This is a genomic window from Ideonella lacteola (assembly GCF_038066555.1).
GTDB lineage: Bacteria > Pseudomonadota > Gammaproteobacteria > Burkholderiales > Burkholderiaceae_C > Ideonella > Ideonella lacteola.
Genome location: NZ_JBBUTG010000024.1, coordinates 1 through 102,500, shown reverse-complemented (window position 1 = coordinate 102,500; position 102,500 = coordinate 1). Strand labels below are relative to the sequence as shown.

Here is a 102,500-nt window from a genome sequence, read left to right as displayed (position 1 = left end):
TGGACACCCGGCGAGCATTGGCAACGCCGAGTGCGCCGCTGGCAGGTGCCCACCCTGTGGGCCGGTGCTTGGCAGGGCGCGCCGCGGCGTTGCGACCCTTGCCCAGGCGTACAGCCTGGCCTGCGCGCCGCGCCTTGCTGCGTGCCCTGCCAAACACCGGCGAACATCCGATTTCTCCGTTTCACTGGACTAGGAGAGCCGACGACGTTGGGCCTCAAAAACATGCCAAGACATAGAGCTCGCCAAGGTGAGGTGCCGTTCCTTCAGACCATGCCGTGCAGCAGCTCGCATCGTGCAGCCAGGCATGACGATGCATGAGGCCGGGATTCTGGCTGACCAGTGCCATCCACCGCGTGGCATCGGGTGCGACGGTCTTGCGTCGAAGATCTCGCGCATAGAGCAGCAGAGGCACCCACGCCGGGTCTGTGGGCAACTGACCCAATTCAACGTTGATCGCCTCCACTTCGTCCAATCGACCGTCTTCAAGAAGCATCCACGCCAGAGACACCAACAAGCTCATCGCGTTTTCTTCGAGGACGCGGTGCTTCAGCCAGAAAAGACGCATCCGCTGCAGCGCCTCTGCCCGATTTCCAGAACAGATGTCGATTGCACTCTGTACCAGTGCGCTGCGCGCCGGCACCATCAAATCCGCATCAGGCCGGTACGCCTGCCGGGCTTCCTCAACTTGCCCGGCAGCGAGCAGCGCGAGCACGCGCCAGTAGGTCAACTCCTGCCGCCACAGCTCATCTGAGGCGCCCAAGAAAAGTACGGCCTCATCCAGGCACTTCAGAGCCTCCGCCTGGCGGCCCCGGCGCAAACGCAACATGGCCTCTGCGCGCAAGAGAGCCAATTGACTCACCGGTGCCACGTTCGGCAGGCGCACGCGCACATCATCCAAGCGGGCCGACGCTTCCTCCAACCTGCCCAAACGCTCCAGGATGGTGACCTCACTTGAAAAGCTCAGCACGGCGTTGGTCATGCTTCCGCCTTCTGCCGTCAATGCTTGCATCTTCAACACGGCAGCCAGCGCCTCGTTGTAGCGCCAATGCTCTCTGCAACACTCAGACCAGATGTAATGCGCGGTCGCCATGAGCGCTGGCACACCGGTTCGTTCCGACTCCGACACACACTGCTGGTAGAGCGCCACCGACCGCTCTGGCATCCCGCTGTGTTCCAGCGTCTGTCCGAGGCAAAGCATGGCACGCACCGAGGCCACCCGATCGCCCTGCCGTGCGGCTTGCTCCAGTGAGCGGAGCGCGATGGCTTCGGCCTTCTTGAAGTTGCCCTTGTGATGATGCACGTACGCCAGATTCGTCAGGGCATCGGTCAGCAGATTGGTTCCCGGCAGATGCTTCTCGACCAGACTGATGGCAAGCTCGAAGGCGGATGCACCCAGATCCGGCTCGAACTCGAACGATCCGATCTTTCCTCGCTCAATCAGCAACTGAGCACGAACTGCTTCGTGCCCCGAGTCGCCCAGTTGCTGCAGACACTCGTCGGCGATCGTGCGGGCGTCGCCAAACCGTTGCCTGAGCCGCAGCAGGCGCACTTCGAGGAGGGTCTGTCGGACCGTCCGTGGAAGATGGGCCTGGCACCTGCGCAACAACGTCAGCGCCTCCTCGGCCTGCCCCTGTTGTTCGAGGGCGAATGCCCTGGCGAGCTGAACCTGCCAGAAGTCGTCGACGCTCCGATGCTCTGAAGCACCGACATGGGTGGAACCCACTGCTTCGTAACATGCCAACGACGCCGCCAGGGTACGGGCCAGGTGGGCCGTGTCGAGCCACGGCACGTGCAGCGACTGGGCACTGGCGTCGGACCCGCCCCAGCGAATCGCCGCCTCCACACCGGCTGAGCCGCGTTTCAGCTCGATGATCAGGGCGACGTCAACACCCAGAGCATCACACCCGGCCGACAAGACGTCGCTCACGGCGGGCCCACGGAAGGCCAGCGAGGCCTCGATGGGCAGGAGATGGAATCGGCGGTCCTCCGACAATTCAATGTGGAGCAGCCAAGGCAGCCCCGTCACGGCCCAATCGAGCAAGGCGTCACCGGTCGAGTTCACACACCGAAGCAAGCCGATGACACGGTTCTCGGTGGCGCCGCCCGGCGCGCCCTTCACGTCTGGCGCGGCTTGCCCATCAACCCATGTCGCCGCGGGGGCACCGTGGGGCGCATGGGGCGGCTGCCGAAGGCTTGCGACAGGCGGGCCGTCTGAGCTGCTGCGCACGTCCGCGTCGAAGCGATACCCGATGCCACGTACCGTGGCCACCATTGGGAGGCGGGCGTCAGTATCTCCAATGGCCTTTCGCAGCTTGACCACCGCAGTGGTCAAGACGGCGTCCGTCAGAAAGGTGGTTCCCCAGATGGCGCGCAGCAGCTCGTCCTTCGGCAGCACCCGGTGGGGACGCTGCATCATGAACAACAAGAGGTCGTAGATCCTTCGTTGCAACGGAACCAGGAGACCTTCCCTCCACAACTCGCGCCGGGAGGTGTCGAGCGCGCACGATCCAAACTCAAGCCAACCGGTAGGGCCGGTGATGGGGACGCCATCGCCGAGGTCGACGATGTGCGTCAGCGGTACTGCTCGATCCGTCATGGGCGCCTTGGTAACGAAGAGACATCAAGAAGGCGGGTGGACGCCGCCGTGACACACGCGTGTCGCAGAAAGCTGCGAAGCCTGGTGCGGATATTTGCCCAGTTCTGCCGGCCCCACAAGAGCAAAAGCTCCGCATCTGGGCAAGGGTGCCGCACACCCGCCCACGGAAGCAGGTTCGCATGAGTTGCTGTCATGGCAGAGCGTCCTATTTTCGCTTGTGCGCAAGTGCGTTGTGGCCTGCAATTCATGCCGCGCTTTCTCTGTGCTTCAGCCTCGGCTCAAGTACCTGCGCGACCTCCCATTTTTCAACCTCAGAACGAACAAGGACGGAGACATCGATGAAGCACCTTCCCTTTGTGGCGCTTGTGCTCACCCTCGGGCTGGCCCATCAAGCGGCCCATGCCCACGGGTACGTCAGCAAACCAGAGTCCCGCGGCTACCAATGCAAGTTGGGCAACAACGCCGACTGCGGCGCCATTCAGTCGCAGCCCGAAGCTCTTTACGCACCTTCCGGCTGGCCCGCCCTCGGTCCATCGGACGGGCACATCGCGAGCGCGGACCACACCGAATTCTCGCCACTGGACGAGCAGACCAAGTCACGCTGGTTCAAACGGAAGATGAAGGCAGGGGTCAACAAGTTCACCTGGACGCTGACCGCCAACCACGTCACGAAGAACTGGCGCTACTACATCACCAAACAAGACTGGAACGCTTCCAAGCCGTTGACGCGTGCGTCGTTTGAAGACAAGCCCTTCTGCTCGATCGACGACGGCTCGAACCCGCCGCCACTGGAAGTGACGCACACCTGCACCGTGCCCTCGCGAACGGGCTACCAGGTGATCCTCGCCGTGTGGGAGCGCCGGGACGACTCCTCCAGCTTCTACAACGTCTTGGATGTCAAGTTCCCGAAGAAATCGGTGATGAGCGAAGACTGAAATCGACGCTCGCTTCTTTGAAGGCGCCTCGGTGAGGCCCGCAGATGAAGCAGACGTGCGCGACGCTCGTTGGGCGCACGCCTGCTTCACTGCCCGACACAAAACCACGATAGGAGACAACTCAATGTCCAAAAGACTCAATCGCCAACGTCTCGTTGCCGGCCTGCTCATTCTTCTCAGCGCCGCCGTCAATGCAGGCACTTGCCCGCGGTCGGTGGGCAAGCTGACGGTGCCACTCGACGACTACGACCCGCCTCCCAAGCCCGGCGAGCCGGCCATGACCATCAAGGGCTTGGACAAGTTCATCAAAGAGAACGACATTCGAGACGTTGCCGCGTTCCTGTCCAAGCTGCCAGCAAACTACCAAAAGCGATATGCGCTCATGGAGAAGACGCGCGGCGCGGGCAAGGCTTCATTGGAGAACCCGCGCATCGTCTTCTTTGGTGCCGACGCGCGCCTGTTGATGAATGTGGGGTCGGATCCCAGCGACCCGTTGTACGAGCAGGTCGATGTGGCGTACATGAACAAGAAGTCGGGTGGATGGGAGTTCGCCAAGTTTGACTTCCAACGCTCTGGATCGAAGCTGGTGAAGAACCCTGTCGAATGCGTGCAGTGCCACGGCACCCCGATGCGGCCGTTCTGGGGCAAATACTTGAACTGGCCAGGGGCCTTCAGTGACAACCCCAGCCCCGGCGACCAGGCCGAGTCGATGACGGAAGCGCAGGCCCGACGACTCAACGAACTGAAAGGCGGGAAGGGCAATCCGGCCCGGTTCCAGTGGCTGATGTGGGCGCCTTCGTACACGGCGGGGTATTCGCAGATGCTGCCCGACCACGACTACGGCTACGCGCTGACGATCTCGAACAACTCCTTGGGCTATACGGCGGCCGAGAGCATCTTCCTTCGCCTCAAGAAGAAGTACCCCGACCGCTACGCGGCCCTGCGCGAGGAACTGCTGATCCTCAGCTACTACGATCGGCGCACCTCGTGGGTCACCGAGGCCGATCGAAAGAAGATCGCGGCCAGCATCGCCAGCTACGGTGGCAGCGGCAGCGACTATCGGGCCATCTTCAAGGTCTTGGGCATCAAGGACATCGACTTTGAGCTCTCGATTGACCGCCTCGCCTTCGAGCCACAAGACCAGACGTGGACGGCAGCGTCCGGCGACCTTCTCGGGCTGGTGCTCATGCTCGTGCTGAACGACGTGGCGGGCAACGACGCCGGAGCCAAGACCGTCTTGCAGCAGGCACCCATCGGTACCGGGGTGTACGGCATCTGGGGTTGCCCCGATCTGGGTACGTCGGTGATGGATTCGTTGACGTATCGAATCACACAAGGGTGGGGTGCGAAAGGCGAGGCGCGCCAGGTGGAAGAGGCGGCGTTCTACGACGTGGACGTGTCGCGCGTCTACCAGCCGATATTCGAGCAACCGGGCAAGCCGCTGTTCGACTACCTGAAGACCAAGATCTGACGTCGCATAGACGCTGACGAGACATCGGTTGCAGTGGAGTTCCAGCCTTGCAACCGGTGTGTCGTGCGGCACGCTGCGCTACACCGGGCAGCGCGCCGGCTGACGCCGTGGACTAAGTCGAAGGCTTTGAGATCGGTATTGCTCCACCGGTGGGGCCAGCTGGCGCTGGGCCGAAAGAGGCGGTAGGGGCGGTCAACGTGTTGCGGGTTTCCCCGCCGCCCAGAAGCGCCCGCAGCTCCATCAACTCCGCTGCGTGCTGCCTCTGCATCGCTTTCATCTTGCGCTCGTACTGGTCACGAAGGTCACGCTGATCCACGCGCATGGCGTGTTCGATCCCCTTGCGTGCGTCATAGAGCCAAGTCTCAAGCAAGGTGCGCGGCAGACCGTAGGTGCGGCTGGCTTCCAGGACACCCACCTTGCCCTGCAGAAGATGCAGTACCAGCGCCGCCTTCCGCTGCGCTGTCCAGCGCGGAGCGCCCAAGTCGATCGATGTATTCATGGTGCTACCTCCTGCGCACTGATGCCGATGAATGCCACGCTCAACGAGTGGCGTCGTTTCCCAAGTCTTGGCGCCCGTCGATTCCCACGCCGGGGCGGGTCGCACCGGAGGTGCTCATTTGGAGATGGACCTCCTCCAGCAGGAACTCACTGAACGCGCGCCAACACGCGAGCTGAGACACTTGCTTGCTGCACACCAGCCAGTACGCACCACTGGCTGGGATGCTGAGCGAGAACGGCCGGATGAGGCGGCCTGCGATCAAGTCATCGTCGATCAGCGGCAAGTGGCCCAGTGCGATGCCATGGCCGGCGGCTGCCGCCATCAGGACGGCGTTGGCGTCGTCGATCACTTGCCCCTTGTGAACGTCAAGGTCCGGTATGCCGGCGAGGTGGGTCCAGCGCTCCCAATCTCTGAAGCTGTCCTCGTGCAGCAGCGGGTAGTGCTGGAGGTCGGACGGGACCTTCAGTGGGTGACTGTCTCGAAGAATCGAAGGCGCACACACGGGCGACAGGTGAAGGCCAAAGAGCAGGCGCGTCACCAGATTCGAGACGCGCGGTCTTTCGCGGTACCACAGCACCGCGGCGTCGAGTTGCACCTTCGCGCGCAAGTTGCGGCTGACGTCATGATTGAGGTGCAGCTCGACTTCCGGGTGGCGTGCCCAGAACTTGGGCATCCTGGGAATCAGCCATCGGCTTGAGAACGTGGGCGTGACCGACAGGCGCAGCGTCCTCGACGAGGTTTCACCTCGCCTGAGCTGATCCATGACTTCGTCGATCCGCGCAAACGGCTCGCTGAGTTCCGCCAGCAGCCGCTCCCCCGCCGGAAGCAAGCGAACCTGGCGCTGGGCTCGTTCAAAAAGAGGTCGGCCCAACGCCAGTTCGAGAGAACGTATTTGGTGGCTGACGGCGCCTTGAGTCACGCAAAGCTCGGCCGCCGCCTCGGTGAATGAGAGTCTTCTCGCTGCAGACTCGAAATAGCGTAGTCCATTCAGGTGCCGCAAATTGCGTCGCATAACCCGCCCAAAGTATTAAGCAATGGCGTCGCTGCCCGGACAAGAGCCCCCGACGCTTCCCATATCGACAGAATTTCAGCGATGGGAGGCGACAGCCTCACCCGCTGAGTTGACATAGAAGGTATCTATTTTCAAAGCACACCCAAGACGCCCCATCAGTAATTTAATTTCGGGTTGAGTTTGGCCGCGTGGCATGTATTTTTCACGCGTGGACAAACTGCATTCGTACGCCATCCGCATAAATGATGTCGCCATTGCGAAGTTCAGCCGGATCGAATGGAACCTGCTCATCGTTGATCTTCAAGGGATGCTCGCGGTCGACGCGCGCCAGGAAGTATCCGGCGGGCTGCCGAATGATGGAAACCACATTCCTGCCCGATCCCGCAATCGGCGTCACCACCTTCGTCAAGAAGACCTGATTGCCGGTGAGGGCCCCATCCAGCACTTTGATCGAGGCGGGAATTCGCGCGTGAACCTGTTCAGCGATGCAGCCATATCGAACTGCGTCAGACAAGGGCGTTTCAGCGGAAGGGTGGGCCATGCCAGGTTGAGTTTTAAAAGTCAGCGCGAAGCTGCCGATGGCGACTCGATCTTCCGAATGCAGCAAGATTCGGCGCACGGCGCGGTTGTTGACGTACGTTCCATTGGTACTTCCGAGATCCTCGATGAATACGTCGTCGTCGAATGCCAGCAAAACCGCGTGTTCACCGCTCACGGTGGGCGCATCCAAAACGAGGTCGTTGTATGCGCGCCGCCCGATGGTGGTGCGTTCGCGTGAAATAGTCACCACAGAAATGACGTGAGGGCCATGGGTAATGACTAGCTTTGACATACTGCTTCGGTCGCCAGCCGACCTTGTCTCAAGTTTTACATCTGAAAATGGAGAGGCCACTGGCCCTCGTCATATCCCAATCATGATTTGGCGGGCCGTGCGTACTGGCGAGAAGAGTTTCAGCGCCGGTATGCGCACCACTTTGAGCCGGAGCTCAATGGCGTTCATGAACAACGTCAAAACTTTTCATGAACTCGTTACACGCCGCACACCATGCAGGGCATGGCGAGCCGCCTCGCGCGGGCCTGTCGCGAGCTGGTGGCGTCATCCGCCAGGCAGCGAATGAGCTCGAGGGCATCAGCTCTAGGGGCAGTGAAGGCACCTGCGCCAAGCCTGTGGCTGGTGCTCCACGCCATCGAAGGCGTGCCGGTGCGGCGGGCGGCCTGACGTTCTGACATCAGGGCATCTGCGTGGGGTGGCGCTGTGCGTCTACCCGGGGGCCGCGATGCTCGGCCAGGTGCGGCGAGGCCGCATTCCAGAGGCGAGAAGAAACTCAGTGCAACAACGTCGTCGGGGTCACATCAAAAAAGGCCCAACCTGAGCAGTGATGCAGGTTGGGCCAACCCATGTAGTTCAGTCGATCAGCGTCCGCAGCCCTGCGCCAGCACGCTGGCCATGGAATCAATGCAATGGATTTGCTTCGATCCCGGCGGGAACGGCAGCTCGCTGAACATCCCGCGAAGCGTGGCCTTGGAGAAGCCGGTCTTGGGAACGGCCATCACATACGAGTAGGTGTAGCCCTTGTTCGGCAAGGTGATCGACACATCCTGGCCCGTGCTCTGCACTTTGACATCGTAGTTGGAGGTGGTGGGGTATGAACCGGCACGGGCGTAAAGGTCTACGCTGCCGGCAACCTTGCTCAACTTGAAGATCGACTTGGCAAAGTCGTCGTTCCAGATGTAGTACGAGAGCACACCTGATTTCGACAACTCGCGGGAGCATCCGTTGTCAAGCGCATCGTTTCGTGCCATCGCGCAAGCGCCGATCGCAGACGGATCCAAGAGCGGCTTCGTTCCTTGCCCGTTGCTGACACAACTGGAGGAGGTGAGATCCCCGCCGCTGACGCATTTCGTCAGCCAATCGGAGAAGTCGCGATCCAATGACGTGCCGAGATCCTTGATGTAGGCGCTGTATTGGTCGTAGTCACCGACGCGCATCATGGGCAGGAAGGTCTTCTGCTCTTGCGGCTGCCGCTCCATGATGTAGCGCGCCGCGAGGTAGCCCCAGTTGTAAACCCTCGCTGACCCGCTGTAGTAGGTGTTCTTCATCACTTCGCTCAGCGAAACGGGCGCCGTCTGAGCTCGAGACGTGGCGTCGGCGTAGTACTGTCGGCGGTAGCTGTACGACACATACTCAGCGATGCCCTCGATCCACCAAACGGACGACTGGTCGCCACCGCCCACGCTCAGCGGATAGTCCCCAAAGCTTCCCCACATGTTGTAGCGCCCGTCGAGATAGTGGGTGAACTCGTGGTTCAGGTTCCAGATCTCGAAGTCCGCCAGCCAATCAGCACGGTAGGCAATGAATCGCGCTTGGTTGCCCTTCTTGGCAGGGTTGCCTTCCAGATAGATGCCGCCGTTGTCGGTGCTGTTGCCAAACAGGAAGCCCGAGAACCTGGCGTATTCGTCGTAGTTGTCGAAGACGACGAGTTCGAGCGTCTTGTTCTTGTCCTTGGCCACCGGCTTGCCCTTCTTCGTACCCATCAGGCCATGGAAGTACTTGGCCTCTTCGGTCACTGAGTCGCACGTCGTCTTGAGTTGCGCGGAGGTCATCGCCTCGGCACGCAGCACGTATTGGCTGCCGCACTCGTAGCGGATCGGCAGCTTGATGGACGCCACGGTGTCTTGACCGTTGCACGTGCCGTACGAAGCGCAGTTGGCCGAGTCATAGTAGTCGACCATGCTCGATGCGCGCATCCACACGTCGATCGTCTTGTCGTCAGTCACTGGGAAGTGCGGCATCTGGGCTGACGCCAACGAACGCACCCGAGTACTCAATGGTGCGTACTGCACGAAGCGGATCAGTTCACCCATGGCATTGGGCATGTGATAGCTGTCCTCCGTGCCCAGAATGTCCATATTGCGGGTCAGGAATGCATCAAAGCTCTGGGCATAACTGATGTCGTTTTGAACGCTGTCTACGTAGTCGGATTGGAAGCTGCCCTCATAAAAGACAGACATGGCTTGCAGGATCGCATCGTTGGTCCAGTATCCGATGGCTGGGGTGCTCGGCGTCACTTGATCAAGCCACTTCTTGGCCGACGGCGCATATGAAAGGGCCCAACCAGAGTAGACGGTCTTGTAGACCTCGCTCACGAAGTAGGCGTTGTCTTCCGTCTTGTCGAAGAAGTGCGGCGAGGCGATCAGTTGCATCATCGACGACAGGGCATGCTGCATCATCGTCGGGTCGCCAGGTGGGATGTTGTTGCGCTTGTCCCCGTCCTTGCTCATGAAGCTCCAGTACCCGGCGGTACGAAGGAAGGACAGCAGATTCATCGAGTGATTGCTGTCATTTCCTTGGTAGCTCACCGCTCGAACCTTGAGTTCGTCTGCCACGGTGATGATGTTCGCGTTGGAAAAGACCGTCCTGTAGTCATCCACCGAGCCGTAGTAGAGGCTGTACATGCAGGTGGTCAGGTCGGCACCGTCAATGAACGAGATCAAGGATGATCCTGTCTTGCCGATGAAGTCCCGTCCATTGCAGGAGGTGCCCGCCACATCGGCGCCGCCTTGCTTCCATCCTTTGAGCCGTTGAAGTTGCCGGGCGGCCTTGATGCGAGGCGTGACAGGCAGTGCCACTGAGTCGGGCGCCTGCCCGATCTTGAGCCGATTCGGCACGAAATCATCGGCCGAGCGCAGCGGCAGCAAAGCCGGCGCGCGCCCCTCCCGCGCCACATGCGCGCCCACCTTGGGCCAGCCTGGATTCGCATGCGAAATGCGTTGCTGCGATCGTTCGTTGGCGGGCGATTCGTTCGTCATCGCTCCCGCCGCCGCCGCAAGGGGCAGCACGAGGACAGACGCTGTCAAGAATATGAGGCCGAGTTGGCCTGTTCGAGAATGGTTCAATTTGTCTCCTGGTAGGTATTTAGTTACCGGGGCGGCACCTTCGAATGACGCCGTTCGCACATGGGCCCCTGAGCCTGTCGGGCCTATTCGAATCGATGAATGGGCCCACTCAGAAGCGCTCGCCATTCGAGTCGACATCGAATCCACGCGCAAGCGAAAAGGCGCCGAGTCTCAGATGAGGCGGCCTCATGCATGGGGCTCGTGGTCGCGAGTCGCTCCGATGTTTTGGTGGTCTCGATGACCGAGAAACTCGGGTGGCGCTGGCCTGGCGATGCCCATTCCCTGGCGATGCCACGGGGTATATCGAAGATGGTCCCAAACTTGGCATGATCCGAGAGGACATTGAAACCATGCGCCTTCATCTCGTATCACCCTCACAGGCCCATGAAGCCGCCTTCATGGCGATGATCGAAGAATTCATCGGGGCCGGTGAAAGGGAGTATGTGTACGAGCAGCCCCTCTTCGAATGGGGGTTCCCGGCCTACCTGGACTGGTTGATCCGGGGTGAGCAGGGTGAGTTGGACGGGCTGGTACCTTGGTCTGCGTTCTGGGCCCTGGATGCCAGCTCAGGAGCGCTCGTGGGCATGAGTTCGTTGCGCCATCGTTTGTCGCCGTGGATGGCGCAGTTTGGCGGCCACATTGGCTATCGCATTCGGCCCACCTTGCGTCGCAGAGGGCTCGGCGCCGAGTTGCTTCGGCTGACGTTGGCGCGCGCGGGCGCCCGCGGCATCGCGAACGCGTTGGTCGTTTGCACGCCCGACAATCTGGGCTCGCAGGGCGTGCTCCGCAGGAATGGTGCGCAGTTCGACGGTGAGGTGTCGACGCAGGGGCACAGCCTGAATCGCTACTGGGTCTCCACCATTGCCGGCGAGGGCAACTGACCTTCGCGTGCAGGCTTCGAGCGCCGCATAACATCAGCGCTTCGCCAACACGGTGCCCCAGGCATCGACGCTTGCCTATGCTGTTCATCGAACCCCCCGCACCCTCGGACCTTCAGGAACTGCTTTCGTTTGAGCTGGAGAATCGAGCATTCTTTGAGCGAAGCATCAACGCGCGCCCGCCCGGCTACTACTCGGAAGACGGCGTGGCTGGCGCGATCGAGTTGGCGGTGCTCGATGCTCGCCGCGATACGGCGTACCAGTTCCTCATTCGGAACGACGCGGGTTCGCTGGTGGGCCGGATCAACCTCATCAGGGTGCGGCGCGCGCACTTTCACAGTGCCGAGTTGGGCTATCGGATCGCAGAGCGCTTTGGAGGGCAGGGCTATGCCACCGAAGCTGTCCGCTTGATTGTCGCCAAGGCATTTGATGAGATGGGGCTCAAGCGCATCGAAGCGACGGCCCGGCCTGAGAATGCTGGGTCCGTGACGGTGCTGTCTCGCAACGGGTTCACCCAGTTTGGAAGATCAACCCAGAGCTTCGAGCTGCACGGGAACTGGTACGACCTGCTTCACTTCGAGCGGCGCGCGCCCGACTGAGCGATGGGCCTCCAGATTCGGGGTCTCGGGCTGCGGCGCAGTCCGCCGAGTCGGGCGGCGCTCCTTTTGACACCCACCCACCTTGGATGGCCCCATGGGGCTTCAAACCAAACCGGCTGCCATGCGTACCTCTGTCTATCTGATTCGTCACGGCGCTTACGACCATCGGCCGTCCCCGGAGGGCACCGAAGCCTCCTGTGACTTTGGGCTCTCCGAGTTGGGCCGGCGCCAGGCCTATGCGCTGGCCGATCGCTTGGTGAGCACGGGCGAGATCAGGTCCGATGCCTTGTTCTGCAGCACCTTGCCTCGCGCTCGGCAGACGGCGGACATCCTCGCGCCGGCCTTGGGCCTGGCGGCAGTGCCGCTGCCCGAGCTGTGCGAATGGGAGAGCGGCAACGAAGTGCTGGGTGTCGACGCCTTCATGAGAAAGTTCGACGAACTCGATCTCTCGCAGCGCCGAACACACCGATTCTGCGATGGCTTTGAAACCATCCAAGAGTTCACCGTTCGAGTGCAAAGCAAGCTGAGAGAGCTGCTGTCGCGTTTCGAGGGAAAGACGATCGTCCTGGTGGTGCACGGCGGTGTCGTCGAGGCGGCGTTCTCGTACTTCCTCGGGTTCGGCCCGGGGCCCTTCGAAGGCGGCTACCCCGCAGCGGGCCACACGTCCATCACCCATTGGCGCCAGTCGACCACCCGGCGAGAGTGGGTGCAAGAATTTGCGAATGACACCCACCACCTGCGAGGCCTCGCCTGATTCTTCGATGAGTGACCACGTCTGCACGCTGACACGCTGGGCCGCGGCCCTGTTGTTGGGGCTGGCTGCGGCTCAAGTCGCGGTGGCGGCGGATGAGCCCGTCCGCCTGCACGTCATGCACGAGATCAGAGATCGCCTGAAGCTTGAGGGCATGAACCGGCATCTCCAGATCCTCTGCCGACAAAGGGTCTTCAACGAGGAGTGGGAAGTCGCCGAGAGCAAGCTCATCTCCTTGCCTCCGGCGCCGAACTCGGTCTACTACCGCGAAGAGTCTTACTTTGATGGGCCCCGCGAAGCCCACTATGCGACCTTTCAGATCATCGCCATGTCGGCCGACTGCAGGCCGATGTTGGATCGCAGTCTGTCCGTGAAGATCCTCAACGGTTGCGTGGAGTACATCTCCGGCGCGAATGGCGCCTCGGGTTCCGGCGACAAGCCCGGCGGCGGCGTCAACCTGAACCGCGATGCGCCGCTGGAGCCGGGGTCGCGCCCCACCTGCACTCGGGGCGACAAGGCCGACTGGGGGCGCATGGCAGAGCTGACCTCGGCGGTGCCCGTCGAGACGATCGGCGGGCATGCGTGTGTGTGGAATTCGGATCTTCTTTCGAAGATCCTGGGCGCGCCGGTGTCGCCCAAGCCGATCGACCGGCGCGTGATGGATCTGTGCCTCTGGCGTGAGCAGCCTTGGTATGGCGCGGTGAAGAACCGCCCGGTGGTGATCGCCGTGGGGTCGGCGCACACCGCCGTGGCTCCGGCCGTCCGTGCCCCTGACGTGGCACTGGCAGGCCTGGATGGGCTCACACCGGTGTCGACGCCGGTGGTGGTGCAGGCTGGCGCGACCCCACCCGCCGATCGCTTCACCGTGGAGGGGGCTCGCCGGTTCCTGAGCCAGCCACGGCTGGTTCCGGCGACCGCTGAGAATCTTCAGTTGATGCCCGCCGGGCAGTGAGGTCGGTGCAAGCCCCCAACCTGTGGGGGGCTGCCGCGTGGGCTTGGGGATCGCCTGGGTGCTTGGCGCTCCACAGAATCGCGGCCACCTACACCAAGGAGTGCCCTCCGATGTCGAACTCACTGTCCATTCAACGTGATCGCCTGGTCCGTTGTGCCGCCGTTGCCGGTCTCGCCTGGCTGTCGGGCCTCGCCACGGCGGCGCCGATCCTGGTGGACAGCTACACCGCGCCAGCCACGGCCCACAACGCGGTGCGTTCTTCGGTCAGCAGCATCTTCTACCGCGACTTCGATGCGAGCGTGATCGGTGGTGTTCGCGATACGACCTACAACGTCTACACCAATCCCCAACGCTCGCCTGCAGCGCTGTCGCTGGGCCGCGGGCAGGCCGGCGTCGCCGCGGGCATTGGCGCCTTGGGCGAGTTGGTGATCCGGTACGGCGCCTACACCCGCCCGAACGGGCCCGACCAAGGCGGTCCGCTGTTGCGGCTTGATTTGAGCCACCACCACGCCGTTGAGCTGGTGTTCAGGGGTGTCGAGCAGGCGCTCAACTTGAACGTCGAGCTCTACACCAGCGCCCCGTTGGATCCGAAGAACCCGGTCTACTACACGCTGGCGGGTGTGAACGCTGCGCCGCCGGCGCCGGGTGAGCCGCTGGTGGTTCGCCTGCCGTACAACGCAGCCGATGGCTTCAACTACGGCCAGGTCGATGGCGTGGTGGTGCTGATCGACCGCTCCGGCTCCGCCAAGCAGAATGCCTACACGCTGAGCGAAGTGCGTTTCGTCGAAGACTGAGGCGACGGTCCTCACGCGGGGGTGACGGTCACCGCCACCCCCGAGAGCACGGCGTTGCCGGACAGCGGGTCGCGCAAACGCTCGTCCAGCACCGCGTTCAGGTTGGCGCCTGGGCGCTCGGCTGCCACACGCAGTCGGGTGTCCGGCAGATCGTGCCCCCAGCCGTGGGGCAAGCTCACCACCCCCGGCATCACATCGGTGGTGATGGCCACAGGTGCCGTCACGCCTTCCACCGCGTCGCCGGCTCGTTGGGCGGGTGGTGCCGCTGCACGGATGCGGGCCAGGGCGCCTTCGGCCAGGCCGAGCCGGCGGGCGTCGTCGGGGTGGATCATCAGGGTGCAGCGCTCGGGGCCCTTGGCGAGCGTCGGCAGGTTGTGCATCCAGCTGTTGTTGCTGCGTACCTCGCGCCGGCCGATGATGACCAGTTCGGGCGCCGGTTCGGCCAGGCGCGCGCGGGCGCGGGCCATGTCCTGCAGGCAGGCGGCCGGTGCCAGCTCGATGCGGCCACTGGGGGTGCGCAGCATCTCGGGCACCCGGGGGGCGAGAGGGCCCAAATCGATGCCGGCGGGTGCAGCCTTCACCTTGTCCAGGTTCAGGCCGCTGGGCTTCAACCCGAAGAGGTCGCCATGCGGGCCCGTGCGAAGCGCCAGGTCGAGCAGGCGATCGGGCCCGCGCCGGCCGCTGGCCGCCAGGGCCGCCAGCACGGCAGGCGCCTGCGCGCCGGCGAGGCGGGTGACATCCTGCTCCAGCAACTGGTCATCCAGCGCCAGCACATCGGCACGGGCGCCCAGCCCGCGAACGATGGCGTTCAGGCGCAGCAGGTTCTGCCATTCGGGCGGGTGGCCCGGCGTGGGCGGGAACACCGGCTCGCTGTAGCGTGCATGGTTGCGGAAGGAGAACTGCGGGAACGTGGCGTCGTAGTGCTCGTCTTCCAGGGGCGACATGCCCGGAAGCACCACATCGGCGTGGCGAGATGTCTCGTTCAGGTAGATGTCGAAGCTGACCATGAAGTCGAGCGTGTCGAGCGCACGGGCCAGCCGCGGCCCGCCCGGCGCTGACAACACCGGGTTGCAGGCCAGCGTGATCAGGGCGCGAATCTGCCCTGGGCCGGGCGTCTCGATTTCTTCAGCCATCACGGTGATGGGCAGTTCCCCCATCACCTCGGGGGCCCCGCTCACGCGGCTGGAGTGCCGGCCTGTCACGATACCGCGCCCCACGCCCGGCGCACCCTGGGTGTTGGGGGCGAAGGCCGCCGCGTGCGGAAACATCGCGCCGCCCGGCTCATCGAGGTGGCCGGTGATCAGGTTCAGCACGTCCACCAGCCACGAAGAGAGCGTGCCGAACTCTTGCGTGCACGTGCCAATGCGCGCGTAGACGCAGGCCCGCTCGGTGGTAGCCAGCTCGCGGGCGAGGGCGCGGATGGTGTCGGCCGGGATGCCGCAGCGTGCCGCCACCGCTTCGGGCGGGAACTCGGCCACCGCGGCGCGCACCTCGTCCACCCCCACGGTCCACTCCGCGAGGCGGCCCAGGCGGGCCAGGCCCTCGGCGAACACGGTGTGCACCATCGCCGCGAGCAGGAACACATCAGCGCCTGGCCGGATGGGGTGGTGGGCATCGGCCACCGCGGCGGTTTCCGTGCGGCGCGGGTCGATCACCACCAGGCGGCCACCGCGGGCGCGCAGCGCCTTGGCCTTGCCCCGGAAATCGGGCACTGTCCACAGGCTGCCGTTGCTGGCCATCGGGTTGGCGCCGATGATGAGCATGAAGTCGCTGCGCTCGATGTCTGGCACCGCGACCGACAGCCAGCTGCCGTACATCCAGCCCGAGGCCAGTTGCTTGGGCATCTGGTCGAGCGTCGAGGCGGAGAACACATTCTTCGAGCCCACCGCCCGGGCCAGCCTGGCGAAATACAGCAACAGCCCGAGCTTGTGCGCCGTGGGGTTGCCCACGCTCAGCGCGACCGCGTCGCGCCCATGCTGCTCGATGATGGGCAGCAGGCGACGCTCGATCTCTTCGAAGGCCTCGTCCCACGTGGCCGGCTGCAGTTGGCCCTCGCGGCGCACCAGGGGCTGGCGAAGCCGGTCGGGGTCTTCGTGCAGGTCTTTCAGGGCGTAGCCCTTGGGGCAGATGTAGCCGTGCGAGAACACGTCGTCGGCTCGCCCGCGGATCGCGATCACACGGCCATCGGCCACCTGCACGTCCAGGCCGCAGCAGGCCTCGCACAGCGGGCAGATGCGGTAGCGGGTTTCAGCGCCGGTCACTGCAGCGGGCGATGTGGAGGGGGTGGGTGCGGTCATCGTGGTCTCCTGCGTCGGCGAGTTCGGCGGGGCTGTCGTTATCGCAGCTGCACCCGTGAATGTCCGTCACGCGGGCGACGGCTGGGGTGTCACTCAGGGTTTCCGCTAGCCTGGGCTCTGGGGCTGAGGCGCGGCGTCGGCCCCTGACAGAGGTCATCACGCTGCCTCAACCTGTCAAACCGCAGTGGCAGATTGAATGGGGCACGGGTGTCTGGTTTGGCCGCTCTGAGCACGGTTCAACGGATCACGATCGATGGTGCCGAACGAGCGACGCCAAGCGAGGGTGGGTGTCGCTGGCGTGGATGCTTCTTGACCGATGGCCGCTTGGAACCAATGCATGCGCATGGGCGTACCCAGTTGGCGACTACGTGAAGAGCAAGCTGATAGCGCCACGATCGATGTCTTGCGGAAAGACGCCCTGAGAGCTCTCGATCCCGGGGGTTGATCGTTGGTGACGATGCTCCGTTGCACGGCGCTCGGTGCGTGCTTACGCTCCAAACACCTTTCAAACCAGATGCCAGGAGACAAGGATGCATGCCACCACACGGGTCGTACTCTCTTCCATGTTGACAGTGCTCAGTGCGACATGCGTTCAGGCCGCGGGGAGCAAGGTGATCAGCGGTGATCCCTATGCCAATCCGGACGCTCAACACGCCACGCAAGTCGAGCCAGACACTTTCGCGTTCGGCTCTACCGTGGTGGCGGTGTTTCAGACAGGTCGATTCTTCGATGGCGGCTCGACCAACATTGGATTCTCGACGTCGCAAGACAAGGGCAAGACCTGGAAGCGCGGCTTCTTGCCGGCCATCACCGTCAACAGCACACCCGCTGGAAGCTACGACCGCGTTTCCGACCCGACGGTGTCTTACGACGCGAAGCACAAGGTCTGGATGGTCTCTTCTTTGGCGATCAAAGACGGGTCTGGCAAGGCGGTCCTGACGAGCCGTTCGACCGATGGCGGGCTCACGTGGAGTGATCCCGTCACCGTATCGACGACCAACGGCTTCTATGACAAGAACTGGATCGTGTGCGACAACGTCGAGTCCAGTCCGCACTATGGCAATTGCTACACGACATGGGACGACGTCACCGGCAACGATCTGCTGCTGAGCAGCACCTCCTCGGATGGCGGCAAAACCTGGGGCAGCAAGAAGACGACCGCAGACAACGCCCACGGTTTGGGAGGCCAGCCGGTGACCCAACCGAACGGCAACGTCGTCGTGCCGTTGCTGGGCTTGAGCGGGCAGATCCTTTCGTACCGCTCCACCAATGGTGGCGCGACGTGGGAATCAACCGTGGTGGTAGCGAATATCAACGACCATGAAGTCGCGGGCGAACTCCGCACCGAAACGCTCCCATCGGCCGAAGTGGACGGTGCAGGCAAGGTGTACGTGGTCTGGCAAGACTGCCGCTTCCGCTCGGGCTGCGCGTCGAACGACATCGTGATGAGCACGTCGACCGATGGCACGAGCTGGACAAAGCCCGTTCGTATACCGATTGACCCCACCTCAAGCACCGTTGATCACTTCATTCCTGGCATCGCCGTGGACAAAGGCAGTTCCGGCAACACCGCCAGGCTGGGCCTGACCTATTACTTCTATCCCAACGCCAACTGCACGATCGCCACTTGCCAGCTTTCTGTGGGTTTTGTTTCTTCGGTAGATGGCGGGCAAACGTGGACGGCGCCAGTCACGCTCGCAGGCCCGATGAAGCTGACAGACATCGCTGACACGAGCCAGGGCTCCATGGTGGGGGACTACATCTCCACATCGTTCGCGGGTGCCAAGGCTGTCTCCGTGTATGGCGTGGGAAAGGCGAAGAGCGGATCGAAGTTCGACCAGGCCATGTACGCCAGCCGAACCAAGGTGTCAGCACAACAGAAGCACCCCGCACGTGTTGTGGATGACCCGGTTCTTTCGTCGCCTGGCCCTGCGATGCCACGTCGCGGCACGCTGCCTGTTTTCCAGTGACCTGAGAACGGGGGCTGCCAGGCCCGGCGGCGTCCGGGCGGCCCGTGACGCAGGGCCGATGAACGATGGCAGCCCCCCTTCCGCTTCATCGCATGAGTGCGTCGCCGTCGATGCTGGCGGTGACCCTGCAACTCTCTGTCGGTCGAACGGCCTCCCGGGCTGTCCTTGACCCGCGCCGCAGATGACAGCGGTCCAGCGCAGCCCGTAGAGGGCCCAACGCGCGCGTTGACGTGGCCGGCGCCGGTCGGTTCACGACGGCCTCACAAGCCGGACAGCGATCAGAAGAGGCCCGACCCCGGCTGCCATGAGTTATTTGAATGCCTGTTGGCGATTCTTTTGACTTGAGCGAAGCGCCGTATTCGCGTCGAATGCCGACCTTTCGGTTCGGCCAGGCGCTGCTGAATGCGTGTGTAGGCGCAGCGGGTCGAATACCGGGAAGGTGCTCTGTAATCCGCCGGTGCCGTTGAGGCGGGTGCGGTCGGGCAAGAGCCCTGAGGGCGCCACCTCTCGGGCCTCTTGCGTCGGCTCGTTCAACTCAAGAGATGTGCGCGCGTCTCGATCTTCATCGGGATCCTGCGCCGTTTCGAAGCCCCGGGCCGTTGATCGGCAAAGGGGTGCCCAGTCTGGCGGACGAGAGATTCGCGTCTGATTGAAACCGTGGTGACCGCAGCGATGACGGCCGCAGATTGGCCGTCCTGGGTCGCCCATGAGAAGTCTGCCTATGACTGCTGAAGAGTTCCTCAACCTGACGGCCCGGTGGATGTTCGGGCTGAGTGCCGGCTTTCACTTCCTGTTTGTTCCGTTGTCGATAGGTTTGCTGGCGCAAGTCACTGTCTTGCGAACCGTGCATGCGACCCAGCATGATCGATCCCATGAAGCGGCGGCGGCGTACTGGAGCAAGTATTTCGTTCTGGCGTGGCTCCTGGGGATGTTGACGGGATACCCGCTCAGGATGCAACTGACCACTTACTGGATCACGTTCATGACGCAGGCGGCCCCGGTCCTTGAGGCTGTCATGAAGGTGGAGTCGTTTCTGTTGTGGCCGATGATCGCTTTGGTTCTCGTCAACACGTTCGCAGGTCGCTGGCTTGATCCGCGCGCACGCGCCGCCTGCTGCTGGTTGCTGCTCGGGATCGTGACGACTCAGTCGATGTGCATCTTGTCCGTCAATGCGTGGATGCAGGTGCCGGCCGTCTTGCCGCACGATGCTGATCAGAGGCCCGTGTCCGAGAGGCTGGCGATGCTGCTGGTGCACCCGGTCACCCTGAACAAGGCTTGGCACACCATCTCGGCGGCGATGGTCTGTGGTTCATTCTTCGTGTTCGCTGTCGCGGGACTATGGACGCTTTCTCATCGCCACCGGTCCGTCGCGCGGGCGTCAATCGGCGTGGCCGTTTGGCTGGGGTTGGCAGGATCGGTGTCCACGCTGTGGAGCGGGCACACGGGTGCCGCGCACGTCGCGCATCTCCAGCCGATGAAGTTCGCGGCGATCGAGGGGCACTGGCGGTCCACCTCGAACCCGAGCCCACTCATCTTGTGGGCGCGACCGATGGAAGGTGAAGCGCGGAACCTCAACGTGCTGGAGATTCCGACGCTCGGAAGCCTGCTGCGCGACGGCTCTCTGGCACCTTCGCCAGGTGTGCTGGACCTGCGTGACAGGCTGATCGGGATCGCTCCGCCGTCGGTGAATGGTGTCGTCGATCCGCAGTTCTCGGGCTTGGCAAACCTGGAGGAAGTTGTCGCGGCGCGAATGGGCAGCCGGTGGGCGCGGCTGTCCCGTGAAGAGCAGGTGGCTGCCGTTGCAGATGCAGCGCGACCTCCCGTTTCAGTACTGTTCGTGCTCTTCCGCGTGATGGTGGCATCGGGTGTTGCATGCCTGGTGCTCTGCGCCTTGGCCGTCTGGTTTCGCAGGCGTCTGTGCGAAGGTCGGGCACCGACGTTGTCGGTGTTGTTGGTGGCGCTCAGCCCGCTGCCTTGGATCGCAATTCTTTGTGGTTGGGCGGTGGCCGAGATCGGCAGGCAGCCCTGGACCATCTACGGCAAGTTGCCTACGGCGATGGCCGGGGGGCTGCCTTCTGCCCACCACGGATTCGTCGCATGGACGACCATGATCGTCGCGGTGGCCGAACTCACGCTGCTGTTCGGTGCCGCCGCAGCGTCGATCTGGCACTTGGGCCCCGCCGGACGGAAAAAGGGCAGCCATGTCATCCGCGACAGACTTCGACCGACGAAATCTGCCGCACGCCGCCTCGGCCTGGCCGGCACTGGTTCAGTCGAGCCGCGCACCTAGTCAGAGGCTTCGGCTGCCGCCATTCGAGCCAGCGCCCGGCCCGTGAATTCGTCGGCCGGGAAGAAGGCCTCGATGGCCAGCTCGGAGAGCGTCACCTCCACCGGAGTGCCGAACACGGTGATCGTGCTGATGAAGCTGAGCAGCCCGGCCGGTGAGTGCAACTGCAGCGGCACGGCCAGCTCGACGCTGCCGCGCGGGCCCGCCGGCGCTTCACAGCCGGCGGCGGTGCCGGGGGGCAGGGGCAGGGCGCGCAGCTCATCGGCCAGTGCAGCCAGATCGGCGTCGGCGCTGGCCTGAACCTGATGGGCGAGGCGTTCGAACAGGTGATCGCGCCACGCGGCGAAGTTGGCGATGCGAGGCGCCAGCCCGTTCGGGTGCAGCGAGACCCGCAGCACGTTCAGAGGCGGCGCCAGAAGCTCGTCGGGCAAACCCACCATGAAGGCGCCTGCTGCGCGGTTGTGGGCCACCAGGTTCCAGTGGCGATCAACAGCCAATGCCGGGTAGGGATCGTGCGCATGAAGCACCCGCTGCACCGCCGCCAGGGCCGGCTGCATGGCCGGGTCCGCCAGCGGCCGCTCTCGGTACATCGGTGCATAGCCCGCGGCGGTGAGCAGGCGATTGCGCTCGCGCAATGGCACCCCCAGGCGCTCGGCCAGGCGCAACAGCATTTCGCGGCTGGGCAGGGACCGGCCCGTTTCCATGCAACTGAGGTGGCGGGTCGAGACCTCGGCTTCGTTGGCCAGTTCGAGCTGGCTCCAGCGGCGGTGCTGGCGCCAGTGGCGCAGCAGCTCACCCACCGAGGCGTGGGCGGTGGGGTGGGCCGGTGGCGCTGGGCGGGTGAGGGTGTCGGCGTCCATGCGCCAACGATAGCGCCGCGCGGCGCGCGGGCCATGACCTGTGAGGTCATCGACGCGCTGACCTGGGCGGTCGACGATGCCATCACCTTCTCAACTCAACCGATTCACCCCAAGGAGATCCACATGTCCCGCCTGATCATGACCCCCTTCCTTCGCAACGTGCTGCGCGTCGACGCTGTCCTGAGTGGCCTGACCGCCGTGATGATGGTGGCCGACGCTGAACTGATGGCTGCTTGGACGGGCCTGCCGCCCGGCCTGATGACCGCCATCGGCGTGGCGCTGTTGCCATGGGCCGCCTTGCTCGCCTGGCTCTCGTCGCGCACCGTGGTAGCCAACGCCGCCATTGGCGCGGTGGTGGCCCTGAACTTCTGCTGGATGGTGGACTGCGCGCTGGCCGCCTTCGGCACTTTCAATGTTCCGCAGGGCCTGGGCGTGGGGCTGCTGGCGGTGCAGGCCCTGGGCACCTTCGTGATCGCCGAGCTCGAATGGATGGGCATGAAGCGTGCACCCCGCGCCGCGTCGCTTCGCGGCGCGCTGGCCAGCTGATCGGCGGCGCGGAGATACTTGGCGGATGACCTCCGCCTTTTTCGCGTTTGACAGCGGTGGGCCCGCTGGGGGCCGCCGCCCCATCGGCGTCATGGCCATCGAGCTGGAGGCAGCGTGAGCGCCGGCGCCATCGCGGGCCTTGCGGCTAGCCCCCCGGGCAGTTGGGCCGTGGGCACGCTGGTGAGCCTGGCGCGGCTGCCGTGGCCCGCGGTGATCGTGCTGGGTGGCCTGATGCTGCTGCTGGGCGCCGGCCTGGCCATGAACCCGCGGCTGCCCAGCCTCTGGCGCCGCTGTGCTGGGCTGTCGGCGAGCCTGTTGATCGCTGCGCTGGCCATGCGGATCGGCTACCTGCTGCAGGCGGTAGCCCCCGGCATACCGGAGCTGGCTTGGGGCTTGTCGGCGCTGGCGGTGGGCCTGGCCGCACGCTGGATCACCGGCCCCTTGCGCCTCGCACTGATGCTGTGGTCGCTGCTGTGCGGCGGCGTGCTGTTGGTCATGTTCGAAGCCTGGCTGGGCCTGAACCTCGTGCTCAATGGCCTGCTGGTCTTGTTGTCGGTCTCTGCCTTCGTGATCGCGTTCTCCAAGGCTTGGCCCAAGCTGCCCGGTTCTGACTCGGTCGCCGACCCGGTCGCCGGCCCCGCGCCCGACGCGCCGACGCCGCCGTTGATCCAGCGCCTGGACAGCGATGAGGCCCAGGAGGCGGCTGACAAGTACACCCGCGAATGAAGCCGCAGGCGGGTGAGGTGGGCCACCCGGGAAGCCACCAGGGGCACCACCGGGAACGCCGCCGCGGTGCCACGCTGCCGGCCGAGATCGAGCGCGAGCTGTTCGACCGGCGGCGGTTCCCGGTGCTGGGTGCGCCGGGCCGACAGATGCTGCGCTGGCTGCGAGGTCATCCCAATGCGCCCGTCTACCGGCAATTCAGCGGCCACAGGCTGGGCCCGGCCCACCTGGCGTGGGCCCACTGGCGGCAATGGCGTGTGGCACACGCGGCGTTGCCGCCACCGGGCCCGCCGCGGTGGTTGGACAGCTTCGTGCGCAAAGCCTGGGCCGAGTTGCCCGCGCGGCGCCGCCAAGGCGGCCGCCCACCCGCATGGGCCGACATGGAGCCCATGGGGCGCCACGACCTGAGCGCCTGTTTGCCAGACCACGTCCCTCGTTCGCTCGTGCTCGATGAGCTGATCTGCTTCACCACATCGGGCACCACCGGCCACCCGCTGCGCGTGCCCTCGCATCCGGTGGTGGCCGCGGAGTACCTGGCGTACCACCGCCGCGCGCTGCGGCAGTTCGGCATCGTGCCCCACGCCCGCGCGGGCGAGGTGGGCATCGTCCTGGCGGGCTACCAGCAGCGTTGCTTCACCTATGTGTCGGTCAACCCCTTGATGGGAGAGTGCGGGCTGGCGAAGCTGAACCTGATGCCCCACGAATGGCGCCACCCGGACGACCGGGCGGCGTACCTTGACGCGTGCGCACCCGAGTTGATCTCGGGCGACCCGGTGTCACTCGCCGCGCTGGCCGACCTGCCGCTGGGGCACCGGCCCCGGGCCTTGCTGAGCACCTCGATGGCCCTGTCCGAGGGGCTGCGGCAGCGCCTGCAGGCGCGCTTTCAGGCGCCCGTGTTGGACATCTACTCGATGAACGAAGCCGGCCCGATTGGCGTGTACCGCGAAGATCTGCAGGGCTTTGCCTTGTTGCAGCCCTGGCTTTACGTGGAGATCCTGGACGAACAAGGCCGGCCGCGGCCCGAGGGCGAACCCGGCGAGATCGTGTTGAGTGGCGGGTTCAACTTCTGCCTGCCCTTGTTGCGCTACCGCACCGGCGACCATGCGCGCCTGGTACACACGCAGTGCGGGCCGGTGCTGCGGGATCTGCAGGGCCGATCGCCCGTGCGCTTTCAGCGCGCCGATGGCCGGTGGGTCAACAACATCGAGATCACCCACGCCTTGAAGCCGTTCGACCTGGTGCGCTACGCGCTGCACCAGGGCATGGACGCAGCGTTCGAACTGCGGGTGGATGGCCGCGAGCCACTGGCTGGCATCGCACCCAGACTCCGCGAGGCACTGGTCAAGCCGCTCGGCCTGCCGCTGGCGCTGACGGTCGTCGGCCTTGGCGCCGACGACAAGCTGCGGCAGTACACGAGCGATCTGCCGGGGCACGCGCCTTGATGCGTGCTTGGGGCGCCTGCCCCGGCATGAGGGCGTCAACTCACGAGGCGCTGATCGAGAAGGTCGGCTTGGCACCCGGCGCGCCCGGCACCACCTTCTGATTGGCAGGCGTGCAGGTCACGGTGTGATCGGCCGGCTTGGTCTTCACGTCGTCGATGTCCTTCAGCGTGGTGCGCAGGCCGAAGGTGGCCGCCGGCATCGGCGAGGTGACGTTGCAGGTGAAGGTGTACTTCAACGGTGACGGCGTCTTCTCGCTGTAGGTGACAGAGCCCCCGGTGCACGTCCAGCCCGAAGGGCAGCTGGTGATCTCGACGGTGGCCGTCACCGCGAATTCGGGGTAGCCCTTGTAGGGCACCTTCACCGGAATCGGCACACCTTGCAGGCCGGTGCTGTTCTCGATCTTGTTGACCTTGAACAGCTCACACGGCTTGCCTTCGCCGGTGAGACGGTAGCCCTTCTCAACACCCTTCATCGCCGCGGTGCGGAACACCGGGTTCTGCAGTGCCGCGGCGTCCGAGGCGTTGGTATGGAACCCTGCCTCGATGATCACCGAGGGCATGTTCGCCTTCGAGTTTTCGCCCAGGTTGTCTCGCGGGCTCGAGTTTTTGGGAACGGTGTATTCCTCGTAGCCTTCCTTCGCGTGGATCAACTCGCCCATGTAGCAGAGCATGTTGTCCGCCAGCGTCTGGTCGGCAGAGCGCCCGGTGTGATAGAAGGCCCGCACGCCGGTGGCGCTGGGGTCACCCGCATTGGTGTGGATGTGGATCAGCGTGTTGGCACCGATGAAGTTGGCGAACAGCGGGCGGCTGTTGATGTCTTCATTGCGTTCACGCAGCGCGCTGGTGTCGTCTGGTCGCGAGTTCCAGATCTCCGGGTTGTCGGGGTAGGTCTCTTCCAGGTAGTAGCGGGCGCCCAGCTTCCACCATTCCTGCTTGCTGGGGGCGTGCTGCGTGGTGGCCTGTGAGCGCGCGAACACCGTGGTGGCGCTGCTGCGCGCCGCGAGCCAGGTCGACAGCTCGGTGGTGAAGCTCGGCGTGATGAAGTCTTCGGTGATGCCGTTGCTCGGGTCGCGCTGGGCGCGCCAATCCTTGAACTTGTAGTGGTAGTAGATGCCGTGGCCAGCACCGAGCACGACCGTGGCCGCACCGGGCGCCTGGCTGGACGGGGCTGACGGGCGGGCGGCAGGGCGCTCGGCCGGGAAGTAGTCGTAGATGTCTCGACCGCCCACCAGGAACTTCACTGCGCGCACCGAGCTGCGATCGCGCAATTGATCTTCGGCCGCGGTGGCCAGCTCGTGCAGCAGGTCTTCAAACTCAGCGCCGTACCACTTCGGCAGGAACTCGATGCTCAGGTTCAAGGTGAGCACGTCGCCCTTGGTGTTCAGCGTGGCGGCGACGCTGACATGCTTGCCTTGGCCTTCGATGCGACGCATGCCATCGACACGGCGCTGGACATCGCGCGAGATCGTCGACTCGATGTCCGCCCGGCTCATCTGGGCGGTGCGGGTTGAGAGACTGCTTTCGGCGAGGGCTGCCGATACGCCGCCAAGGCTGACGGTGGCCACGGCACATGCCACCAGCGCGCGCACGCTGGCGCCGTTCTTCAATCGAACCATGTAGTTGTCTCCTGGGTACTGGAACCAGAAGGGCACAGGCGAGCGTGGCAGGCGATCCGGCGGGTACCTGCAACGGCGCAACTACTCCGAACGTGCCCCCTTTGCGATCAACCGTTCGGCCGGGTCGAACACCCAGTCTCAGCAATTGGCGCGTTAGCGTCAACGCCGAAGTTGCGCTAGTTTGAAACAGGGTCGATCAGAACTGATCGCAGATGGCCATCGGCGCAGGCTACCAAAGCTCAATTTGATGGTCGAGGCAGGCGACCGGCGGCTGGCTGCCCACCAAAGCGTCTGGATCCTTGTGCCGCAAGTGGACGAAGTTGAAGACGAACTTCTCGTACGCCCAGGTGTCGTCGAGCGCCGTTCGCCGATTGCCCACGATTCGCAGCCAACTGCCTGGCTCCAGCCGCACCACGTCGGTCGCATGCGGTGGCGTCTTTTGGGTGAACGAGGTGCCAAAGTAGCAAACTTCGGCCACCTCGCCTTGGTGCTCAATCGTCAGCCGATGCTGGGTGGTGTCGTGCGGGGCGAACACCATGAAGCCAGGCAGGGCGGTGGCGCGAAGGCATTCCGTTCATGGAAAGCAATCCGCTGCAGCAGCACCGGTTCCGGTTGCTCGACAACCGGAAAGCGCAGCAATTCAGGGATGGCATTTCTCGCGATGGCCTCAGGAGCGCCACGCGACTGCTTGGTCCAATGCGTTTCGATCAGTTGAATCAGTGTTCTCATGGACCGTTGCGCCTATGGCTTCAGAGCGAGCCGATGGCGTCGGAGATGGCGTGCACGTACAGGTTCTTGTCGTCGACCAGGAACAGGCTGTCGCCGCGTCCCACTGCGCGAGAGATATCGATGGGCGCACCGTCCCGATCGGTGGGCTGAAAGACTGCTGCAAGCGACAGGGTGCGTCCCGTGATCAGTGGAAGCAGCCGCAGCGTTTGCCGGTCGTCGTGGTCACCGGCGAACAACACATGCTGGTGCCCGATGGCCAGGGCCGAGCTGCCGCGCACCGGTGTCTCGTAGAACGCGTGCACGCGCCGTCGGCGCATGTGCACCAGCGGAAAGCCGATGTAGTAGCAGAGCCAGACGTCGTCGTGCGAAGCGACGTTGAGCGCGTAGCAGTCGATGATCCTATTCAGCCCCGCGCATGGTTCGAACTCGTAGCGCTTGGCGCCGTTGTCGTCCCACGCGACCAGGCCGCTCGAACCCAGTGGCTCGGGCCAACCGCGGTTGCCGAGCACGCCTTCGTCGAAATACGCTGCCCAGATGTCCCCGGTCGACGTGGCCTGGATGCTCTCTATCCCGTCGCCGATGCAGAAGGCACGCTGGAGATGGCCCGCGCGGTCGTACAGCCTCGCGTTCAGATCCACATCCGCGGGGCCGCGGTAGACCGAGCGCGCACACGCCACCAAGATGCCGTCACCCAGCGGCTGCACGAGGTGCAGGTTGAAGGGTTCATCGGCGATCTCGATGTCCAGCTCGACATCGTCCTCTCGCATTGCCACGACGCGAAAGCGTTGTGGCTGGTCGTGCGTCGCCTTGGCGAAGCCTGCGTCCAGGTAGTCCAGTTCTTCCAGCGCGAAGACGAAGTACGCGACCCGGTCCGGGCCGACGTTGAAAGCGACCAGGTTCTGCCCGGCGGCGTTGGGCAAGGCGAATTGCGCGCTTGCCGCCAGTGGCTGCGGAGTCCGGTCAGGGGCGCGCATGACGAGTCAGCGCGATCCGCCCGACAGCGAGGCGATCTCTTTGGCAGACAGCGAGATCGCGGTGCCCGGGCCGGTGTCGTCGATGATCTTGCGCGCGAGCAAGGCGTTGGCCGGCGCGAGGACGCAGAAGTGATCGGTGCCGGGCACGGCGATGAAGGTGACCAGTGGATTGCGGTTGAGCTTCTTCATCAGCTTCAGGTGCTCGCCGTTGCCGCGGTCCACTCCTTCGAGGACCAGCGTGGGGCTGCGGATCGAATCGAGCCACAGGGCCGGGCGGCGCAGTTGAAGCTCGCGCGGGTCGAGCTTTGAGAAGTCCACTGGCAGCAGCTCTTCGCCGTAGATGTCGGGGGAGACGACCGGGCCGAAGGCAATCACGGCGCGAAAGCGCGAGGTCACTTCGGCGGTCAGCAGCGCCATCGTGCCGCCAGTGCTGTGGCCCCCCAAATGGATCCGCGCGGGATCCACGTAGGGCACCGTCGACAGGAAGTCTGCCGCAGCGAGGATATCCTGTGTCTCGCCATAGAACGCCTCGCGCTTGCCAGGGTTCGCGTTACCGCCGCGCAGCGACGGGAACATCATGACGATGCCGGCGCGCCGGTAGGCGGCCGCCGTCTGATCGTTCGAGCTGGAGGCGGCTCGCCAGACGTCTCCGATCGAATTGCAATCGCCGCCGGTGATCCAGATGATCGCCGGATGGCGCTTGCCGTCATGGGGATCAGGTGTCAGGTAGGCGCTCAACTCTCCGGCGGGCGACGTGTACTTCAGCGTCCGGAGTATCGATTCGGGTGCCACGGTGGCGGGACGGCCATCGGCCGTGGGCATGGCAATCTTGGTGACAAAAGCGCCCCGCGCGGCACTCAGTGATGGGGCGGCCGGCACGGAAGCCTGCTGGGCATGGAGGAGCACTGGCGCGCCACAAGCCATCACAGACAGCAGCAGCAAGCGGGCGATTCGTTGAAGCAGGCTCGACATGCCGTTCATGGTCGGGCACCGCGGTCGGACCGCGTGGCCAGCGGGAAGTTGCGCTGAATCTCGGTGAGGGTCGCCCGGTGCACGGCAGCGAGTTTGAACGAAATGCGCCAGGTTCAGCTGATCATGTAAGCCGCCGCCGCCGTCGCGATCAACGTGCCTTCGTCGTTGGACAGACGCATTTGGGTCGAGCCGACGCGGCCGCCGAGGCGGGTGACTTCGGCGGTGGCGAGGAAGTATTGGCCGAGGCCCTGGCGGAGGAAGTCGACGCGCAGGTCGATGGTGCCCATGCGGGCGAAGCGGTGCAGCACGGCGTCGGCGGCTTCGTCGGCATGTTTCTCGGCGATGGCCACCATCAAGGCCAGGCCGCCCATGGCGTCGAGCACGGCAGAGATCACGCCGCCGTGCAGGCGCCCGTAAAGGTAGTGCCCCACCAGCTCCGGCCGCATGTCGAATCGCAGCGTCGGCCGCGCGGGCTCGAGCGTGACGACCTTCAGCCCCAGCACCTGGTTGAAGCTGATGCGCTGCTCGAACAGCTCGGTGAAGGCGGCTTCGAGTTTCTGCTGTTCGGCAGCGCTGCGGCGAGCGGTGGGTGGCGGCATCAGTCGAGGAAGAAGTCGGGCAGGAAGTTCTTCGTGCCGGGCACCACACTGTAGATGTCCAGATCGGTGATGCCCTGGGCCGCCAGCACATCGTCGTCGATGAAGAACTGGCCGGTGGGCGCCGGCGCGGGCTGGGTGAGGATGAACCAGGCGGCGTCCGACATGATCTCGGGTTGGCGGCACAGCTTGGGGTCGACACCCGGGATCATCTGCAGCGCGGCGGTGGCGATGGCGGTGCGCGGCCAGAGGCTGTTCACCGCGATGCCGAGGCGCTTGAACTCTTCAGCGTGGCCGAGGGTGCACATGCTCATGCCGTACTTGGCCATGGTGTAGGCCACGTGGTTGGCGAACCAGTGCGGCTTCATGCTCAACGGGGGCGACAGCGTGAGCACCTGGGGGCTGCGTCCGGCCTTGGCGCTGGCGGCCAGCGCGGGCAGGCAGGCCTGCGTGCAGCAGTACGTGCCGCGGGCGTTCACGCCGTTCATCAGGTCAAACCGCTTCATCGGCGTGGCCGGTGTGGGCGTGAGGCTGATCGCACTGGCGTTGTTGACGAGGATGTCGATGCCGCCGAAGTGCTCGACCGTCTGCTTCACCGCAGCCGCCACCTGCTCTTCATCGCGGATGTCCGTCTGCAGCACCAGCGCCTGGCCACCGGCCGCACGCACCTCTTCGGCCGCCGTATGCAGGGTGCCCGGCAGCTTGGGGTTGGGGTCGACGGTCTTGGCGATGAGCGCGATGTTGGCGCCATCCCGGGCGGCGCGGGTGGCGATGGCCAGGCCAATGCCGCGCGAGGCACCGGTGATGAAAAGGGTCTTGCCCTTGAGGCTGCGTTCAGTGCTGGTCATACATGTCTCCGTGAGTCGTGTCTTCCACAGCCGGGGATCGTACGGGCTGGGATCGTCGGACATACGGCCGGCATGTGCAAATTGCGGCTTCAGGCCCTGTCAGGCCCTGTCAGACGGCAGCCGTTGTGGTGCGCCTGTCGGTCAATCCGGTGACGCAGCTCGCCTTTACGTCACCTCGGTGGCGAGCTGCGGGGATGCGGCGTGACGCGCCGCACCCGAGGGCGACCATGGCGGGATCGGAGAGGGGGGCGGAGCGGCGTCAGAGGCGGCGCGTCGTCTCGCGCAGGATCAGGCGGACCTCGGGCACGTCCACATGCGGCGCCGGGCGGCCCATCAGCCGCAGCAGTTCGGCCGCGACATGCCGGCCGATGTCGTACAGCGGCTGGTGCACGGTGGTGAGCGCGGGGGTCATGAAGGCCGAGGCCGGCATGTCATCGACACCGACGAGCGAGATGTCGTCCGGCACGCGGATGCCGCGGCGGTAGAGCGCCACGCGCGCGCCGTAGGCCATCTGGTCGTTGGCGGCGAAGACGGCCGTGAATGGCGCTTGCGAATCGAGCAGCCGGTTCATCGCCAGCATGCCGCTCGTCTCGGTGAAGTCGCCTTGGGCCAGCAAGGCCGGGTTGGGTTCGATGCCATGGTCACGATGGGCGCGCAGGTAGCCGTCGTGGCGGTGCTGGGCATCGGCGTGGCTGTCGGGCCCGGCGATGAAGGCCACCCGGCGATGACCCAGTGACATCAGGTGGGTGGTGGCGAGGTAGCCCGCTTCGTCCTGGTTGACCCATTGCCCGCTGAGGTTGGGGCCGCTGAGTTGGCGGCCGGCCACGGCCACGGGCTGGATGCGGGCGAAGTCGCGCAGCTGCTCGTCGCTGAGGTGGCCGGCGAGCACGATCAGGCCGTCGATGCGCCGCTCGGCCAGCAGGCGGATGCGGACCTCTTCTTCCTCCGCGTTCCACAGGCCGCTGACGATGAGGGGCACGTGTCCGCTGTCGGCCAGGCCTTCTTCAATGCCACGCAGCATGCGGGTGAAGAAGGGGCTTTCCAGGTCTTGCACCACCACGCCGATCGACATCGTGGTGCCCGTTTTCAGGCTGCGTGCCGATGGGTTGGGGCGGAAGTTCAGCTCGCGGATGGTGGCCTCGACGGCGAGCCGCTTGCGCTCGCTGACACCAGCGCTGCCATTGACGACGCGCGACACGGTGCTCGGGGACACGCCGGCCCGGCGAGCGACCTCGAGGATGGTGATGGCGGAGTGCGCTGCCTGCATGTCGATGTTTTCCAGTCGTTGCCAGGACGTCGGCGGATGGTGGCTGCGGCGGAGTATCGGGGGCCGCGTCAGATGGTAACGATTTCAACCGGGGCAGGTTGAAGTGGTCGTCGTTTCTCGCCAACGAAGTTACCTGGCAAAACATGGTGCCGACCGGGCTTTGCGGCATGCAAATTTGGTTACAAGAATCCGCATCAAAACTGACAACGTTTTCAGATTGGTCTGCATAGACTCACGCCGCCGACCAAGCTGCGTCGGCCACTCAAAAAGAGGAGGGCGAGGCACGAAGGTGCGTGATGGCCTCGCCCAAGCTGGAACTGACAACGTTTTCAACTTCAGGAGACCCCGGATGAACAACTCTCCCCGTGCGCTGAGCCGCATCACGCAGGCGGTCGCCACGGCGCTCGTCGCCATGGCCGCTGGCCAGGCGCTCGCCGTGGATGTGCAGGCCACTGCTTTCGAAAAGCGCTTTGCCACCCAGTACAAAAAGATCAAAGACCCTGCCAACGGCTACTTCAGCCAAGAGGGCATTCCCTACCACTCGCCCGAGACGCTGATCGTCGAGGCGCCCGACTACGGCCACGAGACCACCTCCGAGGCCTACAGCTTCTGGATCTGGCTGGAGGCCTACCACGGCCGCTACACCGGCGACTGGGGCCCGCTGAAGAAGGCGTGGGCCAACATGGAGAAGTACATGATCCCGTCGGTGAGCGACCAGCCGACGAACAGCTTCTACAACGCCGCCAAGCCGGCCTCCTACGCCGGCGAGTACCCGCTGCCGAAGGACTACCCCGCGCCGCTGGACTTCAGCGCCCCGGTAGGCCAGGACCCGATCGCCGCCGAGCTGGAAACGGCCTACGGCACGCGCAACATCTACGGCATGCACTGGCTGATGGATGTGGACAACTGGTACGGCTACGGCAAGTGCGGCGATGGCGTGACCCGCGCGGCATTCATCAACACCTTCCAGCGCGGCGCGCAGGAATCGGTCTGGGAAACGGTGCCGCACCCCTCGTGCGATACCTTCCGCTGGGGCCGCAACGGTGGCAGCCAGGGGTTCCTCAGCCTGTTCACGGGCGATGCGAACTACTCCAAGCAATGGCGCTACACCAACGCGCCGGATGCCGATGCGCGCGCCGTCGAAGCCATGTACTGGGCCAACATCTGGGCGAAGGAACAGGGCAAGGCCGCCGAAATCGCCGACATCGTCAAGAGCGCTTCGAAGATGGGCGACTATCTGCGCTACTCGATGTTCGACAAGTACTTCAAGAAGATCGGCAACTGCGTGGGCGGCCCGTACTCTTGCCAGGCCGGCACCGGCCAGACGGGCGGCAACGGCCTGCGTGACAACCAGCACTACCTGCTGAGCTGGTACTACTCGTGGGGCGGTGCCACGGACACGAACGCTGGCTGGGCCTGGCGCATCGGCAGCAGCCACAACCACTTCGGCTACCAGAACCCGATGGCCGCGTGGGTGCTCTCGACCCAGGCCGATTTCAAGCCCAAGTCACCCTCCGGTGCGGGCGATTGGGGCAAGAGCCTGACGCGCCAGATCGAGTTCTACCGTTGGCTGCAGTCGGCTGAAGGCGGCATCGCCGGCGGCGCGACCAACAGCTGGGGTGGCTCGTACGCCACGCCGCCGAATGGCACGCCGACCTTCTACGGCATGTTCTATGAAGAGGCGCCGGTCTACCACGACCCCGAGTCGAACACCTGGTTCGGCTTCCAGGCCTGGTCGATGTTCCGGGTGGCCGAGTACTACTACGCCACGGGCGATGCCAAGGCGAAGGCGGTGCTGGACAAGTGGATCCCGTGGGCGTCTGCCAACGTCAAGTTCAAGGACAACGGCAACTACACCATCCCCTCGACGCTCGAGTGGACGGGCCAGCCGGATACCTGGAACCCCAACTCGCCGGGCGCCAACGCCAGCCTGCACGTGAAGGTGACGAAGAGCAATGCCGACGTGGGCATCACCGCCGCGCTGGCTCGCACGCTGATCTACTACGGCGTGAAGGCCAACGACGCCGCCTCGAAGACCCTCGCCAAGAAGCTGCTCGACGCGATGTGGACCAACGCCAAGGACGACATGGGCTTGTCGGTGGCCGAGAAGCGTGACGACTACCTGCGCTTCGACGATGCGTACGACGCCGGCACCGGCACTGGCGTGTACATCCCGTCGGGCTGGGTGGGGACCAACGCGCAAGGTGCGACGATCGATTCGAACACCACCTTCTTGAGCATGCGTCCGAAGTACAAGCAAGACCCGGATTGGCCGAAGCTCCAGGCCTACCTGAACGGTGGCAAGTCACCCAAGTGGCGCTATCACCGCTTCTGGGCGCAGGCCGACGCCGCGATGGCGATGCTGGACTACGCGCGGCTTATCGAAACGCCCTGATCCAGCGGGCGACACGCTGCCCCTGGTGCTGCTGTCGCGGCATCAGGCGTGCAGCGTGAGCGATGACTGCCGGCTGCCCGGGGATCGGGTGGCCGGCCCTCACTGATCGAAGTTCTCTTGGAGGGCGGCCCGGTCGCGGGCGCGTGCGCCCCACCGGCCGCCCGGTGTTCTCCTTGGTTTTATTGCGGAGATCGAGATGACTCAACTTTTCCAATGGGCGCGGCTTTCGAAGAGCGTGCGCTTGGCCCTGCTGGCATCGGCCGGCGTGTTGGCAGTCGGCGTTGCTGGCGCGGGCCTGGTGCCCAACGGCGTGAACCTGCAGCCTTCGTACTACAACGGCGGCAACGTCAACTTCGGCTGGACGCTGATGCGCGCCAATCCGAAGATCGGCAGCGTGCGAATCGAGGTCGAGCCGGGCATGGAGGCGCAGGCCGCCACCTGGTTGGCGCAGGCCCGCTCGAACGGCCTCAAGGCCATCGTCACCTACCACAAGTGGACGGTGCTGGGCTCCAACTCCAGCTATGAGCTGAACCAGGCGGCCGACTGGTGGAAGCGCAACTACAGCAAGCTGCGCGCGTCGGGATCGTTCCGCGTCAACCTGATGAACGAGTGGGGTGACCACAACCTCTCGGCCAACGACTACGCCACGGCGTACAACGCGGCCATTGCGACGGTGCGCACGGTCTACAAGGGCCCCATCGTCATCGACGCGCCCGGCTGGGGCCAGGAGACGGCCATCGCGGCGGCCGCGCTGAAGGGCTATAACGGCGGCGTGAAGATCACCGACACCAAGGTGGTCCCGTCGATGCACGTGTACCCGGGCGCGTGGAACCAGGCCAAGAACCGCTGGCTGAACACCAGCGATGTGGACGACCTGGCCAGCGCCGGCCGCGGGTTGATCGTGGGCGAGTTCGGCAGCGGCGGCTCGGGTGGGGCGGACTGGGTGGCCATCACCGACTACGCACGCAGCAAGGGCTACAGCGTGCTGGGCTGGGCGTGGAACGGCGATGGCGGCTTCATGAACATGGTGACGCCTTCGTGGAACGACAACCCCACCGCCACCGCGTTCAGCAAGAGCAGCTACTGGTCGACCATCTACGACCGCCTGTGACCCACGGAGCCCGCCTTGAGTGATGCCCTGCCTGCCTCTGCCCACGACCTCGGAGGTGGTGTGATGTCCACTGTCTCGCCGTCGAAGACGGGCCGTGGCGGCTGGCTGGCGAGGGGAGCGGTGGCCGCGTTGTCATTGGCGCTGGCCGCCGCGGCGGGCTATCAGTTTGGCCGACGTTCGGCCGCTGCCACGGGGAGCGGGGGCAACCCTGGCAGCATTTCTGCAACGCAACTGCTGCCGGTGCTGGAGGCGGCGCAGCGTGCCCAGGCTGGCGCTTCGGCGCCAGCCGCCGTAAGGCCGGGCACGCCGCAACTGGAGCGTGGCGTGCTGGTGTGGCCTGCCGAGCGCATCCGCGACTGGTTACGTGCCAACGCGGCACTGCCTTCCAGCGTGACCCAGGCCGAAGAGCGGCAACGGCTGTTGGTCGAGCTGGCACGTGTGGCCCCACTGGAGGCCATGGCAGACACCTCACGCTGGAAGGGCGATCGGGGCGTGCAGGCTCGGGTGGCCGTGCTCGAAGCCTGGGCCTCGCACGACCCGGGCAGTGCCATGAAGTGGGTGCGGGGCCAGCCCGACGCCGGCAACGCCATTTACGACGTGGTGCTGCAGGCTGCGGGCCGCTACCGGCCCGAGGCCGCGATGCAGATGGCGCAAGCGCTCAGCGAAGAGCGCCCCTTGTATGCGCAAGAGTTCCACCTGGCCGCGATGATCGGCATGACCACCCAAGGCCGCTGGACCGAGGCGGCGCAATGGGCGGCCACCGCGGCCATGCCACCCGATCAGGCGGACGTGCTGGTGAACTACATGGCCGGCGCGTGGGCCGAGTTCGATGCTCCGAAGGCCTTGGCCTGGACGCTGCAATTGCCGCCATCGCGCCAGCCTCAGGCCTTGTCGAATCTGGCCGATGCCTGGTCGTCGAACGATCCCGCCGAGGCCACGCGGCATGCCCTGGCCGCCTCCACGCCACCGGGCGACTTTCGCGACGAGCTGTTGCGCCGCTCGGTAGAGCAGTGGTTGCGACGCGCGCCGGCCGAGGCGGGGCCATGGATCGCCGGCTTGGCCGAGCGCGCGGTCATCGACAAGGTGCTGAGCGCGCTGGTCACCGACATCCGCTTCATTCGCCGCGAACCCGGCCTGGCCATGGCCTGGACGGCCCACATCGGCGACGACAAGCTGCGCGAGCAGACGCGCCGGCGCATCCAGCAGGACGCAGGCGCCTCGCGCAGCGCGCCGGCCGAGCAGAACGATCACGACGATCACGACGCATCCCGGTGATCCGGCCGTCGTCAGGCCTGTCGACGGCTGCTCCACGGGTTGGACGTGGCCTCCGGAGCCCGGCCGGCTGTTGAGCTTTGTGAGGCCGCGTATCTGCCGAGGCGCCTGACGCAGCGTTCCGCAAGAATGCCTGTAGCACCCAGCGCACGCCCCCCGCCAGCAGGAGACAGGTCATGAAGTCGCCGTCGGATCTTCCGGTTCAGACCGATCCGCAGATCGACGCCGCCGCCCTCACACCGCGTGCCGCCCAATTGCTGCGCCTGGCCCGCTGGTGGGACGCGCTGTCCGCGGTCGACCCCTCGGGCCGGCTGGCATGGATCGACGCGCAAGATGACCTGGACGCCGCGACCCGAGCCGAGCTCCTCGCCTGGGTTCAGCGTGGCGTGTTCTCGTCGGAAGACACCGGCGCTGCGCTGGAGGAGGGGATCGGCGAGGCGGCGGCGGAAGACGCCCTGTCCACCGGCGCCCGGTCGCCGCTGGAGGTGGTGCGCGGATCGGCCTTGGCACCGGGCATGAAGATCGGCCCCTACCGGCTCGTCGCGCTGCGCGGCGAGGGCGGCATGGGTTCGGTGTGGGCGGCGCAGCAGGTCGATGGCGGCGTGAGCCGCCGGGTCGCCTTGAAGCTGCCTCATCCTTGGCTGATCGACGGGCAGTGGGCGCGCCGCTTCCAGCGCGAGCGCGATGTGTTGGCCGCGTTGGAGCACCCGGGCATTGCGCGCTTGTACGACGCTGGCCTGAGCGGCGACGGCCAGCCGTGGATCGCCATGGAGCTGGTGGATGGCCAGCCCTTCGCTGCGTGGTGCCGGCAGTCCCGTCCGAGCCTGCGTGAGCGACTGGAGATGCTGCGCCAAGTGGCTGTGGCCGTCGGATTCGCGCATGCCCGGGGCATCGTGCACCGCGATCTGAAGCCCGGCAACATCATGGTGAGCGCCGACGGGCGCGCGGTGCTGCTGGATTTCGGCGTCGCTCAGCTCACCTCGCCCGAGGCCGCGGACGGCCGCGACACCACGCTGTTGACGCAGGCCGGGGCCGCGCTGATGACGCCCACCTATGCCGCGCCCGAGCAGGTGCGCGCCGAGCCCACCGGGACAGCCACCGATGTGTTCGCGCTCGGCCTCATGCTCTACGAGGTGGTGACCGGCCGCCTCCCATATCCCCCCGATCAACCGACGTTGTTCGCCCAGGATCGGGCCTTCCACCAGGGCCCGCCGGCGCGCCCGAGCCGAAGCCTGCCACGCTTGTGGCCGGGATGGCGGTCGGCCGATTCGACGGGACAGTGGTTGCGGCGCGCCGATCTGGATGCGGTGCTGGCCACGGCGCTGGAGGTCGATCCATCGCGGCGCTACCGGGATGGCCAGGCCCTCTCGGCCGATCTGCAGCGCCTGCTCGCCGGCGAGCGGGTCGAGGCACGTCCCGACACCGCCCGCTATCGGCTGCAGCGCTTCGTGTCTCGGCATCTGGTGCTGGTGGCGTCGACCGTGGTGCTGGTGGTGTCGCTCTCGGCCGCGCTGGTGGCCGTGTTGCGCTCGGCCGAGCAAGCCCGGGCTGCCGCTGAGCTGGCGCAACGCGAGGCCCGCACGCGCGACGAGGTGGCCCGGTTCATGGAAGACCTCTTCAACGCCAACGCGGTGCAGCTGGGCGATCCGCAGCGGGCCCAGCGTCTCACGGCCCGCGAGCTGCTCGATGCGGGCGCCAGACGCATCGATGAGCAGCTGAACGACTCGCCCGAGGTCAAGCTCTCGATGTACCGCACGCTGGCTCGGATGTATGGCCAGCTCGAGTTGGGCGACGAGGCCCTCTCACTGGCCGGGCGTCGCCTCGAGTTGGCGCGGTCCCTGGCCGCGGGGGCGGTGTCGGCGGAAGTCATCGATGCATCGATCGACCTGGCGCGCCAGCTCTCGCAGGATTCCGACAGCGACGAGGCGGTCGCGCTGGCACAAGAGGCTCGCCGGATGATCGACGCCGCGGTGGGCACGGCCCTCGATACACCGGCGCGGCAGGCCATGGCGGAGATCGCGCTGGCCAGCGCGCTCGCGTGGAAGCAGTCGGACGCCGCGCAGCGTCACATCGATCGGGCCTTCGATTGGCTGGATCGGCAACCCGATGCCGAGCTGTTGCGCCAGGCGCTGGAAATCAGCGCGGGCATCCAGCAGGCCGCCGGGCAGCTCGCACGTGAGCAGCACGATCTTGACCGACTGCGCGCGCTGTATCCCCCGGGCACGCCGCAGATGATCATGCTGCGCAGCCGCCTGTCCACGCTGGAGCAGCGGATGGGCCAGCGGCAGGCCTCGCTTGCCGACGCGCAATGGGCGCATGAGCAGGTGCTGCTGCACTACGGCACGCAAAGCATCCTGACGGCCGAGGTGACGGACGCGCGCATCAGCGCCTTGATCGACAGCAGGCAGTGGGACGAGGCCTCTCGCCTGCTGGATCAGCATCGCGCCATGCTCGACCAGGTGTCGGCCGACTGGGGGCGCTCTTATCGCTGGCGCGCCGATGGCTGGGCCGCCAAGCTGGCGCTGGCACGAGGCGACTTGCAGGCGGTGGAGCGAGAGCTCGATCGCCAGCACCAGACGGCTCCGGAGATCGACCACGTGCCAGACGCCCGGTCGGGCCTGCGAGCGGGGCTGGCTGGCGCGTTGGCGATAGAGCAAGGGCGGTACCGCGAGGCCATCGAGATCGCCGAAGCGGCCCAGCAGCGCCTGGTGGCAGCCGCCGGGCACCGTCTTCGGCTTGAGGCGGTTCGTGCCCGGGCGTTGATGAAGCTGGGCGACCTGCAAGGCGCGGATGTCGCATTGCAGCGCTTGGAGCAGGCGCCCGACGTGGCTGCGGCCCCGGGAACGGGCCCGGGCCTGCCGGTGTTGGCGTCGCAGCGGATCTCGCTGGCGCTGCTGCGCATCGAATGGAACCTCGCCGCCCACCAGCCCGCCGAGGCAGCGCGACGCAGCGACGAACTGCGGGGCCGGTTGAAGGCCGCGCCCGATGTCGAGTTGTTTTCCGACCCGTTGGCCAAGGCCTCGTTGCTGGCTTGCGCAGCGCGGCTCGAACTGGGCGAAGCGGCGCGGGCCGATCAAGACTGCGCCGCCGCCGAACGGCTGCTCGCCGAAGCCTCGCACCCTCGCAGCCCGTACTTGCTCGAAGCACGCCGGCTGCGCACGCAGATTGCGGCCGCCGGGCCGACGGCACGGCGCTGAGTGAGGCCCTGAAAAAGTCTCAGGCGCCCTTCTTCAGTGGGCCGGCCATGCGCGCGGGCAGGCGCCGCTCTTTGATCAAGGTGTTCACATCGGCCACGGCCAGGTAGCGCCCGTTTGGGCCTTCCTTGCCCAGCACCTTCAGCAAGACGGGCCACTCGCCATCCATCAGCCGGCGGTCGACGGCGCGCCGGCGGCCCGCGGCGCGCTCGAAGTTGGCGTCCATCATGGTCGTCAGCTCATCCAGGCTCAGGCCGAGCTCGGTTCGCCCGGAAGCGTCCGTCTTGTTGCTCGCAAACGTGGCCAGCCGCTTGAGCTCTGCGTCCACCACCCGGGCCTGGCTGTCCAGGATGCCGGAGCCCGCGCCCTTCTTGTCGAGCGGGCCGTTGCGCAGCTCGTTCAGGCGCACACCCGAGGTGGCATTGCGCGCCAGCGAAAAGGGCCCCAGCCCGTTGGCGATGAGCGCGATCGCGCGGATGGCGACAGCCGGCAGGTCGGGCGAGCCATCGCCCGTGGCGGCCACTCGCCGGATGGTCTGTGTCACTTCTCCGAGGCTGGCGCCGCCGTCGGGCAGCAGGCCCTGGCTGACCAACGCGCGAAGAAACGGACAAGGATTGCCCGGGGAAACGTCGTTCATGGTGCTCCTGGTGGGCGGCTGGCGCGGCAATGCGATGGCCCGACTATAGACACGGCCGGGCGGCCGCGGCGCATGACCGAAGACCTGTGGGCATTCGACGCGCGTTGAGCTTTGTGAGCCGCTGTTGTGCGCCGTCGTTCAGCGCCCCTGGAGGGCACCCGCGCTCTGGCTGCTGCAGGGTGACTGGGTGGCCACCCACGCATCGCGTGATCGCGTGTCTCACCGCGGGCCCTACATCGCGTTACCCAGACGGATGGTGGCAGCGCAGACTGGCCCGCGCTGTACCCCACCCACGTTCGTCCCACGAAAGGTTAGCCATGTCCCATCCAAGACGTGCCACGTTGACGGCTGCTTTGGCGGCCGCCCTCTGCGCGACAGCAAGTTCCGCCGCATCTGCCCAGACGCCGGCGTTCGAAGCCGTCGCCGCACAGGACGGGGCCGAGGCCGCGATGGCCGGTGATGTCTTCGCGTCCGATGTCTTCAACTGGCGCTTCTACCTGAACAGCTACGCCGATCTGCTCAAGGCCGGCATCGTCAACGAGGCCGGGGCCAGGAACCACTGGCAGGCGCACGGCATCGCCGAATGCCGCCGCGCGCATCCGCTGTTCCACACCCGCCAGTACCTGGATCGCTACCCGGATTTACAGGCGGCATTCGGCAATGACTGCAACGCTGCCCTCCAGCATTACCTGACGAACGGCCGCAACGAGCGTAGGCAGGGCCTCAATGGCGCCACCTACGGGGGGCGCACGACGGTCAAGAACGACATCATCACGCTGGGCATGTCCACCCGCACCGCAGGCGCGGTCGACAGCCTCTACTGGAATGGCCGCGAGTTCATCAACTCGTGGGACCATGGGCGCCAGTTGCAAGTGGCGTGGTCTGCCAACGGCTGGGGCGAGTGCTACAACCCGACGGAGGCGGGGGGCAGCTACGACGGGCTGAACGGCAGCTCTACCAGCCAGTTGTTGAGCGTGAGCGCCACCTCGAACACGCTGGCCACCACCTCCCACCCTGCGTTCTGGCTGTGGCCAGGGCAAGACTCGCAGGCCGCACCGTGCGGCGGCGCGCGCAACAACACGGCCGTCTCCAAGTACACGCTGAGAAAGAACGTGCAGGTGGGGTACGGCGGCATCCGCCACATCGTCGAGTTCCGCACGCAGGTGGATGTGCCGGAGTCGCTCAACAGCCTCACCATCGAGGCCCCCACGGGCTACCTGGGTGGCGAGTTCACCGCCTTCTACACCTGGAACCCCGCCAATTGCACGCTGGCGCCTCTGTCGATCGGGCCGGGCGAGGTGGGGCTGCCGGTGGTGCTCTCCACCCCCGATGGGGCGGCGGCGATGGGGGCGTGGTCGCCCGACCTGCCCAGCCCGAACTTCCCGAACGCCGGCTATGGCCGGTTTGCGCACCCGAACGCCTCCAACCCGGCGGATGCCACGATGAAGTGGAACGTGGTGTTCCGCCGTGGGCAGACCTCGCCCGGCACGCTGAGCTATCGCACCTACGTGGCTGTCGGCTCGCTGGAAAACGTGCGGGTGGCGCTGTGCCAGGTGAAAGGCAAGGTCAAGTAAAGAAGGGGTGTCAAAGAAGGGATGTCGATGGGCAGGCGGAGGGCCTGGCGGGGAGGGGGCTGGGGCGGGAGGCCGCCTCAGCCCCGCAAAGCGGCCCGCAACAGCTCTCTGGCCTTGCTCCAGTCGCGCCGCACGGTGCGCTCGGTGATGTCCAACACCGAGGCGATCTCGGCCTCGGTGCAGCCCCCGAAGAACTTCAGCTCCACCACCCGGGCGAGTCGCGCATCGACCATCGCCAGGTCGCGCACGGCGCCGTCGATGTCGAGGATCTCGGCTTCGGCCCGATGTGCTGCCGCGAGTGCCATCGCCTCTGCAGCCTCGTCGAGTGACAGCGCCTTCTGGCCCCCGCCATGCCGCTCGGCAGCGCGCCGGCGCACGGCATCCACGACGACGGCGCGCATCACGCTGGACAAGAAGGGCAGGGCATCCAGCGGCCGTTGGAAGGCCGGTGCGCGGCTGAAATCCAGCCGAATGAAGCACTCGTGCACCAAGGCGTCGGTGTCCAGCAGCGTCAGGTGCCTGTTCTTGCGCAGCCGCGCGTGCGCGATCCGACGCAGCTGGGGGTAGATCTCGCGAAAGGCGTGGTCCAGCGCCGCCCCCGGCGCAGCTTCAGGGCCCTCGGTCTCGGGCTCGGCGCCGTCATGCGCAGAGGTGTCGCTCATGGCTTGGGCATCTTCGGGAAATCCATGAGTCGCGAAGGGCAGGATCTCGCGATCGGCTTGTCCTGAAAGGCGGGCTCATTTCGATAAGGCGGCTGGAGATTCATGAGTCTCCGATGCCGGCCATGGAATGGGGACCCTCGATGCGCATTGCTGCCTTCACACCCGACTCTCGCGAAACGCCTTCGCTGCTGGCCGATCTGGCCGAGCGCGGGCACTGCGTGGATCGTTTCCACGAGACATCGGCGCTGCTGCGCCACCTGGCGCGAGATGCCGCCGATGTGCTGGTGATGGTCGAGCCGCTCGGCGGGGTGGATGAACCCACCTGGAATCTCGCGCGGCTGTTGCGCGAGCGCGCGGACGCAGAAGCTGGTGTTCCGGTGGTGATGTTCGCGGGCGCCGCAGCGCCCTCGGCCATGGCGAGGGCCTTCGAAGCGGGCGTGGACGACGTGATCGGGCAGCACATGTCGCAGTCGGAAGTCGAGGGCCGCTTGCTGGCGGCGGGCAGTCAATCCACCCGGCGCCAGGCCTGGGAGGCGGTCCAGGTTGCCGGCTATTGTCTCGGACGCCCATCGCGGCATGTGTCTGATCGTGGCACGCCCATTCGCCTGACCGCGCGCGAGTTCGAGCTCGCCTGGTTGCTGTTTTCGCACGCTGGGCAGTGCGTGGCCCGACAGACGCTGAGCCTGGCCGTCTGGGGCGCGGGCTGCGACATCACCGGTCGCACGATGGAAGAACACATGTATCGCCTGCGACGCAAGCTTCGCCTGACTGCCTCGCGCGGCGTCACCTTGCACGCCGTCTACGGCCGCGGATACCAACTGGTGGTGGACCAGCGCTGGGCCACGTCCTGCCTCGCTGCGTGACACGAAGGACGTGGCACCACTGCGATGGCCACTGCGATTCGCACGCGGGTCGTGCGATGGGCCATCCCGCCCGGCCTGGCCCCAAACCCGGCGGCACACCGTCGCCGAACTCGAAAACCCTAAGGAGAAACCCATGAACCGAACCTTGAGCCATGTCGCTTCCGGCGCACGGCGCACCTTGATGGGCAGTGTGGTGCTGTTCGCCGCTGCAGCAGGCGCGGGCCTCGTGCCCAATGGCGTGAACCTGCAGCCTTCGTACTACAACGGCGGCAACGTCAACTTCGGATGGACGCTGATGCGCGCCAATCCGAAGATCGGCAGCGTGCGCATCGAGGTCGAGCCGGGCATGGAGGCGCAGGCCGCCACTTGGCTGGCGCAGGCCCGCTCGAACGGCTACAAAGCCATCGTCACGTACCACAAGTGGACGGTGCTGGGCACCAACTCCACCTACGAGTTGAACCAGGCGGCCGACTGGTGGAAGCGCAACTACAGCAAGCTGCGCGCGTCGGGCGCGTTTCGCGTCAACCTGATGAACGAATGGGGTGACCACAACCTCACAGCCAACGACTACGCCACGGCGTACAACGCGGCCATCGCCACCGTTCGCACGGTCTACAAGGACACCATCGTCATCGATGCGCCCGGTTGGGGCCAGGAGACGGCCATCGCGGCGGCCGCGCTGAAGGGCTACAACGGCGGCGTGAAGATCACCGATACCAAGGTGATGCCGTCGATGCACGTGTACCCGGGCTCGTGGAACCAGGGCAAGGGCCGCTGGCTGAACACCAGCGATGTGGACGACCTGGCCAGCGCCGGCCGCGGGTTGATCGTGGGCGAGTTCGGCAGCGGCGGCTCGGGCGGGGCGGACTGGGTGGCCATCACCGATTACGCACGCAGCAAGGGCTACAGCGTGCTGGGCTGGGCGTGGAACGGCGACGGCGGGTACATGAACATGGTGACGCCATCCTGGAACGAGAACCCGACGGCCACGCAGTTCAGCAAGAGCGGCTATTGGTCGACGATATACGACCGGCTGTGACGTTTCGGCCCGGCGTGGAGCGCCGGGCCTTGCGGTCGATGGCCGATGGCGGATGGCTGGTGAGAGGTGGCCAGGGCAGCACCGTCGGCGTGCCGGTGAAGCCACGGCATGAGCGGGTCACTCGTCGGGGATGGACGCCAGTTCACCGCGACGCCGCCATGGCCGGGACGGGAATACCACGTTCCTTTCGACCCAGAGGGCGAACTTCGCCGTCTCCAGCTGGGTGGTCTTTCCGAGGTGGCTGACCAGCGCATCGGCCCGGATGCGCAGGGTGCGGTCTGGCAGCACGGGCTGGACGCTGGGCCCGAGCTGCTGCTGCAAAAGCTCGTCCCGCGACAGGTTCGGAAGGATCTTTCGGACATCCGACAGGCGCAGCCATGGATGGCCATCCACATCTTCGGCCACGCTGAGCGAGATGCCTTTGTAGGCATAGTGATGGCCTTGAACGTCCCGGTAGACACATCCGCGCAGCCACCCGTAGGCGTTCTCGATGCCGTCCACGATGGGCCGCGCCAAGGCGGCGCCGAACAGCGGCGCACACCAGACGATCCCCACGGGCCCGGCGATCCACCAGGCGGCGTAGGTGATCGAGCCGCACAGCAGCAAGCGAAGTGCTACGGATCTCACGAGTGGGCCCACTGTGACGACACCATGGAAGAGGGGCAAGCCCGCGGCAGAACGGCCATCACGCGGGCTGCGCTCTGCGAGCCTTCCGCCCGGCGTGCGGGCATTCCGCGAAGCAGGACGTGATCTTGCCGGCCTCGGCCAGCCGCAACAGCTCGTTCGGCACCGCTTCAGCCAGCCACTGTGTCAACAGCCGAACACGTGCATTGCCTCGCACATCCGGGTGATGCAGCAGCCACAGGCCCATCGACTGTCCGACCACCGGGGGCGTGATGCGCACCAACCCCGGCTCCTGAGCCGCCGCGAAGATGGGCAGCACCACCGCGCCGATGCCGGCGGCACCGGCCTTCATCATCGCGGGCAGTGAATCGGCCTTCATCCGAGGCCGAACCTCCGGCAGGGCTTTGCTGAACCACTGTGCGATGCCGGTGTAGGCGATGCGGTCGTCGAAGCCGATCCAGGGCAACTCTTGCAGCACCGGTTGCGTGCCGCTGCGCCGAGGCAGCAGCGACCGGGCGGCGTAGACGGCGTAGCACAGCGCACCCACCTGTCGACCGACCATCGATTCCGGGGGGCGGGCCGTGGCGCGCAGCGCCAAGTCGGCCTCGCGACGCGTGAGGTCGACGGCTCGGTTGGACACATCGGCCTCGATCTCGATGCCCGGGTGTTCGGCCAGAAACTGCCGCAGCAGCGGCGGCAGCAGGTAGCCCGCCAGCATCTCGCTGGTGGCCAGCCGGATCACCCCCTCGACTCGCGCATCAGAGCCCGAGATGGCGCGCTCGGCCGACAAGGCCGCGGCTTCCATCTCGGCGGCCGCGGCCGCGACGGCTTCGCCCTGGGCATTGGCGCGCCAGCCCGTGCGCGAGCGCTCGAACAACTTGGCGCCGGCGCGAGCCTCGACCTCTTCGATGCGCCGGAACACCGTTGAATGCTGCAGCGCCAACGCACGGGCAGCACCGTTGAGGCTGCCTGCACGCGCCACGGCCAGCACCATTCGCAGGTCGTTCCAGTCCAACGGGCTTGTGCGACTGTGCAAGCTCTTCTTGCCCACTTTTGGAATTTCCTTGTTCAGATCGACATTCCATCATAGGCGCACATTCACCAAAGGACTTGGACATGAACCGCTTCACACAAAAGACTTTGCTCGTCACCGGGGGGACCAGCGGCATCGGGCTGGCCACGGCGCAGCGCCTGGCCGACGAAGGCGCCCGCGTCATCGTGACCGGCTCTCGACCGGCGTCGCTCGATGCGGCGCGAGCCGTGCTGGGCGACCGCGCGCACTATCTGCTGAACGACGCGGGCGACCCTGCCGCGGCGCAGGCTCTGGCGGCGGCCATCCAGGCCATCACCCCACGGCTGGACGGCGCCTTCTTCAATGCAGGTTTCGGCCGATTCCAGCCTCTGGAGGACGTGACGGCCGACGAGTTCGATGCGCAGTACGCCGTCAACGTTCGGGGCCCCTTGCTTCAAGCCCGGGCGCTGTCGCCGCTGTTGTCGGAAGGCGCTGCGCTGCTGCTCAACACTTCGGTGGCACGCGAGAAAGGCTTCAGCACCATGGCGATCTACGCCTCGACCAAGGGCGCGGTGCGCACGCTGACGCGCGTCCTGGCGCGCGAGTTCGCGCCGCGCCATATCCGCGTGAATGCCGTGAGCCCTGGCCCCATCGAAACCTCCTTCTTTGACCGCACGGGCATGCCGGCCACGGCAGTGGCTGAGTTCGGCCAGGCGGTGCTGCAGCAAGTCCCGCTGGGCCGATTCGGAAGGCCCGACGAGGTGGCTGCCGTGGCTGCCTTCTTGCTGTCGAGCGACGCGTCGTTCGTGACGGGGGCCGAGTACGCAGTGGACGGGGGCATCGCGCAGCTTTGAGTGCAATTTGAACGGATGGGTTGCAGAGGTCGGGTTCCGTCGAATCGAAAGAAAAGTTGCGAACGACTGTCGCTTTTCGATGGCGTGGAGCGTCTGATGTGCTGAGTGCCTTGGAGAGGGTGGACAGAGCCGGGAGTTCCTCCACCACTGAGAAGGCGCTCGAGCCCCACCAACTTGCCCTGGAGCGATCTCTTCTTGCACCGGCCTGCCATGGCCGGTCGTAGGAAGTGATGCCGACAGGGCTGCGGTGTTCCCGTCTTCGCTCATTCATTGACGACAACCCGATCCTGGAGTCCCACATGACCCGCCATCTTGCCCGCGCAATCACCCTCATCACCAGCACCATGGCGTGCGCCGGTGCCTTCGCCGCACACTTTCATGTCACCGACCTCGGCGCCATCAGCGACGTTGGTGGTGCCGTCTTCGGCATCAACAACCAGAATGTGGTCGTGGGCCAGTACTTCGGGCTGCCCGCTGTCTTTGACCACGGCACCATCACCTCGCTGCCCGTCGCGGGTGGCACGACCGGCTCGGCCTACGCGATCAACGATCTGGGCGTGGTGACCGGCTATGGCGAGGCGGCAGATCGCTCGCATGTTGGACTGACCTGGACTGCCGGCGTGGCCGCGCCGCTGCCGACGGGAGGCTACAGCAACATGGATGGCCGATCGGTCAACACGGCGGGCCATGTGGTGGGAACGGGTTGGAACGCAGAGGGCAAGCAGCGCGCCTTTGTCATCTCGGGTGGTTCGGTGACCGAGGTCGGCGCACCGCCCCAGGGGCGATCTACATTCCTGTACGCGGTGAATGAGAAGGACGTGGCGGTCGGCTCGTTCTATGTCAACGGACAGGTGCACGCCATGCGCTGGAAGGCCGGCAAGTCGGTGGATCTGGGCGTGGGCACCACCGGCGAGTTCACCAAGAGCTGGGCCAACGCGGTCAACAACAAGGGGGTGGCCGCGGGCGGCGCGGGCACCATCGCGCCGGAGCAGGCCGTGGTCTGGGACCGCCAAGGCACCATGAAGACACTCGGCCTTGCCCGCGCGTCCGCGAACGGCATCAACGATGCCGGTCATGTGTGCGGCTATGCCCTGGACACCAGCGCCTTCTACTACGACGGCAAACGCTCCTACATCGTCGACGAGCACCTCGACGCCGCGTCCACCGGCTGGCGCGTCTATTCGGCCGCCGCGATCAACAAGCAGAACGCCATGGCCGCCACGGGCCGATTCGGCAACGACCCCACCCTGCACGCGGTGCTCGTCACGGTGGTGGATTGATCGGCGCGGCCCATCGGCAGCGGTGCGCCTTCGCCTGGGGCAGCTGCCGTTGCCCTTGGTCTGGTTGCGGTGCAGGCACCGTGGGTCACCCACTGTGGGTCTTCTCGGGCGGCGCAGCCTGCCTCATTCCTCGGGTTGGTCTTCGAGCAGCTGCGTCAGTCGCCTTGGGTAGTTGTTCAAGAAATCCTTGGTGACGGCGTAGTGCTCCGTATCCTCGTAGGCGATCTCGCTGATACCCGATTTGTCGAACAGGTAGATCTTGGCGTGGGGGTACGAGAGCAGGATCGGCGAATGCGTGGCGATGATGAACTGGGAGTGGTCCTCGACCAGCTGATGGATCGCGCTCAGGGCTGCCAGCTGCCGGTTGGGTGACAACGCGGCTTCAGGTTCGTCCAAAAGGTAGATGCCGTTGCCACGCAGCTTGTTCAACAACACGGCCATGAAGGACTCGCCGTGCGACTGCTTGTGCAAAGACCTGCCGCCGTACCCGTCGAGATAGTCGGTCTGGTCCATGTAGCTGGCGACGTTGAAGAAGCTCTCGGCGCGCAGAAAGTACTCATCCCTCGGCTTCGGCACGCCACGCGCCAGGCGCAGGCTGTCGTGAAGAGGTGAGATGCTGCCGGCTGACTCGAACCGCACATTGCGCGTGCCACCCTCGGCACTGAAGCCCATGGCCACCGCGATGCCTTCCAGCAGTGTGGACTTGCCGGCGCCGTTTTCTCCCACCAAGAACGTCACGTTGGGGTGGAACTCGATCTGCTCGATGTCACGGACGGCGGGAATGCTGAATGGATACGCCTCATCGTCCACCTCGGCATCCGGACGGATCGAGGCGTGAAGGAGGTATGGCTTGGTGCGCTTGGCCATGGTCGTCCGTGGGCGTGGTGATGAGATTGACAAGTCTCCCGCAACCGAGGGGCCTTCACGACCGCACCAAGTCAACCCAGCGGCCAGGTGGCGACGGGTACTGCCTTGCCCAAACGGCGCAGTGTCCAGCTCAGCGAGATGTGCCGCTGGGAGGGCTCAGGGGCCCAGCGTAGACACCGTGACCCTGAAGGCCGAGCCGCCCAACGTTCCGCGTTCCCAGCGGGCTCCAATCACCTTCGCGAGTCAACGCCTCCCGGGTATCTCCCGGCACCGCCTGCTTGTGCGCGTCGTGGAGCAGGGCAAGCCTGGTTCAGCGCCGGGCGTGGCGCTGTTGTACCTGCGCGCGGACGAGCATGAGCCGGCGCGGTTGAGCATCTGCCGGTGGCGGCGCGCTGGCATCTTTGATCTGCGCGGCGCCGGCCCTAACCTGGCGGCGGCGGGGCTGTCCGCAGCAACTGCTGCCAGCGTGCGATCAACAGGTCGGTGTAGGGTGCGGCATCGATGTCGTAGGCACCCAGCGCAAATCCGTCGTTGATCTCCACCAAGGCGGTCTCGCCTGATTCCAGCACGCCCATGTCCATCGCGTACCCCGCCGGCGCCGTGCCAGATTGTGCGTAAGCCTCGACGGCTTGGTGGACGACAGCCATGTCCAACGTGGCTTCTCGTTCGCCGGCGTAGTGGTCCGTCCACACGACGGCGTCTCTCACCACATAGACGCGGAACTCTGACCGCCAGGAGACGACTTCGGCACACCAGACCGTTTGCCGCCGACTGGTGCCGCGCAGGTACATGAAGTCCGAGGGCGACCAAAGCACCTGCCCGGTGAATCGTTTGCGTCCGGTCGCCGGTTTGACGAACACTGCCCCGCCGCCTGCGCTGCAGATCTGATGCTCCACATCGCCAAGCGTGACTTGGGTCATCTGCCGGCGCAGATACGGTGCCAGGCAGGGTGGGTAGTCGTTGGGTGCGGGATGCTCGATGCGCAATTGGCTCATGGCGCCGTGCATGGCGTCCATGTCCCCGGCCACGAAGGACCGATGCGACAGCGGCAGACTTCGGCGCTGAATGCGCTTCGCCGTGTACAGCTGGACGGGAACGCCGCGGCGCTCGAATTCGGCCCTCAGTCGCTCCTCTTCGACACGAAGTCTGCCGTTGCCCAACTCCTCGAGGTAGGCGATGTCGAATGCCAAAGACGTGGGTCGGTCGTCTCTGTCAGGCATGGTCACTCCCGCCTCAACGAGAACCGCGCATGGCAGTGCGGGCAGGTGAAGCGGTGGTGCATCAGGATGTCGTGAGGCACAAATTGCCGCGCAATCTGGCTGCCGCTGGGAGAGTTCCAGATGCTGGAGACGAAGAACAGGCGCTCGCCGCACCAGGGGCAGTAGAGCATCCACGACAAGGCCACTGTCGCCAGCAGGCAGGCTGCACAGATGCCGAGCGCGATGGCGGCGCCGACGCGCCACGCGGGGGCCACCAGCATCAGGGCGGCCAGCGGCGTGGCCCAGCTGATGAGCGCTATCGAGACCACCACGGTCTTGATGCGGCCGGCTTGAGAGCTGGTCAGCGTGCTGCCGGCTGGAAGAGAAGGGCGGTTGAAAGATGCCGTCACGCTGAACATGCGCTTCACCACCGTGGTGCATCGCCATTCGTCGCAGCCAGGCCCGGTGAGGTCGGCGAGGCGACACTCACGGCAGCTTGGGCCGGCGGCGGCTCGGCAGGGTCTCGGCAGGGCAGGCTGTCATCGGACGCCGAGACGCAGTGGTGCAGCACAGCACGCAACATTCGGACCGGGCCCGGACCGAGCGGAGGCCGAACGGGCGGACTCTGCGACACGCTGTCAATTTACCAAGGTGTGGTGACGGCGGGCCTCCGACGAACTACTGATGAGCCAGTAAAGAGTTCAACTCGGCTGAGGGCCATCGACGGCGCCTGGCCGTGCGTTGAGGCTTGGTAACCCCATGTTCGTGCAAGAGTCCTCAGATCTGATCTCAACGTGGGGGGTGTGGCACCGTCCCACTGAAACGGGACATCGCCGCGCCGTAAACAAGGCAACACCACGACGTTCTGAGCGTCATGAGCCACGACATCGCCGAGGCCCCACCTGTCGAAGCGGTCCGCAACCCCACCGAAGCGGCCCCTTTCACGATTCTGCTGGTCGACGACGAATCTTCGGTGCTCCACGCGTTGCGGCGGGTTTTCCGGCCGATGGGCTGCAAGGTGTTGCTGGCGGGCTCGGGGGCAGAAGGCCTGACGCTGCTGGAGGCCAACCCCGTCGATCTGGTGATCTCCGACATGCGCATGCCCGAGATGGATGGCGCACGCTTCCTCGAGTTGGCGCGCGACCGTCGTCCCGACGTGGTTCGCATCCTCCTCACCGGCTACGCCGACATCGGGTCGACGATCGCGGCCATCAACCGAGGCGAGATCCACCGCTACATCACCAAGCCGTGGGATGACCAGGATCTGATGCTGGTGGTGCGCGAGACGCTGGCGCGCCGCGAGCTGGAGCGCCGGAACGCCGAGCTGAGCGAGCTGACCCGTCTGCAGAACCGGCAATTGACGGAGTTGAACCGGCAGCTCGAATCGCGCGTGGCGGCGAGAACGGCCGAGCTCGAGCAGGTCAACAGCATGCTGGGCATGGCCTACGAGGACCTCGACCGCACGTTCATGACGGCGGTGAACGTCTTTTCAGCTCTGCTCGAAACCCGCGAGGGCAGCGCCGGGCATGCGCGACGCGTCGCCGCGCTGTCGCGTGAGACGGCGGTGAAGCTGGGCCTGACAGAGCGTGACGCGCGCGATGTCTACCTCGGTGGGCTGCTCCACGACGTGGGCAAGATCGGATTCCCGGATCGGATGATGGGTCGCCCGGTCTCCGCCTTCAGTGCGGAAGAGCGTGCTCGCTACAACCGCCACCCGGTGGACGGTGAGACGGCGCTCATGCCGCTGCCGCAGTTGCAGGCGGCAGCGCAGATCGTGCGGCAGCACCATGAGCGGCTGGACGGGCGCGGGTTTCCGGATGGCCTGTCGGGCTCTGACATCTGCATGGGCGCGCGCATCGTCAGTGTGGCCAGCGACTACGACGGCCTTCTCAACGGCACCTTGTCCCAGGCCAAGTACGTGCACGACCGCGCGGCCCAGTTGCTGCGCGCGAGCGCCGGCACCCACTACGACGCCAAGGTGGTCGAGGCCTTGATCGCGGTGGTGGAAGAGCAGGAGGCGGCGGCCAACGCCGGCCACCTGATCGATGTGCGCGAGCTGCGAGCCGGCATGGTGCTGGCGCGCGACCTCGTGTCGCCCAAGGGCGCCATCCTGCTGGCGGCGGGCTACGTGTTCGATGACCGGATCGTGCGGCAGGTGTGCGAGTTTGCTGATCGAGAGCAGATTCGCCTGGGCTTGTACGTTCGAAGCGACTGAGCGATCTCACCCAAGCAGCTTCGGGGTTTGCAATGAGTGACCTGTCTTCACCACCCATCGAACTGCTCGCGGAACGCGAACTGGTTGGCGCCTTCGCCCTGCCCGCTGCCTTGATCGCCGATGCCGGCGTGGTCTGTGCCAACGAGGCCTTGTGCCGCTTGTTGCGGCGCGAGCACGACGAGATCGTCGGTGGCGCCTTTGACAGCCTGGTGGTGCCCGAAGATCGAGACACGTTGGCCCACGCCCAACGAACCTGCCTGGACAGCCGCGCCGCATCGTCGGCCATCTCGGCGCGCTTGCTGGCTCGGGATGGCACCGACCGGCCGGTCGAGATCCATTTGCGCCCCTTGCTCACCCATCGGGGCTGGTGCGTGATGGCGACCTGTGTCGATCAGACCGACATCCAGTTCGTCCAGAACAGCCTGTTCTCGCTCACCGAGATGCTGCGCCAGATCGTGGACGGCGCGGCCATCCCGTCGTTGGTGATCGACAGTCAGCACCAGGTGACCCACTGGAACACCGCCTGCGAGCAGCTCACGGGCGTGTCTCGCTCGGAGGTGATCGGCACCTGCGATGGCTGGAAGGCCTTCTACCAAACCAAGCGGCCCATGCTGGCGGATCTGATCCTCGATGCCGTTCCAGCCGACGAGGTGAATCAGCTCTACGGTGGCGGCGTGCGAACGTCCGCCACGATCGCCGGGGGCTTCGAGGCCGAGGCCTTCTTTCCCAGCTTCGGCGAGGGAGGTACCTGGCTGTATGCCACGGCGGCGCCGCTGCGTGATGCTTCTGGCCACATCATCGGTGCGATCGAGACGGTGCAGGATGTCACCGCGCGGCGCAAGGCTCAGGAAGAGCTGATGCGCCACCGTGAAGAGCTGGAGCAACTGGTGCAAAGGCGCTCGGCCGAGCTGGCGGCCACGGCCCGCGAGCTGGAGCGCTTCGTCAAGAACGCGCCCATGGGCGTGGCGTATTCCTCCGGCGGGCTCATCCGGCGTGTGAACCCGGCGATGGGCCAGATCTTCGGCTACACCCAGGAGCAGATGAAGGACATGCCCGGCGCACGCTGCTACCTGAGCGACGCTGACTATGCGGTGCTGGACGATCTGGCGCGCGCGGTGCTGTCACGCGGTGAGCCGCTGCACCACGAGATGTGGATGCGCCACTCGGATGGCCACCCGATCTGGGTGCAGATCGATGCCCACGTGGCCGACCGCGAAGACGTTCAGCGTGGCACCTGGTGGATGATGCAGGACCGCACCGAAATCCAGACCGCGCAACAGCAGTTGCAGGCCCGCTTCGAGGAACTGCAGGCCACCAACCACAAGCTCGCGGAGGCGCAGAGCCAGCTGCTGCAACAGGACAAGATGGCCTCGATTGGCCAGTTGGCGGCCGGCGTGGCGCACGAGATCAACAACCCGGTCGGCTTCGTCAGCTCGAACCTGAACACGCTGCGCCAGTACCTGGACGACTTGCTCAAGCTCTGCGATGCCTATGAGGCAGTGGCGGCCCGCCCGGGCGACACCGCCACCCTGGCCGCGCTGGCAGCCCAACGCGACCAGACCGAGCTGGACTACCTGCGCGAAGACCTGCCGCAGTTGATGAACGAATCCGCCGAAGGCTTGGGGCGCGTCAAGAAGATCGTGCAGGATTTGAAAGACTTCTCGCGGGTGGACCAGGCCGATTGGCAGGAGGCCGATCTCAACGCCGGCATTGAATCGACGCTGAACGTGGTGCGCCACGAGGTCAAGTACAAGGCCGAGGTGGTCAAGCGCCTGGGCGACATCCCGCGGGTGTTGTGCCTGGCCGCGCAGCTGAACCAGGTCTTCATGAACCTGATCGTGAACGCGGCGCACGCCATCGCCGAGCGGGGAACGATCACCCTCGAATCCGGCACGCAAGGGCCGTGGGCCTGGGTGCAGGTCAGCGACACCGGCTGCGGCATGAGCGAAGACGTGCGCCGCCGGATCTTCGAGCCCTTCTTCACCACGAAGGAGGTGGGCAAGGGCACCGGGCTGGGCTTGTCCTTGTCGTTCTCGATCGTGCAGAAGCACGGGGGCTCGATCCAGGTGCGGTCGCGTCCGGGTGAAGGCTCTGCCTTTCGTGTGTGGGTGCCGGTGCAGGGCCCCGGTGCGGAGACAGCGGGCCAGCAGCCGCCCGCCTGGGATGCCGAGCCCGCCACGGTGGACGGCCTGTCATGAAGCCCCATGATCTGATGCCTCACCCGGGTCGGCGCATCACCCAGATCGCCGGTGGCCTCACCGAGGCGCTGGAGCGTGGCGAGCTATCGCTGGCCTACCAGCCGCAGGTGTGCCTGGCCACGGGCGAGGTGGTGGGGGCCGAGGCGCTGATGCGCTGGCATTCGGCCGAGCTGGGTGAGGTGCCCCCTTCCGAGTTCGTGCCGGTGGCCGAGGCCTGCGGCCTGATCGGGCCCCTGGGGCTGTGGGCGCTGCGCACCGCCTGTGCCCAGGCCGCGGCCTGGCGGGCGGCAAGATTGCCGGCGCTGCGGGTGTCGGTGAACGTGGCGCCGCACCAGTTTTCTGGCGCCGACATGGTGGCCGAGGTGCGACAGGCCTTGGCGGCACATGGGCTGCCGGCACAGGCCTTGGGCATCGAGATCACCGAAGGCGCCCTGATGCAGGATGCCCATCGGGTGGCCGATGCACTGAGGCAACTGCAATCCGACGGCGTGGAGATTTCTCTCGACGATTTCGGCACCGGCTACTCCAGCCTGTCGCGCCTGCGGGACCTGCCGATCGATCTGGTGAAGATCGACCGCTCGTTCGTCGCCGACGTGGGTGCGGCGGCCAGCAGTGCCTCGGTGACGCGTTCGGTCATCCGCCTGGCCAAGGAGCTGCACATGCAGGTGCTGGCCGAGGGCGTGGAGACGGAAGAGCAGTTGAAGCAGTTGGTCAAGCACGGGTGCGACCGCATCCAGGGCTGGGTCTTTGGCAAGGCGATGAGCAGCGACGACTTTGCCGAGCTGCTGGCCAGCCGCCGACGCCTGCCTGAAGAGATGACCCATCGCCATTCGCACCAGCGCACCTTGCTGCTGGTGGACGATGAAGAGAACATCCTCTCGGCGCTGCGGCGACTGGTTCGCCGCGATGGCTATCGTGTGTTGACCGCTTCATCGGGCCAGGAGGGCCTGACGCTGCTGCGCGCCCACCATGTGGACGTGATCATCTCGGACCAGCGCATGCCGGGCATGACGGGGGTCGAGTTCCTGCGGCAGGCCAAGCTCGAATACCCGGACACGATCCGGATGACGCTCTCGGGCTACACCGATCTGCAGTCGATCATCGACGCCGTCAACGAAGGGGCGGTGTACAAGTTCCTCACCAAGCCATGGGACGACGCCCTGCTGCGCGAGCACATCGCGCAGGCCTTCCGGCAGCGTGAGCTGGCCGAGGAAAACCGGCGGCTGGCGCACGAGGTCTCCAGCGCCAACAGCGAGCTGGCGGCCGCCAATCGGCGCCTCGAGCACTCGGTGCGGCGTGAGCACGACCTGCTGCGCACCATGCAGACGGCTGCCGGCAATGCGCGTGACATGGTGGACCTGGTGCCCATCGCCATCTTCGGGTTCGACCCCGACGGCCTGCTGGTGTATGCGAACCAGCGCGCCCGCAAGGTGTTTCCGGCCTGGTGTGCCGGCATCGGCGACTCACCCGACCCCGCGCTGCGCGGCGTGCTGACCCAGACGCCACCGGATGCCCAGCAGGGCTGCCGTGTCCGGTTGGGTGGCAGTGATTTCGAGGCCTGGGTCGGTCGCCTCGCATTGGGCACGGCCGAATCAGGCAGTCTGCTCATGCTGAGGGTGGTGGGCGTGGCAGACAGCGCATGAAGGAGGGATCGATCATGGACATGACGGACACAGTGGCGATGCAGGATGCCCCGGCCCGGCCGGAAGGCCGAGACTCGGAACTCGCCGGCGTTCGATGGCGGGCCAGTCGCGTGATGCGGCGTCTGGGCCCGGCGCGCCATGAGCACCCGCTGTTCAAGCTGATGCAGCGGCATTGGGGCGGCGGTGCCGACGCGCCGGCACCGCCCGGCCGCGTGGCGATCGACCCGGCCGCGATCGCTTCTCGCATCGGTGAGCTGCCGATGCTGCCGCGGGCCCTGGCCGAGGTGCTCAAGGCCTTGCAGAGCGACGAGGTGTCGACCGACTCCTGCACCGCCGCCATCGAACACGATGTGAGCCTGTCGCTGCGGGTGTTGAAGCTGGCGAACTCGCCGTTCTACGGGGCGCCGGGGCGGGTGGGCAGCATCGGCGACGCGGTGAGGTTGCTGGGGCTGCGCACGGTGGCGGGCGTGGTGGCTGCGGTGTCTCTGCAGAGCACACTGCTCAAGGCGAAGCCCGCGGGTTTTGATTTCGAACGCTACTGGTGCCATGCGCTCGCCACGGCCACGCTCGCGCGCGAGCTGGCACCCTTCGGCCGGCAGGATGCCGACGAAGCGTTCATCGCCGGCCTGCTGCATGACATCGGCCAGATGATCATGGCCGTCCTGGTGCCTGACGCGTTCGCGAAGGTGACTTCGCTGGCACGGCAGGGCGATGTCGAGCTGCGTCAGGTCGAGCTCGAAGAGCTGGGCGTGGCGCACGACACGATCGGCGCCCAGGTGGCGCAGCGCTGGGGCTTCCCGGAGAGCATCGCGACGGCGATCTCGTCACACCATCAACCGGGGCAGACGATCGACGGTGTCGCGTCGCTGGGCGCGATCGTTCGCCTGGCGGATGTGATCGCGCACGCGCTCGATTTGACCGGTTCGCTGGACGAGGCCGCGCCGGCGCTGTCCGTGCAGGAGTGGGGCGCGTTGGGGCTGACGGAAGACGGCTGGCTCGGCATCCTGGCCCGCACCGAAGAGGCTGTGGCTTACTGGACCCGATCCATGGGGGCGTCATGAACGAACGACACGATCACATCGAACTGGCGAGGGTGCTGCTGGTCGACGACGATGCGTCGGTGCTGGCCGCGTTGCGCCGGGCGATCCGTGGCAGTGCGCGGATCGGCTTTCCGGTCGAGGTGGAGAGCTTCACCTCCGGCGTCGAAGCCTTGCAGCGCATGCATGAACACCGTTTCGACGTGCTGGTCAGCGACCTGCGCATGCCCGGCATGGATGGCCTCACGCTGCTGGCCGCCGCGGCGGATATCCAGCCCGAGTGCGTGCGGCTCATCCTGTCTGGCGAATCCGACTTCGGCACGATGCAGACGGCCGTGAACGGCGTGGGCATCATGCGCTACCTCACCAAGCCCTGGGACACCGAGGTGTTGATCCGTCACGTGGACGAGGCCGTGCGGCATTCGCTGTCGCAGCGGCGCCAACGCGACCAGGCCACACAGTGGGCGGTGAGCCACGGGCAGGTGGACCGGGCCGAGTTGGAGCGCCGCCGGCTGGAAGACCTGGAGCCCGGCATCACCAAGGTGGAGTGGGCGGCTGACGGCAGCATTGTGATCTCGACGGCCGATCCGATGGTCTGACGGGCCGCCTTCGCGGCCCGGCCTGGCCGATCAGAAGCCAGCGGGATGCGGGGCGGGCGGAGGCCAGTCGTGCTCGGCAGGGTGAGTGGAGCGTGCGTGCCGCAGTGCGGCGCTGTGTCGCCAGAAGGGGCTGAGGCTCAGGATCCACTGCGGCATGGTCGTGACGAAAGCGTCTTCCAGATCGGGTGGATGGCGTTCGCGCAGCAGGCCGGCGGTGGCGTTGATGCTGGCGGCCAGCGTGTCCGCCGGCCCGAAGGCCGTCAAGCCGAAGGTGGCCCAGCGCCCGCCGAAATCCCCGAGCTCGAACTCGGCCAGGTCGGCCAGGCACGAGGGGCTGTCGTGCGGGCCTGGCTGGGGCGGCGCCGACGAGACGCCGCCCAGGCGGATTTCGGTGCATGCGACGCCGCTGGTGTCGAACTGCCTCAGCCATCTGCGGCCGACCACGTCGACTGGCACCGCGCCGGGTGGTGGCTCGTGCTTGGAGATCAGGTCGAACCAGATCGTGATGTCGCCGCCGAAAGGTGGCAGGCGGCAGCCGTCTTCCAGCGTGGTCTGGTGTGCCCGCACGCTGATCGAGCCCCCCTGGCGTCGGATGTCCCAACGCGGGTGCCCATCCCAGGGCAGGTGGGTGCCGGTGCACGAACGCCCACCGCCCACCATGCAACCGTGATGGACAGAGCTGCGGAACCACACCGCGAACGCCGACGGCGTCGCATGCGGCCAGAACCAACGGATTTCCGCGGTAAGCGCCATCTGTCACTCCCCTCTGAAGGTGACTGCCGCCCCAGGACTGTGCAGATTGCGCCTGGACCGGCAGCCCTGTTGCCATCAGGGTGACTGAGCGGCCGGGGCGTTCCGGTGTCCAGGCTCCCATCCAGGCAGGGCGCGAGGCCCGCTGTGTCGGGGCAACCGGCGTGCCTCCATGCGGGATGACGAGTTGTCTACCGGGTGGCCTGTGCGCGCATCCCCCGACTTGAGGATGCGCCACTTGGGATGGTTTCGGCGCCAATGCGGGTCACCTGCATAGCCGCGCGTTTCGCGTACTCGTCAATCGCGAGATCGCTAGAATCGCGCGGTCGAAAATGGTGGACCGGTTTCGGTGAGCCCCGGTCAGCTCAGTGCCTGAAAAGCATTGAGCCTCAATCCAACCCGAAAGGGTCGCGGACCACGACAGAAGGCGAACGTGCGTCGTTTTCTGTTCGATGGTGGGCGCTGGCAAGTGGCTGGCGTCGCAGTCCTTCCTCAGGGACTGGCCGCGATCGGCAGATACCTCGTGCGTTGACATGCGCCTTGAAGGCGCGTTCTTGTTTCATGTCGAGGTTCATATGCAACACATTCCGGTGCTCATCGTGGGTGGCAGGCTAGGGCGTGTTCACACTATGCAGCCCCGTGCGAACGGGTTGTCCAGGGATGCAGGGCAAGGCGCCCGACGCCGCCCAGGCTGGTGCCTGGGCAAGGTGGGCAACGCCGCCATGCGCCCTGGACGGCCCGTTCCCGAAGGGTTGCCACCAGAACCAGCCGCCCGCGGCGTTGCAAAGCCTCGCCGGGGCCGCACCCCGGCTTCGTTTTGCGCCTTGCGCTCGACCGGTTCTGATGGCAACGCATCGGGGCTGCATAGTGTGAACACGCCCTAGTCGGCTTGTCCGCTTCCCTTTTCCTCGCTTGGCGGGGCGTCCCCCACATCGTCATCGAGAAACACGAAGGCAGCGCCTTGCATCCGCGCGCCATGGGCTTCACGGAACGCACGATGGAGTACTTCACTGCCGTCGGTTTGGGTGGGCAGGTTCCGCAGGTGGCTCCCGGCACGCGGTTGCGCCGAGCGGTCGTCGAAAGCCTTGCCGGCCACTGGGGTCGCGAAACGTTGTGGACACCAGACGGCGGCGCTCCGGCCCGCGGGGATCTGGTCACTCCCCACACCGGCGCCGCCATACCCCAGGACAAACTCGAGCCCATACTTCGCGCCCGCGCCGCCGCCCTGGGATCGCAGTTGCTCCAAGGCACGGAGTTGACATCGTTCGAGCAAGATGAAGACGGCGTCACCGCGGTCGTCCGCAGTCGCCAGACCGGCGAGGAGCGTGCGATTCGCGCCGACTACCTGGTGGCCGCCGACGGCGCATCCAGCGGCATCCGCGAAGCGCTGGGCATTGCACGCGAGGGTGTGGGCCACCTGCGAACGGTGCACAGCGTTCTGTTCCGCTGCCCGGAGGCTGACCCATTCCTGGAGTGCGGCTTTCAGCAGTTCGAAATCGAACAAGGCGAGGTTCGTGCGTTCCTGACCAGTTATGGAGACGGGCGGTGGGTGCTCATGCGCACCGACGGGCAGGAGCTGGATGAGCTCCAGCTCGCCCCGTTCATTCGATCGTGCCTGGGCAAAGACTTCGCCTTCGACATCATCACGACCGGACGTTGGGAGATGGCCGGCCGCGTCGCCACGAAGTACAGCATGGGCCGGGTGTTTCTCGCGGGCGACGCCGCCCATCAGTTGCCACCGACCCGCGGCGGCTTCGGCGCCAACACCGGCATCGACGATGTCTGGAACCTGTCGTGGAAGTTGGCCATGGTCATCGATGGGACGTCGTCACCGGCGCTGCTGGAGACCTACGACGCGGAACGGCGCCCGATCGGATGGCTGCGCCATCAGCAGACTTTCGCGCGACCCGACTACGCGAAATGGCTGAAGGGCCCGATGGAACCTCAACCGTTGATGGGCGATGTGGCCATGGAGCTTGGTCAACTGCACCGCTCGGCAGCAGTCATCGGTGCTTCCGACGATTTGCCTCCCGCAGCGCATCCGTTTGACTGGGCCGGACAGCCGGGCGTCCGCGCCCCCTATCTGGAGATGACGACCTCAGCGGGCAGCATGTCCACACTGGATCTGGTGGGCAAGCAGTTCACCCTCTTCGCGGAGGCTTCCGTGTGGATCGAGGCCACCGCTCGCGTGAGTGCTTCGTCCAATGTGCCCATCCTCGCGGTGCATGTGGGCAGGGATGCGCAGGCGAACCTTGACGAAGTACATCAACGATTCGGCATGACGTCCGCGGGCGCGTGCCTCGTGCGACCCGACGGCATCGTGGGGTGGCGATCGGTGGGAGGCGTACCTGACGCGGAGGCTGCTCTGAGGACGGCACTGCACAAGCTGGCCTCTTTGCGGTAGTGTGAACGGGGCCGGGACGGCATCTTCCCTTGCAGGCCCAGGGCGCGACGCGCTGGCAAGGTCGGTGGCCGGAGGGATGCCATGCGCTACTGGCTCTTGGCGGGGGCCGCGACCCGCCACAAAAAAGCCGCGCCGGGGGGAACCCCGCGGCGCGGCCAAAGGAGCGAAAGATCGTGGGCGGCGAGGGGCCGCCCAGCCAGGCTTACTTGTTGGCGCAGAAACCGCCGTCGGTGTAGTTGGCGCCCGGTTGCAGGATGTTGTTCGGCGCAACGCCTTCGATCGTCATCGTGTCACCGGCCTGCGACCAGACCAGGTTCCACGCATTGCTGACCGTGCCGTTGATCTTCAGCGTGGCCTTCCATTGCACCGGCACCGAGTCGTTGTTGCTCACCTTGATGCTCGCGCAGTAGCCCTGACCCCAGTCGCTGGTCACGGTGTAGGTGGCCACGATCTTGTTGGAGATGGTCACCTGCAGGAATGCGCTGGCGATCTTCGAGCCCTTCTCGGCGTACATCCGGTTGGCCGTGGCGTCGGCGATCGGCTTGATCGCACCCTTGGCATTGACCACACCGATCTGCAGGCCGCTGTCGGTCGCATTCACCGCCTTGCCCAGTGCCAGCGGCCATTGCGTGGCGCTGGAGTTGGCCTCGGTGAGCACCAGGGCCGGGTTGGGCACGTAGTTGTCGGTGCCCGTGGTGAGCACGGTACGCACGTTGACCGAGTCATTGGCGTGCAGCGTGACCGGGGTGGTGGTCAGCGGGCCGAGGTCGGTCCACTTTGAGCCGCCCGTCGGTTTGTGCAGCAGGGTGCGCGATTCCGTGTCGGTCAGGCCGGCGGCGTTCTTCACCAGCAGCGAGATCTGCAGGTTCTCGTTCACCTGCGGCTCGGTCAGCACCAGCTTGGCCTTGGCCTGGTCGGCGTTGACGATCTTGGCCGACTTGAGGTCGTTCGGGTTCAGGCTCCAGGCGTAGGTGAGGCCCTTGCCCTTGGAGCCGCTGCCGTCCAGCACCACGGTGGTGGCGCCGGTGACCTCGGTGACGTCGGGCTTGAAGCCGATGACGGCGGTCGGCGGCTTGCCGGAGCTGCCTTCGTACTCGACGTCCACGCAGCTGTGGAAGCGCTCGTAGGTGAAGTAGTTGCGGCCCCACTCGCCGTACACCACATGGCGGCCCGTGCGGGCAGGCAACTGGCAGAAGGTGTGGAACAGCACGGTGCCCTTGTCAGGCACGACATCGGGGTTGCCGTTGGGCTTGGTGTCGTCGTAGGTCAGCGTGCAGAAGGGCTGGTCTTCGAAATCCGCCCAGGTCAACGCCTTGGTGGGCGACCACTGGAAGCCCGGCTTGGTGATGTAGTAGCGGAACTCCTGGGTGTCCGAGAAGTGCGGGCCCCAGGCGATGTTCCAGGTGAATTCCTTGCGGCCGGCGGTGACCTTGTTGGTGGGCCACTGCATCGGGGTGTCCCACGGGGTGGCGCCCTTGTTGAAGGTCTCGGCGTTGAAGCCGCAGACGTTCTCGGGCAGCGGGGTGACTTCAGCGCGGCCCTTGGTGTGGGTCAGCACGCTCATGAAGTTGTAGCTGCCGGTCATGTTCGTGTCGAACGCGGTCTTGCACTCAGGGTACTTGGCCGTGCCGTTGGCGATCTCATCGGGCTTGGTGATGGCGCCGCAGAACCAGTTGCGAGAGGGCGGGTCCTGGATCAGGCCATGGGCCATCAGCTGCGGTGCGACGACGAACGCCGCGGCACCGATCAGCACAGCCCGTTGGAGGGAGTGTTTCATGGAGGTCCTTCTGGAGAGGGAGGGGGAGGGAGAAAAGTGGTCAGCTGCAAGAAAAACCGGCCCGGTGGAGGCGTCCGGGCCGGTTTTGAGGCATCAGAGCTTGCAGATGTCCTTGTCGACGGGCGAGCCGTCCCACAGGCGCTTGAGGTTCTGGTACTTCTCGGTGTTCACGCTGATCCAGTCATCCTTCAGGATGCCGCCGGTGTCACCGCTGTTGGGGTTCCAGGCCCAGTAGAAGAAGTTCTTCGTGCCTTTGCACTTGAGCCAGTCGACGAAGGTCGTCTGCCAGACCTGGTCCTTGCCCATGAACTTGCCGCCGAACTCGCCCAGAGCGATCGGGTAGGTCGACATGAAGCGGCCGAACTGGTTCTCCCAGATGCGCGGCATGTTGTTGGGGAAGCCCGCGCTGTCGGCGAAGTAGGCCTGGTCGGCCACATCGGGGCCGTAGATGTGCGGTGACAGCACCAGCTTGTTGCGCGGGATCTTGGCCTCGTCGATCGGGAAGCACTCCACCGGCTCGATGTTGCCGCCCCACCAGTGGCCGTCCGGCGTCTGGCACGAACCGTTGTTGTCCGAGACGCCCTCCACGAACACCAGCACCTTCGGGTTGGCACCGTGCACCGCAGCGCCCGCCTTCTCGGCGGCCATCTTCCAGTCGTTCTCGACCTTGCCGGTGCCCCAGAAGGCGCCGGTGCCAAAGTCGGAGTGCGGCTCGTTCTTCAGGTCGATGCCAATGACGTTCTTCACGTCCTTGTAGCGGTTGGTCACGAAGACCAGGTCACGCGTCCAGTCGTCCTGCGTGTAGCCGGGGATCTGCGGCATCTGCGAGATGGCGTTGCAGTCGGGCCGATGGTGATCCAGCAGGATGTAGAAGCCGTTGTTGGCGAACTCCGCAATGATGCGGTCCATCGCCTGCAGCGGGGTCTTGCCCTGCAGATCGGGGTTCAGGTCATAGCGCACGCCGCCGCTGATGCTGGTGGCGGTGAGCGTCTTCGGGCAGAAGGGCAGGCGCACGGCGTTGAAGCCGAGGTCCTTCATCTGCTTGACCATGTCCTGGTAGCTGCGCGCCCACAGGCCGTGGACGATGCTGTCGGGCGTCTCGAAGCCAAACCAGTTGATGCCGTGCATCGACACCACCTTGCCCTTGGCGTCGAGGATCTTCTTGCCCTTGACGTGGAACGGGGCCTTGAATTCACCGGTGGAGGGGATGTGCAGGTCGTCTTGCGGCTGCACCACGGCTTCGATGCTGTCGTCGGCTGCGTCTTCAGCCCACTGCGCGTGCACCGCTGGTGCGAAGAGCATCGTGGCCGCGCAGGCCGCGGCGGCCAGCGCGTGGAGGGAGGGGAACTTCTTCATGGGTACTCCTTGGGTGTTGGTTTACTTGATGACGACCGTGCAGTCGTGGCCCGGCACCGAGGCGGCCGAGGGCACCGGCTTGGCGCCGGAGTAGCTGATCTGCATGCCAGCCGACTTGCTGGTGTTGGGCGGGATGTCCTTGTTGTAGGAGACCGGTACCAGGTTCACCTTGTTGCCAGTGAGCGTGAAGGTGCCGTCCCAGCTGTTGGTGATGGTGAAGGTGTTGGACTCGGTGAAGGTCGCCGTCCAGTTGGTCAGCGTGGAGGTGCCGCTGTTTTGCAGGGTCACCGTGAGCACCTGGCCAGAACCCCAATCGTTGCTCGAATCCACCGTCAGCGTGCAAGCCTCGCCGCCACCGGCCTTGGGCGTGGCGGTCACCACTTCCGAAGGCGTCTTGCCGGCCTTGTTGGTGGCCACCACCATGTAGTAGTACGGCGTGCCATTGGTCAGCCCGCTGTCGACGTAGGTGAGGGTGGCGCCATCGAGCGTGGCGATCTCGGCGAACGTGCCGTTGCTGGTGAGGCTGCGCTTGACCACATAGCCCGTGGCGCCATTGGCGGCGGGCCAGGCCAGCGTGACCTTCTTGTCGCCAGCGGTCGGCGTCACCACCGGCGCGCTGGGCGGCGTACCCCCCTTGCTGGGCTTGGCCGACACGACCTCAGACGGCGTGGCACCGGCGCTGTTGCGCGCAATGACCTTGTAGTAGTAGGTGGTGCCGTTGGTGAGGCCCTTGTCGACGTAGGTGGTGGTGGTCAGGCCCTTCTTGACCTTCTCGAACGGCCCGGCCGCCTTGGTGGCGCGGGTGACCTCGTAGGTCTTGGCGCCGTCGACCTCGTTCCACGTCAGCGTGACCTTTTCATTGCCAGCGGTGGCCGTGGCCTCCGGCGCAGCCGGCGGCGTGTTGGCCGTGGTGGCCGAGGCCACCTCGCTGTCGGCGCTGTCGCCGGTGTCGTTGTGCGCGCTGACGACGTAGTAGAAGGTCTTGTTGCCGGGCAGGCCGGTGTCGACGTAGGCGTTGTCGGTCGGCGAGCCCACCAGCGCGAAGGTGCCGGGGTTGCCGGTGGCCGAGCGCTTGACGGTGTAGCTTGTCGCATTGGCGGCGTCCAGCCATGCCAGCGTGATGGTGCCGACACCGCCCGCGGCCGTCAGGCCCTTCGGCACATCCGGCAGCGGCGGGGGATCACCACCGCAGGCCTTGGGCTCGGTGCCGAAAACGCGACGTCCGTTGTCGAACAGCGCGATCGTCGTCACCTTTGCCGTGCCACTTTGCGGCAGGCCGACGTAGGAGGGGTCGTTGGCCGGGTTCCAGTAGTTGCTGCCATCCGGCGCAGAAATGCGCATCTGCAGCTCTTTCTTGTAGGCCGACTGCCCACCCGGATAGATGTTGGTGCCGCTGAAGTCGCCGGTCGCGTAGTACAGGTTGGTGTTGCCGCAACGCTGCAGCTGCTTGACCGTGCCGCCGTCCGAGTAGGCCGACGAGACCTTGATCTCCGATGCGCTGTGGCCCGCGGCGATCACTTCGCTCAAGTCTACGTAGTAGCGGAAGCTGAGCTTGTCGGCATTGCGTGCCGGCCATCCCGAGCGGTTGTTCACCAGGGCCTTGACCTCGGTGTAGGTCGCACCCGAGCTGTTGATGCCAGCTTCGACGAACATCTCGTCTTCGGTGGGCACCTCAGCCTGCGGGAAATCAGGCAGCGGCGAGCTGCCCGGGTACAGCTGCTGGGCCGCGGCCAGCACGCCGGTGATGGCCGCGTTGTAGTCGGTGGCCACCTCGTTCGAAACGAAGTCGCTGATGCTGTCGGTGTACGCATCGGTGGAGCCGGGGCCGCCAACGAGTGCGCCGTACAGGGTGTGGCGATGGTTGGTGGGCACCGATTGGCTGTCCGACCACGAGCCGTGCGAGGTGCGATGGTGCGGGTGCTGGGGCGAGGCGGTGCCAAAGCCGATCAGGTAGCTACCCTTGCGCGGGTTGTCGCCCAGCGCGTAGTGCAGCTGCTTGGTGGCGAAGTCGCGGTAGAGCTGCTTCTTGGTCGAATCGGCCACGTCCTTCGCATACACCATGGCGAGGAACGACTCGTTCATCGCATAGCGCAGCGAGCCCCATTGCGAGAGCCAGGCCAAGCCGCCCGGGGTCATCGTGACGCGCTCGCCCTCGGGCGTGCCGGTGGTCCAGTAGGCGAGGTTGCGCTCGATCGCGTCGATGTACTTCTGCTTGCCGGTGATGCGGGCGAGCAGCAGGTACACGCCGTAGTGCTTGCTGTCCCAGTCCTGCGTCCACTTGTAGGGCAGGTAGTTCGTCTGCCCTTCGGTGCCGAAGCCGCCGGCGCCGGTGTGGACATACGACTCGGCCTTGTCGAGGTAGGCCTGTTCACCGGTGGCGCGGTAGAGCCACAGCGCGCCCCACGACAGCTCGTCGACATAGCCTGACCACGAGTTGTAGTACGAGGCCGCATCGGTGATGCATTCGGAATACTTCTGGCGCTTGGTGTCGGCCAGCGTGTAGAGCTGGCGCGCGTGCGTCAGCAGTTTGGCGGCGTAGGTGGCATCGGTGGCCTTGAAAACCATCGACGCCGCGGCCATGGCCGCCGCGGTTTCGCCGGCCAGGTCAGAGCCGCCGCAGGTGCTGTCGATCTTGTACGACGGTGCGGCCTTCGGGTAGACCTCGACCGGGCCCCACCAGCTGTGGTCGGTGCCGCCGTTGCCCACCTGGCCGTAGAACACGTTGGCCGAGGGGTGGGCTTTGATGAAGTAGTCGTTGACGAAGCGCAGGTTGCGCAGCAACGCGTCGTACTGCCCGGCGCTCTTGTGGCCGGCTTCGAATTCGAGGGCGCCCCAGGCGAGCTCGGTGGCGGTGAAGGCCATCGGGAAGCCGAACTTGACGTGGTCACCCGCGTCGTACCAGCCACCGGTCAAGTCCAGACCCACGTCGCTGCCGTCCGTCAGGCGCGAGTCGCCACGCCAGCTGACACGGTTCCAGTCGGGCTTCTTGCCCGATTGCTGAGCTTCGTAGAAGAACAGCACCTTCTGCAGCGCTTCGGCGTAGTTGTAGCGCGGAGCGGCCTCGGGGGTACTGACCGCCAGGGCGCGGGCGCGCACCTCTTCCGAGCTGGCGGTGGCCTGTTCTTCCTGACCCGAGCCGCCGCCGCAGGCGGCCAGCAGCGCGGCAGGGAGGGCTGCCAGCGCCAGGCGCGTGCGCCACGCCGGGCGCGTCGCCTGCGGCTGGCGGCGTGGCCACCCGCGAGGGCCGGTTGTCTGAAACTTCATGGGTTCACTCCTCGATATTTGCGCTATCTTGATAGACAGCGTTGTCATGGTGGGGCAAAAAAAATGGCTGACGCCCAGAGGTGAGTCAAGCCGGATGACCTGCCCGCCGTGTTGTCGTCGTGTCCATGGGCACCCCTCCGCGCCCTTATTTGCTCCGTGAAGCCCATGGCTTCACGAATGCGGTGCCGGTTGTATTCCCCCCCATCACCCGAGTCAACGGGGTCGCACCGTAGGCCTTACACACCGTCACATCGGTTTAACTGCGAGACGCCTATTCGCTGCGGCCGCCACAGCGAAACGGCCGATGAGACGTTGGTTCGTCTCATCGGCCGAGCGGGCGCGCCGGTGCTTGGCACTGGGGTGCGGCGGCGGGCTCAGTCCATCGTGATCCGGGCGCTTTGGACAATCTCGCGATACAGCGCGGCCTGGGGCTTGATGAAGCCGGGAAGATCTCGTCCGCTCATGGGTGCTGCCGTCACGCCCGCCTCCATCAACTTGGACTTCACTTCGGGCTGCGCCAGGGCATCGAGCATCGCCTTTTCGACGGACAGGACCACCGAGCCGGGCGTGCCCGCCTTGGCGAACAGGGCTTGCCAGAGCGGCAATGACACGCCATTCATGCCGTCTTCTTCGCCGATTCGCCGCACGTCCGGTAGTTGAGGCACACGGGCCGAGTCGGAGACCGACAGCGCCTTGATCCTGCCTTCCTTCAAGAACGGCAGGGCCGTCGAATAGACGAGCACCGCGCCATCGAGCTGATGGCCGATCAGATCGTTGACGATGGGGCGCCGCCTTTGTAGGGCACATGCACCATCGCCAGCTTGCCGCGCTCGCTGATGAGCGAGCCGAAGAAGTGCTGCATGGTGCCCACGCCGGGTGTGCCGTGCGTGACAGTGCGGCACACGGCCCCCCCCCAATCCAGAGGTCCTTCGTGTTGACAACGAGTACGGCCCCTTCGCAGACCCCTGCGCTCCGATTCCGTCAGCCGTTGTTCGGTCGGGGCTCTGCTGCACGCCGTCTGGTCTGAGGTCTCAGCGCCGACGCGCGGCATATCATGACAGCGCTGTCGGGTGCTCTGGTGGAGCCCGACAGTTCACCAACCCCTACGGAATCGGACAGCGGGCGATGTTTGTCGAAGTCAACGTTGCGGCTCCAGTGCCTCAAGCCACATGGGCTTGCAGGCGCCGCCGCGCATGCTGGGCCGCTGGCTGCAGCGGGAACGCTCGCCGTGTGGCAGGCTCTGCGTCGTCGCCAGGTACGGTTTTCGGTGGGGCAATGGCCTCAGGCGCCCCGACGTGAGCGCGGTCGGCCGGGCGACCTGGGCTGTTCGGGCGCAGTTCTTTGTGCTGGGCGCCATGTTCGCGACCTGGGGGGTGCATGTGCCCACCGTCAAGGCGCAGTACGGATTGGGTGAGCAGGCCCTGGCGCTGGCGATGCTGGCCAGCGGCGCGGGCGCGTTGTTGGCGTTGGCGCAGGCCGGGCGCATCGTGGGGCGATGGGGGCCGCGCTGCGTCGCAGGTGTCATGGGCGTGGCCTGCTGCGTCTCGGTGGGCGCCTTGTTGGCGTGGCCAGCCTATGCCGCCTTGCTCGTCGTGATGCTGGCCTTCGGCATCAGCGGGAGCCTGCTGGATGTGTCGATCAACACCGAAGCCACCGAGGTCGAACAGCGGACCGGCAAGCACCTGATGAGCGGCTTCCACGGCATGTTCAGTCTGGGCGGCATGGCGGGTGCGAGCCTGGGCGGCGCAGCCTCGGGCCTCGGTTTGACGCCGCAGTCTCATTTGCTGGCGGTCACCGTGGCCGGCGTTGTTTCCACGGTGGTGGCGAGCCGAGCGATGCTGCCGGTTCCAGACGACCATGTGCACACGCAGCAGCCGCTGAGCCTTCCACGAGGCCCGTTGCTGCTGATGGGCGTGCTGGCGGCGATGGGGCTCATCGCCGAAGGGGCGATGTATGACTGGAGCGTGCTGTTCATGCGCCAGGAGCGCGCGAGTCCATCCGGCCTGGCTGCCATGGCCTATGCCAGCTTCAGCGGCGCCATGGCCGCTGGCCGCTTCACCGGCGATTGGGTCCGCTCGCGGCTGGGGGGCGCGCTTCTGCTCACCGCCAGCGGCATCCTGGCCGCCCTCGGAATGACGCTGGCCCTGATGCTGCCGACGCCCGCTGCCGCTTTTGCTGGTTTCGCCTTGGTCGGTCTGGGCTTGTCCAATGTCGCGCCAGTGCTCTTCAGCGCGGCGACGCGGGTGCCCGGGGTGTCGTCGGCCCACGGCATCGCGGCAGTGTCGGGCGTCGGCTATCTGGGCATGATGGCCGGGCCGCCGCTGATCGGCGTGATCGCGGAGCATGCGTCGCTGTCGGCCGGCCTGTGGGTGGTGGTCGCGTTCGCGGCGTTCATGGCGATCTCGGCCAAGCGCGCCATGCCGCCGGGGTAGAGTGATTGCCTTCCGCCGCGCGCGCCACCGTCGGTATTCAGCATGAGATTTGAAGGCGTAGTGAGCTCCTGGAACGATGAGCGAGGGTTTGGATTCATCGCCCCGTCGCAGGGTGGCCAGGAAGTCTTCTTCCATATCAAGGCATACCCTCCCCAGGCCGGCAGGCCGCAGCTGGGCGAGGCCGTGACCTTTGGGATCGAATTGAATCCGCAGGGCAAGAAGAGGGCCGTCGAGGTTCGACTGGCACGGGCCGAAAGGGCTCACTTGAGGAAGGTGGCCCCTTCATCGGCCTCCTCAGCAGCGTCTTGGGGGACGGCCAGCTACTTTGCGGTTCCGGCCTTCATCTCCGTCTACTTCGTGGTGACGCTGTGGTGGCGCGTGCCGCTGTGGATCCTGGGGGTCTATGCCGGTGCGAGCATGCTGTGCTTTGCCTTGTATGCGATCGACAAGTCGGCCGCAGTGGCGCGGCGCCGGCGGGTTTCCGAGGCCACCTTGCTCGGCTTGGGATTGCTGGGTGGTTGGCCCGGGGCGATCGTGGCCCAGCAGGTGCTGCGTCACAAGTCGAGCAAGGCCAGCTTCCGTTCGGCCTTTTGGACCACCGTGGTGGTCAATGTGGGCGTCTTCGTCGCCATGAGTTCACCGTTGATCGGAGTGGTTCGCGCAGCGGGTTGAGGGCTTATCCTCGGGTTCCGCCGTGGCGGGTATCACTTCCAGGCATTCCCTAAACATTGATCTTCAGTTCTGTTTCATGCGTGCTGTCTTCGCCCTATCGCTTCTCTGGCTCATGACATCGGCCCAGGCGGTCGGCCCGGTGGTCGTTCCGCCGAACGAAACAGTGGCCGGCGTCAGTCAAACCGAGTGGTCGGTGCGCTGGTGGCAGTGGGCGTTTTCGTTCGAGCGGCCGCGCAGCCCCGTGGCGGACACCACCGGTGCGTTGTGCGCGAGCCGCCAAAGCGGTGAGGTCTGGTTTCTGGCGGGTACGTATGGCACTCGCCGCACCGAGCGGTCGTGCACCGTTCCGGCGGGCAAGGTGCTGTTCTTTCCGCTGATCAACTACGTGACGTTTCGCGCTGAAAACAGCGATGAATCCTGCGACTCACTGGCGCGCCGTGCGGCGCGGCTGACCGACAACCCCTCCGCGCTCATTCTGGAGGTGGATGGCGTTCGCTACGATTCGCTCGCCGCCCACCGGCTTCCGACCAAGTGCTTCAGCCTGGTCTCCGGCCAGCCGGCAGACGCCGTGGCTGACGGCTACTTTGTGGCGGTCGGCCCGCTGGCACGCGGCCAGCACGTCATCAACTTTGGTGGTGCGCTCCCCAGCATGCTTCAGGCGGTCACTTACACCTTGACGGTCGAGTAGCGAGGCGCTGCAGCGGGTCGGGAGGGGGCTTGCTGTCCGCTCAATGCGCCGGCAGCTGCGCGGCCTCTTCTTCAGGCATGGAGGGGCGGCCGGCGGCGCACAGGCGGGCGTAGCCGTCGAACACCCGCAGGATTTCGGCGAAGTTGATGGGCTTGGTGAGGTAGTTCTCGAAGCCGCCGTCCAGCGCATCCCGAATCTGCCCGGGCAAGGCATCTGCCGAGAGAGCCACCAGGTGCACGTGCGCGGTGGCGGGGTCTTCGCGCAGCGCCTGTGCCAGTTGCATGCCGGTGGTGTCTCCGAGGTTCATGTCGACCAGCATCAGATCGGGGGGCTGATGGCGGGCGATCTCCAGGGCTTCGGCACCGCTGGTGGCGTAGCGGAAGGAGATCGAGGGGCGCAGGGTGGTCACCTGGCGCATGAGTTCGATGTTCACCTCGTTGTCCTCGGCGTAGAGCACATCGAGCGGGCCGGCCTGGCCGTCGGCGCCGGCGGGCAGCAGCGGCAGCTTCGGTGAGCGCGCGGTGGCCAACGCGCGGGGCAGGGTGACGGTGGCGACCGTGCCCTGGCCGAACGTGCTCTCGATGCGCAGCTGGCCACCCATCACCTCGACGAGCTGTCGGGTGAGCACCAGGCCGATGCCGGTGCCCTCGATCGTGGAGCGCTCTGCCCCGAGACGGTTGAAGGGCTCGAACAGGTGATCCAGCTGCTCGGGCGTCATGCCGATGCCGGTGTCGGCCACGGTCAGCATGCAGCGGTCTTCGGCCGGTTGCAGCGACAACGTGACCTGCCCGTGGCGGGGGTTGTACTTGATCGCATTGCTGAGCAGATTGATCAGCACCTGGCGCAGACGCACCCGATCAGCCAGGGCCCACACGCCGAAGGCATCCAGCCTCGCCACGCGGGCGTCGACCACTGCGGGTGCCGTCGGGTTGATGGTGCGCTGCGTCATCGAGGTCTCGAGGCTGATGCCGCCGTCGCGCGCGAGCGGGGCGACCACCGCCAAGGCTTCTTCGGCCACCACCCGCGCGTCCACGGCTTCGAGCGTGAGCGAGAGCTTGCCCGATTCGACCATCGACAGATCGAGCACATCGTTCACCAGGGCCAGCAGGTGCACCCCCGCCCGCTCGATGTGCTTGACCCGGGCCCGGTTCTCGGTGTCGAGCGAGCGGCCCGTGTCGATGTTCATCAATTGCGCGAACCCGAGCACCGCATTGAGCGGCGTGCGCAGCTCGTGGCTCATGCGCGAAAGGAAGTGGTTTTTAGCGCGGCTCGAATGCTCCAGCGCCAGCCGCGCTTCGCGTTCCTTGCGCGCCGCGAGCTGTTCGCTGACATCGCGCAGCACGATGGTCATCAGCAGCCCCTGGTCGGTTTCCAGTTTCGACACAGTGGTCTCGGCCGGAAACTCTTCGCCATCGGCGCGCACGCAGGTCAGCTCTTGCACGGCGGCGGTCATGCCGGTGGCCGTGGGGCGCACGAGTTCCTGCAGCAAGGTGGCCAGCTTGGCACTGGAGGTGGGGGCGGTCAGCACGCTGAACGATTGGCCCACCGTGTCGGCCAGGGTGCGCTGGAAGATGCGTTCGGCAGAGCGATTGAAGATGACGATGCGGCCGGTGCCGTCCATCGAGACGACGGCATCCGCCACCGCATCGATCAGCTTGGCCAGGCGCACCTCGCTCTTGCGCAGCGCGTCTTGCGTGCGCACGCGCTCGCTGATGTCGAAGAAGGTGACCACCACCCCGATGGGGACATCGTCCTGCGACATCGGGTAAGACCAGTATTCCACCGGGAACGTCCGGCCATCTCGATGCCGAAAGGTCTCGTTCGACTGGTGGGTGGCTTCGCGCTGCTGCAGCGCGGTGTCGATGCGGCAAGCCTGGCTGGGCCAGGCGCCGATGCGGTGGCAGTCGGGGTGCACCAGCTCATGCATCGATCGCCCGACCACCTCCGCCTCCGACCGGTAGCCGAGCATCTTCAGGGCCGATCGATTGATGAAAGTGCAGCGACCGTCCGTGTCGACCCCGAACAGGCCCTCGGCGGCCGAATCGAGCAGTTGCTGCAGCAGGTTCTGTCGGCGCTGAATCTCATGCTCGGCCAGTTCGCGCTCACGCAGGCTCTGCCGGATGATCACGAGCCCGATCAGCGACAGCAATCCCGCCACGGCCACATTCATGCCGATCACCCAGCGCTGGGCTTCACGAGACGCGGTGGCCAGCTGATCGGCGAAGCGTTGCTCCAGGCCCGTCAGGCGCGTGTTGATGCGTGAGGCCTGCGCCCGCACCTCGGTGACCAGGCGCGGGTCGCGTTGGCCGTTGTGCAGCGAGCTGTGCAGCGATTCGGCCAACTTCTTCATTTCATCGATGGCGACATCGCCTTCGCGCCAACTGGCGATGGCACCGGCCATCAGGCGTGAATCGTGGAACCACCGGTACATCCAGATCAGGCCGTCGATGTCGTCGGGGTGGTTTCCACCTGCCAGGAAGCCGGCGCGGGCGCGTTCGTAGTCGGGCCGCGGCAGGTCCATCGCCTCGCGCGCCACGCGGTCACCCAGCGGGGCCGCCAGCGCGCGCATGAAGGCCTGGTAGTCCTCTTCGTGCCCGAACTCGGCGTAGTCCAGCAGGTGGATCTGCGCGTCTTTCTGGCCCTTGGAGTACAGGCTCTCGCCGTTCGAATACGAGCGCACCGCCGACATCACCTGGATGCTGAAGATGGCCAGCGAGGCCTGCAGCGTGATGGCCGTGCCCAAAGAGACAGCAACCGGCCAAGACCGGCGGCGCTGGGTCACGGGGGCTCGCATGCTGATACCCGTCGGTGTCGACAGGTCTCCTCAGGTGGCGGATGCGGCGTGGCGGGTCATCGCGGTGCCGTCGGCGGCCGGGTCAATGCCGCTCGCGGGCTTCGGTGCTGGCCTGCGGTGTCTTGGGTGGCAGCGTGATCGCCGTCCCGCCTTTTTCCAGGCACTTGTCGAGCGCCATCTTCATGTAGCCGAAGCTGGTCATGACCCGTGACCGGATCAGCTCGAAGTAGCGCGGATTCGGGTTGTTGCCCACCAGGGTACAGATGATCTCCAGCGCTTCCCAGGGGTGCGTGTCGTCGTACTTGGCGTGCAGCTTCAGCCACTTCATCGCTCGGGTGCGAATGTCTTCGGGAAAGCCCAGCTCGTAGTGATCGAGCTCGCAGACCCAGGCCGACCAATCGCCCGTGGCGCCCTCGATCGCATAGTTGGTGGCGGCCATGCCTGCAGCGAGGGAGTCGCGTTCGCAGGTGTGCCAGCACCAGTGAGACAGTGCATGGGTTTCGGGTGGCATCTCGCCGTAGACGAGATCGTCGCGGGTCAAGCCCACGCCTTCGGCCCAGGCCAGCCAGTGGTCGGCGTGGTTCTGTTCGACCCGGATGTTGCGGATCAGGTAGCGGCGCGCCTCTTCGTGCCCGTGCGCTCGGCCGAAGCCCACCTTGAGCAGGTTCAGCGCCATGTACTGAGGGAACTGTTCGATCACTGGCCAGATGCCCACCAGGAAGCATCGGCTCTGCGCGGGCTCAAGCTCACCCTGGCGCATTCGAAGGAACAGATCGTGGTGCGTGACGCTTCTTCGGGCGCCAGCGCAGTCGTTGGCGAGATCTTGTGCCCATGTGGGGTAGCTGCGGATGTCCGTCAGCTCCCCGCTTCGGGCGAACGTGTCATTCATACCCGGCCCCCTGAGTGGCCTTCTGAAAGCACAAGTGACAGTCAGGCCACCAAACCACTCTACTCAATCAGCATCGTCGATGCAATCGTTTAGATGAGGGGCGTTGCAATGAAATGACCTTAGACCAAAGGGGGTATGCGAATCGGCTTGCGAATTTCAGTGGCCATTCATCGCCGGCTCGTCGGTTGTTCAGCGCTCGGCCAGGCCCAGCAGCGCGCGCGCTTCGGCCGGGGTGGCCACAGGGCGGCCGGCGCGCTGCGCACACGCGGCCAGTTGCTCGATCAACGGCCCGTTGCCGCTGGCGCGTGACCCATCAGGCAGGTAGAAGGTGTCTTCGAGGCCACTGCGCAGCATGCCACCCAACTCGGCCGTTTGCTGGTGCACGGGCCAGATTTCGGCGCGGCCGATCAGGGTGGTCTGCCACAGGGCACCCGGTGGCAGCCAGCGGGGCAGCAGCGCCAGCAGATCGCCGTCGCACGGCATGCCCGAGGCCACGCCCATCACGAAATTGCATTCCGGAACAGCGCCCGCTGGCAGCATGCCCGCCTTCACATACATCGCCACCGACCGAAGGATGCCCACATCGAAACATTCGAACTCGGGGTGGGTGCCGCACTCGGCCATCACCTCGAGAAACTGCTGCACCTTGGCCACCGGGTTGTCGAACACCATCGGTGGCCACGCCCACTGGCCGTTGTCCTTCAACTTGAGGTAGTTGAGGCTGCCGGCATTGCACGCGGCGATCTCAGGCTTCACGCGGCGGATGCAGGCGGCGGGGCCGGAGATGTCCTTGCCGATCACGCCGGTGGTCAGGTTGATGATCACGCCCGGGCACGCCGCGCGGATGGCCTGCACCACCGCCTCGGCAACCTCCGGGTCCCAAGTCGGCATGTGGCCCTGGCCGGGCTCTTGCGAGCGCAGGTGCACATGCATGATGGACGCGCCGGCGTTGAAGGCATCGCGCGCCTGCGCAGCCATCTGCTCGGGGGTGACAGGCACCGGATGCTGCTTCGGATCGGTGAGCACGCCGGTGAGCGCGCAGGTGATGATGGCCTTGTCGTTCATGGGGTGTCGGGTGGTGGTCTGTAGGGACACGGCGTCACGCCGCGATGTCCAGCTCGATCATCAGTGCGCCGGCCGAAACGGCTTCTCGTTCGCGGGCGTGAACGGCGCGCACGGTGCCATCGGCCTGCGCGTTGAGCCACATCTCCATCTTCATCGCCTCGACGCACACCATCGGCTGGCCGGTGGCGACGCGGTCGCCCGGCTTGACCAGCACCTGCGCCACCACGCCGGCCACGGGGGCGCGGGCCTGGCTGGGGTCTTGGTCACGCCGGGCCTCGGGATTGGCAGACGGTTCGCTGAAGATGAAGTTCGCGCCCTGGTGGGCCAGGTGCCAGGCACCCTCGCTGTCTTGCACGGCCGCCACGTCGCAGGCGATGCCGTCGATCGACAGGCGATGCCAGCCCGCGCCGGTGGCAAGGCACTCGATGCGGTGTTGCCCGTCTAGCTCGACCACGCGGCCGTCTCGCCGCAGCTTCCAGCGCCGACTTTCGCCCTGGCATTGAAGCTCAAGCGTCTGCGTGGCCACGCTCGCGGGGCGCCACGAGTTGCCGCCACCATCGGGCACTGAAAGGCCGGCCGCCAGCGCGGCGGCGGCCATCCAGCCGCGTTCATCGGGGGCCGGGCGGTGGACGATGGCCTCGCCACGCGCTGCCCATTCGTCGAGCCGGGTGGTGGTGAGCTGCGCATTCGCGAAATCGGGGTGTTGCAGCAGGTTGCGCAGAAAGCGGCCGTTGTGGGTCAGCCCGATGAGCGGTGCATCGTCGAGCGTGGCCACCAGGCGCCGGATGGCGTCGGCCCGGTCGCGGCCGTGCACGATCAGCTTGGCCACCATCGCGTCGTACCAGGGCGAGATCTCTGCGCCCTCGGCAATGCCATCGTCGATGCGCACCGACGAGGTGGGGCAGCCCGGCGCCTGGCCCAGGGCCACTGCCAGCGCGGGTTGCCAGTGCAGGATACGGCCGGTTTGCGGCTTGAAACCGTCGCTCGGGTCTTCGGCGTAGAGGCGGGCCTCGATAGCGTGGCCACTGAAGCGCACGCTGGCCTGGCCTTCGGGCAGCCAGTGGGCCAGCGGCTCGCCAGCAGCGGTGCGCAGTTGCCACTCCACCAGGTCGAAGCCGGTGATGCACTCGGTGACCGGGTGCTCCACCTGCAGGCGGGTGTTCATCTCCAGAAAGTAGTGGTTCAGCTGCGCGTCAACGATGAACTCGACCGTGCCCGCGCCCACATAGCCCACGGCCAGCGCGGCAGCCACCGCATCGGCCCCCATGCGAGCCCGCATCTCGGGTGTGACGACTGGCGAGGGGGCTTCTTCGATCACCTTCTGTCGGCGCCGCTGGGCGGTGCAGTCGCGCTCGCCCAGGTGAACGGCGTGGCCGTGCGCATCGGCGAACACCTGGATCTCGATGTGCCGGCCGTTTTCGATCAGGCGTTCGAGCATCAAGCGGTCATCACCGAATGCCGACTGTGATTCGCGGCGGGCACCCGCCAGCGCGGCCGCCAATTCGCCGGCGGCATGCACGAGGCGCATGCCGCGTCCGCCACCTCCTGCCACGGCCTTGATGAGCAAGGGGTAGCCCAGCGCCTCGGCCTCGGCCGTCAGGCGGGCGTCGCTTTGGTCTTCGTCGCCCAGATAGCCGGGCGCGCAAGGCACGCCGGCCGCGCGCATGCGCCGCTTTGCACCGGCCTTGTCGCCCATGGCTTCGATCGCCGAGGGCGGCGGGCCGATGAAGACCAGCCCCGCTTCGGCGCAGGCCGCGGCGAAATCGGCCCGCTCGGAAAGAAAGCCGTAGCCCGGGTGGACGGCATCGGCGCCGGTGCGCCGAGCCGCCTCCAGCAGCGCCGGGATGTGCAGGTAGCTTTGCGCCGCCGGGGCCGGGCCGATGGGCACCGCTTCGTCGGCCAGGGCGACATGCGGCGAGGCGGCGTCGGCCTCGCTGTAGACCGCCACGGTGCGGTAACCCAGTGCGCGGGCCGTGCGGATCACGCGGCACGCGATTTCGCCGCGGTTGGCGATCAGGATCTTGCTGAATGACATCGTAGGCGTCATCGGGGGGCCCAGCTCGGTGCGCGTTTCTGCAGAAAGGCCGTGGTGCCCTCGGTGCCCTCGGGGCCGAGGGCGGCCTGGGCAAAGACGGTGGCGGCCTCGCCGATCAGGGCCGAGGCGGGCTGCAGCCGGGCCCGGGCGATCAAGGCCTTGCTTGCCGCCACCGCGTGCGGTGCACAACGCAGCACATCGGCGAGAACCCGATCGACCGCGTTACCCAGTTCCTCGGGCGCGTGCACCTCATGCACCAGGCGCAGCGCCAGGGCCTGCCGCGCGTCCAGCTTGCCGCCGGTGACGGCCAGGCGACGTGCTTCGGCGTAGCCCAGGCGCTCGACCAGGAAGGGGGCGATCTGCGCCGGCACCACGCCGAGCGACGTCTCGGGCAGGCGGAACTGCGCGGTCTCGCTGGCCAGCACCACATCGGCCACGCAGGCCAGCCCGAAGCCGCCGCCCATCACCGTGCCTTCCACGGCCGCGATCACGGCGATGCCGGTGCGAGCGAAGGCCACGCACAGCTCACCGAAACGTGCGCTGACACCCGCGACCGCCGCGGCGCCGTCGTGCGACATGCGGGCAGCGGCCATGTCCTTCAGATCGCCGCCTGCGCAGAAATGGCCGCCGCTGCCGCGCAGCACGATGGCGCGCACGTCACCGGCCTCTTCGGCATCACCGAGGGCGGCGCGCAGTTCGCCCACCATCGCGAGCGACATCGCGTTGCGCGCTTCTGGCCGATCCAGCGTCAGGTGCAGCACACGGCCGCTGGCGCCGCCGGGCGCGCGCTCGCTCTTGACGAGTAGCACCACGTCAGCCCTCCTTACGTGGGCCGGGTGTGCGGGCGCCGGCGAGGGCGCTCACCGGGCAGGCGAGCGGGCCGCGCATCAATGCGCCCCCTTGGGCAGGGTGCCTTCGAGCTTGCAGATGATGCCGAGCATCACTTCGTCGGCGCCGGCCCCGATGGAGATCAGGCGGTTGTCGCGCCAGGCCTGCGAGATGGGGTTGTCGATCGTGTAGCCCATGCCGCCCCAGAACTGCAGGCAGCTGTCGGACACCTCGCGTGCGAGCCGGCCGCACTTCAGCTTGGCCATCGAGGCCAGGCGTGTCACGTCTTTGCCGGAGATGTACTGCTCGACGGCCGAGTAGGTGAGGGCGCGCAGCGCCTCGACCTCGGTGCGCAACTCGGCCAGCCGGAAGTGCACCACCTGGTTGTCCAGGATGCTCTTGCCGAAGGCGCGGCGCTGGCGGGTGTACTCGATCGTCTGGTCGATGAGGCGGTCGAGGTTGCGCAGTGAGGTGCAGGCGCCCCACATGCGCTCTTCCTGGAACTGCAGCATCTGGAAGGTGAAGCCCAGCCCTTCCTGACCGATGAGGTGGCGCTGCGGCACGCGCACGTTGTCGAAGAACAGCTGCGCGGTGTCCGACGAGTGCATGCCCACCTTGTGGATCTTCTGCTTGGTGATGCCGGGGGCGTCCATCGGCACGACGATCAGCGACTTGTTCTTGTGCGGACCGCCGGCCTCCTCGACCGAGCTGGTGTTGGCCAGCAGGCAGCACCAGTCGGCTTTCAGGCCGTTGGTGATCCACATCTTGCTGCCGTTGATGACGTAGTCCGAGCCGTCCTTGCGCGCGGTGGTCTTCACGGCGGCTACGTCCGAGCCGCCGCCGGCCTCGCTGACACCCAGGCAGCCGACGTAGTCGCCGGCGATCGTCGGGGTGAGGAATTCGCGGCGCAGCTCATCCGAGCCGAAGCGCGCCAGGGCCGGGGTGCACATGTCCGTCTGCACGCCGATGGCCATCGGCACGCCGCCACAGGTGGATTCACCCAGCGCCTCGGCCATCACCGCCGAGAAGCTGAAATCGAGGCCGGCGCCGCCGAACTCTTCCGGGTACTTCAGGCCGAGCAGGCCCAGGTCGCCCAGCTTCTTGAACAGCTCGTGGCTGGGAAACTCTTCGGCCTTCTCCCATTCGGCGATGTGGGGGTTGATCTCCTCGCGCACGAAGCGCAGCACCGTGTCTTGCAGTGCGCGATGCTCCTGGGTCAGCTTCATCGGTGTCTCCTGGGTGTGTGTTGTCGTGTCGTGGATGGCGTGCGGCCGGGGTCACAGCCGGGCGATGCCGAAGGTGTTGGGGCGAAGGGTTCTGCGCTCGGCCTCGGCGCACAGATCCAGGCACAAGGCGAGGATGCGGCGGGTGTCGCGCGGGTCGATCACGCCGTCGTCCCACAAGCGTGCGGTGCCGAAGAGCACGTTCGATTCCTTGTCGATGCGCTGGCGCAGTTGATCGCTCATGGCCTTGAGCGCATCGGGGTTCGGCGTGTGGCCTTCGCGCACCAGCTTGGCGGCGCTCACCATCTCCATCACCTGGGCGGCCTGGGCACCACCCATCACCGCGGTGCGGGCGCTGGGCCAGCTGAAGATGAAGCGTGGGTCGAAACCTCGGCCGCACATGCCGTAGTTGCCCGCACCGAACGAGCCGCCCAACACGAGGGTGAGCTTGGGCACGCGGGCGTTGGCAACAGCCTGGATCATCTTGCTGCCGTGCTTGATGGCGCCAGCCCGCTCGGCATCGCGGCCCACCATGTAGCCGGTGGTGTTCTGCAGGAACAGCAGCGGCGTGCCGCTCTGGTCGCACAGCTGGATGAACTGGGCCGCCTTGGTCGAGCCGGTGGGCTGGATGGGGCCGTTGTTGCCGACGATGCCGATGCGGTGGCCGCCCAGCCGCGCGTGGCCGCAGACGGTGTCGGTTGAGTAGGGCGCCTTGAATTCGAGGAACTCGGAAGCGTCCACCAGGCGGGCGATGATCTCGCGCACGTCGTAGGGCTCGCGGTCGTCGGCAGGCACCACGCCCATCAGCTCGTCCACGGGGTACAGCGGCTCGGGCGAGGCCTGGGCGGCGGGAACGTCGTCCCACGGCAAGGCGGCGAGCAGCTCACGCGTCAGCGCGATCGCGTGGGCGTCGTTCTCGGCGAGGTACTCGCCCAGGCCGGTGACTTCGGCATGGGTGCTCGATCCGCCCAGCTCTTCATCGGTGGCGTCTTCGCCGATGGCGGCTTTCACCAATGGGGGGCCGGCGAGGTAGATGCTCGACCGGCCGCGCACCAGCACCACGTAGTCGGCCAGGCCAGGCAGGTAGGCGCCGCCGGCCGTAGAGGAACCGTGCACCACCGCCACCTGCGGGATGCCCGCGGCCGACAGCCGCGCCTGGTTGGCGAAGCTGCGGCCCCCCTCGACGAACATCTCGCTCTGGTACATCAGGTTGGCGCCGCCCGATTCAACCAGGTAGATCAGCGGCAGCTTGTTCTCGCGCGCGATCTCCTGCGCCCGCAGGGCCTTCTTCAGCCCCATCGGTGGGACCGTGCCGCCCTTGATGGCGGAATCACTGGCCGAGACGAGCACCCGGCGGCCGCCGACGACACCGATGCCGACGATCGAGCCGCCCCCCATGACGGACTTCTTGCCGTCGTCGTCGTGCATGCCCAGTCCGGCCAGCGGTGAGAGTTCGAGGAACGGCGTGCCGCGATCCAGAAGGCGCGCCACACGCTCTCGCGGCAGCAACTGGCCGCGCTTGTCGAACTTGTCCACGCGCGCCGCCGATTCGGCCACCACCTGGGCCTGCAGTGCCTGTACCTGCGCCAGGCGCTCTTGCATGCGGGCACAGTTCGCCGCGAAGCCGGGGCCGCGGCGATCCAACCGGCTGTCGATCGCCGTCACTTCAACACCTCGGGCGTCACCGCGCGGTGGAAGCCGTTGTAGGGCACGGACCCGGCGTGGTCGATGTTCGGGTAGATGGCGCTTCCGAGCGAGGCGCCGCCGTCGATCTGCACCGTGATGCCGGTGATGAACGACGCCCCGGGCGAGAGCAGGAAGACGATGGTCGAGGCCACCTCGGCTTCGGTGGCGAGGCGGCGCAGCGGCACATGGTTCTTCAGCTTCGGGATCATCGCCTTGACCGCCCCGCCGTAGGTGTCCATGCCGCTGCTGGCCACCCAGCCCGGCGCGACCGCGTTCACCCGCACCTGCGCATGCGCCCACTCGTAGGCCGCCGTCTGGGTCAGGTTGGCCATGCCGGCCCGGGCGGCGCCGGAGTGCGCCATGCCGGGCATTCCGTTGCGGAAGTCGGCCGTCATGTTGACGATGGCGCCGCCGTGCTGCTGCATGCTCTGCAGGAACACCTCGCGCATCATCAGGAAGCCGCCGGTCAGGTTGTTGGCCACCACCGCGTCGAAGCCGCGCTTGCTGATGGCCAGCATCGGGGCAGGGAATTGGCCGCCAGCGTTGTTCACCAGCCCGGCGATCGGCCCTGCCTTGGCCACGATGCCGACCTGGGTTTTGACAGCCTCTTCATCGCGGATGTCGAATGCCAAGTGCTCGCATTGGCCGCCGTCTTCGGCAATTTCGGCGGCCACGCGCTGGAGCTTGTCCTCGGAGCGGCCGCTGATGATCACTTTCGCCCCCAGCGAGGCCAACTCGTGCGCCACGCAGCGGCCGATGCCCGAGCCGCCGCCAGTCACCCAGATGCGCCGGCCCTCGAACAGGCCGGGACGGAACACGCTGTCGTATCGGGCCGCAGGCATGCAGCTGTCTCCTTGTGATCTGGATCTGGGCTGCGAGGGTAACGTTAACGTCACCCTGATGGCTAATAGGGAATTACGCTAGTACCCACGGCAGCGCCGCCGCCTAAAGTGCGGCCCAACTCAAACAGGAGACCGTCATGGATCTGAATGCCGTCACCAAATCACTGCGCGAACGTGTGGGCAGCGACAGCGGCCTGGGCACCACGCTGAAGTTCGACATGGGCAGCGAAGGCGTGGTGATGATTGACGGCGCCAGCACGCCGAACGCCGTGACCAACGATGATGGCGAAGCGGCTTGCACCATCGGCCTGACTTTGGACACCTTGAGCCGGATGATTCTGCGCGAGCTGGAGCCGACCACGGCCTTCATGATGGGCAAGCTCAAGGTCAGTGGCGACATGAGTGTCGCGATGCGCCTGCAACACCTGCTCTGACGCCCGCGCGATCGCCATGGCCAAGCTGGACGAGGCGACGGTGCTGTCGCCGCAGGATGCGGTGGCGGCTCACCGCGACGAGACCACGAGCGACTTGTTCGGCATCACCGAGCTGTGCCGTGAATTCGGCATCTCGCTGCGGGCGATCCGTTTCTATGAAGACAAGGGCTTGCTTCATCCGCGGCGCGTCAACGGCACGCGGGTGTACACCCGGCGTGACCGGGCGCGGCTGGCGCTCATCCTGCGGGCGAAGGCGATCGGCTCATCGCTGGCAGAGATCAAGCACTACCTGGATCTGTACGGCTCGCACGGCGAAGGGCGCGTTCAGCAGATGCGCTACGTGCTGTCGCGCACCGACCATGCGATTGCCGAACTGCAGCAGAAGCGCGATCACATCGATGCGACGCTGGCCGAGCTGAAGGTCATCAATGACGCGGTTCGGAAGGGCCTGGCGGATCGACGTTGATGTCGATTCCAGGTTCGATCGTGCCAGCCCGTCCGCATGAACTGGAGGCAAGATGAAGACGGCGGCCACGCCGCGTCGCAGGTGATCTGCGCGTCGCCTGCCAACGCCTGGCAGGTGCCGCCGTCGTTCACGGCGTGTTTACTTGGAAACGCCGATCAGCTCGAAGTCCTGGTCACCAGGCATCTGACCCACGCAGTCCTTGATCGGGGTCCAGTCGGTGCAACCCAGGCCGTAGCCATCACCGGGGTTCTGAATGACCGCCCTGTTGCCGGAGAAGCCCTTCGATGCATTCCACATCCACACGGTGCCGGGCTCCTTCGTCTTGCCTTGCACCGACAACCAATAGTGGCCCGCCTTCAGCTTCACCGGCGAAGACAGCTTGACCGAGAAGGTGCCTTCGACGTTCTTGGCGAGCGGTGCCGCCAGCAACTCGGCGACGACCTTGCCCGGCTTGCCGTTCTGGTCCTTGAAGAAGGTGAGGTTGGCGCTGGCCAGCTCACCGCCGGCCGACCCCATGCCGCCATAAGCGTGGATTTCCGTGATCTTCCACGTGGCCCCTTCTGGCACCGTGAAGTCGTCCGCGATGCGGATGTCCATCTCGTCGTATTGGCTGTCCCAGTCGGTGGACACCACGCCTGCCAACCACTGGCCGGTGTGGCCGAAAAGAACTTCCTTCGCCATCGGCGACGGTGCCATCGTTTCGATGCTCGGGTCCGCCGCAGAACGGGCTCGCATCAGCTCGGGTGCCGCCATCGTGGCACCTGTTGCGGCCAGGCAAACGGCCGCGGTCAATACGCGAAGTTGAAACAAGTTTTTCAAGATATTCTCCACTTGGTTTATATGTTCGAGCCCGACCCGCGGAATGCGGGCCTGGCAGGGCTTCGAACGAATTGCCAGCGGTGATCCTCGCGAGCAACACATGCATGTGTCCAGTACCTTTGTGCACTGTGCGAATTCGCCGTTTCAAGGCAATGGGTGCGCCGCTCGCGGCACCTTCTGAAGCGCCCGCATCGCACCTCTCCTGATGACCTGAACCACCATGCGCGACTCATCTCACGACCACGGCGACACCGAAGACGGCGACCTGGGCTTTACCTGGCAGCGCATAAAAAATGGCGACGTGCGGGTGCTGCACCATGGGCGCCTGGCCAGTACCCTGCGCGGGCGCGATGCCGAAGACTTTCTTTCCGAGTCCGAGGGTGCCGATGCCGTGGCGCTGCAGCAGACCATGGCCCGGATCACCGGCAACTACAAGCATGGCAATGAGCGCACCGCTGCCTCACATCCTCGCAATCGACGCTGAACTCACTTCACTCCTCTGACATGACCGACGCCTTCATCTACGACCATGTGCGCACGCCGCGTGGCAAGGGCAAGAAAGATGGCAGCCTTCACCAGGCCAGCCCGGTGTGGCTGCTGCGAGGCTTGCTGCAGGCCCTGGCGCATCGCAATCGGCTGGACACCGCACTCGTCGACGACGTGGTGCTGGGCTGTGTGACGCCGGTGGGCGAGCAAGGCGCCGACATCGCGCGCACCGCCGTGCTCGATGCGGAATGGGCGCAGACGGTGGCTGGCGTGACCTTGAGCCGCTTCTGCGCTTCGGGCCTGGAGGCCGTGAACCTCGCCGCCGCCAAGGTGCTGAGCGGCATGGAAGACATGGTCGTTGCGGGGGGCGTCGAAAGCATGAGCCGGTGGCCGATGGGCAGCGACGGCGGCGCCTGGGTGATGGACCCGCGTGTCAACCAGCACCTGGGCTTCGTGCCACAGGGCATCGGGGCCGATCTGATAGCCACGATCGAAGGCTGGGGTCGCGCCGATGTCGATGCCTTCGCGGTGCGTTCGCACCAGCGCGCCGCGGTGGCGCGCCAGAAGGGCTACTTCAAGAAGTCGATCGTGCCGGTGTCCGACATCGCGGGCCTGCCCCTGCTGGCAGAAGACGAGACCATCCGCGCCGGTACCACGCTGGATGGGCTGGCGAAGCTGCAACCCAGCTTCGCGATGATGGGCCAGATGGGCTTCGATGCCACCGCGCTGCGCAAGTACACGACGGTCGAGCGCATCGATCATGTTCACCATGCCGGCAACTCGTCCGGCATCGTGGACGGGGCCGCGCTGATGCTGATCGGATCGGCCGAGGCCGGTCAGCGTGCCGGGCTGCGGGCGCGGGCCCGCATCCGCAGCATGGCGGTGATCGGCTCCGAGCCCACCATCATGCTCACCGGCCCGGCGCCTGCCTGCCAGAAGGCGCTGCGCAAGGCGGGCATGCAGGCCGCTGACATCGACCTGTGGGAGATCAACGAGGCTTTCGCATCGGTGCCACTGAAGTGCGCCCGCGAGCTGCAGATCGACCTGGAGCGGGTCAATGTCAACGGCGGCGCCATCGCCCTGGGGCACCCGCTGGGCGCCACCGGCTGCATCATCCTCGGCACGATGCTCGATGAGCTGGAGCGCCGCCAGCTCAGCACCGGCTGCGCCACCTTGTGCGTGGGCGGCGGCATGGGCATCGCCACCATCATCGAGCGCTGCGCATGAGCACCGCGCCGGGCCACGCTGGTGCACCAGCGGGCCGGACTCTCGGAGAAGACAGAACGTGAGCGCAATCAAGATTGACCAAGGCGCCGATGGCGTCGTGTTGGCCACGATGGACCTGGCCGGCAAGCCGATGAACGTGATCGATGCCGAGATGGCCGGCGCACTCGCCGCGCTGGTGGAGGCACTGGAAAGCAATGCATCGATCACCGGCCTGATCCTCGCCTCGGGCAAGAAGGACTTTTTCGCAGGTGCCGACGTCGACCAGCTTTGGGCGCTGGAGACGGCCGAGCAGGGGTTCGAGGCCTCGATGCATTTCAAGTCGTGGCTGCGCCGGCTGGAGCAGGCCGGCAAGCCGGTTGTCGCCGCAATCCATGGCCGCTGCCTGGGCGGTGGCTTGGAGATCGCCATGGCCTGCCACCACCGCATCGTGCTCGACGATGGCAAGGCTTGCCTGGGCCTGCCTGAGGTGAAGCTCGGCCTTCTGCCCGGGGGTGGTGGCACCCAGCGCTTGCCGCGCTTGGTGGGCATGCAGCAGGCGCTGCAGTGGATGGGTGAGGGCACCGAGGTGCGTGCCGCGCAGGCCCTGAGCAGCGGCCTGGTGCAGGCCCTGGCCAAGACGCCCGAGGACATGCTGGCCCAAGCTCGCGCCTGGATCGCAGCCCATCCGAAACCGCAGCAGCCGTGGGATGCGCCCAAGTTCTGCTACCCCGGGGGCGATTCGCGCTCGCCGGCCACCGCCCAGCTGATGGCCATCGCGCCTTCGATGGCCAGTGCCAAGAGCTGGGGCAACTACCCGGCCATCACGCACATCATGAGCAGCGTGTTCGAAGGCGGGTTGGTCGATTTCGACACGGCCTTGCAGATCGAGAGCCGCTACTTCGCCGCATGCGTGGTGAGCCCGGAAAGCCGCAACCTCATCGGCACGCTCTGGTACCAGCTCAATGCGATCAAGAAGGGCGCATCGCGGCCCCAGGGTGTGCCAGTCTCGAAGGTGAACAAGCTCGGCATCCTGGGCGCCGGGATGATGGGCGCGGGCATCGCCTATGTGGCCGCCAAGGCGGGCGTGGAGGTCGTGCTGCTGGACACCACCCAAGCCCTGGCCGACAAGGGAAAGGCCTACAGCCAGGGCGTTCTCGACAAGGCCGTCAAGAAGGGCTACCGCTCGCCGGAGCAGCGCGAGGCCCAACTGGCGCGCATCCAGGCCACCACAGACTACGCCGCACTCGCCGATTGCCAGTTGGTGATCGAGGCGGTGTTCGAAGACCGCGAGGTGAAAGCCCAGGTCACCCAGCTGGCCGAAGCGCAGTTGGCGGCCGATGCGGTGTTCGCCTCCAACACCTCCACGCTGCCGATCACCGGCCTGGCCAAGGCGAGCGCCCGGCCCGACCGCTTCATCGGCCTGCACTTCTTCTCGCCGGTCGACAAGATGCCGTTGGTCGAGATCATCGTGGGCGAGCAGACCAGCGATGAGACGCTGGCCAAGGGGTTCGACTTCGTTCAGCAGATCGGCCAGACGCCGATCGTCGTCAACGACAGCCGGGGCTTCTACACCAGCCGGGTTTTTGCCACCTATGTGATGGAAGGGTTGGCCATGCTGAAAGAGGGGGTTCACCCCCGCAGCATCGAGGTGGCGGGCCTGCAGGCCGGCATGCCGATGCCGCCGTTGGCGCTGCAAGACGAGGTCAGCCTGTCGCTCGGCGTGCATGTGGCCGACCAGACCCGAAAGGACATGGCCGCGGCGGGCCAGCGCTACGAGGCACACCCGGGTGAGCCGGTGCTGAGGCAGATGTGCGAGATGGGCCGCATCGGCAAGAAGGCGGGCCGGGGCTTCTACGACTGGCCGGAAGACGGCCAAGGCGAGAAGCGGCTGTGGCCTGGCCTTCAGGATCTGTTCCCGCTGGCCGATGAGCAGCCGGATCAACAGGAGATCATCGAGCGTCTGCTCTACGCGCAGGCCAACGAAGCCGCGCGCTGCCTGGAAGAGGGCGTGCTGCGTTCGGTGGCCGATGGCAACGTGGGCTCCATCCTGGGCTGGGGCTTTGCCCCGTTCTTCGGTGGCGCGCTGCAGTTCATCAACACCATCGGTCCGGCGCACTTCGTGCAGCGCTCGCGCCAGCTGGCGCAGGCCCATGGCAAACGCTTCAAGCCCGCGGCCAACATCGTTGATCTGGCGCGGCGCGGCATCTTCTTTGATCAGGGCGGGGCGTAGAGGCCGGCCCGGCCACGGGCATTGCTGGACCATCGTGATGTGGGGACGGTAGGCCGTCGGGTGCCGATTGGGTTGCGATGGTCGGGCGGGATGTCGTCTACAGCACGTACCATCCTCCGATGGCAACGAGCATGTCCATCCCCTACGGCGCGCAAAAGCACGGCCTGATCTGTGGCTACACGTTCACTGCCGACGGAGTGGGCCAGCCGCTGGACTCGGCGGAGGCGACCCAGCAATTCGGCGCCACGGAAACCCGAAGCGGCACGGCCGAATTCACTTGGCTTCACTTCGACTTGACGGACGCGTCTGCGCTGCCATGGATGCAGCAGAACCTGCAGCTGCCCGAAGAGTACTTTGAGGCACTTCGCCAAGGCTCCCGGTCGACCCGCATCGAAATCGCGGACGATCACTTGATCGCCGTGGTCAACGATGTGGCGTACGACTTCAGCTTCGATCCGTCCGACATCGCCACGCTGTGGGTGAGTGTCAGCGATCGACTCGTCGTCAGCGCACGCACGCACCCGCTGAGGTCGATCGACCGACTTCGTCAGGCGGTCAAACGGGGCGATCGATTCGGCTCGACGGTCGATCTGCTCAATCACCTGATGCGCGACCAGGGCGACGTGCTGACGCGCATCGTCCGCGAGGCCACCGTGAGGGTGGACTCCATCGAAGACCGCCTGCTGTCGGGGCGGCTGGCGCAGCAGCGTTCGGAACTGGGCAAGATCCGCCGATTGCTGGTCAGGCTTCAGCGTCTGTTGGCACCCGAGCCTGGCGCCCTGTTCCGCTTGCTGCGTCAGCCGCCGCCGTGGACGGAGGCCCACGACTTGGATGAACTCCGGCAATCGACCGAGGAGTTTTCGCTGGTCTTGAGGGATCTGGCCGCCTTGCAGGAGCGCATCAAGTTGCTGCAGGAAGAAATCGCCGCCCAGGTGAGCGAGCAAACGAATCGCAGCCTCTTCACGCTGACCATGGTGACCGTTCTGGCGCTGCCCATCAACATCACCGCCGGCTTCTTCGGGATGAACGTCGGCGGCATCCCGCTGTCCGATGCACCGCATGGCTTTTTGGTGATCTTGGTGCTGGTGGCGCTGTTCACCGCGGTGGCGGGGTGGTGGGCCTTCCGGCGCCGTCGGGAGTGATGCCGACACGCGAGCCAGGCGGCCCTTCCAGGGCCGCTACGCGCGGCAGGGTGTCGCCATCCAGCGTGCATCAGGGGCTCGCGGCTCCGTCCACCTGGAACGAACCCACGAGCTCGTGCATCCGATCGGATTGATCCCTCAGCGATTCAGCTGCGGCGGCGGATTGCTCGACAAGGGCCGCGTTCTGCTGGGTGAGCGTGTCCAGTGTTGCGAGTGATGCCTTGACCTGATCCAGGTCGGTCTGTTGACGCTCGGTGATCTGGGCCACTTCGGCCATCTTGGTGGTGGCGACCCTGATGCGCCGCTCAATGTCCTGCATCGATTGCCCCGCGCGGCTCGCGAGGCGGCTGCCTTCGTCGATCCGCTCGACCGAAGAGCCGATGAGGGCCTTGATTTCTTTCGCGGCCTGGGCCGAGCGTTGCGCCAAGCCTCTGACTTCCGTGGCGACGACGGCGAACCCGCGGCCATGCTCGCCAGCGCGGGCTGCCTCGACCGCGGCATTCAAAGCGAGCAGATTCGTCTGGAATGCGATACCGTCGATGACCGTCGTGATCTCGGCAATGCGTTGGGAGCTGGCCTGGATATCGCGCATGGTGGCCACCACGTGGGTGACGACGCGTTCGCCGTCCGAGGCCGCCTGGGCTGCCCCCAGCACGAGGCCGTTCGCCTCAGTCGCCACCCCGGCGCTGAAACGTGCGGCTTCGGTGCAGCGCGCCATGTCGCCGCTGGTGGCCTGCAGGCTGGACGCGGTGCTTTCGGTGCGCTGGCTGAGATCACTGTTGCCCGATGCAATTTCTGCCGACGCATGCGTGATGTGGGCCGATGTCGCGTGAATCTGCGTCACCAAGGCGCGCAGGCGCGTCTGCATTTGATCGACGGAGCCGAGGATGCGACCGAACTCGTCGCCCCTGTCTGCCGGGATGGGGCACGTCAGATCACCTTGGGCGATGCGCTCGGTCGCCTGGACGACCTGCATGACCGGACTGACGATGTGGCGGATCGTTCGCCACAACAACAGGCCAATACCAGCCCACCCGACGATGAGGGCGAGTGCGATGGTGCCGGTGCGCCACCGGAGGGCGTCACGCCGGCTTTCGAGGTCAAGTCGAACCAGGTTCATGGCTTGGTCCGACAGGTTCGACTGAAGCCGCGACGCTTCGGCCAGTGTCTTGCTCATCTGGTCGAGCGGGTAGTTCACGTCCGACGCGGCGGCGGCCAGCATCGATTCGACCTTGTCCCGCTGCGCAGCGAGTTGGGCGAGTACCGGCGTCAGCTGGTCGGTGAGGGCGACATCCGCTCCCATCGCCAACGTCAGGTAGCGTCGCATGTCGTCTGCGCCAGAGCGATAGCGCGATGCAGCACCCGACACCAGGGCGATGTCGTCGACCGCCACGGCGGCGGCCACAGAGCTGAGTTCAGACAGCGCATCACCCACTCGGGGCGCGGCATCGGTGCCCGCCCGGATCAGGTAGAAAGATGCGGTGTGGTTGTCGTTCGCCAGCCCGGTCGATGCGCTGAGCGACTCGATCTGGTCGAAGATGCGGCCCGCCACCTGCGCATGCCCGACCAGCAACTGGCCGGCCGTCGCCTTCCGGCCCTCCGATGGAGTCAGCTTTCTGAACTCGCCGACCAAGAGGGCGAGGTCCTCGTTGGGCAGATTCTGCTGTTCATGGCGCGCGTGAAGTACGTCGACGGCTGCAGCCCAGCGTTCCGCGGCCCGCACGCGCCGCGGCCGCGCGTCGGCGTTGACGTTCGAGGCCGTAGCTTCCAGCCGATGGTCTTGAAGGGCATTGAGGGCCACCTGCCAGTGGCGCTGAAGGTCCAGCGCGTTGCGTTCACGGGTCACCCGCTCCATGCGATCGAACGTATCGGCCACCACGAAGGCGGTGGGGACCGCCGCCAGCAAGAAGCAAAGCCCTGCCATGACGAGGAGTCGATGACGAACACTCATGGTGCGTGGGGTGTGGTGACCGGACATGGCATACCTGACGAGGGACCGAGACGGAGGTTGCATGGCTGGCGTGTCCTGCGGGCATGCGCCGACATCTCAGCTCGCCTCAGTATCGGAATGGCCCGGAACCGGTTTCAGCTGGAATGGAGGGCGATTCGAGGCGTTGTTGACAGCTGCAATGTCACAAAACTGTCGCAATTCGCGGCGGGGCATCGAGGACATCGGGGCCGCGACCGCAGAACCCTTCACGCGACAGCATCGGGCGACGCCAACCCACAGGGCCAGGGCGTGTTCACACGGCGCATCAGGGCGCCGTAGAGTGAACAGGCCCTAAGAAGTTGGCGTCCATGAGATGAGGCCCCGATTGACCATGGTGGCCAAGGCGGAGTGGTCGACCCCCATGTCGCGCGCCGCGTCGCTCAGATCTCGCAGTGTCTTTCGACCGTCCAGCAGTTGGAGGAACTGCCGATGCGAACGGGGAATGAGCATGCCCGCGCTGAGCGCGGTGCTGGCCAGCTTGGTTGGGCGAAGCACGACATCCATGTGCATGAGATTTCTCCTGCGGAGGTGTCGATGGGAGCGTTCACGCGACGCCACGACCATCGTTGGGCAGCCCCGCTGACTTTGCGCCGTGGCGCCTGAGTCCGGTGGCTTTGCGTCCCCGCCTTCCGACGGGTTTGCCATTTCGCTCGATGCGGCTTCACTTGTAGAAGCATCGCGGATGCTTTCAGGCCAACAAGACAGGCGTGTGACAAGCGGGTTGTCGTGCCCCAAGGTGTGTCGCAGTGCCTGCGATGGATCGACGCCGTTCCCCGATGGCCGGTGGCGATTGCGGTCACGTCGCCTCCATGGCGTTCAGCGGGGGGGCCGCATCGTCGGTGCCGATGGCTTGGTCTCGGTGTCACTGGGGCTTCATCGCGGCCGCCTATGGTGTTGCCAGGGCACCAAGGGGGCGGCAGCATGGCGGCAACGACGATTTCACTGACGGGGCCGGATCAGTGGGCAGGCGCGCAGCACGCAGCGCCAAAGAGCGTGCCGGCCGGGTACCACGATCGGGTGGCGCTGTACTTCGTGGCCTCCCCGTTGCAGTACCTGGCTGCGCTTGAGATTGCCGAGTCTTTCGAGGTGGGGGCCCGGCAGGTCCTCGTGTGGTACCAGCCAGGCATTCAGTCGATTGTTCGCGACGCCCATTGGGATGCTTCGATGTACATGCCCTGGCCTCGGCATCGCCCAATGCCAGGGCCCTTTGGGCGCCTGCGTCGGCTGCGCGACAACATCCGCCAAGTGGCCGCCACGGTGGGCGCCGCTCGGGAACTGCATATCCACAGTGCCGTGTTCGACACCGAAGCCATCAACTACTTCCTCAACGCCTTGCCTGCTTTGACGGGGGCGGAGGTGACACGCGGCCGGATATTGCCGGATGGCTTGATCAATGTGATGCGGTATCCCCTGTCGCCTGGCAAGCAGGCAGCGATGCGAATGCGTTCGCTGCGGCAATTGATAGCGCCAGAGCTTCGCTACAGCCGATTCAGCGGCGATCGGATCGGCAGCGAGGCGCCGTTCTGCGACCGGATCTATGTGCTGCCTGGCCTGCCGCATGACTACCCGGCGCACAAGGTGGTGACACTGCGTCCCCCGCCCATGGCCGCCGGCCGATCGACCTTGCCGTGCCGCCCATCAGAGAACAGACCGAAGCGGGCGCTGGTGGTGGGACAACCGCTGGTGGGCGCCGGTCTTCTGGCCGCGAGCGACTTGCCCAAGGTGTCTCAGACGCTGCGCCAGTGGTTGCATGCCAGCGGCATCGATGAGGTGATCTACAAGGCGCATCCCAAGGACCAGCATCGGGAACTGTCGATGCTCGGCGATCAGGTGGTGGAGCTGGATGTGCCGCTGGAATCGTGGCTTCCGGGAGAGCATTTCGACGCCGTCGTCGGCGTTCGATCGACGGTGCTGGTGTTGGCGCGCCAGATGTACGGCGCCCAGACGACGGTTCGCTCGTTCGGCTGGAACTGCGTCCGGTTCAAATCGCATGAGGAACGCGTTGCGATGTATCGCGCGTTCGTGGCTGCGGGAGTCGAGATAGATGGCGAACACTGAGGCGTGTCAGACCAGACTGCCGGTGGTGTGCATGGCCGTGGGCGAGATGGGCGGTCTTGCCGATCTCTATGTCACGCGTCTGCACGCCATGCTGGCGCGCCACTGTCCCGTGCCGCTTCGGCTCTATTGCTATACCGACCGGCCGCGCGCCTTGGATCACTCGATCGAACAGCGTCGTTGCGACGGGTGGAATGAGTTGCGCAGAGACGGCATGCGCCCCACGACGCTGAAGCTGGGTCTCTTCAATCCCGACTATGTGGAGTTCGATCGATTTCTCTATCTCGACCTGACGCTGGTCATACGGGCGGGGATGTCTCACCTTCTCGCCGAGGCCGCAGGAACGTCGCACTCTTTGATCGCCGTCCGGGATTGGCACCACGAAGGGCTCAATTCCAGCGTGATGGGGATTCGTCGCGGCGCACTCACCGCGATCTATGAATCGTTCGCACGGGGGGAACACTACCCGCAGCGTGTACCGGGCGACCAGGACTTCATCAATGCAGCTGCCGCCGCCCACGGCCTGGCCGCGCAGCTTGGCACGTTTTCTTCCGGCACGGTCGAAAGCTTCAAAAGGCTGATGCGGCTTGCACGCCGTCGCCCGCTTGAAGCCCGCCGGGCGCTGCAGGCGAGCACCGTGGTGAAGTTCCACGGTGCTCCGCGGGTGCACGACCTGTTTGATCCCTGGCGGTATGGCTTCAGGGTTCGACTCAAAGAGCTGGCCCATGGCCGCTGGAGCCCCGCGCTGCCGGTGAACGATCTTCGCGAGGCTTGGTTGGTCGGTGCGGAGCCAGGGGTCAGTCGCTTGTGCAGACCCAGTTCTGCGCTCGCTCTACGTCGCCCGTTCCTGCGTACCGGGCCACCTGCGGGTACGGGCACAGTGGGCGCGTGCGATCAGCCGCCCAGTTGGCCGGCACATCCGCATTGACGCCGCCGAGGTTGCCGGGGCCGCGCGCGCTGGCCACGAGCGACTGCGGGGCGATGCCCTGTTCCACCCACGCCACCAGCGGTGAGAGGAAATCGACCTGGTCGGTTGATGGGCCGCCGGCGCAATGGCCCATGCCTGGGATGGGGTAGAGCCGCGCGACATCCGAAGGCTTGCCGGCGCTGTGGCGCAGCAGGCCGCGGTACCAGGTCACGGTGTCCTTCACCGAGAAGATCGGGTCGCTGACCCCGTGGTAGACGATGACCTTGCCGCCGCGGCGGTGCACGTCCGACAGATCGTCATCGGCCGGCGGTGTCATGAACGACATCGCTGACTCGCCGTAGGTGTCGTTGGTGGCGTTGAGCTCGGCGAGCGTTTGGTCGATATCCAGCCCGAGCGAGAAGCCTGGGCCGTCGGTGAGCGCGTCGGTGCTCGGGGGTACCTTGAAGATGACACCGACCGCACCGGAATCGAGCGCCAGCGGAGCGGTGAATTCCCAGAAGGCGGTGCCGCTGCCGCCGATGCCTGCGTCGTAGGGGAAGGGCGCGTAGAAGCGCTCGCCGCTGGAGGTGGTGGCACCGCGCGAGATCGAGGCGATCACGGCCTTCTGATCACGTGTCAGACACGTGCCGTCGCGATCGCCGCGGCAGGTGGGCACGTCGCGGTTGAGCTTGAAGGCGCGTTGGCAGGCTCGGGTGTCCTGCACGAGGCCGTCGGTCGCTCCGTCCAGGGCGTCGCAGCGGGCCAGCACGGCGTTGGCCAGCATCGTCCGCTCGGTGGCGGTGAAGGCCGTTTCCAGCCCGGCCGGGGTTTTGGGGTCCCCGGTGGCCACGGTGGCATAGCGCTGGGCACCCCAGATGTTCGCCAGTGCCGCCAGCGGCAGGTGATAGCCCGGCGCTCCGGCAAGGAAGCCGTCGTAATCGGCTGCGTAGCGTGCTGCCGCGACCAAGGTGTGCCGGCCGCCGTTGGAGCACCCACCGAAGTACGACCGGTCGGGCCCCTTGTCGTAGGCCGCGGTCAACAATTGCTTGGCCATGGGGGTGAGGCTGCCGACGGCCTGGTAGCCGTAGTCCAACCGCGCCTGTGGGTCCAGGCCGAACGCCGGGCCCCCTTGCGCCAGCGTGTGTCCAGCATCTGACGACAGCACCGCGAAGCCTTGCATCAAGGCACTGGTCAGGGGCCCGCCGCCCGAGGCGCCCATGGCCGTGAGCACCTGGCCGTCGATGCCACCGTTGCCCTGGTGGAAGAAGCGGCCGCTCCAGGCCTTGGGCAGGCGCATCTCGAAGCCGATGGCGTAGGTCTTGCCATCCACCGGGCTGACGCGCGTGTTCATCTGCCCGGTCACGCGGCAGTGTTCGGCGATGGGCTGGCCAGCCAGCGTGAGCACGCCGGCGGCCACGGTGGTGCTGCCGGTGATCACCGTGTTCGGCAGGCCGCCGAGCTTGGAGGGCAGGTCTTCACAGCTGCCAAGCAGTGTCGCGGGTTCGGCGGGCTGGGCGGCTGCCGATGCGGCGGGTGCACCGCCCAGCAGGGCGGCCCAGCCCAGCGCGGCGATACTGGCAGCCGCCAGCGGGTGGGGTCGTGGATGGCTCATCTTGTCTCCTCGCTTTTCACCCGGTCTGGACGTGGCGGTGGTGCCGCGGCCTCCTGGCTTATTAGTTATTGTATTTATCTAAATTTTGGTCGTCTCTGGGGAATTTACCCCCTGTAAAAAACTACATATGAATCAGCCATTGAATCAGTTGTGGCTGTTGAGGGCAGCACATGGGCCGTACCGCCAACCCTGATCGAACGCCCCAGGGCGACCTGATCGACCTTGATTTGCACCCGATCCTGGGCTACCAGGTGGCGCAGGCGGCGGTGGTGACGCACGCCGTGTTCAAGCGGCGGGTGGGTGACCCCGAGGGGGTGAGCAAGGTCGAGTTCTGCATGCTGGCGCTGATCCGCCGCAACCCCGACGTCAGCGCGAAGCAGCTCGCTCAAGCGCTCGCGGTCACGGCGCCGAACGTGGCGATGTCACTGGAGAAGCTGGAAGCCCGGGGGTGGATCTCACGCTCGCGCGGCACGCGCGATGCGCGCGTCCAGCATGTGCGCCTCACCGAGCTGGGCGACGAGATCGTGCAGCGCTGCTCGGCGGCCCTGCGAGAGGGCGAGCGCGAGGCGGTGAAGACGCTCAGCCCCGCCGAGTGGGCGATGCTGACCGAGTTGCTTCACAAGCTGGCCTGCTCACGCTGAGCGCGGCCCGGGTTCAGGGGGCCGCGGCGGCGCCCTGAAGCATCTCGTGCACGTCGTGCACCATGAGCGACAGGAAGGCCAGCAGCAGCACGTAGTAGGCACCGTACTCCCACTTGGTGCGGCCAGGCACCTTGTAGTACGTGGCGGCTTCGATGCTGTTGCTGCGGTAGGTGATGGCCTTCCACACCTGCGGCGCAGCCAGCACCGCCATCAGGATCAGCATCGGGCTGGGCCGGTAGTAGAACAAGCCCACCAGCACCGGCACGCCCAGCAGCCAGATGCGAGGCGACAGCACCGCGGTGATCCGCCCGCCGTCGAAGGGCGACAGGGGGATCAGGTTAAAGAGGTTGAGGAAGAAGCCTGCGTAGGCCACGGCGAGCAGCCATTGGCTGCCTTCATTGCGCGCCAGCACGTAGCAAGCGATGGCGCCGATCGTGCCCAGCAAGGGGCCGCCCAGGCCCACATAGGCCTCGGTCTCCGCATCGTGCGGCAGATCTTTCAGCTGCACCCAGGCCCCCACAAAAGGGATGAAGGTGGGCCAGCCCACGTTCAGCCCGCGGCGCCGTGCGGCGATGTAATGACCCATCTCGTGGATGAACATCATCGCCACGAAGCCGGCGGCATAGCGCCAGCCGAACATCAGCGCATAGGCGCCCACCGACAGCAACATCGTGCCGCCGGTGGTCAGCAGCTTGCCCAACTTGGCGCCAGACAACAACAGCAGCAGGATCTTCAGCACGGCAGGCTCCGGGGGTCAGGTCGCGCCGTTGTTGCGGCGGAACAGCTTCATGGCCGTCGCGCCCAGGCCGGCCAGCGCCAGCAGGATCAGCTTGGCGAATTTGGCAAAGAACAGGCCGATACCCGCCAGCAAGCCCAGCTTCTTGGCGCCCACACCCAGCACCAACGCGGCGAGACCGTACTCGGCGACGTGGTCGGTCTTTTCGTCGAAGTCCTGGTAGCGCTGGCCTTCCTTGAAGCTCAGCGCCGCCAGCATGGCATGGCCTTCGGGTTTGTGCGCCGGAAGGTCTTTCAGGCCGGTGACGAGGTTCATGCTGAAGTAGCCCTCGCGGCCCAGCAGGTAGGTGTTGTAGTTGACACCTTGGTCATCGTCGTTGGCAGCACCTTTTTCACGCGTGGACATCGCCCAAACCAGGCGGTGCGTGGCCGCGTCGTAGGCCGGCTTTTCGGCCCAGCCGATGATCTCGAGCGCTGGGGCGCCGAGCTTCACCCGTTCTTCATTCGAGGCTTCGGTGCCTTCCTTGAAGCTGTCGAGCATGTCGTCGGCGTCCCACTCCTTGGCATCGTCGTCCTTGATGTGGCCGGATTCTTCGTAGCGCACCGTCATGAACCAGCCTTGGGTGTCGCCTTGGGGAAAGACGAGGCCCTGCAGGCGCGGGTCACTGCCGGGGTTGCCCATGGCCTGCAGCAGGCGGGTGGCATGGGGCTGCGGGATGAACACGCGGCCCTCGGGCAGCTTGAGCAGGGCCTTGTCCAGCAGCGGAATATCGGCGGGGCCGGCCTGCGAGGCCTTGGCGGCCTCTGTCCACACTTGTTGCGGATCGGGCTGGGGTGGCGGTGCGTCGTCTGCCGAGGCAGCCACCGGCGCGATGAGCGCCAACAAACAGGCCGTGCGAATGGCCCAGGGGCGCACGAAAGAATGGAACATCACGGGTCCCTCCCTTGATGAATGGCCGATGTGGCCGTGGTGTCGAGTGGGCGCGGCCCCTCGATGTGACTTCTGGCGGCGCCCCTCGAAATGACTTCTGCCGGGGGCTCTTGCCCAGATTTGGACGTAACCGACCATTGTAGGTGGGCGGCTGTCGCACGGGGGTTCGGGCCGCAGGCTGCGGTATCGTGCCGATTGCGATGAACCGCGACGAAGTTTCCAAGCCGGCCGACTCAGGCTCGGCCGTCTCCCGAGCCGCCGGCGCCGACCGATTCGAACGGCTCGATGCCCTGCGCGGCGTGGCCATCGTCTGGATGGCGGTGTTTCACTTCTGTTTCGATCTCAATTACTTCGGCTATTTCGACCCCAGGCAGCGCTTCCAGTTCGACCCCTTCTGGACGGTGCAGCGTACCTGCATCGTCACGCTGTTCCTTCTGTGCGCCGGCATGGGCCAGGCGCTGGCGATCGACGCCGGCCAGAGTGCGCGGCGCTTCTGGCGGCGCTGGGCGCAGGTGGCCGGATGTGCGGTGCTGGTATCCGCAGGCTCGGCCATCATGTTCCCCAAGAGCTGGATCAGCTTTGGCGTGCTGCATGGCATCGCGGTGATGCTGCTGATCGTGCGTTGGGGTGCACCACGTGGGTTGGCGCGGGGGGCGAGGGGCTATGCAGCCCTGCTCGCCGTGGCATTGGCGGCGCTGCTGTTGCCCAGGCTGGTGCAGCACCCGTGGTTCGACAGCCGCTGGACGGCCTGGGTGGGCCTGGTCACCCGCCTGCCGCGCACCGAAGACTTCGTGCCGGTGCTGCCCTGGCTCGGTGTGATGCTCGGCGGCGTGGTTCTCGGGCACGCACTGCTGCGTCATCGCCGGCATTGGCTGGCCGGTACCGTGCCGACGGCGGTGCGGCCCTTGGCGGTGCTCGGGACGTGGTCGCTCAGCTTCTACATGCTGCACCAGCCCGTGCTGATCGGCGGCATCCGGGCCTGGCGGTGGTGGACCACCGGTCAGTTCTGAACGCTCGCCGCTGAAGCGCAGGCACGGGCCGCCGGGCCATCCGTTGCTTCGTCAGATCGCTTCGTCGCGGTAGACGAGGTGCAGCGCGCCGTTGGCCGCGTGGATGCGTTCGTTGCCGATCATCAGCGCGGCGGAATGGGCATCACGCAGATGGCGCGTCACGCTGTAAGGGCTGTCGTTGCGGTAGCCAGTGGTGCCGGTGATGCGCAGGGCTTGGGTGCAGATGTCGGCCACCAGTTCGCTGGCCATCAGCTTCAGGTGATTGAGCTGGATGGTGCAGGCCACCGAGCTGAGCTCCTCCGCGCCACCATCCGGCCGGGCGCACATCTCGTCGTAGCGGCGCGCCCATTCGCGCACCTGCACCCGCATCAACTGCAGCGTGGCGGAGGCCTGCGACAAGCGCGGCGCCGTCGGCGGTGTGTTGCCGAGCTTCTTGCCGGTGTCGCGCACGAACGCCCTGGCGCGGGTGACGGCGTCGGTCGCGATGCCGAGCCAAGCCGAGCTCCACAGGATGTGGGCCCAAGGCACCATGGTGTGGGCGTTGATGTCGGCAAACGGCGCGGGAACGATCTGCTCGGCGTCGAAGTGCGCATCGATGGTGTAGCCGGGGCTGCAGGTGCCGCGCATGCCCATGGCATCCCATGTGCCCAGCAACTCCATCTGGCATTGGCTCTTGCGGGCCAGCACCATGGCTTGATCGTGGGCCACCGATTCGGCGTTGCGCCGCACGGTGATGAGCAGGTCGTCGGCATCGTCACCGTAGCTCACGACCGTGCCTTCCTTGCGCACGTGGCACCGGCCGTCGGCCGCTTGATCGATCGGGCAGATGCTGGTGCGCACCGAGCCGCCTACACCTTGTTCGCTGGTGACCGAGGCGATCAGCCGTTGGCGCTCGACCGCCTCGGCGAGATAGTCGTGAAAGAAGGGCGTGCTGCCGTGCCGCACCAGGCAGGCCACCTGCACCTGGTGCATCGCGAAGACCATGGCGGACGAGGCGCAGCGCTGGCCGAGGGCCTCGCACATCAGCCCCAGCTCGGCGATGCCCGAGCCGAACCCGCCGAAACGCTCGGGCACGTGGGCAGAGAGCATGCGGGCCGCCTTCAGTGCCTCGATCGTCTCGCGAGGGAAGCGGCCATCGCGGTCGACGGCCACGGCCGCAGGGCCTGCCACGTCGCGAGCGATGCGGCGCGCGGTGTCGACGCGGGCCTGGGAAGCGGCGTCGAGGCCGGTGGGGGCGGGCTTGAGGGTGGGGGCGTTCATGGCGCGTATGGCGGGAGAGTGTGGCGGGTGAAGATGACGTGCCCGCCATGCTCGCGGCCCCCACCGGCGCCGCCTTTGACCTGCCACAAGAACGACGCGTGACCCCCCACGCTTGAGGGGCTCGGCGCCACGGGTTATCAGCGCAGGGCGGTGCGGCGCTTGAGCTCGCCACCCGGGCCGTTGTGGCAGTCGTAGCAGGTCACCTCTTGGGCCACCTGGTAGTGCACCTGCTTGTCCTCGGCGCGGATATCACGCGCCGCCCGCGTCACCGCCAACGGGCTGCCGCGGAAATCGGCGCCGTGGCAATAGGCGCAGGCCTGGCGGTTCTTTTCGGCATAGTCGCCGTGCTTGTTCACCCAGGCTTGGCCGATGGTGTGCAGCCCATGCGGCCCACCCGTGGCGGTGGTGGCCAGGTTGGTGTGGCAGGAGGTGCACTCGGCGATGGTGCCCACATGCCCCTGCGTTTCGATCGACTGCACGTTGTCCGCGTCGTGCGAGCTGGTGTATTCGGCATGCGTGGCGCCATGGCAGGCCTCGCACTGCAGGCCGCCGTGGCCCTTGCTGAAACGGTAGAGGTTGAAGCCGGCCGAAGGCACATTCGGGTTCGTGGCAAATCGCGTGTCGGCGGGCTGCTTGACCTGGCCCTTCTTGTTGACGGCGGTGAGATCGCGCAGCCCATCGTGGTGGCAAGCCTGGCAGGTGGGCTGTTGCAGCCAGCCGGTGCGCTTGGCGGAGCCCACCTTGCTCATCGTGGAATGGCAGCTCTGGCATTGGATGGCCGCGGTGCCATCGGGCAGCGTGGCGTTGCCCATCACGCCGCGCAGGCACTTCGTTTCCGAGCCGGGGTGGCACATGTAGCAGGCGCCGCGGTCTTTCTCGCTGTCCAGAGGCAGGCCGGTGTTCGGGTTGATGACCTTCGCATGCAAGGTGTGTTCGGCGGTGGTCAGCGGGGTGATGCCGGTCTGGCCCGTGCCCGGCAGGGCGTTGGACGAGTGGCATGCGGCGCAGAGGATCGGGTGGCCCCCATCGGCGGTGGCGAGCAGGCCGGCCTTGTCGTAGCCCGCGGTCTTCAGCGCCTTTTTGTACTTGGACGCGCTGAGGTGTTGGTCGTCGTGCAGCGCAAGGATGTTGCGGCGGTAGTCCATCTCTGGCCCGCGGGCATCGTTGACCCATCCGTGCACCGGCGGCCGGGCCGCCTCTTGCGAGCCGCTGGCGTGGCAGGCGATGCAGGTCATCTCATCGGACACCGGCAGCACCACGTGGCCCTCGGCCAGCGATTGGCCCGAGGCATCGCGCGCCACCACCTTCACCATCGGGTAGGAGTTCTTCTTCTTTTGGTCGTCCCACGGGGTGATGGGAATGCCCACCGCCTCGAACATCGAAGAGGTGCTCTGGTAGCCCATCGTCTGCGGCGTCAGGCTTGCCGTGCGCCAGCCACCCAGCCCCATGTCCGCCGGCAGATCGGCTCCGTACAGCGGCAGCGCGTATTTCCAGAAGTTGGTCTTGTCCGACGAATGGGTGTTGAGCGACCCGTTCAGATCAGGTGTGGCCTCGAAGGTGACGGTGACGCCGCTCGTCACCAGCTTGTTGCGGCCCGCATCCACGACCTGGGCATGCAGGTTGTTGAACGGCGGCAGGATCGAGAACACCGAGTAGTCCGAGTCCATGCAGTGCATGCCCAGATCGTTCCATCCCAGCACCTTGTACGGCGCGCCGGTCGCGGGGGCCCCCGCCAACAGCAGGCCGATCAACCCCAGGCAGGGGGCCAAGGTGCGAAGGCGTCGAATCATGGAGAGTCTCCTGCGGCGGCGAGATTGACGGACATCAAGACAAGGCCTCACAGAGACCAGGGCCATCCTGTGCTGGTTGAAATGTGCTGTCAACACATTTATTGAAACAGGCCCTCGGCCTCAGGGCCTGGCCCCGTTCCACCGCTGGCGCACAGCCTCCTGGGGCGTGTTCACACGACGGAGCCCCGATGCGTTGCCACCAGAACCGGTCGAGCGCAAGGCGTAAAACGAAGCCGGGGTGCGGCCCCGGCGAGGCTTTGCAACGCCGCGGGCGGCTGGTTCTGGTGGCAACCCTT

General features: G+C 66.1%; 82 protein-coding genes, 1 pseudogene and 1 riboswitch. Of the genes and pseudogenes, 40 read left to right on the top strand and 43 right to left on the bottom strand.

Features of this window, described 5'->3' with window-relative positions:
- Window positions 1-214: 214 nt before the first annotated feature.
- Window positions 215-2,596: a winged helix-turn-helix domain-containing protein gene (locus AACH06_RS24945; RefSeq protein ID WP_341428511.1), complete on the bottom strand. Its 2,382-nt coding sequence runs from the start codon at window positions 2,594-2,596 to the stop codon at window positions 215-217.
- Window positions 2,597-2,934: 338 nt separating this feature from the next.
- Here AACH06_RS24945 and AACH06_RS24940 point away from each other — a divergent pair, with 338 nt between their 5' ends.
- Both AACH06_RS24940 and AACH06_RS24935 read left to right on the top strand, forming a co-directional pair.
- Window positions 2,935-3,531, top strand: coding sequence for a lytic polysaccharide monooxygenase (locus AACH06_RS24940; RefSeq protein WP_341428510.1), 597 nt, complete (start codon window positions 2,935-2,937; stop codon window positions 3,529-3,531).
- 124 nt (window positions 3,532-3,655) lie between these two features.
- Window positions 3,656-5,002, top strand: a complete 1,347-nt coding sequence (locus AACH06_RS24935; RefSeq protein WP_341428509.1) for a hypothetical protein — start codon at window positions 3,656-3,658, stop codon at window positions 5,000-5,002.
- A 112-nt stretch (window positions 5,003-5,114) separates the two neighbouring features.
- Here the strand turns inward: AACH06_RS24935 and AACH06_RS24930 are convergent, their stop codons facing one another.
- From AACH06_RS24930 to AACH06_RS24915, 4 genes are all read right to left on the bottom strand, one after another.
- The gene (locus AACH06_RS24930) at window positions 5,115-5,501 is read right to left on the bottom strand and encodes a DUF1153 domain-containing protein (RefSeq protein ID WP_341428508.1); all 387 of its coding nucleotides are present in this window, start codon (window positions 5,499-5,501) and stop codon (window positions 5,115-5,117) included.
- A 40-nt stretch (window positions 5,502-5,541) separates the two neighbouring features.
- A complete protein-coding gene (locus tag AACH06_RS24925; RefSeq protein ID WP_341428507.1) occupies window positions 5,542-6,513 on the bottom strand; it encodes a LysR substrate-binding domain-containing protein in 972 nt (323 codons plus the stop codon).
- Window positions 6,514-6,715: 202 nt separating this feature from the next.
- Entirely contained in the window at window positions 6,716-7,345 is a 630-nt protein-coding gene (locus AACH06_RS24920) for an FHA domain-containing protein (RefSeq protein ID WP_341428506.1), read from the bottom strand.
- A 581-nt stretch (window positions 7,346-7,926) separates the two neighbouring features.
- Window positions 7,927-10,536, bottom strand: coding sequence for a collagenase (locus tag AACH06_RS24915; protein WP_341428505.1), 2,610 nt, complete (start codon window positions 10,534-10,536; stop codon window positions 7,927-7,929).
- Window positions 10,537-10,664: 128 nt separating this feature from the next.
- Between AACH06_RS24915 and AACH06_RS24910 the strand changes: the two genes are divergently transcribed.
- From AACH06_RS24910 to AACH06_RS24890, 5 genes are all read left to right on the top strand, one after another.
- Window positions 10,665-11,291: a GNAT family N-acetyltransferase gene (locus tag AACH06_RS24910; protein WP_341428504.1), complete on the top strand. Its 627-nt coding sequence runs from the start codon at window positions 10,665-10,667 to the stop codon at window positions 11,289-11,291.
- Between the two features lie 77 nt (window positions 11,292-11,368).
- Complete coding sequence (locus AACH06_RS24905; RefSeq protein ID WP_341428503.1) at window positions 11,369-11,887, top strand: GNAT family N-acetyltransferase; 519 nt, start codon at window positions 11,369-11,371, stop codon at window positions 11,885-11,887.
- Between the two features lie 121 nt (window positions 11,888-12,008).
- Window positions 12,009-12,641 carry a histidine phosphatase family protein gene (locus tag AACH06_RS24900; protein WP_341428502.1) on the top strand — a complete coding sequence of 211 codons (633 nt, stop codon included), beginning with the start codon at window positions 12,009-12,011 and terminating at the stop codon, window positions 12,639-12,641.
- Window positions 12,610-13,590 (top strand): hypothetical protein, encoded by a 981-nt coding sequence (locus AACH06_RS24895; protein WP_341428501.1) that lies wholly within the window; start codon window positions 12,610-12,612, stop codon window positions 13,588-13,590. Before AACH06_RS24900 ends, AACH06_RS24895 begins: the two co-directional genes overlap by 32 nt.
- Before the next feature lie 110 nt (window positions 13,591-13,700).
- Window positions 13,701-14,384: a hypothetical protein gene (locus AACH06_RS24890; protein ID WP_341428500.1), complete on the top strand. Its 684-nt coding sequence runs from the start codon at window positions 13,701-13,703 to the stop codon at window positions 14,382-14,384.
- An 11-nt stretch (window positions 14,385-14,395) separates the two neighbouring features.
- Here AACH06_RS24890 and AACH06_RS24885 read toward each other — a convergent pair whose 3' ends face one another.
- Window positions 14,396-16,681: a molybdopterin-dependent oxidoreductase gene (locus AACH06_RS24885; protein ID WP_341428499.1), complete on the bottom strand. Its 2,286-nt coding sequence runs from the start codon at window positions 16,679-16,681 to the stop codon at window positions 14,396-14,398.
- A 530-nt stretch (window positions 16,682-17,211) separates the two neighbouring features.
- Between AACH06_RS24885 and AACH06_RS24880 the strand changes: the two genes are divergently transcribed.
- Window positions 17,212-18,651, top strand: coding sequence for an exo-alpha-sialidase (locus AACH06_RS24880; RefSeq protein ID WP_341428498.1), 1,440 nt, complete (start codon window positions 17,212-17,214; stop codon window positions 18,649-18,651).
- Window positions 18,652-19,372: 721 nt separating this feature from the next.
- On the top strand, window positions 19,373-20,941 hold the full coding sequence (locus AACH06_RS24875; protein ID WP_341428497.1) for a cytochrome ubiquinol oxidase subunit I: 1,569 nt from the start codon (window positions 19,373-19,375) through the stop codon (window positions 20,939-20,941).
- Here AACH06_RS24875 and AACH06_RS24870 read toward each other — a convergent pair.
- Window positions 20,938-21,798 (bottom strand): helix-turn-helix domain-containing protein, encoded by an 861-nt coding sequence (locus AACH06_RS24870; RefSeq protein WP_341428496.1) that lies wholly within the window; start codon window positions 21,796-21,798, stop codon window positions 20,938-20,940. The genes AACH06_RS24875 and AACH06_RS24870 overlap by 4 nt on opposite strands.
- A gap of 123 nt (window positions 21,799-21,921) precedes the next feature.
- On the opposite strand from AACH06_RS24870, the gene AACH06_RS24865 reads away from it, so the two are divergent.
- The 3 genes from AACH06_RS24865 (at window position 21,922) to AACH06_RS24855 (ending at window position 24,509) form a co-directional block, all read left to right on the top strand.
- Window positions 21,922-22,344: a hypothetical protein gene (locus AACH06_RS24865; RefSeq protein WP_341428495.1), complete on the top strand. Its 423-nt coding sequence runs from the start codon at window positions 21,922-21,924 to the stop codon at window positions 22,342-22,344.
- Between the two features lie 114 nt (window positions 22,345-22,458).
- On the top strand, window positions 22,459-23,070 hold the full coding sequence (locus AACH06_RS24860; protein WP_341428492.1) for a hypothetical protein: 612 nt from the start codon (window positions 22,459-22,461) through the stop codon (window positions 23,068-23,070).
- Entirely contained in the window at window positions 23,067-24,509 is a 1,443-nt protein-coding gene (locus AACH06_RS24855; protein WP_341428491.1) for an AMP-binding protein, read from the top strand. The genes AACH06_RS24860 and AACH06_RS24855 overlap by 4 nt, the downstream gene beginning before the upstream one ends.
- A gap of 40 nt (window positions 24,510-24,549) precedes the next feature.
- Here the strand turns inward: AACH06_RS24855 and AACH06_RS24850 are convergent, their stop codons facing one another.
- From AACH06_RS24850 to AACH06_RS24820, 7 genes are all read right to left on the bottom strand, one after another.
- Window positions 24,550-26,124: an N-acetylmuramoyl-L-alanine amidase gene (locus AACH06_RS24850; RefSeq protein ID WP_341428490.1), complete on the bottom strand. Its 1,575-nt coding sequence runs from the start codon at window positions 26,122-26,124 to the stop codon at window positions 24,550-24,552.
- A 229-nt stretch (window positions 26,125-26,353) separates the two neighbouring features.
- Window positions 26,354-26,662: a hypothetical protein gene (locus AACH06_RS24845; protein ID WP_341428489.1), complete on the bottom strand. Its 309-nt coding sequence runs from the start codon at window positions 26,660-26,662 to the stop codon at window positions 26,354-26,356.
- 211 nt (window positions 26,663-26,873) lie between these two features.
- Window positions 26,874-27,827: a hypothetical protein gene (locus AACH06_RS24840; protein ID WP_341428488.1), complete on the bottom strand. Its 954-nt coding sequence runs from the start codon at window positions 27,825-27,827 to the stop codon at window positions 26,874-26,876.
- A 6-nt stretch (window positions 27,828-27,833) separates the two neighbouring features.
- Window positions 27,834-28,808: an alpha/beta hydrolase family protein gene (locus AACH06_RS24835; RefSeq protein ID WP_341428487.1), complete on the bottom strand. Its 975-nt coding sequence runs from the start codon at window positions 28,806-28,808 to the stop codon at window positions 27,834-27,836.
- A gap of 104 nt (window positions 28,809-28,912) precedes the next feature.
- Entirely contained in the window at window positions 28,913-29,398 is a 486-nt protein-coding gene (locus tag AACH06_RS24830; protein ID WP_341428486.1) for a thioesterase family protein, read from the bottom strand.
- A complete protein-coding gene (locus AACH06_RS24825; protein WP_341428485.1) occupies window positions 29,398-30,243 on the bottom strand; it encodes an SDR family oxidoreductase in 846 nt (281 codons plus the stop codon). Before AACH06_RS24825 ends, AACH06_RS24830 begins: the two co-directional genes overlap by 1 nt.
- Before the next feature lie 259 nt (window positions 30,244-30,502).
- A complete protein-coding gene (locus AACH06_RS24820) occupies window positions 30,503-31,510 on the bottom strand; it encodes a LacI family DNA-binding transcriptional regulator (RefSeq protein WP_341428484.1) in 1,008 nt (335 codons plus the stop codon).
- A gap of 349 nt (window positions 31,511-31,859) precedes the next feature.
- Here AACH06_RS24820 and AACH06_RS24815 point away from each other — a divergent pair, with 349 nt between their 5' ends.
- From AACH06_RS24815 to AACH06_RS24800, 4 genes are all read left to right on the top strand, one after another.
- A complete protein-coding gene (locus tag AACH06_RS24815; RefSeq protein WP_341428483.1) occupies window positions 31,860-33,905 on the top strand; it encodes a glycoside hydrolase family 48 protein in 2,046 nt (681 codons plus the stop codon).
- 196 nt (window positions 33,906-34,101) lie between these two features.
- Entirely contained in the window at window positions 34,102-35,016 is a 915-nt protein-coding gene (locus tag AACH06_RS24810) for a hypothetical protein (protein ID WP_341428482.1), read from the top strand.
- A 63-nt stretch (window positions 35,017-35,079) separates the two neighbouring features.
- Window positions 35,080-36,291: a hypothetical protein gene (locus AACH06_RS24805; protein WP_341428481.1), complete on the top strand. Its 1,212-nt coding sequence runs from the start codon at window positions 35,080-35,082 to the stop codon at window positions 36,289-36,291.
- A 173-nt stretch (window positions 36,292-36,464) separates the two neighbouring features.
- A complete protein-coding gene (locus AACH06_RS24800) occupies window positions 36,465-39,485 on the top strand; it encodes a serine/threonine-protein kinase (protein WP_341428480.1) in 3,021 nt (1,006 codons plus the stop codon).
- Window positions 39,486-39,504: 19 nt separating this feature from the next.
- Here AACH06_RS24800 and AACH06_RS24795 read toward each other — a convergent pair whose 3' ends face one another.
- On the bottom strand, window positions 39,505-40,119 hold the full coding sequence (locus AACH06_RS24795) for a hypothetical protein (RefSeq protein ID WP_341428479.1): 615 nt from the start codon (window positions 40,117-40,119) through the stop codon (window positions 39,505-39,507).
- Window positions 40,120-40,436: 317 nt separating this feature from the next.
- Here AACH06_RS24795 and AACH06_RS24790 point away from each other — a divergent pair, with 317 nt between their 5' ends.
- Window positions 40,437-41,693, top strand: a complete 1,257-nt coding sequence (locus AACH06_RS24790) for a hypothetical protein (RefSeq protein WP_341428478.1) — start codon at window positions 40,437-40,439, stop codon at window positions 41,691-41,693.
- A 77-nt stretch (window positions 41,694-41,770) separates the two neighbouring features.
- Here AACH06_RS24790 and AACH06_RS24785 read toward each other — a convergent pair whose 3' ends face one another.
- Window positions 41,771-42,355 (bottom strand): ECF-type sigma factor, encoded by a 585-nt coding sequence (locus tag AACH06_RS24785; RefSeq protein ID WP_341428477.1) that lies wholly within the window; start codon window positions 42,353-42,355, stop codon window positions 41,771-41,773.
- Window positions 42,356-42,495: 140 nt separating this feature from the next.
- Here AACH06_RS24785 and AACH06_RS24780 point away from each other — a divergent pair, with 140 nt between their 5' ends.
- Window positions 42,496-43,218 carry a winged helix-turn-helix domain-containing protein gene (locus tag AACH06_RS24780; protein ID WP_341428476.1) on the top strand — a complete coding sequence of 241 codons (723 nt, stop codon included), beginning with the start codon at window positions 42,496-42,498 and terminating at the stop codon, window positions 43,216-43,218.
- Between the two features lie 133 nt (window positions 43,219-43,351).
- Entirely contained in the window at window positions 43,352-44,257 is a 906-nt protein-coding gene (locus AACH06_RS24775) for a glycoside hydrolase family protein (protein ID WP_341428475.1), read from the top strand.
- A 117-nt stretch (window positions 44,258-44,374) separates the two neighbouring features.
- On the opposite strand, the gene AACH06_RS24770 is transcribed toward AACH06_RS24775, so the two are convergent.
- On the bottom strand, window positions 44,375-44,884 hold the full coding sequence (locus AACH06_RS24770; RefSeq protein ID WP_341428474.1) for a hypothetical protein: 510 nt from the start codon (window positions 44,882-44,884) through the stop codon (window positions 44,375-44,377).
- 58 nt (window positions 44,885-44,942) lie between these two features.
- Window positions 44,943-45,917, bottom strand: a complete 975-nt coding sequence (locus AACH06_RS24765; protein WP_341428473.1) for a LysR family transcriptional regulator — start codon at window positions 45,915-45,917, stop codon at window positions 44,943-44,945.
- Window positions 45,918-45,997: 80 nt separating this feature from the next.
- Between AACH06_RS24765 and AACH06_RS24760 the strand changes: the two genes are divergently transcribed.
- On the top strand, window positions 45,998-46,747 hold the full coding sequence (locus tag AACH06_RS24760; protein WP_341428472.1) for an SDR family oxidoreductase: 750 nt from the start codon (window positions 45,998-46,000) through the stop codon (window positions 46,745-46,747).
- 299 nt (window positions 46,748-47,046) lie between these two features.
- On the top strand, window positions 47,047-48,027 hold the full coding sequence (locus AACH06_RS24755; protein WP_341428471.1) for a hypothetical protein: 981 nt from the start codon (window positions 47,047-47,049) through the stop codon (window positions 48,025-48,027).
- Between the two features lie 123 nt (window positions 48,028-48,150).
- Here AACH06_RS24755 and AACH06_RS24750 read toward each other — a convergent pair whose 3' ends face one another.
- The 3 genes from AACH06_RS24750 to AACH06_RS24740 all read right to left on the bottom strand — a co-directional run bounded on the left by AACH06_RS24750 (window position 48,151) and on the right by AACH06_RS24740 (window position 50,503).
- Entirely contained in the window at window positions 48,151-48,894 is a 744-nt protein-coding gene (locus AACH06_RS24750; protein ID WP_341428470.1) for an AAA family ATPase, read from the bottom strand.
- A gap of 422 nt (window positions 48,895-49,316) precedes the next feature.
- Window positions 49,317-50,114, bottom strand: a complete 798-nt coding sequence (locus AACH06_RS24745; RefSeq protein ID WP_341428469.1) for an ATP-grasp domain-containing protein — start codon at window positions 50,112-50,114, stop codon at window positions 49,317-49,319.
- A gap of 2 nt (window positions 50,115-50,116) precedes the next feature.
- Window positions 50,117-50,503, bottom strand: a complete 387-nt coding sequence (locus AACH06_RS24740; protein ID WP_341428468.1) for a hypothetical protein — start codon at window positions 50,501-50,503, stop codon at window positions 50,117-50,119.
- 464 nt (window positions 50,504-50,967) lie between these two features.
- Here AACH06_RS24740 and nosR point away from each other — a divergent pair, with 464 nt between their 5' ends.
- From nosR to AACH06_RS24715, 5 genes are read left to right on the top strand one after another with little or no spacing between them, the layout of a single operon-like run.
- Window positions 50,968-52,308, top strand: coding sequence for a response regulator c-di-GMP phosphodiesterase, NosR family (gene nosR / locus AACH06_RS24735; RefSeq protein WP_341428467.1), 1,341 nt, complete (start codon window positions 50,968-50,970; stop codon window positions 52,306-52,308).
- Window positions 52,309-52,340: 32 nt separating this feature from the next.
- Window positions 52,341-54,506, top strand: a complete 2,166-nt coding sequence (locus AACH06_RS24730) for a PAS domain S-box protein (protein ID WP_341428466.1) — start codon at window positions 52,341-52,343, stop codon at window positions 54,504-54,506.
- On the top strand, window positions 54,503-56,149 hold the full coding sequence (locus tag AACH06_RS24725; protein ID WP_341428465.1) for an EAL domain-containing protein: 1,647 nt from the start codon (window positions 54,503-54,505) through the stop codon (window positions 56,147-56,149). The genes AACH06_RS24730 and AACH06_RS24725 overlap by 4 nt, the downstream gene beginning before the upstream one ends.
- Window positions 56,150-56,163: 14 nt before the next feature.
- Complete coding sequence (locus AACH06_RS24720; protein ID WP_341428464.1) at window positions 56,164-57,210, top strand: HDOD domain-containing protein; 1,047 nt, start codon at window positions 56,164-56,166, stop codon at window positions 57,208-57,210.
- Entirely contained in the window at window positions 57,207-57,785 is a 579-nt protein-coding gene (locus AACH06_RS24715; protein ID WP_341428463.1) for a response regulator, read from the top strand. The genes AACH06_RS24720 and AACH06_RS24715 overlap by 4 nt, the downstream gene beginning before the upstream one ends.
- Before the next feature lie 30 nt (window positions 57,786-57,815).
- Here AACH06_RS24715 and AACH06_RS24710 read toward each other — a convergent pair whose 3' ends face one another.
- Window positions 57,816-58,538, bottom strand: a complete 723-nt coding sequence (locus tag AACH06_RS24710) for a hypothetical protein (RefSeq protein WP_341428462.1) — start codon at window positions 58,536-58,538, stop codon at window positions 57,816-57,818.
- 886 nt (window positions 58,539-59,424) lie between these two features.
- Between AACH06_RS24710 and AACH06_RS24705 the strand changes: the two genes are divergently transcribed.
- Window positions 59,425-60,939, top strand: coding sequence for an FAD-dependent oxidoreductase (locus AACH06_RS24705; protein ID WP_341428461.1), 1,515 nt, complete (start codon window positions 59,425-59,427; stop codon window positions 60,937-60,939).
- Between the two features lie 202 nt (window positions 60,940-61,141).
- Here the strand turns inward: AACH06_RS24705 and AACH06_RS24700 are convergent, their stop codons facing one another.
- From AACH06_RS24700 to AACH06_RS24680, 5 genes are all read right to left on the bottom strand, one after another.
- Window positions 61,142-62,716 (bottom strand): lytic polysaccharide monooxygenase, encoded by a 1,575-nt coding sequence (locus AACH06_RS24700; protein ID WP_341428460.1) that lies wholly within the window; start codon window positions 62,714-62,716, stop codon window positions 61,142-61,144.
- Window positions 62,717-62,809: 93 nt separating this feature from the next.
- Entirely contained in the window at window positions 62,810-64,072 is a 1,263-nt protein-coding gene (locus AACH06_RS24695) for a glycoside hydrolase family 5 protein (protein ID WP_341428459.1), read from the bottom strand.
- Window positions 64,073-64,093: 21 nt separating this feature from the next.
- On the bottom strand, window positions 64,094-67,336 hold the full coding sequence (locus AACH06_RS24690) for a glycoside hydrolase family 9 protein (protein WP_341428458.1): 3,243 nt from the start codon (window positions 67,334-67,336) through the stop codon (window positions 64,094-64,096).
- A 374-nt stretch (window positions 67,337-67,710) separates the two neighbouring features.
- Window positions 67,711-68,079, bottom strand: a complete 369-nt coding sequence (locus AACH06_RS24685; RefSeq protein ID WP_341428457.1) for a tripartite tricarboxylate transporter substrate-binding protein — start codon at window positions 68,077-68,079, stop codon at window positions 67,711-67,713.
- Window positions 68,080-68,102: 23 nt separating this feature from the next.
- Window positions 68,103-68,240, bottom strand: coding sequence for a hypothetical protein (locus AACH06_RS24680; RefSeq protein WP_341428456.1), 138 nt, complete (start codon window positions 68,238-68,240; stop codon window positions 68,103-68,105).
- Between the two features lie 391 nt (window positions 68,241-68,631).
- Between AACH06_RS24680 and AACH06_RS24675 the strand changes: the two genes are divergently transcribed.
- The 4 genes and pseudogenes from AACH06_RS24675 (at window position 68,632) to AACH06_RS24660 (ending at window position 71,128) form a co-directional block, all read left to right on the top strand.
- Entirely contained in the window at window positions 68,632-69,768 is a 1,137-nt protein-coding gene (locus tag AACH06_RS24675; RefSeq protein ID WP_341428455.1) for an MFS transporter, read from the top strand.
- 42 nt (window positions 69,769-69,810) lie between these two features.
- Window positions 69,811-69,996 (top strand): annotated as a pseudogene (locus AACH06_RS24670) (cold shock domain-containing protein); the annotation flags it as partial.
- Between the two features lie 45 nt (window positions 69,997-70,041).
- Window positions 70,042-70,440, top strand: a complete 399-nt coding sequence (locus AACH06_RS24665; RefSeq protein ID WP_341428512.1) for a DUF1294 domain-containing protein — start codon at window positions 70,042-70,044, stop codon at window positions 70,438-70,440.
- Window positions 70,441-70,462: 22 nt separating this feature from the next.
- Window positions 70,463-71,128 (top strand): hypothetical protein, encoded by a 666-nt coding sequence (locus AACH06_RS24660; RefSeq protein WP_341428454.1) that lies wholly within the window; start codon window positions 70,463-70,465, stop codon window positions 71,126-71,128.
- 40 nt (window positions 71,129-71,168) lie between these two features.
- Here AACH06_RS24660 and AACH06_RS24655 read toward each other — a convergent pair whose 3' ends face one another.
- The 8 genes from AACH06_RS24655 to AACH06_RS24620 form a co-directional block, all read right to left on the bottom strand.
- Window positions 71,169-73,922, bottom strand: a complete 2,754-nt coding sequence (locus AACH06_RS24655; protein ID WP_341428453.1) for a PAS domain-containing hybrid sensor histidine kinase/response regulator — start codon at window positions 73,920-73,922, stop codon at window positions 71,169-71,171.
- 82 nt (window positions 73,923-74,004) lie between these two features.
- Entirely contained in the window at window positions 74,005-74,811 is an 807-nt protein-coding gene (locus AACH06_RS24650; protein WP_341428452.1) for an iron-containing redox enzyme family protein, read from the bottom strand.
- A gap of 189 nt (window positions 74,812-75,000) precedes the next feature.
- Window positions 75,001-75,876: a beta-keto acid cleavage family enzyme gene (locus AACH06_RS24645; RefSeq protein ID WP_341428451.1), complete on the bottom strand. Its 876-nt coding sequence runs from the start codon at window positions 75,874-75,876 to the stop codon at window positions 75,001-75,003.
- A 34-nt stretch (window positions 75,877-75,910) separates the two neighbouring features.
- On the bottom strand, window positions 75,911-77,911 hold the full coding sequence (locus tag AACH06_RS24640; RefSeq protein WP_341428450.1) for an ATP-binding protein: 2,001 nt from the start codon (window positions 77,909-77,911) through the stop codon (window positions 75,911-75,913).
- 8 nt (window positions 77,912-77,919) lie between these two features.
- Window positions 77,920-78,723: an enoyl-CoA hydratase/isomerase family protein gene (locus tag AACH06_RS24635; RefSeq protein ID WP_341428449.1), complete on the bottom strand. Its 804-nt coding sequence runs from the start codon at window positions 78,721-78,723 to the stop codon at window positions 77,920-77,922.
- Window positions 78,724-78,798: 75 nt separating this feature from the next.
- Complete coding sequence (locus AACH06_RS24630; RefSeq protein ID WP_341428448.1) at window positions 78,799-79,965, bottom strand: acyl-CoA dehydrogenase family protein; 1,167 nt, start codon at window positions 79,963-79,965, stop codon at window positions 78,799-78,801.
- A gap of 51 nt (window positions 79,966-80,016) precedes the next feature.
- Window positions 80,017-81,627: an acyl-CoA carboxylase subunit beta gene (locus tag AACH06_RS24625; protein WP_341428447.1), complete on the bottom strand. Its 1,611-nt coding sequence runs from the start codon at window positions 81,625-81,627 to the stop codon at window positions 80,017-80,019.
- Complete coding sequence (locus tag AACH06_RS24620; protein WP_341428446.1) at window positions 81,624-82,490, bottom strand: SDR family oxidoreductase; 867 nt, start codon at window positions 82,488-82,490, stop codon at window positions 81,624-81,626. Before AACH06_RS24620 ends, AACH06_RS24625 begins: the two co-directional genes overlap by 4 nt.
- 137 nt (window positions 82,491-82,627) lie before the next feature.
- On the opposite strand from AACH06_RS24620, the gene AACH06_RS24615 reads away from it, so the two are divergent.
- Window positions 82,628-82,924: an SCP2 sterol-binding domain-containing protein gene (locus tag AACH06_RS24615; protein WP_341428445.1), complete on the top strand. Its 297-nt coding sequence runs from the start codon at window positions 82,628-82,630 to the stop codon at window positions 82,922-82,924.
- Window positions 82,925-82,940: 16 nt separating this feature from the next.
- Window positions 82,941-83,390, top strand: coding sequence for a MerR family transcriptional regulator (locus AACH06_RS24610; RefSeq protein ID WP_341428444.1), 450 nt, complete (start codon window positions 82,941-82,943; stop codon window positions 83,388-83,390).
- Between the two features lie 138 nt (window positions 83,391-83,528).
- On the opposite strand, the gene AACH06_RS24605 is transcribed toward AACH06_RS24610, so the two are convergent.
- Window positions 83,529-84,209, bottom strand: a complete 681-nt coding sequence (locus AACH06_RS24605) for a choice-of-anchor R domain-containing protein (protein ID WP_341428443.1) — start codon at window positions 84,207-84,209, stop codon at window positions 83,529-83,531.
- Between the two features lie 220 nt (window positions 84,210-84,429).
- Here AACH06_RS24605 and AACH06_RS24600 point away from each other — a divergent pair, with 220 nt between their 5' ends.
- The 4 genes from AACH06_RS24600 (at window position 84,430) to AACH06_RS24585 (ending at window position 89,273) form a co-directional block, all read left to right on the top strand.
- Window positions 84,430-84,693 carry a hypothetical protein gene (locus AACH06_RS24600; protein ID WP_341428442.1) on the top strand — a complete coding sequence of 88 codons (264 nt, stop codon included), beginning with the start codon at window positions 84,430-84,432 and terminating at the stop codon, window positions 84,691-84,693.
- A 20-nt stretch (window positions 84,694-84,713) separates the two neighbouring features.
- Window positions 84,714-85,922, top strand: a complete 1,209-nt coding sequence (locus tag AACH06_RS24595; RefSeq protein WP_341428441.1) for an acetyl-CoA C-acetyltransferase — start codon at window positions 84,714-84,716, stop codon at window positions 85,920-85,922.
- Between the two features lie 109 nt (window positions 85,923-86,031).
- Complete coding sequence (locus AACH06_RS24590) at window positions 86,032-88,131, top strand: 3-hydroxyacyl-CoA dehydrogenase NAD-binding domain-containing protein (protein WP_423222081.1); 2,100 nt, start codon at window positions 86,032-86,034, stop codon at window positions 88,129-88,131.
- Between the two features lie 131 nt (window positions 88,132-88,262).
- On the top strand, window positions 88,263-89,273 hold the full coding sequence (locus AACH06_RS24585) for a transporter (RefSeq protein WP_341428439.1): 1,011 nt from the start codon (window positions 88,263-88,265) through the stop codon (window positions 89,271-89,273).
- Between the two features lie 70 nt (window positions 89,274-89,343).
- Here AACH06_RS24585 and AACH06_RS24580 read toward each other — a convergent pair whose 3' ends face one another.
- A complete protein-coding gene (locus tag AACH06_RS24580; protein ID WP_341428438.1) occupies window positions 89,344-91,224 on the bottom strand; it encodes a methyl-accepting chemotaxis protein in 1,881 nt (626 codons plus the stop codon).
- Window positions 91,225-91,554: 330 nt separating this feature from the next.
- Window positions 91,555-91,773, bottom strand: a complete 219-nt coding sequence (locus tag AACH06_RS24575; RefSeq protein ID WP_341428437.1) for a hypothetical protein — start codon at window positions 91,771-91,773, stop codon at window positions 91,555-91,557.
- Window positions 91,774-91,829: 56 nt separating this feature from the next.
- A riboswitch (cyclic di-GMP riboswitch) is annotated at window positions 91,830-91,916 on the bottom strand.
- Window positions 91,917-92,184: 268 nt separating this feature from the next.
- Between AACH06_RS24575 and AACH06_RS24570 the strand changes: the two genes are divergently transcribed.
- Window positions 92,185-93,321 carry a polysialyltransferase family glycosyltransferase gene (locus AACH06_RS24570; RefSeq protein WP_341428436.1) on the top strand — a complete coding sequence of 379 codons (1,137 nt, stop codon included), beginning with the start codon at window positions 92,185-92,187 and terminating at the stop codon, window positions 93,319-93,321.
- A 794-nt stretch (window positions 93,322-94,115) separates the two neighbouring features.
- Here the strand turns inward: AACH06_RS24570 and AACH06_RS24565 are convergent.
- The gene (locus tag AACH06_RS24565) at window positions 94,116-95,837 is read right to left on the bottom strand and encodes a tannase/feruloyl esterase family alpha/beta hydrolase (protein ID WP_341428435.1); all 1,722 of its coding nucleotides are present in this window, start codon (window positions 95,835-95,837) and stop codon (window positions 94,116-94,118) included.
- A gap of 170 nt (window positions 95,838-96,007) precedes the next feature.
- On the opposite strand from AACH06_RS24565, the gene AACH06_RS24560 reads away from it, so the two are divergent.
- Entirely contained in the window at window positions 96,008-96,478 is a 471-nt protein-coding gene (locus AACH06_RS24560; RefSeq protein WP_341428434.1) for a MarR family winged helix-turn-helix transcriptional regulator, read from the top strand.
- A gap of 13 nt (window positions 96,479-96,491) precedes the next feature.
- Here the strand turns inward: AACH06_RS24560 and AACH06_RS24555 are convergent, their stop codons facing one another.
- Both AACH06_RS24555 and AACH06_RS24550 read right to left on the bottom strand, forming a co-directional pair.
- On the bottom strand, window positions 96,492-97,217 hold the full coding sequence (locus AACH06_RS24555; protein ID WP_341428433.1) for a site-2 protease family protein: 726 nt from the start codon (window positions 97,215-97,217) through the stop codon (window positions 96,492-96,494).
- 15 nt (window positions 97,218-97,232) lie between these two features.
- Window positions 97,233-98,144: a DUF2167 domain-containing protein gene (locus tag AACH06_RS24550; protein ID WP_341428432.1), complete on the bottom strand. Its 912-nt coding sequence runs from the start codon at window positions 98,142-98,144 to the stop codon at window positions 97,233-97,235.
- Window positions 98,145-98,344: 200 nt separating this feature from the next.
- On the opposite strand from AACH06_RS24550, the gene AACH06_RS24545 reads away from it, so the two are divergent.
- Window positions 98,345-99,154, top strand: a complete 810-nt coding sequence (locus AACH06_RS24545; protein WP_341428431.1) for an acetyltransferase domain-containing protein — start codon at window positions 98,345-98,347, stop codon at window positions 99,152-99,154.
- Between the two features lie 51 nt (window positions 99,155-99,205).
- On the opposite strand, the gene AACH06_RS24540 is transcribed toward AACH06_RS24545, so the two are convergent.
- Window positions 99,206-100,414, bottom strand: a complete 1,209-nt coding sequence (locus tag AACH06_RS24540) for an acyl-CoA dehydrogenase family protein (protein ID WP_341428430.1) — start codon at window positions 100,412-100,414, stop codon at window positions 99,206-99,208.
- 137 nt (window positions 100,415-100,551) lie between these two features.
- Window positions 100,552-102,204 (bottom strand): multiheme c-type cytochrome, encoded by a 1,653-nt coding sequence (locus AACH06_RS24535; protein WP_341428429.1) that lies wholly within the window; start codon window positions 102,202-102,204, stop codon window positions 100,552-100,554.
- Between the last annotated feature and the right edge of the window lie 296 nt (window positions 102,205-102,500).

Bases quoted from the DNA above. Each gene is read 5' to 3' on its own strand.
- AACH06_RS24945 (WP_341428511.1), bottom strand. From the start codon at position 2,596: ATGACGGATCGAGCAGTACCGCTGACGCACATCGTCGACCTCGGCGAT.
- AACH06_RS24940 (WP_341428510.1), top strand. From the start codon at position 2,935: ATGAAGCACCTTCCCTTTGTGGCGCTTGTGCTCACCCTCGGGCTGGCC.
- AACH06_RS24935 (WP_341428509.1), top strand. From the start codon at position 3,656: ATGTCCAAAAGACTCAATCGCCAACGTCTCGTTGCCGGCCTGCTCATT.
- AACH06_RS24930 (WP_341428508.1), bottom strand. From the start codon at position 5,501: ATGAATACATCGATCGACTTGGGCGCTCCGCGCTGGACAGCGCAGCGG.
- AACH06_RS24925 (WP_341428507.1), bottom strand. From the start codon at position 6,513: ATGCGACGCAATTTGCGGCACCTGAATGGACTACGCTATTTCGAGTCT.
- AACH06_RS24920 (WP_341428506.1), bottom strand. From the start codon at position 7,345: ATGTCAAAGCTAGTCATTACCCATGGCCCTCACGTCATTTCTGTGGTG.
- AACH06_RS24915 (WP_341428505.1), bottom strand. From the start codon at position 10,536: ATGGCGAGCGCTTCTGAGTGGGCCCATTCATCGATTCGAATAGGCCCG.
- AACH06_RS24905 (WP_341428503.1), top strand. From the start codon at position 11,369: ATGCTGTTCATCGAACCCCCCGCACCCTCGGACCTTCAGGAACTGCTT.
- AACH06_RS24900 (WP_341428502.1), top strand. From the start codon at position 12,009: ATGCGTACCTCTGTCTATCTGATTCGTCACGGCGCTTACGACCATCGG.
- AACH06_RS24895 (WP_341428501.1), top strand. From the start codon at position 12,610: ATGACACCCACCACCTGCGAGGCCTCGCCTGATTCTTCGATGAGTGAC.
- AACH06_RS24890 (WP_341428500.1), top strand. From the start codon at position 13,701: ATGTCGAACTCACTGTCCATTCAACGTGATCGCCTGGTCCGTTGTGCC.
- AACH06_RS24885 (WP_341428499.1), bottom strand. From the start codon at position 16,681: ATGACCGCACCCACCCCCTCCACATCGCCCGCTGCAGTGACCGGCGCT.
- AACH06_RS24880 (WP_341428498.1), top strand. From the start codon at position 17,212: ATGCATGCCACCACACGGGTCGTACTCTCTTCCATGTTGACAGTGCTC.
- AACH06_RS24875 (WP_341428497.1), top strand. From the start codon at position 19,373: ATGACTGCTGAAGAGTTCCTCAACCTGACGGCCCGGTGGATGTTCGGG.
- AACH06_RS24870 (WP_341428496.1), bottom strand. From the start codon at position 21,798: ATGGACGCCGACACCCTCACCCGCCCAGCGCCACCGGCCCACCCCACC.
- AACH06_RS24865 (WP_341428495.1), top strand. From the start codon at position 21,922: ATGTCCCGCCTGATCATGACCCCCTTCCTTCGCAACGTGCTGCGCGTC.
- AACH06_RS24855 (WP_341428491.1), top strand. From the start codon at position 23,067: ATGAAGCCGCAGGCGGGTGAGGTGGGCCACCCGGGAAGCCACCAGGGG.
- AACH06_RS24850 (WP_341428490.1), bottom strand. From the start codon at position 26,124: ATGGTTCGATTGAAGAACGGCGCCAGCGTGCGCGCGCTGGTGGCATGT.
- AACH06_RS24845 (WP_341428489.1), bottom strand. From the start codon at position 26,662: ATGGTGTTCGCCCCGCACGACACCACCCAGCATCGGCTGACGATTGAG.
- AACH06_RS24840 (WP_341428488.1), bottom strand. From the start codon at position 27,827: ATGCGCGCCCCTGACCGGACTCCGCAGCCACTGGCGGCAAGCGCGCAA.
- AACH06_RS24835 (WP_341428487.1), bottom strand. From the start codon at position 28,808: ATGAACGGCATGTCGAGCCTGCTTCAACGAATCGCCCGCTTGCTGCTG.
- AACH06_RS24830 (WP_341428486.1), bottom strand. From the start codon at position 29,398: ATGCCGCCACCCACCGCTCGCCGCAGCGCTGCCGAACAGCAGAAACTC.
- AACH06_RS24825 (WP_341428485.1), bottom strand. From the start codon at position 30,243: ATGACCAGCACTGAACGCAGCCTCAAGGGCAAGACCCTTTTCATCACC.
- AACH06_RS24820 (WP_341428484.1), bottom strand. From the start codon at position 31,510: ATGCAGGCAGCGCACTCCGCCATCACCATCCTCGAGGTCGCTCGCCGG.
- AACH06_RS24815 (WP_341428483.1), top strand. From the start codon at position 31,860: ATGAACAACTCTCCCCGTGCGCTGAGCCGCATCACGCAGGCGGTCGCC.
- AACH06_RS24810 (WP_341428482.1), top strand. From the start codon at position 34,102: ATGACTCAACTTTTCCAATGGGCGCGGCTTTCGAAGAGCGTGCGCTTG.
- AACH06_RS24805 (WP_341428481.1), top strand. From the start codon at position 35,080: ATGTCCACTGTCTCGCCGTCGAAGACGGGCCGTGGCGGCTGGCTGGCG.
- AACH06_RS24800 (WP_341428480.1), top strand. From the start codon at position 36,465: ATGAAGTCGCCGTCGGATCTTCCGGTTCAGACCGATCCGCAGATCGAC.
- AACH06_RS24795 (WP_341428479.1), bottom strand. From the start codon at position 40,119: ATGAACGACGTTTCCCCGGGCAATCCTTGTCCGTTTCTTCGCGCGTTG.
- AACH06_RS24790 (WP_341428478.1), top strand. From the start codon at position 40,437: ATGTCCCATCCAAGACGTGCCACGTTGACGGCTGCTTTGGCGGCCGCC.
- AACH06_RS24785 (WP_341428477.1), bottom strand. From the start codon at position 42,355: ATGAGCGACACCTCTGCGCATGACGGCGCCGAGCCCGAGACCGAGGGC.
- AACH06_RS24780 (WP_341428476.1), top strand. From the start codon at position 42,496: ATGCGCATTGCTGCCTTCACACCCGACTCTCGCGAAACGCCTTCGCTG.
- AACH06_RS24775 (WP_341428475.1), top strand. From the start codon at position 43,352: ATGAACCGAACCTTGAGCCATGTCGCTTCCGGCGCACGGCGCACCTTG.
- AACH06_RS24760 (WP_341428472.1), top strand. From the start codon at position 45,998: ATGAACCGCTTCACACAAAAGACTTTGCTCGTCACCGGGGGGACCAGC.
- AACH06_RS24755 (WP_341428471.1), top strand. From the start codon at position 47,047: ATGACCCGCCATCTTGCCCGCGCAATCACCCTCATCACCAGCACCATG.
- AACH06_RS24750 (WP_341428470.1), bottom strand. From the start codon at position 48,894: ATGGCCAAGCGCACCAAGCCATACCTCCTTCACGCCTCGATCCGTCCG.
- AACH06_RS24745 (WP_341428469.1), bottom strand. From the start codon at position 50,114: ATGCCTGACAGAGACGACCGACCCACGTCTTTGGCATTCGACATCGCC.
- nosR (WP_341428467.1), top strand. From the start codon at position 50,968: ATGAGCCACGACATCGCCGAGGCCCCACCTGTCGAAGCGGTCCGCAAC.
- AACH06_RS24730 (WP_341428466.1), top strand. From the start codon at position 52,341: ATGAGTGACCTGTCTTCACCACCCATCGAACTGCTCGCGGAACGCGAA.
- AACH06_RS24725 (WP_341428465.1), top strand. From the start codon at position 54,503: ATGAAGCCCCATGATCTGATGCCTCACCCGGGTCGGCGCATCACCCAG.
- AACH06_RS24720 (WP_341428464.1), top strand. From the start codon at position 56,164: ATGGACATGACGGACACAGTGGCGATGCAGGATGCCCCGGCCCGGCCG.
- AACH06_RS24715 (WP_341428463.1), top strand. From the start codon at position 57,207: ATGAACGAACGACACGATCACATCGAACTGGCGAGGGTGCTGCTGGTC.
- AACH06_RS24710 (WP_341428462.1), bottom strand. From the start codon at position 58,538: ATGGCGCTTACCGCGGAAATCCGTTGGTTCTGGCCGCATGCGACGCCG.
- AACH06_RS24700 (WP_341428460.1), bottom strand. From the start codon at position 62,716: ATGAAACACTCCCTCCAACGGGCTGTGCTGATCGGTGCCGCGGCGTTC.
- AACH06_RS24695 (WP_341428459.1), bottom strand. From the start codon at position 64,072: ATGAAGAAGTTCCCCTCCCTCCACGCGCTGGCCGCCGCGGCCTGCGCG.
- AACH06_RS24690 (WP_341428458.1), bottom strand. From the start codon at position 67,336: ATGAAGTTTCAGACAACCGGCCCTCGCGGGTGGCCACGCCGCCAGCCG.
- AACH06_RS24655 (WP_341428453.1), bottom strand. From the start codon at position 73,922: ATGCGAGCCCCCGTGACCCAGCGCCGCCGGTCTTGGCCGGTTGCTGTC.
- AACH06_RS24650 (WP_341428452.1), bottom strand. From the start codon at position 74,811: ATGAATGACACGTTCGCCCGAAGCGGGGAGCTGACGGACATCCGCAGC.
- AACH06_RS24645 (WP_341428451.1), bottom strand. From the start codon at position 75,876: ATGAACGACAAGGCCATCATCACCTGCGCGCTCACCGGCGTGCTCACC.
- AACH06_RS24640 (WP_341428450.1), bottom strand. From the start codon at position 77,911: ATGTCATTCAGCAAGATCCTGATCGCCAACCGCGGCGAAATCGCGTGC.
- AACH06_RS24630 (WP_341428448.1), bottom strand. From the start codon at position 79,965: ATGAAGCTGACCCAGGAGCATCGCGCACTGCAAGACACGGTGCTGCGC.
- AACH06_RS24620 (WP_341428446.1), bottom strand. From the start codon at position 82,490: ATGCCTGCGGCCCGATACGACAGCGTGTTCCGTCCCGGCCTGTTCGAG.
- AACH06_RS24615 (WP_341428445.1), top strand. From the start codon at position 82,628: ATGGATCTGAATGCCGTCACCAAATCACTGCGCGAACGTGTGGGCAGC.
- AACH06_RS24610 (WP_341428444.1), top strand. From the start codon at position 82,941: ATGGCCAAGCTGGACGAGGCGACGGTGCTGTCGCCGCAGGATGCGGTG.
- AACH06_RS24600 (WP_341428442.1), top strand. From the start codon at position 84,430: ATGCGCGACTCATCTCACGACCACGGCGACACCGAAGACGGCGACCTG.
- AACH06_RS24595 (WP_341428441.1), top strand. From the start codon at position 84,714: ATGACCGACGCCTTCATCTACGACCATGTGCGCACGCCGCGTGGCAAG.
- AACH06_RS24590 (WP_423222081.1), top strand. From the start codon at position 86,032: ATGGACCTGGCCGGCAAGCCGATGAACGTGATCGATGCCGAGATGGCC.
- AACH06_RS24585 (WP_341428439.1), top strand. From the start codon at position 88,263: ATGTCCATCCCCTACGGCGCGCAAAAGCACGGCCTGATCTGTGGCTAC.
- AACH06_RS24580 (WP_341428438.1), bottom strand. From the start codon at position 91,224: ATGAGTGTTCGTCATCGACTCCTCGTCATGGCAGGGCTTTGCTTCTTG.
- AACH06_RS24575 (WP_341428437.1), bottom strand. From the start codon at position 91,773: ATGCACATGGATGTCGTGCTTCGCCCAACCAAGCTGGCCAGCACCGCG.
- AACH06_RS24570 (WP_341428436.1), top strand. From the start codon at position 92,185: ATGGCGGCAACGACGATTTCACTGACGGGGCCGGATCAGTGGGCAGGC.
- AACH06_RS24565 (WP_341428435.1), bottom strand. From the start codon at position 95,837: ATGAGCCATCCACGACCCCACCCGCTGGCGGCTGCCAGTATCGCCGCG.
- AACH06_RS24560 (WP_341428434.1), top strand. From the start codon at position 96,008: ATGGGCCGTACCGCCAACCCTGATCGAACGCCCCAGGGCGACCTGATC.
- AACH06_RS24550 (WP_341428432.1), bottom strand. From the start codon at position 98,144: ATGTTCCATTCTTTCGTGCGCCCCTGGGCCATTCGCACGGCCTGTTTG.
- AACH06_RS24545 (WP_341428431.1), top strand. From the start codon at position 98,345: ATGAACCGCGACGAAGTTTCCAAGCCGGCCGACTCAGGCTCGGCCGTC.
- AACH06_RS24540 (WP_341428430.1), bottom strand. From the start codon at position 100,414: ATGAACGCCCCCACCCTCAAGCCCGCCCCCACCGGCCTCGACGCCGCT.
- AACH06_RS24535 (WP_341428429.1), bottom strand. From the start codon at position 102,204: ATGATTCGACGCCTTCGCACCTTGGCCCCCTGCCTGGGGTTGATCGGC.